General features: G+C 61.8%; 69 protein-coding genes and 2 pseudogenes (1 of these 71 cut by a window edge). 42 read left to right on the top strand and 29 right to left on the bottom strand.

What is annotated here, in order from left to right:
* Window positions 1-283: 283 nt before the first annotated feature.
* Both H281_RS0115365 and H281_RS37310 read right to left on the bottom strand, forming a co-directional pair.
* Window positions 284-517, bottom strand: coding sequence for a hypothetical protein (locus tag H281_RS0115365; RefSeq protein WP_020068015.1), 234 nt, complete (start codon window positions 515-517; stop codon window positions 284-286).
* 361 nt (window positions 518-878) lie between these two features.
* Window positions 879-1,097, bottom strand: a pseudogene (locus H281_RS37310) (hypothetical protein); the annotation flags it as partial.
* A 217-nt stretch (window positions 1,098-1,314) separates the two neighbouring features.
* On the opposite strand from H281_RS37310, the gene H281_RS0115350 reads away from it, so the two are divergent.
* The gene (locus H281_RS0115350; RefSeq protein WP_051120965.1) at window positions 1,315-2,502 is read left to right on the top strand and encodes a GGDEF domain-containing protein; all 1,188 of its coding nucleotides are present in this window, start codon (window positions 1,315-1,317) and stop codon (window positions 2,500-2,502) included.
* 506 nt (window positions 2,503-3,008) lie between these two features.
* On the opposite strand, the gene H281_RS0115345 is transcribed toward H281_RS0115350, so the two are convergent.
* From H281_RS0115345 to H281_RS0115330, 4 genes are read right to left on the bottom strand one after another with little or no spacing between them, the layout of a single operon-like run.
* Entirely contained in the window at window positions 3,009-4,358 is a 1,350-nt protein-coding gene (locus tag H281_RS0115345; protein WP_020068011.1) for a hypothetical protein, read from the bottom strand.
* Window positions 4,355-10,678 carry an AAA domain-containing protein gene (locus H281_RS0115340; protein WP_020068010.1) on the bottom strand — a complete coding sequence of 2,108 codons (6,324 nt, stop codon included), beginning with the start codon at window positions 10,676-10,678 and terminating at the stop codon, window positions 4,355-4,357. Before H281_RS0115340 ends, H281_RS0115345 begins: the two co-directional genes overlap by 4 nt.
* 17 nt (window positions 10,679-10,695) lie before the next feature.
* On the bottom strand, window positions 10,696-11,340 hold the full coding sequence (locus H281_RS0115335; protein WP_027804625.1) for a 4Fe-4S single cluster domain-containing protein: 645 nt from the start codon (window positions 11,338-11,340) through the stop codon (window positions 10,696-10,698).
* A gap of 5 nt (window positions 11,341-11,345) precedes the next feature.
* Window positions 11,346-13,169, bottom strand: a complete 1,824-nt coding sequence (locus H281_RS0115330) for an AAA family ATPase (protein ID WP_020068008.1) — start codon at window positions 13,167-13,169, stop codon at window positions 11,346-11,348.
* 185 nt (window positions 13,170-13,354) lie between these two features.
* Between H281_RS0115330 and H281_RS0115325 the strand changes: the two genes are divergently transcribed.
* On the top strand, window positions 13,355-14,194 hold the full coding sequence (locus H281_RS0115325) for a hypothetical protein (protein ID WP_164701888.1): 840 nt from the start codon (window positions 13,355-13,357) through the stop codon (window positions 14,192-14,194).
* A gap of 146 nt (window positions 14,195-14,340) precedes the next feature.
* On the opposite strand, the gene hpxZ is transcribed toward H281_RS0115325, so the two are convergent.
* The 5 genes from hpxZ to H281_RS0115300 are packed head-to-tail and all read right to left on the bottom strand — an operon-like array spanning window position 14,341 to window position 18,293.
* Window positions 14,341-14,721 (bottom strand): oxalurate catabolism protein HpxZ, encoded by a 381-nt coding sequence (hpxZ, locus tag H281_RS0115320; RefSeq protein ID WP_020068006.1) that lies wholly within the window; start codon window positions 14,719-14,721, stop codon window positions 14,341-14,343.
* On the bottom strand, window positions 14,718-16,139 hold the full coding sequence (locus H281_RS0115315; protein WP_020068005.1) for an AtzE family amidohydrolase: 1,422 nt from the start codon (window positions 16,137-16,139) through the stop codon (window positions 14,718-14,720). Before H281_RS0115315 ends, hpxZ begins: the two co-directional genes overlap by 4 nt.
* Window positions 16,136-16,327, bottom strand: coding sequence for a DUF4089 domain-containing protein (locus H281_RS0115310; RefSeq protein ID WP_020068004.1), 192 nt, complete (start codon window positions 16,325-16,327; stop codon window positions 16,136-16,138). The genes H281_RS0115315 and H281_RS0115310 overlap by 4 nt, the downstream gene beginning before the upstream one ends.
* Before the next feature lie 11 nt (window positions 16,328-16,338).
* Window positions 16,339-17,490 (bottom strand): amidase, encoded by a 1,152-nt coding sequence (locus H281_RS0115305; protein ID WP_020068003.1) that lies wholly within the window; start codon window positions 17,488-17,490, stop codon window positions 16,339-16,341.
* Window positions 17,487-18,293 carry a cysteine hydrolase gene (locus tag H281_RS0115300; protein ID WP_020068002.1) on the bottom strand — a complete coding sequence of 269 codons (807 nt, stop codon included), beginning with the start codon at window positions 18,291-18,293 and terminating at the stop codon, window positions 17,487-17,489. Before H281_RS0115300 ends, H281_RS0115305 begins: the two co-directional genes overlap by 4 nt.
* A gap of 196 nt (window positions 18,294-18,489) precedes the next feature.
* Between H281_RS0115300 and H281_RS0115295 the strand changes: the two genes are divergently transcribed.
* From H281_RS0115295 to H281_RS0115275, 5 genes are all read left to right on the top strand, one after another.
* Entirely contained in the window at window positions 18,490-19,515 is a 1,026-nt protein-coding gene (locus H281_RS0115295; protein WP_020068001.1) for a BMP family protein, read from the top strand.
* Window positions 19,512-21,092, top strand: a complete 1,581-nt coding sequence (locus H281_RS0115290; RefSeq protein WP_020068000.1) for an ABC transporter ATP-binding protein — start codon at window positions 19,512-19,514, stop codon at window positions 21,090-21,092. The genes H281_RS0115295 and H281_RS0115290 overlap by 4 nt, the downstream gene beginning before the upstream one ends.
* Window positions 21,089-22,207, top strand: a complete 1,119-nt coding sequence (locus tag H281_RS0115285) for an ABC transporter permease (RefSeq protein WP_020067999.1) — start codon at window positions 21,089-21,091, stop codon at window positions 22,205-22,207. The genes H281_RS0115290 and H281_RS0115285 overlap by 4 nt, the downstream gene beginning before the upstream one ends.
* Window positions 22,204-23,121, top strand: a complete 918-nt coding sequence (locus H281_RS0115280) for an ABC transporter permease (RefSeq protein WP_020067998.1) — start codon at window positions 22,204-22,206, stop codon at window positions 23,119-23,121. The genes H281_RS0115285 and H281_RS0115280 overlap by 4 nt, the downstream gene beginning before the upstream one ends.
* A gap of 75 nt (window positions 23,122-23,196) precedes the next feature.
* Complete coding sequence (locus tag H281_RS0115275) at window positions 23,197-23,910, top strand: TetR family transcriptional regulator (RefSeq protein WP_020067997.1); 714 nt, start codon at window positions 23,197-23,199, stop codon at window positions 23,908-23,910.
* Window positions 23,911-23,952: 42 nt separating this feature from the next.
* On the opposite strand, the gene H281_RS0115270 is transcribed toward H281_RS0115275, so the two are convergent.
* From H281_RS0115270 to H281_RS0115255, 4 genes are read right to left on the bottom strand one after another with little or no spacing between them, the layout of a single operon-like run.
* Window positions 23,953-24,849, bottom strand: coding sequence for an ABC transporter permease (locus H281_RS0115270; RefSeq protein ID WP_020067996.1), 897 nt, complete (start codon window positions 24,847-24,849; stop codon window positions 23,953-23,955).
* Window position 24,850: 1 nt separating this feature from the next.
* Complete coding sequence (locus H281_RS0115265; RefSeq protein ID WP_020067995.1) at window positions 24,851-25,765, bottom strand: ABC transporter permease; 915 nt, start codon at window positions 25,763-25,765, stop codon at window positions 24,851-24,853.
* A 31-nt stretch (window positions 25,766-25,796) separates the two neighbouring features.
* The gene (locus H281_RS0115260) at window positions 25,797-27,098 is read right to left on the bottom strand and encodes an ABC transporter substrate-binding protein (RefSeq protein ID WP_020067994.1); all 1,302 of its coding nucleotides are present in this window, start codon (window positions 27,096-27,098) and stop codon (window positions 25,797-25,799) included.
* Between the two features lie 44 nt (window positions 27,099-27,142).
* Window positions 27,143-28,198 carry an ABC transporter ATP-binding protein gene (locus tag H281_RS0115255; protein WP_027804623.1) on the bottom strand — a complete coding sequence of 352 codons (1,056 nt, stop codon included), beginning with the start codon at window positions 28,196-28,198 and terminating at the stop codon, window positions 27,143-27,145.
* Between the two features lie 301 nt (window positions 28,199-28,499).
* Here H281_RS0115255 and H281_RS0115250 point away from each other — a divergent pair, with 301 nt between their 5' ends.
* The 7 genes from H281_RS0115250 (at window position 28,500) to iolB (ending at window position 35,166) form a co-directional block, all read left to right on the top strand.
* A complete protein-coding gene (locus tag H281_RS0115250; protein WP_020067992.1) occupies window positions 28,500-29,441 on the top strand; it encodes a polysaccharide deacetylase family protein in 942 nt (313 codons plus the stop codon).
* Complete coding sequence (locus H281_RS0115245; protein ID WP_020067991.1) at window positions 29,438-30,172, top strand: GntR family transcriptional regulator; 735 nt, start codon at window positions 29,438-29,440, stop codon at window positions 30,170-30,172. The genes H281_RS0115250 and H281_RS0115245 overlap by 4 nt, the downstream gene beginning before the upstream one ends.
* 1 nt (window position 30,173) lies before the next feature.
* Window positions 30,174-30,761, top strand: coding sequence for a flavin reductase family protein (locus tag H281_RS0115240; protein WP_020067990.1), 588 nt, complete (start codon window positions 30,174-30,176; stop codon window positions 30,759-30,761).
* A 117-nt stretch (window positions 30,762-30,878) separates the two neighbouring features.
* Window positions 30,879-31,292: an SMU1112c/YaeR family gloxylase I-like metalloprotein gene (gene gloA2 / locus H281_RS0115235; protein WP_020067989.1), complete on the top strand. Its 414-nt coding sequence runs from the start codon at window positions 30,879-30,881 to the stop codon at window positions 31,290-31,292.
* A gap of 445 nt (window positions 31,293-31,737) precedes the next feature.
* Window positions 31,738-32,799 carry a mannonate dehydratase gene (uxuA, locus tag H281_RS0115230; protein WP_131319621.1) on the top strand — a complete coding sequence of 354 codons (1,062 nt, stop codon included), beginning with the start codon at window positions 31,738-31,740 and terminating at the stop codon, window positions 32,797-32,799.
* Window positions 32,786-34,279, top strand: coding sequence for a mannitol dehydrogenase family protein (locus tag H281_RS0115225; protein ID WP_020067987.1), 1,494 nt, complete (start codon window positions 32,786-32,788; stop codon window positions 34,277-34,279). Before uxuA ends, H281_RS0115225 begins: the two co-directional genes overlap by 14 nt.
* Window positions 34,280-34,335: 56 nt before the next feature.
* Window positions 34,336-35,166: a 5-deoxy-glucuronate isomerase gene (gene iolB / locus H281_RS0115220; RefSeq protein ID WP_020067986.1), complete on the top strand. Its 831-nt coding sequence runs from the start codon at window positions 34,336-34,338 to the stop codon at window positions 35,164-35,166.
* Window positions 35,167-35,182: 16 nt separating this feature from the next.
* On the opposite strand, the gene H281_RS0115215 is transcribed toward iolB, so the two are convergent.
* Window positions 35,183-36,172 (bottom strand): LysR substrate-binding domain-containing protein, encoded by a 990-nt coding sequence (locus H281_RS0115215; RefSeq protein ID WP_020067985.1) that lies wholly within the window; start codon window positions 36,170-36,172, stop codon window positions 35,183-35,185.
* A 181-nt stretch (window positions 36,173-36,353) separates the two neighbouring features.
* Here H281_RS0115215 and H281_RS0115210 point away from each other — a divergent pair, with 181 nt between their 5' ends.
* Window positions 36,354-37,520 (top strand): M24 family metallopeptidase, encoded by a 1,167-nt coding sequence (locus tag H281_RS0115210; RefSeq protein ID WP_020067984.1) that lies wholly within the window; start codon window positions 36,354-36,356, stop codon window positions 37,518-37,520.
* 89 nt (window positions 37,521-37,609) lie between these two features.
* Window positions 37,610-38,992 carry an MFS transporter gene (locus H281_RS0115205; RefSeq protein ID WP_020067983.1) on the top strand — a complete coding sequence of 461 codons (1,383 nt, stop codon included), beginning with the start codon at window positions 37,610-37,612 and terminating at the stop codon, window positions 38,990-38,992.
* Window positions 38,993-39,234: 242 nt separating this feature from the next.
* Here the strand turns inward: H281_RS0115205 and H281_RS0115200 are convergent, their stop codons facing one another.
* Together H281_RS0115200 and H281_RS0115195 are read right to left on the bottom strand one after the other, a co-directional pair.
* Window positions 39,235-39,798, bottom strand: coding sequence for a hypothetical protein (locus H281_RS0115200; protein ID WP_164701886.1), 564 nt, complete (start codon window positions 39,796-39,798; stop codon window positions 39,235-39,237).
* A gap of 101 nt (window positions 39,799-39,899) precedes the next feature.
* On the bottom strand, window positions 39,900-41,210 hold the full coding sequence (locus H281_RS0115195) for an MFS transporter (protein ID WP_020067981.1): 1,311 nt from the start codon (window positions 41,208-41,210) through the stop codon (window positions 39,900-39,902).
* 221 nt (window positions 41,211-41,431) lie between these two features.
* On the opposite strand from H281_RS0115195, the gene H281_RS34675 reads away from it, so the two are divergent.
* The 13 genes and pseudogenes from H281_RS34675 to H281_RS0115115 all read left to right on the top strand — a co-directional run bounded on the left by H281_RS34675 (window position 41,432) and on the right by H281_RS0115115 (window position 57,969).
* The gene (locus H281_RS34675) at window positions 41,432-42,277 is read left to right on the top strand and encodes a phytanoyl-CoA dioxygenase family protein (RefSeq protein WP_020067980.1); all 846 of its coding nucleotides are present in this window, start codon (window positions 41,432-41,434) and stop codon (window positions 42,275-42,277) included.
* A gap of 1 nt (window position 42,278) precedes the next feature.
* Window positions 42,279-43,718, top strand: coding sequence for an aldehyde dehydrogenase family protein (locus tag H281_RS0115185; RefSeq protein WP_033379558.1), 1,440 nt, complete (start codon window positions 42,279-42,281; stop codon window positions 43,716-43,718).
* A 60-nt stretch (window positions 43,719-43,778) separates the two neighbouring features.
* Window positions 43,779-44,729 carry a LysR family transcriptional regulator gene (locus H281_RS34670; RefSeq protein ID WP_164701884.1) on the top strand — a complete coding sequence of 317 codons (951 nt, stop codon included), beginning with the start codon at window positions 43,779-43,781 and terminating at the stop codon, window positions 44,727-44,729.
* Between the two features lie 25 nt (window positions 44,730-44,754).
* Entirely contained in the window at window positions 44,755-45,699 is a 945-nt protein-coding gene (locus tag H281_RS0115175; protein ID WP_020067977.1) for a D-2-hydroxyacid dehydrogenase, read from the top strand.
* 186 nt (window positions 45,700-45,885) lie between these two features.
* Window positions 45,886-47,049: a CaiB/BaiF CoA transferase family protein gene (locus tag H281_RS0115170; RefSeq protein ID WP_020067976.1), complete on the top strand. Its 1,164-nt coding sequence runs from the start codon at window positions 45,886-45,888 to the stop codon at window positions 47,047-47,049.
* Window positions 47,050-47,082: 33 nt separating this feature from the next.
* Window positions 47,083-48,015 carry an HpcH/HpaI aldolase/citrate lyase family protein gene (locus H281_RS0115165; RefSeq protein WP_027804621.1) on the top strand — a complete coding sequence of 311 codons (933 nt, stop codon included), beginning with the start codon at window positions 47,083-47,085 and terminating at the stop codon, window positions 48,013-48,015.
* 830 nt (window positions 48,016-48,845) lie between these two features.
* Window positions 48,846-49,937 carry an acyltransferase family protein gene (locus H281_RS0115150; protein WP_020067972.1) on the top strand — a complete coding sequence of 364 codons (1,092 nt, stop codon included), beginning with the start codon at window positions 48,846-48,848 and terminating at the stop codon, window positions 49,935-49,937.
* Between the two features lie 203 nt (window positions 49,938-50,140).
* Window positions 50,141-50,653, top strand: coding sequence for a lipocalin-like domain-containing protein (locus H281_RS0115145; protein WP_020067971.1), 513 nt, complete (start codon window positions 50,141-50,143; stop codon window positions 50,651-50,653).
* A gap of 71 nt (window positions 50,654-50,724) precedes the next feature.
* Window positions 50,725-51,663, top strand: coding sequence for a nitrilase-related carbon-nitrogen hydrolase (locus H281_RS0115140; RefSeq protein ID WP_020067970.1), 939 nt, complete (start codon window positions 50,725-50,727; stop codon window positions 51,661-51,663).
* A 380-nt stretch (window positions 51,664-52,043) separates the two neighbouring features.
* Window positions 52,044-55,241 carry a BTAD domain-containing putative transcriptional regulator gene (locus H281_RS0115135; protein WP_020067969.1) on the top strand — a complete coding sequence of 1,066 codons (3,198 nt, stop codon included), beginning with the start codon at window positions 52,044-52,046 and terminating at the stop codon, window positions 55,239-55,241.
* Between the two features lie 453 nt (window positions 55,242-55,694).
* Complete coding sequence (locus H281_RS0115125; RefSeq protein WP_164701882.1) at window positions 55,695-56,609, top strand: tetratricopeptide repeat protein; 915 nt, start codon at window positions 55,695-55,697, stop codon at window positions 56,607-56,609.
* A 225-nt stretch (window positions 56,610-56,834) separates the two neighbouring features.
* Window positions 56,835-57,218 (top strand): annotated as a pseudogene (locus H281_RS0115120) (MFS transporter); the annotation flags it as partial.
* A gap of 481 nt (window positions 57,219-57,699) precedes the next feature.
* Entirely contained in the window at window positions 57,700-57,969 is a 270-nt protein-coding gene (locus tag H281_RS0115115) for a YodC family protein (RefSeq protein WP_020067965.1), read from the top strand.
* Window positions 57,970-58,013: 44 nt separating this feature from the next.
* Here the strand turns inward: H281_RS0115115 and H281_RS0115110 are convergent, their stop codons facing one another.
* Entirely contained in the window at window positions 58,014-58,325 is a 312-nt protein-coding gene (locus H281_RS0115110) for a superinfection immunity protein (protein WP_020067964.1), read from the bottom strand.
* Between the two features lie 329 nt (window positions 58,326-58,654).
* On the opposite strand from H281_RS0115110, the gene H281_RS0115105 reads away from it, so the two are divergent.
* From H281_RS0115105 to H281_RS0115090, 3 genes are all read left to right on the top strand, one after another.
* On the top strand, window positions 58,655-60,118 hold the full coding sequence (locus H281_RS0115105) for a M20 family metallopeptidase (RefSeq protein WP_020067963.1): 1,464 nt from the start codon (window positions 58,655-58,657) through the stop codon (window positions 60,116-60,118).
* Between the two features lie 104 nt (window positions 60,119-60,222).
* Window positions 60,223-61,326: a malate/lactate/ureidoglycolate dehydrogenase gene (locus H281_RS0115100; RefSeq protein ID WP_020067962.1), complete on the top strand. Its 1,104-nt coding sequence runs from the start codon at window positions 60,223-60,225 to the stop codon at window positions 61,324-61,326.
* A 401-nt stretch (window positions 61,327-61,727) separates the two neighbouring features.
* Window positions 61,728-62,615, top strand: coding sequence for a crotonase/enoyl-CoA hydratase family protein (locus H281_RS0115090; RefSeq protein ID WP_020067960.1), 888 nt, complete (start codon window positions 61,728-61,730; stop codon window positions 62,613-62,615).
* 52 nt (window positions 62,616-62,667) lie between these two features.
* Here the strand turns inward: H281_RS0115090 and pdeR are convergent, their stop codons facing one another.
* The gene (gene pdeR, locus H281_RS0115085) at window positions 62,668-64,671 is read right to left on the bottom strand and encodes a cyclic di-GMP phosphodiesterase (RefSeq protein WP_020067959.1); all 2,004 of its coding nucleotides are present in this window, start codon (window positions 64,669-64,671) and stop codon (window positions 62,668-62,670) included.
* Window positions 64,672-64,876: 205 nt separating this feature from the next.
* A complete protein-coding gene (locus tag H281_RS0115080; RefSeq protein ID WP_033379557.1) occupies window positions 64,877-69,511 on the bottom strand; it encodes a DEAD/DEAH box helicase in 4,635 nt (1,544 codons plus the stop codon).
* A gap of 254 nt (window positions 69,512-69,765) precedes the next feature.
* On the opposite strand from H281_RS0115080, the gene H281_RS0115075 reads away from it, so the two are divergent.
* The gene (locus H281_RS0115075) at window positions 69,766-70,818 is read left to right on the top strand and encodes an aldo/keto reductase (protein WP_020067957.1); all 1,053 of its coding nucleotides are present in this window, start codon (window positions 69,766-69,768) and stop codon (window positions 70,816-70,818) included.
* A gap of 23 nt (window positions 70,819-70,841) precedes the next feature.
* Here the strand turns inward: H281_RS0115075 and H281_RS0115070 are convergent, their stop codons facing one another.
* The gene (locus H281_RS0115070; RefSeq protein ID WP_020067956.1) at window positions 70,842-71,192 is read right to left on the bottom strand and encodes a carboxymuconolactone decarboxylase family protein; all 351 of its coding nucleotides are present in this window, start codon (window positions 71,190-71,192) and stop codon (window positions 70,842-70,844) included.
* Window positions 71,193-71,308: 116 nt separating this feature from the next.
* On the opposite strand from H281_RS0115070, the gene H281_RS0115065 reads away from it, so the two are divergent.
* Window positions 71,309-72,379 (top strand): AraC family transcriptional regulator, encoded by a 1,071-nt coding sequence (locus H281_RS0115065; RefSeq protein WP_020067955.1) that lies wholly within the window; start codon window positions 71,309-71,311, stop codon window positions 72,377-72,379.
* 14 nt (window positions 72,380-72,393) lie between these two features.
* On the opposite strand, the gene H281_RS0115060 is transcribed toward H281_RS0115065, so the two are convergent.
* From H281_RS0115060 to H281_RS0115040, 5 genes are all read right to left on the bottom strand, one after another.
* Window positions 72,394-72,966, bottom strand: coding sequence for an FUSC family protein (locus H281_RS0115060; protein ID WP_020067954.1), 573 nt, complete (start codon window positions 72,964-72,966; stop codon window positions 72,394-72,396).
* 85 nt (window positions 72,967-73,051) lie between these two features.
* Window positions 73,052-74,371, bottom strand: coding sequence for a cation:proton antiporter (locus tag H281_RS0115055; protein ID WP_027804619.1), 1,320 nt, complete (start codon window positions 74,369-74,371; stop codon window positions 73,052-73,054).
* Window positions 74,372-74,481: 110 nt separating this feature from the next.
* Window positions 74,482-74,901 (bottom strand): DUF3175 domain-containing protein, encoded by a 420-nt coding sequence (locus H281_RS0115050; RefSeq protein WP_020067952.1) that lies wholly within the window; start codon window positions 74,899-74,901, stop codon window positions 74,482-74,484.
* 220 nt (window positions 74,902-75,121) lie between these two features.
* Window positions 75,122-75,637 carry a PRC-barrel domain-containing protein gene (locus H281_RS0115045; protein ID WP_020067951.1) on the bottom strand — a complete coding sequence of 172 codons (516 nt, stop codon included), beginning with the start codon at window positions 75,635-75,637 and terminating at the stop codon, window positions 75,122-75,124.
* Between the two features lie 245 nt (window positions 75,638-75,882).
* Window positions 75,883-77,235 carry a DNA topoisomerase IB gene (locus tag H281_RS0115040; RefSeq protein ID WP_020067950.1) on the bottom strand — a complete coding sequence of 451 codons (1,353 nt, stop codon included), beginning with the start codon at window positions 77,233-77,235 and terminating at the stop codon, window positions 75,883-75,885.
* 154 nt (window positions 77,236-77,389) lie between these two features.
* Between H281_RS0115040 and H281_RS0115035 the strand changes: the two genes are divergently transcribed.
* From H281_RS0115035 to H281_RS0115015, 5 genes are all read left to right on the top strand, one after another.
* Complete coding sequence (locus H281_RS0115035) at window positions 77,390-77,737, top strand: hypothetical protein (protein ID WP_020067949.1); 348 nt, start codon at window positions 77,390-77,392, stop codon at window positions 77,735-77,737.
* Window positions 77,738-77,935: 198 nt separating this feature from the next.
* Window positions 77,936-78,487 carry a type 1 glutamine amidotransferase domain-containing protein gene (locus H281_RS0115030; protein WP_020067948.1) on the top strand — a complete coding sequence of 184 codons (552 nt, stop codon included), beginning with the start codon at window positions 77,936-77,938 and terminating at the stop codon, window positions 78,485-78,487.
* Between the two features lie 57 nt (window positions 78,488-78,544).
* Window positions 78,545-79,111 (top strand): DUF4142 domain-containing protein, encoded by a 567-nt coding sequence (locus H281_RS0115025; RefSeq protein ID WP_027804618.1) that lies wholly within the window; start codon window positions 78,545-78,547, stop codon window positions 79,109-79,111.
* Window positions 79,108-79,452 carry a DUF1488 family protein gene (locus H281_RS0115020; protein ID WP_020067946.1) on the top strand — a complete coding sequence of 115 codons (345 nt, stop codon included), beginning with the start codon at window positions 79,108-79,110 and terminating at the stop codon, window positions 79,450-79,452. Before H281_RS0115025 ends, H281_RS0115020 begins: the two co-directional genes overlap by 4 nt.
* An 82-nt stretch (window positions 79,453-79,534) precedes the next feature.
* On the top strand, window positions 79,535-80,116 hold the full coding sequence (locus H281_RS0115015; protein WP_020067945.1) for a phage tail tape measure protein: 582 nt from the start codon (window positions 79,535-79,537) through the stop codon (window positions 80,114-80,116).
* A gap of 128 nt (window positions 80,117-80,244) precedes the next feature.
* Here H281_RS0115015 and H281_RS0115010 read toward each other — a convergent pair whose 3' ends face one another.
* Window positions 80,245-80,499 carry a hypothetical protein gene (locus H281_RS0115010; RefSeq protein WP_020067944.1) on the bottom strand — a complete coding sequence of 85 codons (255 nt, stop codon included), beginning with the start codon at window positions 80,497-80,499 and terminating at the stop codon, window positions 80,245-80,247.
* A gap of 394 nt (window positions 80,500-80,893) precedes the next feature.
* Between H281_RS0115010 and H281_RS0115000 the strand changes: the two genes are divergently transcribed.
* The gene (locus tag H281_RS0115000) at window positions 80,894-81,343 is read left to right on the top strand and encodes a ferritin-like domain-containing protein (RefSeq protein ID WP_020067942.1); all 450 of its coding nucleotides are present in this window, start codon (window positions 80,894-80,896) and stop codon (window positions 81,341-81,343) included.
* A 125-nt stretch (window positions 81,344-81,468) separates the two neighbouring features.
* On the opposite strand, the gene H281_RS0114995 is transcribed toward H281_RS0115000, so the two are convergent.
* Window positions 81,469-81,807 (bottom strand): BON domain-containing protein, encoded by a 339-nt coding sequence (locus H281_RS0114995; RefSeq protein WP_020067941.1) that lies wholly within the window; start codon window positions 81,805-81,807, stop codon window positions 81,469-81,471.
* Between the two features lie 494 nt (window positions 81,808-82,301).
* On the opposite strand from H281_RS0114995, the gene H281_RS0114990 reads away from it, so the two are divergent.
* The gene (locus tag H281_RS0114990) at window positions 82,302-83,783 is read left to right on the top strand and encodes an RNA polymerase factor sigma-54 (protein WP_020067940.1); all 1,482 of its coding nucleotides are present in this window, start codon (window positions 82,302-82,304) and stop codon (window positions 83,781-83,783) included.
* 138 nt (window positions 83,784-83,921) lie between these two features.
* On the top strand, window positions 83,922-84,155 hold the 5' end (the start) of the coding sequence (locus tag H281_RS0114985; protein WP_027804617.1) for a pyridoxal phosphate-dependent aminotransferase. It continues 954 nt past the right edge of the window; the window shows 234 of its 1,188 coding nt (coding positions 1-234); its start codon is at window positions 83,922-83,924; its stop codon lies beyond the right edge, outside the window.

The raw sequence follows: 84,155 nt of genomic DNA, 5'->3' as shown, positions 1-84,155 counted from the left end.
TGACGGGTGCAACTACGACGCCCGGGCTGGCGAAGCCGCCGCCATAGGCAACATTGGCGTTGCCGAAGTTGTAGTTGCTGCCGCCGCGTACAGCGGACAAGGCCTTGGCGGACAGTTCTTCGGTATGGGCGATATCTTTGATGGTCAGTGAGGTCATGGTAGGTCTCCTGGAGCTGTTTCAGTTTCGGTTTAACGAGTGTGGTTCGACGTGCAAGCGGGGAGAGCGCACCTCGACGGGATCGAACGGCATCCGCTGTCAGCGCGACTCTCCGCGGCGCTTAACTTACGCCTTGGCAAGCTGCAGGCCGCCGAAGTTCTGGATCGTCGGGATCTCGACTTTCGTGTACGTGTCCGTCTGCGTGACGGGTGCGACCACGACGCCCGGGCTGGCGAAGCCGCCACCGTAGGCAAGGTTGAGGTTTCCTGCGTTGTAGTTGCTGCCGCCGCGTACAGCGGACAGAGCCTTGGCGGAAAGTTCTTCGGTGTGGGCGATGTCTTTGATGGTCAGTGAGCTCATGGTAAATCTCCTGTGAAGGTCTTCGGTCTGGATGGAAGAGCACTATTTGTCGCGCTCACAGGGGTATTTGCATAGGGTGTGCCAACGTGAACCAGACAAGCTGGCAACACTCACATAAGTCGCGGAATATAAAGGAAAAATAAAATCGCCCGCGAGGTTTTTCATGCGGTTGCGGGGCGCGAGGCAGCAAAAGGTGTCGTGGGATAGCAAACACGTTTTGGCTGAGTGTCTGCCTTGAGTGAACGGCCGCGCATTCAAGCGCATTGATTCGTTCGAATGACGGGGACTCGTCAGCCCCGACGGCACACAAGGGACATTTGCGTTTGCCGATCGTGTCGAAGGACGACGTTCCCGAGCTGCACGCCGGCGCGACCGACGCTCCCGCAATCCAGTACACCGCGAGCGCATCCGCAACGAACCCCGACGCCTTCATGTCCTCGACGAAGTCACGCAGCGCTAACGCCGCCGTTGCTTCAGACGCTTTTTCGTTGCGCTCACGTCCGGGCAGTTCGAGCAGATGCAAGCGCTGCCTCGCGTGTTCGATATAGCGCTCGCGATGCTGCATCGACCGGTATGAAACATCGGTGACGTATGCGGCCGTCCGACGACCGCATACGTCATCGTATCGTCAAGCAGATTGAGGAGGATCACCTGATCAAGGGCGCACGCGGTCGCCGACCACGAGCGGCGCTCCCTTCCGGGCTCTGTAGCGAATGGGCAAAGCTTTCCGAATCCGCCCGACGGCGATCGGCAAAATGCCTTAAAGTGCTATCGCGCCATCGGTAAGTAAAAAAGACATGAAAAATATCATTGCCCCATTACCGGCTGAATTCGATATTCACCCGCTGCGAGTGGAGTTTCGAAACAAAGATGTCGAACGGAATTTCCAGGCTCATCACTTGCCACGCAATCAGGCAACATTGCGTACGACGCTTGTTTTTTGTTCCTTCTTCTACCTGGCGTTCGCTCTGACCGATGCCAGTGTTCTCGGTTATACGAGCGAGACGCTGCTGTTGTTTTTCGCCCGGATGTTCGTTGCGGTCACCGCGATGACCGGGCTGTATCTGGCGCGCACGCGGCCGGCATCGAGTGCCGTGCTTCAGCTCGCCGCAACTGCCGCTGAGATCGTCGGGATGGGTACGTTCATGCTCATCGTGCAGCATCGGCCCGGCGAGATACCCTGGCATGCGATGTCCTTCAGCATCATGCTGATCGTTGTCTATGTCTTCATCCCGAACCGGCTGATCGTCTCGCAGACCATTGCCTTTTCCGCGACGGCGCTCTTCATCATCGTCGTCTCGAGCATGTTGACGCTCAGGTTCTCCGACATGCTGACCATGTCCATGTTGCTTCTGCTGACAAACAGCTTCGGGCTGGTGGCGGCGCGCCGTTACCATCGACTGTGGCGGGATGAATATCGCGTGAGAGCGCTTTTGACTGATCAGGCAATGAAGGACCATCTGACCGGGTGCTATAACCGGCGCCATTTGCATGATGTTCTTCTTCCGACCGAACTCAAGCGGGCACAGCGCCACAGGCTTTCGTTCGCCGTCATCCTGTGCGACATCGACCACTTCAAATCCATCAACGACACGTTCGGCCACCTGTGCGGAGACGCTGTTTTACAGAATTGCTCTGCGGTCCTCCACAACTGTGTTCGTCGGCAGGTCGATTGCGTCGTTCGCTACGGTGGCGAGGAGTTCTTGCTGTTGCTGCCTGAAATGGACAAGACGGACGCGGTGCGTCTTGCCGAGCGCTTGAGGCTTTCTTGCGCGCAAACGCCGATCGAAGTTGGCGGACAGAGCGTTGCAGTCACGGCGAGCTTCGGGGTACTGGCGGTGGATCTCACATCCGGTGACGCAGAGGTCACAGAAGAAGCCATCATCGCTGCTGCGGACAAGCTGCTATATCGTGCGAAGACAGAAGGGCGGAACAACATTCAGGCGGATAGTTTGCTTGACGGGAGGGGCAGGCGTCCGGTTTAGAGGGTGCTTCTAATTTAGGTCTTGGTTGATCATACCTGCAGTCGTAATGCGAGGCCGCGTGAAGGATGCGGTAAAGGTATCAATGCAGTGAGTCGCCTGTTCAGCCATCGCACTTTCGTCTTGGCCGTCTTTCTTGCTGGACGGTGCGAATGGACGGCAGCACCGAGATCTGACCGATCGAAAAATCTAGCTCAGTACGAGATTTCAAAGTGTGATTCCCGCTGGACCACATGTGCGAGGGGGAAGTCTTCTGCCTGAAGCAATCGTTGAAGGAAGACGGGATGCAAGTCGATGGCAGACAGCGGCGGCTCGGAGATTGAAACGGTGACTTCCGGTGTCGAAAGAAATCATGATTGTGAAATTGCCGTTTAGTGCTGTGGTCGTCGATTGGCTGCAAGCTGCGGCGGTATGCCGAGCGGCCGGAATGGACCGTTACGGGCTATCGGTGGCGTCCTTCAGCAGTCCACCATCAAACCAGACATCACCATGTTCTTGCCAGCAGTCTCCTATCTCAGCGTACGCTTTGCACCGATGGAAGGCGACGTCTGCTCCTCGTCACCAACAACCTTGAGTGGCACTTGGCCGACTGCCATCGCGCGTTCGATGAGAAGATTATCGCCATTCTCAGCGACTAGTTGCTGCAGCCTCGAGAACTCTCCGCACCAGATTGTTTCAACGTCCTTGTCCCGATTTGGGTCGCGGTCGCTCGTCAGCGCAACGGCACGTACCTGAAGCCGACTGGTTTCTGCTTGGCCGCCAACTTCCACGCCGTATCCCGGCAATGAAGGTTTGCGCAAGACAACCCGTCCGTCAGACGCCCAAGCTGTGTTCATGCCTTCGTGGACCTCGTAACCAAGACGGGCTAATCCCTGAAGGATGACCTCGCGCCTCGATTGCGCCGCCTTCCGTTGCGCTTCTCTGTCAATGCAGGATTGGCAGTTCGCATACAGCGTCGAGATTGTCTCGACGGTGCTGGACTGATTGCATGCCGCCACCTGCTTCCGCAGCGATAGTGCTTCCTCCGATCTGTAGGGCAGTAGCTCATCTGCGATGTCGACCAGACGCTCAAGTGCAGTTTTATGCGCCCGTGCTGATTCGATGCTGTTCGACAGGTCGATGATGATGCTGTCGATCAGTAGCTTTTGCCGCGAGCCATTTGATTCGGCTTCGGCGGAACGTAGCCGCTCAAGGTAATGTGTCGTTTGCGTCGTTCCCACAAGCCATTCTGCTTCGGCTATCTGGGCGTCAACGCGATCAAGCAAGGAGGCGATGGCCGTTGCCGGCTTGTGCGCAGCCTTCCAGGCTTCGAACGTTTGTGTCTCTTCGGAGTCCGCCAGCCTGGCTGCGAGCGCTCGTTGTGCATCGGTCAGGCCGGTCCTCTCCGCGGGAGCAAGCAAGCTAAACCCCAAGGCCAGGATTGACTCGACCTGCGCAGATATTTCCCCGTTCGCGACCGATTCGAGCTGCGCCTTGAGGTCGATGGGAATTTGCTTCCCGCCTGCGGCTAAAGCGCTGAGAAGCGTCGCCGCATTTTCCCGTCCCTGGCGCGCCCGCTTTCGTGCTGTCGCTGCTTTCTCAATGGCTAGCTGTTCTCGACGAAGTAGGTCGCTTTTGAGGTAGGCAATCTCGTCAGGGACCTTCTTCTGCAGGTCGATGAAGGCGTCCTGTTTCAACAGATCAACGAGATGTCTCTGCCGCTCGAGAGTTGCATCGATCTCCTGATCGGTGATCTCACCGGTTTTCTTGCCTTGCGCAATCCATTGATTGATCGTCTGCCCGAGCCGGCGAAGATGACCTTCGCAAATGGCGAGGATCTCTTCACGCGTGACGACTCGTACCACTTTAGGCCCACTCATGCTGTCACCTCCACGCCAAGTGCCGCCTCGATTGCGGTCCGCAGCCGTGCCCGTTCTTCGTCGCCGTTGTGATACCAGGCCTGCGAAGAGACGCGATGTAGACGTGTAATCGCGCGGCGCAGGACAGACGGACGCCAGATTTCCCTTGCGCGAGCACGCTGCAGCAGATGGTGACGCGGTGCATCGCACTCGATTCCGATTGCATAAAGCCCCGTTTCGGGGTCCGCAATCGCGAAGTCCATGCCGAAAGCGTCGCCTTCCTGTGCCGGAACTGGATTGAAGCCGCACGAACGGATGAAGGACAGCACGTCATTGGCAAAACCGTCCGTTTTGCCGGTTTCCACGAAGCGAGCCTGAGCACGCTCGCTGATCATCCGCGCCAGCAACGCCCGGCCGGATGCGAGTTCACCATTCGACATCGTTCGCGCGTACTCCATATATCCCTGCAGATAGTCACGAGGGATCGCAGGCTTGCGATGCGTGTTGAGCATGTCCGAGATGTCGCGTACTGGCATCGAAGTAACGAGCACGACCTTTTGGCGAGCGCGAGTGACAGCGACGTTCAGCCGGCGTTCGCCGCCTTTCTGCCCCAGAACACCAAAGTTACGGCGGAACGTGCCCTGGCTGTTGCGACCGAAAGTGGTCGAAAACACGATCACGTCGCGTTCATCGCCCTGAACGTTTTCGACATTCTTCACGAAGACGCCCATATCTTCGCCGCCTTCAACGCGGTCGCTTTCCTCGCGATAGGCCTCGCGAAATTCCGCGTCTTCTTCCGCGCGCAGATCCAGCTTTTCCTCAATCAGGTCTGCCTGTTTGCGGTTGAACGTCACGACGCCGATCGAAGGGCGTTCGGCATATGGCTGCTGCCACAGTGCGGCCAGATACTCGACCACGCGGTTTGCTTCGGTCTCGTTCGTTTGCTGCTCATACAGGCCATTGACCTGGATGAGTTCAAGCGGTTTGACGTCGCGGACGGTCTCGTCCGGGTGGCGAACGGGGACGCTGAGATTGTTTTCGTAAAACGCCGCGTTCGAATATCCAATCAGCTCCCGATACGCGGAGCGGTAATGAATTTGAAGCGTCGTGACAGGCAATGCCGTTCTGGCGAGTTGCAGCAGGTCTGGGCAATCCTTGATTTCGCGCCGGTTCCAGGTGTCTTCGAAAATCTCGCGTTCCTCCTCGCTCGCGTCTTCATCCGGTTGCTCTCCGTCGAACAGCTCGGCCTCGTCGCTTTCTGTGCGGCTGGAGAAGAAAGCCGTGGGTGGCATCTGCTTCTCGTCGCCGCTGACGATAGACACGCCGCCGCGAAAAAGCGTCGGCAACGCGAACTCGATAGGCATCTGGGACGCTTCGTCATAGACAACCGTGTCGAACAGGTTCGACTTCAACGGCAGCACGCGACTCGCGACGTCCGGGTTCATGAGCCACACGGGACGAAGCGTCATCAAGCCGAGGCCAGCACCGAGTTCAATAAATTCGCGCAGGCGGCGCGAACGACGTCCCGTCAGGCGCGTCACGTCTTCCCAGTCTCGCGCTGATCGCAGCCTGCTGCGGTCGATGCCTTCGCGAAGCACATTCCGGTTCAGGTTCCGCATTTCTGCGTCGGCTGCCGCGAGGGCTTCGATTTTCGCCGCGGTCTCGTTCTGGTCGAGGAGCAGCTCGGGATTTGCCTGTTCCATCCTGCGCTTCCAGCCGAGGCGTGCCTCACGGTTGATCAGCCGGCGAACCTCGTAATCGAGGTCTTCAGGACGCAACTTCTCGAGCGCTTGCTCGTGTGTGCGCATCACCGCGAACAGTTCGAGCGCCGACTCATTCAGATGACGGGCACGTGTGCGGAACTGCTGATAGGCGGCCAGTGTTGGCAGTGTGTCGTGTATCCGGTTGAGCGGCGCCTGATAGCTGATGTTCTGGTCGATCGCTTTCTTGCACGCTTCGAACAATTCAGGCGAGAACCAGTCCTCGAGCAGAGTAAGCGCCTGTGTGCTGTGCCGGCGTGAATTGTGCCGGACAAACGCAGTCTCAAAGCCATCGAGCAGTTGTTCAACGGACGCCCTGTCTCCCGTCATGACGGCGGAGTCGAACTCGTCGCCGCGCGGCGCAATCGCGAGATGCTGAGCGAGTTCTCGTATTTCTTCGAGCTGGCGGAGGCGGGTCAGGCATACCTCTGCCAGAGACGGACCGCACTCTACGGCAACCGGGTCGAGATGCAGCGACTGGCTGGTGCTGTTCAGTTCCTCGCGTAGTGGCCGCCACGTCTGTTCAAGTCGGGCCGCACCAAGGAGGCGAACCAGCGTCTCGTTCGAGGAAGGCGCGCCGTGACTCGCGACGAACTTCAACAGACCGCGACGTCTTATATACATCGCGGGGTTAATCCTGCTTAAAAATGTAGGAGTTCGGGTCGCAAGCGTAGCGCGCGACTCGATGTGTGCCAGTTCCGAATCAGTCAAGCGTGCCAGGGCTGGGGAAAGCGCTGCGTCAAACGCGGCGATATCGGTCTGCACGAGAGACTGATGCAGTCGCTTGAGCGTCGCATAGTGCGTATGTCCTTGCGAATCGGGCCTGTCGGCGGGACGGAAGAGCGGCAGCCATTGCGCAAGCCGCTTGCGTTGCACATCATCCAGATCGACAAGGCGGCGCGCGTTGGCATCGAGCCACGCACGGTACGGCGCGGGATCGTCGATATCGAAGCGGGCGGGATGGCCGGCAAGCGTATCGATTCGCAACCGCTCGGCTTCCATGAAAGACGCGAAGAGGGCCTTGAATTCCGTAATCGTCGCAGGGTCCGTGGCAAACGGCTTTAGCTGGGCGAGGGCGCTGCCTTCGAAGCGTGCGGGCAACCAGTATCGGGCGAGTGGTGCAACCTGTTCCTCGAGTGTCGTCAGCGTCGAAATGTCCTTCGTCGACAGCCTCGCACGCAATTGCGGAACGTCGACGCATGGCTCGCCGGCCTCGAGTTGGATCAGTTCGCCAAGCAACACGCGATAACTGAGACCAGTGGATTCGTCGACGCTGTGGATTGCCTCGTGATGACGGTCCAGTTCGCCTTCCAGCGCCTCGATACGGGCTGCCATGCGTTCTCGCTGCCTGATCCAGCCGTTGTCGAACGAAGAGCCTTTAAAGATGGCGTCGAGTTGCTCGCGCACGGCACGGATGGCTGGCTCGCGGTCCTTGTTCACGTCGTTGACCATGATGATCCGGTCGCCGAGTCCTTCAGCTACCAGTCGCTTATGAACCACTTCGAGCGCGGCGTGCTTCTGGCACACGATCAGCAGGCTCTTGCCGCGTCCTATGGCGTCCGCAACCATGTTCACGATAGTCTGGCTCTTCCCGGTTCCGGGCGGACCCTCGACCAGCAACCCGGGAGCCTGACGCGCTTGCCGCACAGCGGATTCCTGCGACGGATCGCTGGCCACGGTCAGAAAACGGTCGATTTCTGCGTCGTTTGGGGGCGTAGATTCCGCCTCGCCTTTGTCCTTCAGGCGCAGCATCGTTTCCAGCGAGGTGCCTGCCGGCGAGAGGGTCTTGAGCTGTCGGAGGTCCTCGCCGATTGCCTGGCCCATGAATGTCACATGGAACAGCACGGCCGAGCACGACAATTGTGGCTGTCCGGGCTCGACAACGACGCTGGAAGGCGGCAGGCCCGTAAGCTGACGACGTTCCGCTGCCGCCAGCATGCCGAACGCGTCCATCACGTCCGCGATCCTGAGTGCCGAACGACCTAGCACCTCATCAGCGGCGGCGCGCCACGTCTTGATTGCATCGCGGCCGATCAGGCCTTCAAGGGCGGGATTGAGTCGCACCTCTTCTCGATCACCGTCAAACGCTACGGCCACCTGTCCGCGTGCGCCGAGTTCCATCAGTAGTTTGACAGGCCAAAGCAAGACAGGCGCGACGCGAGGCTTGGTATTGCTACGCGTATCCTTATGCAGCAGGAATGGGAACCCGAGATACAGGCCATCGATACCTGTATCGCGTTTGTATAGCGAGGTTTGCCGGTACAGTGTGACAAGACGGTTTTCGAGCGTGGTAACTGCGCTGAATACTGCGGGATCAACGGCGACCGTTTGTGTGTTTCGCTGAAGCAGGTGCTCAAGAATAGCGGTGCCCGTTTGTCGGTCGCTCTTAAGCTCGTTCAGGTCGATGCGGCCGGTCGTCTTGCCGATTGTCATCCGCACGAGCGGGCCGCGCATTACGGCAGTCGCTACCTTCTTCTCGAAGAAGTCGAGAATCTGCGAGACATATTGCTGCTTCTGAGGCTCGAGCCATTGCTCAGGGGGCACTGACAACAGCACGATTGCCTCATGGAGCGCCAGCCGCCGTTCCAGGCGGAACTGGTCCGCCCAGTCGTCGATCGTCTTGTTGCCGGTTCTGGCGAACCCGGCGATGCGGTCATCGACCTTGCGGAACAGATCCTGACGCGGCAACGCCAGTTCCGCGCGGGCGGCGTCCCTGTCGAAAACGAGAATTTCCTCCTTCTTCGCGATATCCGCCGCTTGATCCAGGATCGCGTCGACAGAACGGAACTGGCTGATGGATGCGCCCAGAAGAACGATCAGGTCTTCCTCGCCGATAACGCGCCGCTCGGACAGGGAGCGCAGCCCCGGATGGTCAGAGTCCGGCAGCAGCAGGCGGCGCTCCTCCCAGATGGCTGCCAGACGTGCGCGCGAAGTCGACAGGAGATGGATGCGGACCGTATCTTCGTCGAGTTCGATGTTGTGCCCGTGTGCGCGATTTCGCACCTGTTCGGCGCGAAGTCTCAGACGCGAGAGCCAGGTTTCAGTTTCGAGGCGATCGAGGAAAGGCGGAATCGGACCTGTAACCAGGTCGTATCCTTCGAGCGCGTTCTTCAGCAGCCAGCCGGGTGTGACGATGTCGCCTCGCAGGATCAGCGGCATCTCTGGATTCAGGAGCTTGAGCGCAATCATGAGCCGCGAGTCGTCGTCGATGCCCTCCAGTTGCATGATCTGGCGTATTCCGGCGAGCGCCTTCGGCGACAGGCCAGCCGTTTCTGCCCATGTGACGAGCACCCCGCGTTGCAGATGATCGAGTGCCTCTGGCCAGTTCTCGCGTTCTGCTGCTGCGAGCGCGAACACGGTCGGCTTGTAATAGCGCCTACTGGCGAGCGAGATGCTGGCGCCTTCCGTGTCGTCGGTTTCCGCAACGTTCGCGGTCGGTGCATCGACCGCCTTCCCGTCGAGCCATGCCTTGACCTGCGCCCATTGCCAGCGCTGATGCCGATCGCGCGCCAGCAGGCCTCGAAGCAGCAGATGCAGCGACGGGTCGATATCGTCAGGCAGCGTCACACCGTTTGCCAGCACGTGAATCATGAAGGCGTGCGGATTGATGCCCTCGAAGCATGCGCCTTGCGTCAGTTGCTCCAGCAGAATCATCCCGAGACTCCACCAGTCCGACGCTGCCGCAACGCCGCCGGCGATGGCTTCAGGGGCCATGTAGCGGGTCGTTTCAAGCGGAGAGACTATGTCCAGGTCGAAGTCGGAAAGACGCGCGGAGCCAAAACCGCTGATGACGAGATCGATTGGGTCGCTGCTGCGCACGAGCAGTGTGCCGGGGCGAAGGTCGCGATGGCGCAGGCCGACCTCCGAAAACGAGTGCAGTGCCTGGCCGAGTTCATCGACCACGTGCCGGATGGTCGGCATGTCGCGCAAGGCGATGCCGATATCTGCCAGCGTGCCGCCGCTCAATTCCTCAGCCACTTCGTAGGCACGGCCTTCCCAACGTCCCGTCGCGATGATCTCTGGAACGTGCTCGCGCGGCAGACGACGAACGACTTCATACACGGACGGGTCCGGTTCTGCACCATCGCGGTACAGGGTCAACACCGCTTGCCGGTTATCGTCGCGATGCTGGGCGATATAGCGTTCGCGCGTACTGTCGGAACTGGAAATTTGTCGAATCAGGCGCCAGCCGTCGATCTGAGTTTCCGACGCAGGCTGGTCTGCGCTTGCATCTCCGCGCGTGTCACCGGGATGGGTCGCATCGCCTGCAGCAATCGCAGGGTCGGCACCACAAACCAGACACATCAGGTCACCGTCGTTCATCGGATGACCGTTGGAACATGCCAGCGAAATCCCGGTTGTGCCGGTGCCAGTGCCAGTGCCAGTGCCGGCGTCGGCGTCGGCGTCGGTAATCGCTCGCTCCGTCGACTCTGCCGTGACGATTGCTTGCGGTCGCGATCCGGGCTCACGGATGGGAATTGCGGATAGATCCCATTGGCAAGGGGCGCCCGCAGCTGTTCCCTCGCAGTACCACTCCTGCACCGACCGTTCGGTCTTGCAATTTGGGCAAAAACGCATCATGGCTGACATTTCCTGTCTTATCGGCTTCGCGCCTTGTCGGCGCTGATGTGGACCACATGGCCCTCGTCGTTTAATAGGTCTCTCAGGCGCTGAAAATCGCCGCGACTGGGTATGCCTGCAAACCAGACGCTGCCATCTTCATCAAACATCACGTCCAGCGACTTGTCCTGCTCGGTCAAGGTCCGTTCATACTGGGCAAAGCGCTCACGGCCTAACGCTGTGAGCAGATGCATCCGCTGATTATCGCTTCCCCGCAGCGGGCGCGAATGGGCGGAATGCAGTTCAAATGGGTCGGTAATCAATGCATCGATGAGACCTGACGCTTTGGCCAGCGTTTGCGTCAGTGACTCGATCGGATGGCCGCTATAAACGAGGATGTCGCCATTTGTCGCGCTGCGCAGCGCGACGAGCAGCGCCACGAGCGGATCCGGTTGTTCGAACGGTTCGCCACCCGAAATCGTGATGCCGTCGGCGTGCGGCAGATAGTCGGCGAGTCGCTCAAGCAAAGCGGCAAGTGTTGTGTGGCCGTGGCCGGTCGACCATGTATCTGCAGAGATGCATCCGGGGCAGTGGATACTGCACCCCTGGAACCAGATGCCGATGCGTTTTCCCGGTCCGAGGGTCGTGACCGGGAAATGTACGCGAGACAGACGCAGCTTCATGACATTCAAAGCTTCTGCAGCTGCAGCGCGCCCGAGGACAATCCACTGAGCATGAAATGGTCGCCCGGTTTCGCATCCTGGTCGAAAAGGGCACGGGCTACCGGATTGATCAGGTGAGCCTCTATCTGGTTGCGGATTCCTCGACCTCCATTCGACAGGTCCTGCAGGCAGCGCTGTTTAAGCAACGATTTAGAGTCGTGTTCCAGGGTGATCTGAATCCCTTGTGCTGCAATGTCATCGAGGACCATGCGAACCATCTGTTCGAATATCTCATCTGCCACGTCGCTACGGATGAAGTCGAAGACAATGACGTTCTCGCCAATGCGATTAAGGATTTCCGGTCGATTCAGGACAAGCTTGAAATGCCGTTGAATTTCTGAAAGGACGCGTTCCTGAATCGTTTCGAACGAATCGCCGGGGGAAACGTTGGCAACTCGACCTAAACCCTCGTCCTGGCGATAGATGCCCAGATTGGACGTGAATATGATCAATGCCTCCGAAAAGTAAACCCTGTCTCCCCGTCCAGAAGTAAGAACTCCGTCGTCCAGAATCTGCAAAAACTTGTCCAGGATGCGTGGATGGGCCTTTTCGATTTCGTCGAACAGGACCACGCTAAACGGTCGTTCCCGAATCGCGTTCGTCAGTTCGCCACCGACGTCGTATCCGACATAACCCGGCGGTGCGCCGATAAGACGTTGGTCCGCGTGCTCCGCGCTGAACTCTGACATATCGAAGCGGATGTATGCGGCCTCGTCGCCGAACAGCAGGCTGGTGATGGTCTTTGCGAGCTCCGTCTTACCTACGCCCGTCGGACCAGCCAGGAAAGCAACGCCTCGAGGGCGGTTTCCCTTGCGCCGGGAGCCTACTCCGGTCATTGCTCGTTTGACCAGGTCGAGCATATGCGTGACCGCGTGCGCCTGTCCCATAACCCTGTTTCGAACGAACGTTTCAGCGTTCCGGATTTTCTCGCGGTCGATCTGAAGCCATGGGTCCTCGGTTACGCCGACCTTATAACGTCGAACGGCGTCGGCGATTTTGTCCACGGTAACGTTTTCCACGCGTGCGAGCGTCGCAATGGCATTCATATCGGCGAGCAGCAGCCCGTCTGAGCCGTCGACGAAGGCGGCATCGGCCTGAGCCAGAATGTCGGGCGCCACTTGATGTGCGCCGGGCACACCGCGCAGCAGCGCTCCGGACAGCGCACGCCGCGACGCACTGTCCGGACGGGAAATGGGGATGTGCCTGATGCGCGGATTGTTAATGAGCAGCCAGTCTGGGAGGTCCCCTTCTTTATCTACGATCCAGAAAATCGTATTGAAGAAAGGGCGGCGCGGCTCGCCCGCAGGTCGTGGTGCAGCTTGATGTGCCAACACGAGGGCACGTGTGAAAAGGCTATGTTCCGCAGCGCTTAGCGTTTCGGTGCGTACGGCCAGCCGGGACGCGAAGTCCACGATGAGCGCCAGCGGGCCGCCGGCCAGGTTCACCACCCGTTCCAGCGTGGCCGCGAGAATGTCGATGCCGCCAGGAGCAGCGCCATCGACGGGGGTGAGTCCCAGCCGGCGGAGTGTCTCTTCCGTTGCTTCGCTCGACGTCCCTTTCGTCTCAGGGACTGAAAAGCCGGACATTGGATTCCAGATCACGACCTGGGTGTATCCGACGCCTTGAAGACTGTCGCATAGCGTTGCGGGAAGCGTTTGCGCCGTTACCACGCCAGGTGCGACCTCGCACGGCTGCAGGTCACGGATGTTACCCGACAGAACGAACTGGCTTTTCAGGGGGAGGAAGCGAAGCAGGTCGCGCATCCAGCGCGGTTTCACGTACGCGGACATATCATCAGGTTTCGGCATGGTGAAGGCCGAAAGTTACCACAGCCAGACGCTGCAAACTGGACGCCGTACAGCTTAGGTTAAGTTTGTTGCAAGCCTCGGACACCTTCTGTAACCATGCTGGTCCTCATCAGCCGTCTCCGAGTCGAAAGTTTGGTTGTTGCTGATGTTTTGATCTGGCGGCTCGGGTGGCAATCAATCACAATGTAGAAGCGAGTTGCACGTGTGAGCGCGCTCTGCACCAACGCGACCGTTTCCTTACCGACGTCGACATGCAAGACGGGCGTGGCGTGCAAAGCCGTAGTGAAGTGCCGCGAGATTGTACAAACTCACACAAGCGGCTCTTCGGAAAAACGGTTAGCGATACCAATCGTTTATGTTTGCCGTGCGCATCGGAAAAGACGAAGAAGACAACTATCAAGGGGAAGCGAATGAGCGGAAAGCGGGAGCAGGCCAACGAAGAGTTTCTTGAGAAGCTTCAGGGGAGAGCGACCGGTGCGTTGCTTCAGTACTTCTTCTCGCACGGAGTTTGCGTCGACAAGTCTGAACTGAACAAGGCTGCTCAGCTTGCGGAACACCATGCCGTCTTTGCGGAGCTTGATTCACAACTGGCACAAGTGAATGAAGCGATGAAACTGCTCAACGATATCGGCACACTGTCATTGAGCGCGAAAGAGAAAGCCATGCGCGCTGTGTACCATGTCGAAGCTCGCCTGGCGACGCGACACGGACAGGTTCAGGGACTTGAGAGGGCGATTGCTGACCTTGTCGCGGCAAACGAAGCGGCACCTCGAAAACCCAATCTATGGCCTTACGCTGTATGCGGTTCGCTTTTCGTCGCTGGTGCGCTGCATGTGCACGCATTGGCTGCAGTGGGTATCGTCATCTACGCAATCGGCTTCGGCAAGTACCAACAGTTCAAGACGAAAAGGGCGGCTTCCGACCTGCGGATTCAGGATGCCAACCGGGATCTGGATCAGGTCGTTGTCAGAGAGATCACTCCGCGCAATGGATTCGTGTTGCAATAGTTCGGAGCTGCGTGCATTTCGGGTCCGTGATCAAGCAGCCTGAAAATATCGTTAGTTAACGTCAGCTACGGCCAAACACCGCACCGAGGGGCAGGAGTCGGCAACATCTCGCGCCAGTCGATCACGAACACAGCTCCCTGCAACAACTACGCGTCCATCCAGCTGACATGTGCGCTCACCACGCGCCATCCGTCCTGCGTTCTGATCCAGGTCTGGCTCTGCCTGCCGACACGCGGCTCGTTATCGCGCCGAAACTCGATGTTGGCGACCGCAAACGAATCGCCATACGTAGTGACGACACGCGCCACGACAGTCCGCGCGAGCCCCTTGCCGGGGCGCGCGGCGCGAAACGCACGGATCGCGTCGTACCCGTACAGGTTTTCCGTCGCGCCGTATCGGAGCGTGTGCGGCGAATCGAAGAACAGCGTGTCGAGCATGGCGACGTCGTTGGTGACGAGAGCCTGCTCATAGATGTCAAAGGCCGCGTTGACTTCGGCGAGCACGTCGGGCCGGTTGATGTCGTTCATCGCTGCGCTCCCGCATGGGCGGCCAAGTCGCCGAACGGCGGCGGAGGAGACACGGCAAGCTGCGCGGCTTCGAGACGCCGCGCCGCTTCGAAAGCGAGATCTTCGCGCCAGGGCGCGGCGATCAGTTGCACGCCGACAGGCAGCCCGCCGCGGGTTCGCATTGGGGCCGCAACGACAGGCAAGCCCAGACATGAAACAGGCTGCGTCAACATGCCCAGATTGGGCCTCACCGCAAGCCGCTCGCCGTTGACCTCCATGAACTCGTCGCCGATGCGTGGCGCAACGACAGGCGTGGCCGGTGCGATCAGCACGTCATAACGCTCGAAGAGTTCGAGCACGCGGCGCCGCAACGCCGCGCGCACGCGCTGCGCCTGCACGACCCACGCGGCGGGCAGCAGCGCACCCGCTATCAGCCGATCGCGCGATAACGGCTCGCGAGCGCCATAGTGCGTGCGCAGGTTTTCCATGTGCAGTTGACCGCCTTCCGCGGCAGTGATCAGAAACGCTGCACCGCGTGCCGCGTCGGCGTCCGGATACTCGACGGTATGCGTGGCCGACAGCGCATGCGCGGCGGCATGCGAGGCTTCGCGCGCATCATCGTTTGCGTAGGTGTCGAAATAGCCGCCGAGACGCGCAACGCGTAGCGGGCCCGGACGGGTGTCCACGGATTCGAAGCCGCGCTGCGCACAGGCCGGGTCGAGCGCTTCCGTGCCTTGCAGCGCATCGTAGACGGCCGCGAGGTCGTCCACGGTGCGCGCGAAAGCGCCCATGTGATCGAGGCTCGCGACGAACGGCCATGTGCCGTGCCGCGACAGGCGGCCATAGGTGGGTTTGACGCCGAACACGCCGCACAGCGAAGCGGGCACGCGCACTGAGCCGTTTGTGTCGGTGCCGAGCGTGAGCGGCACGAACCCTGCCGCGACGGCCGCCGCGCTGCCGCCCGACGAGCCGCCCGCCGTGCGTGTCAGGTCGTGCGGATTGCGGCACGGTCCAGCGTGATGGTTCTCGGTCGTGAAGCCGTATGCGAACTCGTCCATATTGAGCGCGCCGATGAGGATCGCCCCCTGCGCGCAGAGGCGTTCGACGAGAGTCGCATCTGCGGCGGCGGGCGGTGCGTCGGCCAGCACGCGGGAACCGGCAAGCGTCGTCACCCCCGAGATATCGAACAGATTCTTCGCCGCAAACGGAACGCCTGCCAGCGGCGGCAAGTTGTGGCCGCTGGCGCGGCGGGCATCGAGCGCGTCGGCTTCGGCGAGTGCGCGTTCACGCGTGACGGTGGTGAATGCGTTGACCTGCGTGTCGTAGGCGTCGATACGCGCAAGCGTCGCTTCGATCAGCTCGCGTGCGCTGAACGCACCTTGGGCGTACGCCCGCGCAATGGAGAGGGCGCTTTCGGCGCCGCTGCTAGAGGGTGTCATGGGCGATATACCGGAGCGGGTTCATCATTCGTGTCGACGGGATAGGCGAGGACAGGCGCTGCAAGCTGCGCGATGCGCGCGAACTGGGCTTTCACCTGCGCGGCGGCTTCGGCGGGAAGCACCGGGAAATGCAATGCGAGCGCGGCGTCGACGTAGCGCTCGAGTGCGGTGTCGAAAGAAGGGGACATGACGTATCCGTTCACGAAAGAGTGGGGAAGAGTTCGCGCGCGCGAGCGATTAACACGCGGTCGCTGCCGCGAGGCCCGATCAGCGACAACGCGAGCGGACGTTCGCTGTCGTTCGCGACGGGCACGCTGACTTGAGGCAAGCCAGCAAACGCGGCGATCGTGTTCATGGTGAGCGCGTCGCGATAGAACGCGTCGATCAGTTCAGGCCTTTCCTGTTTGCTCAACAGCGAACGCGGCGTGGTCGGCAGCACGATCAGCGCATCGCCCACGATTCGCTCGATGCGTTGCGCGAACGCTTCGCGCATCGCGCGACAGCGTTCGACTTCGGCGGCGTCAAGCGTTTTGAGGCGCGCGAAGCGTGCCGCGATGTCGGCGCCGAAGCGCGGCGCGTTCGCGTCGATCCACGCGCCCAGCGACGCAGCGATCGAATCGTCCTGCAATTGCTGGTACACGTGCAGCCAGCGCGATCGCTCACCCGCGAAGACTTCGACCTCGTCGTGGGTGGGGAAGAGATCGCGCAGGCGCTGTGCATCGTCGGGCTCGTTAGCTGCGCGGGCCTCGAATGCTTCCTTGCAATGCACGAGGGACAAAGGCGCCTCAACAGCAGGCACTCCATCGAGCAATACGTCCGCGACGCGCGCGAGCATCTCGCCCGTGCGCGCAAACCAGCCGACCGTGTCGAAGCGCGGCGCAAACGGCAACACGCCTTCGAGCGCCACGGCATCGTAGGACGGCCGGATACCCCAGAGCCCGCAGAACGCGGCAGGCACGCGCACCGAGCCGCCGGTATCCGTGCCGAGCGCGAAGTCCACATCGGCGCTCGCGACGGCTGACGCCGAGCCGCTCGAGGATCCTCCCGGCAACGCGTGCGGCCAGCGCGGATTGAGCGGCGTGCCGTAATGCGCGTTGACGCCTTCGAGGCTGTAGGCGAGTTCGTCCGTGATGGTCTTGCCGTCCACGCTGGCGCCCGCTGCCAGCAGCCGGGCGACGCAGCGCGCGTGACGCGGCGCGGGCCCATGGGTGGCGAGCCAGTCGGGATTGCCGCCGCCGGTCGTTGCACCCGCAACGTCGATCAGATCCTTGACGGCAAAACGCAAGCCGTCGAGCGGGCCGCTCATCGTCGCGCCAACCTGCAAGCGCGTGCCTGGAATGAACGCGCTCATGCGGCGGCCCCTTCGAGCGCAGCGCCGAATTGCAGCGAATCCGCCACGAAGCCGAAGCACTTCTTCACGTTCCAGATGCTCGCCTCCGTGCAGAACGCGGGCGACGAGGTCGCGCAGCAATCGCTCAGCATCACGCAACCATAGCCGAGGAAGTTGGCATCGGTGAGGGTGTGCATCACGCATTGATCGGTATTGACGCCCGCGAAGAACACCGTACGCGTGCCGAGATTACGCAGGATGCTGTCGAGCGGCGTGTCCCAGAAGCCGCTGATGCGGTACTTGTCCACGCAGATGTCCTGCGGCTCGATCTTCAGTTCGTCGACCACGGCGGCGGCCCACGAATCTTTCTCGAGCACCCGCGCGCCATGCTCCGGCAAGGGCTCGCCGAGGCCGATGCCGGTGCCTGTCGGCTTGTAGAGATGAAGCTGGTTCGGCGGCATGTTGGCGAGATCGGGCCGGTTGCCCCAATTGACCCAGATCACCGGCACGCCGCTGTTGCGCACCACGGGAAGCAGGCGCTGCAACGGTGCAATCGGCCCACGATCCGCACCGAAATCGCCCCCGATGTGATCGACCCAGCCGCCTTTGGTGCAGAAGTCGTTCTGCATGTCGATGATCACGAGCGCCGATTTGCCGATGTCGAAGCGCACTTTTTGCGGTTCGGAATCGAGCACGCCAATGCGCGGCGCGGGCGTCGGCGCAGCCATGTCGACGAGCGTGCCGGTGGCGGTCCAGCGCGTGTGAGCGAAGGCGCCGAGTGTGCCTTCCGTGCTTGCCAGGTCTTGGTTTGCAGCGAGGTTCATGGAGTTCTCCGGAGCGTCTTGCGGGTGTTGTTCGAACGTCGGTCGAGGATTGCCTTGCACGGTCTCCACCCGATCAACCAGACGGGGAGCGCCTGGCGTTTCGGGCGCGACGGATCGCGCATTGGCATCGAAGTTGCAACGTGCATTTCAGTCATGAATAACCTACTTACCGAAATTCAACGCAAAAGGAGTGCCAATGATGGTCAGTTCACAACAGGCATCGCGTGCGAGACTGCGCCGCCATCTCGTGTCCCGCTGCCTCGTCACGGCAGGGATCGTCGCGCTCGCCGCGCCTTCGTTCTTCATTCCCGCCGCGCACGCCGCCGATGACGCGATGCGCGTCGGCGTGCTGATTCCCGGTTCGAAGACCGACAAGGGCTGGATGGAATCAGGTTATGACGGCGTCGTGGCCGCGCAGAAAGAGTTCGGCCCGAAGCTGAAGACCCAGGTCATCGAGAACATCAACTACGCGGACATGGAGCAGGCGCTCACGAATCTCGCGAGCCGGAATCAACTGGTGATCGGCATCGGCGGACAGACGCAGGCCGCCGTGCTGAAGATCGCGAAGCGCTTTCCCAATGTGAAGTTCTCGATTGTCGGCGGCAACAAGGGCGACAACATGCCGCCGAACGTGGCCGGGTACGACGTGAAGCAGGCTGAAATCGCATTCGTCGCGGGCGCTGCCGCCGCGATGCTGTCGAAGAACGGCGCGGTGAGCTATGTCGGCGGCATGGAGATTCCGTCTATCGTCAACGCAGGCAAGGAGTTCGGCAACGGCGCGCACTACGTGAACCCGAAGGTGAAGTACTTCGAGGCCTATACCGGCGACTTCGACAACGTCGCGAAAGCGCGTGAAGCCACCGCCGCTGCGGTCGCGCAGGGCGCCGACGTGCACTACCACATTCTCAATCTCGGTTTGCGCGGGCTGGAGCAGGCGGCCAAGGAGAAGAACACGCATATCATCGGCAGCTATACGGACCGTTGCGGCAGCGATCCGCTGTACGTCGCGTACAGCATTACGGGTGTCGGCTATCAGGCGCAGTACGCGATCGAGCAGCTCGAGAAAGGGCAATGGCAGCCGGGCTACAAGGCGTTCGGCCTCGCGATGGGGCCCAAGGCCTCCGGCATGGTGATCTGCAAATCCACACCCGCGATGGATGCGAAACTCAAGCAGATCGAAGAAGACATCCTGAGCGGCAAGATCAAGGTCTCCGAAGGATGAGCGGGCTCGCTGCCGCCGCCGCGCGCGCGGAGCCGATTCTCTCGCTGACGGATATCGGCAAGCACTTTGGCTCGTTTACCGCGCTCGAAGGCGTGTCGCTCGACCTGATGCCAGGCGATGTGCACTGCCTGCTCGGCGAAAACGGCGCGGGCAAGTCGACGCTGTGCAACGTGATCTTCGGCGTTCATCAGCCGGATGCGGGCGCGATGCATGTGAATGGCACGCCCTATCGCCCGAAGAATCCGCGCGAGGCGCTGGCCCACGGCATCGCGATGGTGCATCAGCACTTCAGTCTCGTCGACGACGCGAGCGTGCTCGACAACCTGCTGCTCGGCCAGGCGCGCGGCTGGCTCAACCGTCAGCGCGAGGCGGCGCGGCTGCGCGAAGTGCTGGAGAGCGTCGGGCTGACGTTGCAGCTCGATGCGAAGGTCGCGGATCTGTCGGTGGGCGAGCGGCAGCGCATCGAAATCGTCAAGTGCCTGATGCGCGAACCGCGTCTTCTGCTGCTCGACGAGCCGACGGCGGTGCTGCTGCCTGCCGAGATCGACGCCTTGCTCGATACCTGTGAGCGTGTCGCGAAGCGGGGCTGCGCCGTGGTGCTGGTCACACACAAGCTGAAGGAGATCTGCCGGATCGCCACGCACGCGACGGTGTTGCAGTCGGGCCGGGTGGTCGCGCGTTCGGCGGCGCCATCAGCGGAGATCGACCGGCTCGTGCACGCGATGATTCATCGTCCGGATCACGAGCGCGGCGAGACGGACGACGATATGGCAAGCCGCCTGTCGCTTGCGGAATCGCGCTCGCCGTATTCGCGGCCGCTGACGGAAGAAGTGCTGCAGATCGACGGACTGAGCGCGCGCGATGCCGAAGGCGTCACGCGTCTCGAGCATTGCACGCTCGTCGTGAATCGCGGCGAGATCGTCGGCATAGCGGGCGTGGAGGGCAACGGGCAAAGCGAACTCGGTGCGGTGCTGGCGGGCATGGCGAGCGCATCTGCGGGACGCTTCTTCGTTGCGGGGCGCGACATGACGCATGCGAGCCCGCGCGAACTCACGCAGGCGGGCGTGGGCATCGTGCCGGAAGATCGTCACGCGGTGGGCTGCGTGACGGGCATGAGTGTCGCCGACAACCTGCTGCTCAATCATCTGGATCGCTACACGCGCGCCGGTTTTTTGCGCCGCCGTGCGATGCGCGCCGCCGCGCTGGATCTGATGCAGCGCTTCGACGTGCGGGCAAGCGGGCCCGACGCGCTGTTCGGCGGGCTGTCCGGCGGCAATCAGCAGAAGGCCGTGCTGGCGCGCGAGCTGACGCTCGATCCGCTGCTGTTCCTGCTCGCCGCGCAGCCGACGCGCGGACTCGATGTCGGCGCGGTCGCCGCCGTGTACTCGCACATTCGTGCCGCGCGCGATCGCGGTGTGGGCGTGTTGCTGATTTCCTCGGAACTCGACGAACTGATGAGCGTCGCCGATCGCATCGTCGTGCTGTATCGCGGCCGCATCATGGGCACCTGCACGCCCGAGGCGAGCAATCGCGGCCGCATCGGCGCATGGATGGCGGGCGCAGGAGAACCTTCATGAATCCGCATATGAAGTCGCAGACCTTGTTTGGCGCCGCGCACGGCGCGCAAGGCTGGCGCACGCGTTCGCCGCATTGGCGCGTCGCTGGCGTGATCGCAGCGGCCGTGGCCGTCGCGATGCTTGCCGCGCTGCTGTTGATCGCGCTGATGGGCGTGCCCGTCGGCGATGCACTCGCGGCCTTTGCCGACGGCGCATGGGGCTCGCCGTATGCGATCGGCGCGTCGATCAATCGCAGCCTCGCGTTCGCGCTCGTCGGCACGGGCTTTGTGATTGCGAACCGCGCGAAGCTCACCAACGTGGGCGGCGAAGGACAGATCGCGATCGGCGGCATCGTCGCGACAGCATTGAGTCTTTACGGCGGTTGCTCGCACCTGCCGCTGGGCCTGTCGTTCATCGTGCCGATGCTGGGCGCGGCGATGGCGGGCGCGGTGTGGGGCGGCGTGCCCGGCGTGCTGAAAGCGAAGGCCGGCACCAATGAAGTGATCAGCACCTTGTTGCTGTCGTTCATCGCCGTGTGGCTGCTCTACTGGTGCGTGCAGAGCGAAGCCTTGCTGCGTCAGCCGATGAGCAACGCGGCGACCCTGCCCGAATCGCTCGAAATTCCGGACTTGACCAAGCTTCCGGCTATCTTCGCCGCGAGCGGCATGAACCTCAATATCGGCCTGCCGGTGAGCGTCGCGCTCGCGTTCGCTTCGGCAATTCTTCTCACGCGCACACGCTTCGGACTGTCGCTGCGCGCCGCGGGCCTCAACGCGATCGCGGCTAAACGCGCGGGCTTGCCGATCACCTCGTCGATCGTGGGCGCGCTCGCGCTCGCCGGTGCGTTCAGCGGCCTCGCCGGCGCACTGATGCTGCAAGGCGACCAGTACTCGCTGAAAGCAGGCTTCTCGTCGGGCTACGGCTTCGACGGCTTGGTGGTCGGCCTGCTCGCGCGCGGTTCGATCACAGGCGTGTTCGCGGCGGCGCTGCTGTTTGGCTTTCTGCGCTCGGGCGGCATCAACATGGAGATGATCGCGCAGGTGCCGTCGGCGCTCGTGCTGATCGTGCAGGGCATCGTCACGATCGCGCTCGCAGGCGGCGCGATGTGGCTCGACAGGGGAGACGCACGGCAATGAATCTCGAACTTCTCGCGGTATTCGCGGGCGCGTCGATCCGCCTTGCTGCGCCGATGATGCTCGCCTCGACGGGCGAACTCGTGAGCGAGCGCGCGGGCGTGCTCAACATGAGCGTCGAAGGCATGATGCTGACGGGCGCGTTTCTCGGCGCGACGTTTTCGTGGCTCACGGGCAATCCCGTCATCGGCTTGTTGTGCGGCATGCTCGGCGTGATTCCGCTCGCGCTGCTGCAGGCCTTTCTCAGCGTGACGATGCGCGCGAACCAGATCGTGACGGGCATCGGCATCAACATTCTGGCGCTCGGCGGCACCACGCTCGCGTACCGGAAGATATTCGGCGAACGGTCGAGCGCGGTGATCCCGGGGCTCGCGCATTGGTCGCCGCCCGTGCTCGGCAAGATTCCCGTGCTCGGCGAGCCGGTCTTCGGGCAGGTCTGGCTGCTGTATGCGGGGCTTGCCGTGCTGATCGGCACATCCGTCGTGATGCGGCGCACGGCGTTGGGCGTCGCGCTGCATGCGACCGGCGTCGCACCTCGTGCGGTGGATCAGTCGGGACTCGGCGTCGCGCGGCTCCGCTACGGCGCCGTGGTGTTTTCGGGCGTGATGTCGGCGGCGGCGGGCTGCTTCCTGTCGATCGGCGATATTCACACGTTCACGGAAGGCATGACCAACGGCGCAGGGTATCTGGCGATTGCCGCGATCATCTTCGGCAACTGGAAGGTCGGCCGCACGGCGCTTGCGTGCCTGCTATTCGGAGCGGCGACGGCCATGCAATTCCAGCTGCCGATGTTCGGCCTGCATGTACCGACGGCGCTGCTGATCATGCTGCCGTATCTGCTCGCGCTGGTGGCCGTGGCCGGCCTGATTGGCCGCCAGTCCGCGCCGCCCGCGCTCACCCAGCCGTTCCGGCGCTGACACGGCGCGAGCGCTCGGGGCGCGGCGGAGTACCATAGCGATTCGCCGCGCCATCTCCCCACTTTCATCGATACCATGCCACGCAACGCCCCTGCATCCAGCGCACGCTCCCGGGACACGAAGGAAGCGCCAACGCGTCGCCAGCAGCTTGCGGCGAAGACACGCGAGCGCATCTTCCGGATCGCGATCAAGGAGTTTGCCGACAAAGGCTTTAGCGGCGCGCGCGTGGAAGGCATCGCGAGCCGCGCGAAGGTCAACATCCGCATGATCTATCACTACTTCGGCGGCAAGGAGATGCTGTACGTCGAAGTGCTGGAGCATGTGCTCGAGCGGCTGCGCGAAGCCGAACTCGCCGTTGCGCCGGACGTGCAGACGGTCGAACCCGTAGCGGGCATCATCAAGCTTTACGATTTCATCGAAGGACACTTCGCCGCGCACCCCGAACTGCTGTGTCTGCTGTCGTGGGAGAACCTCAACCGCGCGCGCTACCTGAAACGTTCGAAGGCCATTCCGGAAATGTCGTCGCCCGTGCTCGACAAGCTGCGCACGCTGCTCAAGCGCGGCGAGGCCGCGCGCACGCTGCGCAAGGGAATCGACCCGCTGCACATGTACGTGACGCTCGTGAGTCTCGCGTACTTTCACAAGTCCAATGCATACACGCTCTCTCGCATGTTCGCGACGGAGATGCTAGAGCCTTCATGGCAGGCTGCGCACAAGGCGCAGGCGCACGAACTGGTGCGTGCGTTTCTCGCCGGCGCACACGTGCCGGAACTGGCGGCGCATGCCTGAGCGGATGCCTGAGCGGATGCCGCACGTTGCGTGCGGCGCGCTTCAACGAACGCTTGCCCGCTTGCGCGCGATCGACCGCGCGATGAGCAGCCCGCCAATCATTACCAGCAGCGAGATCAGGGTCGTCATCGTGCCGAGCGCGTAAATGACGGGGGTGGTCACCGATGTCGTCAAGCCCTGCAATTCGAGCGGCAACGTGTTCTGATCGCCGATTGCCTGCGAGGTGCGGGCGATTTCGTCCCAGGACAGCGTAAAGCCGAACATCGCGACGCCGATGACGGAGGGCCCGATGATGGGAAGCACGACATTCTTGAACGATTGCCACGGCGAGGCCCCGAGATCGCGCGCGGCTTCTTCGAATGCGGGATTGAAGCGGTTGAACACGGCGAACATCACGAGCAGGCCGAACGGCAGGGTCCAGGTGAGATGCGCGCCGAGCGCGGACGTGTAGAGACCCATCGACGTCGTCCAGCCGTCCGCGAACGACTGGAAGCCCCACGCGTTCGCCAGATACTTGATGAGCGTGTCGAGCAGACGGAACGTCAGCCCGATGCCGAGCGACACGATGATCGACGGCATGATCAGACTCGCGACCGACACGTAAAAAACCGCCGTGTCGCCGCGAAAGCGGCGCCTGAATGCGAGGCCCGCGCTCACCGAGAACAGGACCGTCAACACGGTGACGGCAAGAGCGAGTTTGACTGAACGCCCGAATGCGGCCCAGATATCGACATCGCCGACGCCGTCGCGCAAGACGGCGAACCAGTGTAGCGACACACCGCGCATCGGAAAGGTCAAGCCGCCCTCGGGACCCTGAAAAGACAGAATGAAGATCGTGATGACCGGGCCGTACAGAAACAGCACGAAGAGCCCGAAGAGCAGGGCGAGCCAGTAGAAGCTCGCGGGCCGCTGCTCGCGGTGGCGGGCGAGAAGTCGCATGTCACAGTTCCTTTCTGATGTCGACCGCGCGCGTCAGCGTCCATACGATCATGAGCACCACGGCGAGCAAAATGATCGCGTTGGCTGCCGCGGCGGGGAATTGCAGATATCCCGTTTGCACCTGGATGATCTTGCCCACCGAAGCGATCTGCTGCCCGCCCATGACACCGACGGTGAGGAAGTCGCCCATCACGATCGTGACGACGAAAATGGAGCCGATCACGATGCCTGTCTTCGACAGCGGCAACACCACGTCGCGGATCACCTGCCAGCTGCTCGCACCGCCGTCGCGCGCGGCTTCGAACAACGAGCGGTCGATGCGCATCATTGCGTTGAAGATCGGCACGATCATGAAGAACGTGTACAGATGCACGAACGCGAGCACGACGGAGAAGCTGGAATACAGCAGCCAGTCGAGCGGCTGATCGACGAGATGCGCGGACATCAGCGCCTGATTAACGAGCCCGTTGCGGCCGAGCAGCGGAATCCACGAGATCATGCGGATGACGTTGGAGGTCCAGAACGGAATGGTGCAGACGAGAAACAGCACCGTCTGCATCGCGGTCGTGCGAACGTGAAACGCGAGGAAATACGCGATCGCGAAGCCGAGCACGAGCGTCACCGCCCAGACGATTGCGCAGAACCTGAGCGTCGACCAGTAGGTCTTGAAGGTGACGCACACATCCGTCAGCGAGCCGCAACCGTCGAATATCGCCGCGTAATTCTTCAACGTGAAGGCCGGGATGATCTGATACTCGTTGAAGTCCCAGAAGCTCACGATCAACGTGATCACGAGCGGCACGATAAAGAAGAACGCGAACGTCAGCGTGAGCGGCGTGGCTTGCAGCCAGGCGCTCACGCGTCGATGGCGCGCGGGCATTCGCTTCGTTTGCTGCAGATAGTCGACCGAGGCCATCGTTACACTCCGGGCTAATGCGTGAGGACCGTCATGCCGCGATGAATTCGTTCCACTTCTGCACCATGTAGATGTTCTCGTCCATCACGGCGTTCCAGCACGCAATGGCGCCCATGCGCTGGTTGTACGAGCCGCCATCGCGCACGCTGCCCGCCTTTTCGAGCAACTGTCCGTCGGGTGCCTTGATGTCCTGCGCGGCGGGCTTGCCTTCCATCCAGTAGTCCCATTCGTAGGCCTGCATATGCGACTTTGCCGTTTCCGTGACGCCGGGGTAGTAGCCCTGGCGCATCAGATAGGCGCCCGCCCAGCCGTCCTGAAACCAGTTGACGAACTCATACGCCGCGTCGAGCTTCTTGCCTTGCAGCGAGCGTGGAAAGCCAAAGCCCGATGCCCATGAACGATAGCCTTCCTTGAGCGGCTGGAACTTGCAGGCGATGCCCATCGTGCGCACTTTCGTGACGGCGGGCGACCACATCGACTGGATCACGACTTCGCCCGAGGCCATCAGGTTCACGCTCTCGTTGAAGTCGCGCCAGAATGCGCGGAACTGGCCGGCGCGCTTCGCTTCGATCAGTATCTTGATGGTCTGGTCGATTTCGGCTTTGGTCATGTTGCCCTTGTCGCCGTACTTCACGCGGCCCGTCGCTTCGATCGCCATGGCCGCGTCCATGATGCCGATGGCGGGAATGTTCAGCAGCGCGGCCTTGCCCTTGAATTGCGGATTGAGCAGATCGGCCCAGCTCGTCACGGGACGGGCGATCAGATCGGGGCGGATGCCGAGCGTGTCGGCGTTGTACGTGGTCGGAATGAGCGTCATCCATTCCGTCGGCGTGGTGGAAAACTCCGTGGAGCGCGCGCCCTTGAGGAACATCACCTTCTTCGGCGCGGTGCCCTGATCGCCGATCTTCTTGCCGTCCACTTCACCCTTCGTGAGCACGGGGGTGATCTTGTCGGCGAGCTTGATGCGCTTCGCGTCCATGCCCGCGAGCGTGCCGGCGGGAATGAGTTTCCTGAGCGCGAAGTACTCGGTGTCGACGATATCGAATGAATTGGGTTGCGTGATGATGCGCTTGGTGACGTCGTCGGTAGTCACGGGGATGTATTGAATCTCGATGCCCGTGTCTGCCTTGAACTTCTTTGCGATCTCCGCGCTCTGGTTGACGGCCGTGCCCAGGTAGCGCAGCGTGATTTTCTCTTGTGCGTGCACGTACGGAAAACCCGCGATGCCCGCCGCCGCGACGGCGCCCTTGACGAACGTGCGGCGTGACATGCCCTTACTGACTGTCTCTTCTTCAACGTGTTGCGCGGGTGCTGCCAGCTTGTCGTCGTTCATTGCTTTCTCCTCGAAGGATTATCGTTGGGTTGTGATTTTGGGCATTACGCCGCGAGCGGATGGGCGTTCTGCTCGTCCCACCAGACAGTCACGCGCGCGTCCGGTCCGAGACGTTGCGGGTCGTAGTCGGCGTCGCTCATCAGCGAGACCAGCGCGGGAGAACCATCCAGCGGATCGAGCGTGATGCGCAGGTGCGTGCCCTGGTACTCCGCTTCGCGCACCGTGCACGCGAGCCCGCCGATGCGGCTCAAGCCGCTTTCGCTCGCACTCGTGCCGGGCGTGACGCCTTGCGGCGCGATGCGCAGACGGTCGGCCCGCACGGTGAAGAGCCGGCCGTTCGCGCCGAGCACGTTATGGCCGCCGAGAAAGCGCGCGACGAATTCCGTGCGCGGCTGGTTGAAGACCTGGAACGGTGTGCCCGTCTGTTCGATATGGCCGTGACTCATCACCACCACGAGATCGGCGAGCGCCATCGCTTCTTCCTGTGAATGCGTGACGTGCACGAAGGTAATGCCGAGTTCCTTCTGCCAGCGTTTCAGTTCGGCTCGCATCTGCACGCGCAGAAAGGGGTCGAGCGCCGAGAGAGGTTCGTCGAGCAGGAGGCAGCGCGGTTCGTTGAGCAACGCGCGCGCGAGTGCGACGCGCTGCTGCTGGCCGCCCGAAAGCTCTGCGGGCCGGCGGTGCGCATAGGCCGACATCTCGACGAGTTCGAGAAGTTCGCCGGCGCGGTTTCTGCGCACCTCTTTGGCGACGCCGCGCATCTTGAGGCTGAACGCGACGTTGTCGAGTGCGGACAGATGCGGAAACAGCGCATAGCTCTGAAACACCATTGCCGTGCCGCGCGAGGCAGGCGGCTCGCGAGTGACATTGCGGCCGCCGATCAGCACGTCGCCGTCGGACACCGACTCGTGACCCGCGATCATGCGCAAGGTCGAGGTCTTGCCGCAACCTGACGGACCGAGCAGGCAGCAATAAGCGCCGCCGGGAATGCGCAGGTCAATGGCGTCCACGGCGAGCGAATCGCCATAGCGCTTCGATACATGCACGAGCTCGATGTCGGCTGGGCTTGCATGAACCACAGTGGATGCCGGCTGAACCATAAAGGTTTGTCCTGAGTGTAGACACGAGTGGAATACGGCGAACGTGCAGAGGCACGGCGCATGCAGCCCGGGGGCTTTTGCAAGTCGTATGCCATTCGCGATGGTGTCGACCGCGCGCGGGGCCGGCAGCGAGCGCCACCGTGCCTGCTGACCGCATGTGTCGACACGTTGGCGCGCATATTGCACACGATTGCAGGCCCCGATCGTCAGCACTTGCCGATGCATTCCGTGTGCGATCGCAGTGCAGATTTCGTTCGGATTGGGGCACGAACTAACCAAACCGGATCATTCACACGTGACAATGAACGACGACAAGCGAGAGCCGTGTGCTTCGTTGGGTTTCCTAAAGACACATGGCCGATTCGACTATCAGCCGGTTCATGAAGGCAACGGCTACGTCTGGCCGAACGGCGCGCGGCTCGCGGTCTACCTTGGCTTCAACCTGGAGCACTTTGCGTTCGGCGAAGGGCTGGGCGCGGCGCTCGGGCCGCTGTCGCCGCAGCCTGACGTGCTGAACTACAGCTGGCGAGAGTACGGCAACCGCGTCGGCGCGTGGCGGTGCATCGAATTGTTCGACTCGCTCGACATGCCTGCGGGCACGCTCATCAATACGTCGCTGTACGATCACTGCCCCGCGCTGATCGACGCATGCGTGGCGCGCGGCGACGAACTGATTGCGCACGGTCACACGAACGCGCAGCGTCAAAGCGATCTGGATCGGGACGACGAGCGCGCGCTGCTCGCGCATTGCCGCGCGCGCATCCGCGAGTGTTCCGGCGTCGTGCCGGAAGGCTGGCTGTCACCGTGGATCTCTGAGTCGCATGCGACTCCGGACCTGCTTGCGGAAACGGGCTATCGCTACACGCTCAACTGGTGTCACGACGATCGCCCCGTGCGCATGCACACGAGCGCGGGGCCGCTCTGGTCGATTCCCTATCCGCAGGAGTTGAACGATCTGCCGATGATCATGGCGCGGCAGATGGACATGCGCGATTTCGCGGACATGATCGTCGACCAGTTCGACGAAATGCTCGAGCAGACCCAGCGTACGCGCGAGTCTCAGGCGCTCGTGATGGGGATTGCGCTGCACCCGTACATCGTCGGCCAGCCATACCGGTTGAGGCATTTGCGTCGGGCGCTCGCGCATGTTGCCAACGCGCGCGACGACATCTGGCTCACGACGCCCGGCGCAATTGCGCGTCATGTCGAGGAGGCCGTGCCCGCACCGGCGCAAGCCGCATGAGCACCGTGCGTGCGGTTGCGCGGCACGGCCAGCGCGACGAGGTGAGCGCGGATGGGCGGATCTATCAGTCGATCTTCGAAGGGGTGTTGAATCAGAGGCTTACGCCCGGTACCAAGCTGCCCGAGCCGGAACTGTGCGCGCTGTTCGGCGTGGGCCGCGCGGTGGTGCGGCGCGCGCTGGAGAAGCTCGCTCATGACGGCGTCGTCGTATTGCGCCCGAACAAAGGCGCGGTGATCGCGCAACCGACGCGCGAGGAAACGCGTGAAATTTTCGAGGCGCGGCGCGCGGTGGAACGGGCGCTCGTCGAGCTTGCGGCGCAGCGCGCGAGCGTCGAGGACATCAGCGCACTGCGCAAGCAGCTTGCCGACGAACACGAAGCGATGCATCGCTTCGATCAGCCGTCGTGGGCGCGGCTTGCCAGCGAATTCCATCTGCGTATCGCCGCACTGTCCGGCAATGCGATTCTGGAGCGCTATCTGACGGAACTGATCTCGCGCAGTTCGCTGATTGTCGGCGCGTACGAACGGGTGGGCAATGCGCCCTGCGAGCATGACGAGCACACGGCTATTCTCGACTGCCTCGAATCGCGCGATGCGGCAGGTGCGATTGCGCATATGACCGCGCATCTGCAAAGTCTCGAAGCGCGCATCGAGACATCGGACATGCAGGGAACGAAGAGGCTTGCGCATCTGCTCGGCATCGAACCGCATCGATCAACCTCTACGGAATGACATGCAAATCGACTTCGAAGCGATCACCGAATATCAGCGCTACAAGCTGATGGCGAGCCTGATCGTGCCGCGGCCCATCGCGCTCGTCACTACGCTTGGCGCGGACGGCACCGTCAATGCGGCGCCGTTCTCGATGTTCAACATGGTTGGCGAGGAACCGCCGATCGTCATGTTGAGTATCAACCGGCTGGCAGACGGCACGCTGAAAGACACCGCCGTGAACATTCCGCGCGAAAAGGAGTTCGTCGTGCATCTCGCCGATGAGCCGATTGCGCAGCAGATGCATCGGTGCGGCGAGCGCTTTGCGCCCGACATCAGCGAACTCGATGAGGTGGGTTTTTCAGCGATGGCGTCGACGCGCGTGAAGCCGCCCCGCATCGCGCAGGCGCCCGTCGCATTCGAATGCGCGCTGTGGGAGACCCTTGAAACGCCGAGCCGCCACATCTTCATCGGCAAGGTGCTGATGCTGCACGTGCGGGACGAGCTGATCGACATCGAAACGTGGCGAGTGCGATTGCAGCACTACTTTCCGGTGGGCCGCTTCGGCGCGAGCGACTATGTCACGACACGCGATCGCTTCCAATTGTGATGCGGGTCGCTGCCACGACCCGATGCACACCGGCCGTGCCAAACAAGGGCTTGCAGAAGCGGAAGGAAGGTCGGTACAGTCCTTTCATATCGTCTGCAATCGTTTTGGCCAACTATCATGCTTCTCCGCATTCATCACGCTGCAATCATTTGTTCGAATTACGAGGTGTCTCGCCGCTTCTACACAGAGATTCTTGGCCTTCAGATAGTGGCCGAGCACTACAGGGAGCATCGGCAGTCATACAAGCTGGACCTTATGCTTCCCGACGGATCGCAGGTTGAGCTGTTTTCGTTTCCGGATGCGCCGCTTCGACCGTCCTATCCGGAAGCGTGCGGCTTGCGTCATCTTGCTTTTGGTGTCAGCGACGTCGATGTATGTAAAGCGTTGCTTGAATCAAAGGGAGTTCTGGTTGAGGACGTACGCGTCGATGAATATACAAACAGGCGTTTCGTTTTCTTCGCGGACCCTGATGGGCTTCCACTGGAGTTATACGAGGTGGGGGCTGGGCTTAGTCACAAGCAGTCGGTCTAAACCGTTGGGTAGGTTGGCGACGATCTTCGTTGTCGACCATGTTGGCGGGGCCAACCACACGATGAATTGCAGATCCGGGCACTGAGAGGCGAGCGCTCATTGAGCAAAGCTGGCTACGGCAAGCGCTTCCTCGTAATCCGCGATCTTGGTGACCGAAGCGACAAACTGAATGAGTTTCGCTCGCTCTCTCTGACAGCAGGCGACAACCCTTCTAGCTCCACGTATTCCATAATCATATAGCTAGCTCGCTATTTTTCATTATAAAGGCATGTCGATTGCCGCTAGTATGCGAACTCCCGGCTACGCCCCATGCATGACCCAGACCGGCGCAAAGCGTCCACACGGCGCTTCGCCGCCTTGGGCAATACGAAAGGCCAAGCCGACCACACAATGATGCACTGCCTGCGTCGAAGGCGCGGCGAGCGTACGCGGAGGAGACTCGATCTTGAAAATGACGTTCCGTTGGTATGGCGACGCGGACCCGGTGCCGCTCGCGTATATCCGTCAGATCCCAGGCATGGTAGGGGTCGTCTCGGCTGTCTATGATGTGCCAGTGGGCGATGTGTGGCCCGTCGACACGATCCGGTCGCTCAAGGAGAAGATAGAGGCGCATGGGCTGACACTGGATGTGATCGAAAGCGTACCGGTGCACGAGGACATCAAGCTCGGCAAGCCGACGCGCGACACGCTCATCGCCAATTACGGCCAGACGCTGCGTAACCTCGGCGCTTGCGGTGTGAAGGTGGTCTGCTACAACTTCATGCCCGTTTTCGACTGGACCCGCACCTCGCTGGAAATGCCCCTGCCCGACGGATCGACGACGCTCGCGTTCGACACGCAAGCGATCCGCGAGCTCGACGTCAGCCAGGGTATCCAGTTACCCGGCTGGGACGCGAGCTATCGGCCCGAGCAATTGAAAGCCCTGCTGCGCGAATATGAAGCGCTTGACGAAGCCGGTCTGTGGGCAAATCTCGACTACTTCCTGCGCGCGATCATTCCGGTGGCCAAAGAAGCCGGCATCAAGATGGCGATCCATCCCGACGATCCGCCGCGGCCGATTTTCGGGCTGCCGCGCATCGTGAAGAATCGCGCGGACCTGCAGCGCGTGCTGGCTATCGTCGACGACCCCGCCAACGGCCTGACGCTGTGTTCGGGGTCGCTGGGCGCGGACCTGCAGAACGATATTCCGGCACTGGTGCGGGAGTTCGGTGCACGTGGCCGGATTCATTTTGCCCACCTGCGTAACGTGCAAACCAATGCCGCGGGCGACTTTCATGAGACGTCGCATCGGTCGGCAGATGGCTCGCTCGACATGGCGGAAATAGTCAAAGCCTATTTCGAAACCGGCTTTGAAGGCTACGCACGGCCGGACCATGGGCGAATGATCTGGGGCGAGACGGGCCGCGCTGGCTATGGGCTGTTCGATCGCGCGCTCGGTGCGGTCTACCTGAACGGTATTTGGGAAGGCCTCGCCAAACAACATCCGACCGATCATGCGGCTGAGTAATGCCTTCGTGGCTTCGCTCGCAGCGCCCGCCGCTCGCGGAATCGTCGTCCCCACCTATGATCGCGCGAGCCTCGCACCGGGCATCGTTCATCTGGGCCTCGGGGCTTTTCATCGCGCGCACCAGGCCGTCTACACGGAACACACGTTGCGCGCTGGCGATCACCGCTGGGGCATCGTCGGCGTGTCGTTGCGACGAGCGGACACTTCAGAGGCGCTAACTGCGCAGGATCATCTTTATACCGTGGATGTGCGCGACGGCGCCGCGGATTCGTTCCAGGTGGTGGGTGCACTGATCGCTTCGCTGGTCGCACCGCAGTCGCCTGCCGCCGTACTAGATGCGATGACCGATCCGCGCGGTCATATCGTCAGCCTGACAATCACGGAGAAAGGCTATTGCCGCAATCCGGCCAGCGGCGCATTGGAGTTCGATCATCCCGATATCGACCATGATCTCCGGGAGGGCAGCGCGCCGCGAAGTGCGATCGGCTTCGTCGTGCGCGCGCTGGCGTTGCGGCGCGCAGCCGGTTTGCGCCCGCTTACCGTGATGTCGTGCGACAACCTGCCGTCCAACGGCGACACGATGCGCGCGTTGACGCTGGCGTTCGCGCGTGAAGCGGATCCTGCTCTGGCCGACTGGATCGAGCGAGAGGGCGCGTTTCCCAACACGATGGTAGACCGGATCGTTCCGCTCACCACCGACGCCGATCGCACGCGCGTAGCGGAGGAACTCGGTGCCTACGATGCATGGCCGGTGATCACCGAGCCCTTCTCGCAATGGGTAATCGAAGACCGCTTCGCGGGGCCACGGCCGGCTTGGGAGCGCGCAGGCGCGACGCTCGTGCGCGACGCGCGTCCCTATGAGCAGGCCAAATTGCGGATGCTGAACGGCGCGCATTCGGCACTCGCGTACCTTGGCTCGCTGATCGGCTATGACACCGTCGATCAGGCGATCGGCGCGCCGGCCCTGCTGAACTTTGTCGAAAGCATGTTGCGCGACGAGGTGGAGCCGACGCTGTCGCGACCCGCCTTGGCTAGGTATCGAGCTGATCTGTTCACGCGTTTTCGCAACACTGCGCTCGATCACCGCTTGCAACAGATCGCAACCGACGGCTCCCAGAAACTGCCGCAGCGCTGGCTGGAAAGCGTGCGCGCCAACCTGAAAAGCGGCGCGCCGACCGAATGTCTGGCATTTGCGTTGGCCGGTTGGATCGCGTACCTCGGCGGTCAGGACGAGACAGGCCGCACCTACGTCATCGCTGACCCGCTCGCAGGCACACTGGCCGAGGCGGTTCGCCTGACCTTGCACGCGGATGCCATCGACGCGGTACAAGCACTGTTCGAAATCGAATCGATCTTTGGATGCGATCTGCGCGCACATCCGCGCTTCGTCGCGCAGGTCGCGGCCCATCTGGCGGCGATTCGTGCAGAAGGCGTCGTCAAAGCCCTGGACGCCTGTACCGTTTCACGGTCATGCACGTAGCTGCGCCGACCGCCACGTCCTACTGAGTAGGAAGCCTGAATAACCGGAGGGAAGACATGAGCGACCTGCTAGTCAGACCGTCAAAGCATGCGGAAGACGGCCAGATCATCCATATCACGCCGGCGAGTGCCGGCTGGAAATACGTCGGCTTCGATGTTTTCGACCTGATGCCCGGCGCGACAGTGACTCGGGAGACCGGCGATCGCGAAGTCGTAGTGGTGCTCGTCAAGGGGCGCGCAATAGCCGGTTGCGAAGGACTCGCGAGCCGCGAGATCGGCGCACGGATGTCACCGTTCGATGGCGCGCCGTGGTCCATGTATGTGCCGCCGCATACGCGCTACACGATCGTGGCGACGGACGACGTCGAACTTGGGGTCTGCTCCGCGCCCGCGAAGGGCGGTCTGCCGCCGCGCTTCATTGCACCTGACGAGGTCAAGCAGGAAACCCGCGGCGCTGGCGCCAACCTGCGCCACGTGCGCCACATCCTGCCCGAAACCGAACTGGCGGAGAGCTTGCTGGTGGTGGAGTCGGTGACGCCCGCGGGCAACTGGTCCAGCTACCCGCCGCATCGGCACGATACGGACGATGGCGAGCAGCAGACCTATCTGGAGGAAACCTATTACCATCGCGTCTCGCCGCCGCAGGGCTTCGCGATTCAGCGCGTCTATACCGACGACCGCAGTCTCGACGAAACGCTTGCCGCGTACGACAAGCATGTCGTGCTGGTGCCGCGCGGCTATCACCCGGTTGCCGCCGCGCACGGCTATGACCTCTACTACCTGAATGTGATGGCCGGTCCGCGTCGCACCTGGCACGTGCACAACGAGCCGGCGCATGAATGGTTACTACAGTCCGGCGCAAGCGTCGCGGCGGACGGCGTGCGCTGAGTTCCGTCGGGGCAAGTCAGTCGCGTTCTGCGTCGGGGTCTTGGGTATCAAATCCAGCGGCCTCGCGCAGCGCTTGCAGCATCGCCCGCGCGCCCGGGGAGAGCCTTTCGCCGCGGCGTGTGACGATTCCCGCCGGTCCGAGCTTCAGATCGAGTTCGAACGGTAGTGGTTCGAGCGCGCCTGCAATGCAATACGGCCGCACCGGCTCACGCGCAAGCGGCGCGATCATATCGCTGATCTGCAGCAGACTCGTGATGACGGGCAGCGACGAACTCTCCACCACGTCCGTCGGCAACGCGAGATGCCGTTCGAGAAAAAGTTGCGTGAGCTGATTACGCATCACGTTGCCTTTCGGCGGCAAGATCCATGTTTGTGGCGCCAGTTCGTTCCAGCTCAATGTCCTGTGCTTGACTAGCGGATGGCCAACGCGTGCGAACAGAGCATGCTGTGCTTCTGCGAGCGGGGCATAGTGCAGTTCCGCCAGATCGTCCGGATTGCGGATTCGCGCGACGATCATATCCAGTTTGCCTTCCTGCAGACGCTGCACCAGCACCTCGCTGAACTCCATCTCGATGCTGACGCGAATCTGCGGAAAGCGCTTCTTGAGCAGCGCCACCGCTTGCGGCACGAGGTTGGTGGCCGCCGTGACCTCGGTGCCGATCATCGCCTGTCCGGTCAGGCCTGCTTTGAGCGCGGACACTTCGTCGTATGCGTGCTGCAACTCCGCCAGCACGTTGCGTGCATGGCGGATCAACACCTCGCCGTACCAGGTCGGCTCGACACCGCGCGGATGCCGTTCGAAGAGCGCGACGCCCATCGTCTCTTCGAGTTCGCGCAGCAACTTGGTCGCCCCAGGCTGCGTCATGTGCGCGGCGTCCGCCGCGCGCAGTACCGAGCGATGAATGTCGAGCTGAACGATCAGGGCTAGTTGACGCGTCTTCAGGCGCGAGGGGTCGAAGCGGCTCGTCGCGACGCCAGTCTCTGGGTGAGTAACAGAGGTCACCATGCCATCTCCAGGTATTCCTTATCGATATAGATTATGAGTTATTTTTCATTTTTAAAGCATATCTGTCGATTCTACTATGTACAAGACGCTCGGCATTCCAGGCCGGCGCAGATCTATCAGGACATGGAGACCGGCTTCATCGAGCAGCCGGGCATGCACCCGCACAGGAGATGAGGAAGCAATGAACATCCGTACCACAGACATCCCGCCGGAAGGCATCACCACGGACGAGTTCCTCGGCCGGGTCGCTAAGGTCCGCAGCGCACTCGACAAGGCGGGCCTCGTCGGCCTGCTCGCCTTCGGCGATTGTTGGCGTGGCGCTAACATCGGGTACTTCACCGAGTTCCGTCCGCTCGACGGCGTATCGGACATCGCCAACGCGATCCTGCTGCTGCCCGTGGACGGCGACCCGGTCCTGTTCGTGTCGGATCAATGCTTCGATTACGCGACGAGCGTGACCGCCTTCGAGGTGCGCAGCCTGCGTGAAGTCACGCAACAGGTGCAGGCATTTTCGGCACGGCATCGCAGCGGAACGGTCGGCCTCGCCGGTGCCGCCTATATCCCTGCGGATCTGTTGAAGCGCCTGAACGCCGGTCTGGGCGAATTGAAGCTCGAGCCAACGATGGTGCTAGCCGAAATCAAGGCGATCAAGAGCGACGCCGAAGTCACACTGATGCGCAAAGCCGCCGCATTGACCGATTCGGCGATGGCCGCGATTCGCGATGCGCTCGCCGACGGCCGTCCCTACACCGAGCGTGAACTCGCTCTGATCGCCGACCGCGCGATGCTCGCGGGCGGAGCAGACCGGACCGCGTTCGATTCGATGGTGCAGTCGGGTCCGCGCTCGGCGTATAACCTGGCGCGCCCCACCGACCGCATCCTGCAACCGGGCGACCTGATCATGACCGACATCGGTGCGCGCTATCGTGGGTACGTGGCCGATGGCGGACGCGGTTTCACCTACGGTTCGGCGAATCCCGAGAAGATGGCGGTCGTCGCGGCAGCGGCGCGCGCGGTCGAAGCAGGGCTGGCCGCCGCGCGTCCGGGCATGGCGGCGATGGAACTGAATGCGGTGATCCAGCAGGCGCTGGTGAAATCGAACTACGAGCAATATTCGAGCGAAGCGCGCGGCCACGGCACTGGTCACGGCACCGGCATGGACCCGGAGGAAGAAGCGCCGTGGATCGGGCCGGGCAACAAGACCGTGCTGCAGGAAAACATGGTCTTTACCTTGAAGGCGACGATTACGGTGCCGAACGTCGGCGGTTTGCGCACGGAACGTATCGTGCGGCTGACCTCGGGCGGCGTCGAAACGCTCGACCAGTTCCCGATGGAGCTGCACTGGTGAGCAAATCGAAATTATCGTAACGTGCCGGCGGACCCGCGCCGCCAAACGCAGCGGCTTGAAAACATAGATTCCCAGAGAAGGGAGGAGACATGAATACATCGCCCGTTTCACCCGGCAACGCGCCGGTTATCAGCCGTTCGGCCGTCAACCGCGTGTTGGTCGCTTCAGTGGTCGGGACCGCTATCGAGTGGTACGACTTTTTTCTCTATGCCACCGCTTCGGCGCTGGTATTCGCCAAGCTGTTCTTCCCGTCGTTCGATCCGGTGGTCGGCACCATCGCGGCGTTCGGCAGTTTTGCGGTCGGCTATCTCGCGCGGCCATTCGGCGCGGTATTTTTCGGGCACTTTGGCGATCGCATCGGACGAAAGACGACGCTCGTCGCGACGCTGACGATCATGGGCGTCGGCACCTTCGTGATCGGCCTGCTGCCGACCTACGATTCGATCGGCGTCTGGGCGCCGATCCTGCTGGTGGCGATGCGCTTCCTGCAAGGTCTCGGCGTCGGTGGTGAATGGGGCGGCGCGGTGCTGATGGTGGTCGAAACGGCGCCGGCCAGCAAGCGCGGCTTCTTCGGCGCGTTCCCGCAATTGGGCGTGCCGCTCGGGTTGATGCTTTCGACCGCGGTGTTCAAAGCCGTGTCGAGTCTGCCGTCAGACGCGTTCTATTCATGGGGATGGCGCCTGCCGTTCCTGCTGAGCGTCGCGCTGATCGCGATCGGCCTGTTTATCCGGCTACGCGTCATGGAGTCGCCCGTATTCGAACAGATCAAGGCGAGCAAGCAGGTCGTGAAGGCGCCTCTGATCGAATTGCTGCGCCGGCATCCGAAAGATCTCGTGCTGACGATCGGCACGCGTTTCGCGGTCGACATCACCTTCAACGTGATCAACGTGTTCGTGCTGGTCTATGGCACCACGCGACTCGGCCTGCCGCGCGGACTGCTTCTGAACGCCATCATTCTCGGCTGTGCCTTCGCGCTGATCACGCTGCCATTGTTCGGCAAACTGTCGGATCTGATCGGACGCCGGACCGTCTTCATGTTCGGGGCGGTGTTCGTGGCGATCTACGGATTCGCATTCTTCCCGTTGCTCGAGACACGCAATCCGACTTTGATTCTCGTGGCGTACGTCTGCGGTATCGCGTTAAGCCAGGCGTCCGTGTACGGCGTGCAATCCACGTGGTTTGCGGAACTGTTCGGTACGCGGGTGCGCTATACGGGTGCGTCGCTGCCGTATCAGATCGCCGGCATCATCACGTCAGGGCCGACGCCATTGATCGCCACTTATCTGTTCGCCACGTATGGCCAGACGCTGCCGATTTCGATCTATATCGCGGCGACGGGCTTGCTGAGCATGGTGTGTGCGTTTTTCCTCGCCGAGACTTTCAGGCGGGATCTGTCGGCGGAGCCGGAAGATGAAGCGGCCGCGACGAGTGCACATGTGCATTCGCACTCGCCAAGTCCTCTGTCGCGCTGAGCGCAAATCGACCCCGCTGTGGCGTCGTGTATGACCTCGCCGAGTGCGGGGCCGCAGCGGGACTGGCGCAAGGCGGCGGTTCAAGAATTGGCTGGGGACGAACACGATGCCAATACTGACCGTATGCATACGACCAGACGCCGCGAATCAATCTTCATGTCCGTTTGCGGTCCGTCTGGCGAACCTCCTACGGATAACGGATTGATTGCGGTCGACGTGGATTCGGACGGATTGCGTCCGCGTCACAATCCATGCGTCGGGACGAGAGGGGCAAGCCATGCATAGTTTAGCCTGATATTGCTATCGGTCTGCACGCTATAAATTTGATCTGTTACTGGGTGTGCGTGAGCATATACCGCTGAGAATCTGGCGAACTCATCCATTCGCTCTGTCGTGCTCTGTGATTGGATCAGCAGGATTGCGCAGCGGGCGAAGTAGCGCGATGCCTGTTGTTTTACGAAGGCGGCATCGCGGTGGAGCTGAGCTTCTGTTGCGCTTCTGGCATCGCGTACGACGATGGATGTCAAGCCTGCGGCTGTGCGTGCCAGAACCCAGATCGCGCGAACGCCGCAGACGCTCCCTCGTTCCAGGGGTGCCCGAATCAAGCCCATTACGCCAGTGAAATTCAAGTCGGTTTCCAGCACTTTCCTGGCCTTACAGGGGATATCCGCGCCGGCCAGCCATGCCGTTAATTGAGCAGATGGTCGCTGTGAACCAGAGAGCGTCAGCCCGGTTTCACCTAGCAAACAGGGCTCGCCATACGCTCCATCGCAAGTTCCTATCGTCAGATAGTCTGGCAGTGTCATGCTGTACTCCGGCTTATCCAGAACAACATTCGTTTCGTATCGCTACGCATCTGGTTCCGGGCGGCGTTCCGGTATTGATTGCTGATGGTGCAAGCCTGGTTTCAACGATCGATAAGTCGCGAAGGAAAGCAGAACACCATCGCACTGCCGACTATCATGCTCGCGGCAAGAATATAGAGGCCGATGCTCGTGGTGCCCGTGTTCTGTTTGATCCAACCGAGCATGTAGGGACTGACGAAGCCGGCCAGGTTTCCGACCGAATTGACGAGCGCAATTCCCGCAGCGGCTGCAACGCCGCCGAGCAACGCGGGGGGCAGGGTCCAGAACTGCGACACGACGGACAGGACACCCACAGTGCCGATCGTCAGTCCGCACACGGCGATCACGGTGCTGTGCGGATACATGGCGACGAGCGCGAGGCCGATGGCCGCGACGATACCAGGCAACGCCAGATGCCAACGGCGCTCACGTGTCCGATCCGAATGCCACCCGACGACGAACATCGCAAGCACGGTTGCGGTATAGGGAATCGCAGTCAGCATGCCGACCTGTAACGGGTCCGTGACACCGGTGTCCTTGATGATAGTTGGCATCCAGAACAGAACGCCGTACTCCCCCATGAGGATGAAGGCATACATGACGCACAAGATCCACGTGCGCGGTTCGGTGAAGGCGCCACGCAGCGAATTCACCTGTGACTCCGGGGTCTCGCGTTCGAGGTTGGCCGCCAGCAATTGCTTTTCCGCTTCTGTGAGCCATTTCGCGGAGCGGACATCGTTGCCTAGTACAAAAAACACGGCGATGCCGAGCAGTACCGACGGCAGCGCCTCGAGCAGGAACATCATCTGCCAGCCGGACCATCCGCTGATATTGCTTGATGCATGCATGATCCAGCCGGAGAGCGGCCCGCCGAGCATGCCGGCGAGGGGAATGCCTGCGAGGAACAGCGCAATGATGCGTCCACGGCGCGACGACGGATACCAGTACGTCAGGTACAGAAGTATGCCAGGCAGAAAACCGGCTTCAGCTACACCGAGGAGGAAACGCATCACATAGAAGGTGGTCGGCGTTTTAACGAACACCATTGCCGCCGAAATCAGGCCCCACGTAATCATGATCCGAGCGATCCAGATCCTGGCGCCAACCTTATGCATGACGATGTTGCTAGGCACTTCGAAAATCACATAGCCGAGAAAGAAGATACCCGCGCCGAGACCATAGACCGTTTCACTGAACTTCAGTTGATCGAGCATCTGCAGCTTCGCGAAGCCGACGTTCACCCGGTCGAGATAGCCGGCTGTATAGCATATGAGCAGAAAGGGGATGAGGCGCCACGACACCTTCGAATAGACGCCGCGCTCGTCGAGCGTTGCTTCCGCATAGGGCATGGTAGCCGGCGGGTTGATTGACATGTCTCGCTCCATAATGGGTTGGCGGCTTTTTCGCTGCACTTTTGTCTGCTACAGCCGGGCCTGGTCGCTTCCGACCGGATGGGCACTCAAAGTATGCAAGAACGAAGAGGGAGGGACATTCTCAACTTCGCAACGCCGTCATCGCAATTGGACAACCAAACGGGATACACGCTGTTTTAGACTTGCTTCGTAGGCTGGTTTGGCTAAACAAAGGAGACGAAATGGAACTGAGCAAGCAACAGATTGCGGATTACCACCGTGACGGATTTATCGTTATTCCCAATTGCTACAGCAGTGAGGAAGTGCAGGCCATCCGGAACGACACCGAACGTTTGTGCGCGATCAAGGCGGATTCCATCTTCAGGGAAAGCTCGGGTGCGGTACGTTCGATCTTTCGCGTCCACGAAACTGACGGACCCGTTGCATCGCCGCAGTATCGGGCGCTGTCACGCACACCGCGCCTTCTGCGTCCAGTGATGCAAACGCTTGGCAGCGAGGAGGTGTATATCGCCCATACCAAGGTGAACACCAAATCGGCGCTCGAAGGTACAGGATGGCTTTGGCATCAAGACTTCGGTTACTGGGTGCACGATGGCTATCCCGAGAATGACATGCTGACAGCGATGGTCATGCTCAGTGATACCGCGGAAATCCACGGCTCGCTGTATATGATTCCCGGCAGTCATAAACTGGGCCTCATCGACCATTACTACGACGACAGCCAGGCGGCCTACCAGCTGCCGCAGCGCGCGGTACAGCGTGATCGCATCAAGCAGATCCTCGAGACGTCCGGCGCGCCGGTCCCGATCGTCGGCAAAGCTGGCACGCTAGTGCTATTCCATTGCCTCACCATTCATGGGTCAGGGGTGAATATGTCAGCGGAGAACCGCTGGCAGGCGTACCTCACCTATAACCGCGTTGCGAACCGTCCCCGTGACGTGGAAAAGCCGCGCGGCGACTTCGTGCGTTCGACCAACTGGGCACCGCTTCCCATCGGACGCGACGACGCGATTCTTGCCGCCGGCCAACGCCAGCAGCAAAGCGAAGTCTCGCTACAGGGGAAATAACGTGACAACAGCCCATCATTTCATTGGCAATCAATGGGTGGCGCCTTCGACCGGCGACACAATAGCCGTGGTCAACCCGTCCACGGGGCTTGAATTCACACGCATCGCACGTGGCAACGCGGCTGATATCGACGTTGCCGTCAAGGCGGCGCGTAAAGCATTCGACACCACGTGGCGACGTATCGGTCCAGTCGAGCGTGGCCGCATTCTCGCGAGACTCGGCCAACTCGTGCTCGACAATCACGAGACGCTGACGCGCATCGAATCGGAGGACACGGGCAAGCCGCTAAAGCAAGCCGCGGCCGACATCACTGTGTGCGCACGCTACATGGAATTCTATGCGGGTGCCTGCGACAAGCTGCATGGTGAGACGATCCCCTTTCTGCCAGGGCATACGGTGCTGGCCGTTCGTGAGCCGCATGGCGTGACCGGCCATATCATTCCATGGAATTATCCCGCCGCGATGTTCGGACGCAGCGTCGCGGCGTCGCTGGCGGCAGGCAACGCGTGCGTGGTCAAGCCGGCCGAAGATGCCTGTCTCTCGTATCTCAAGCTGGCCGAACTGGCGGCCGAAGCAGGCCTGCCCGCGGGCGTGCTGAACATCGTGACTGGCTACGGCCGCGAAGCCGGCGTCGCGCTCGCCGAACATCCTGGCATTGCACATATCTCGTTTACGGGTTCGCCCGCAACGGGCACCGCCGTCGCCCAGGCGGCGGCCAGACACCATTGCCCGGTGACGCTGGAACTCGGTGGGAAGTCTCCGCAAATTGTCTTCGACGACGCCGATCTGGATGCCGCGCTGCCGATCATTCGCAACGCAATCGTGCAGAACAGCGGCCAGACCTGTTCCGCCGGTAGCCGCCTGCTCGTACAGGCCTCGTTGTACGAAGAGCTTATCGAAAGACTCGCGCGCAGTTTCGAAGCGGTCACCGCAGGCCCTTCGGAACGAGACTACGACTGCGGGCCGTTGATCAACGCGACTCAGCTCGACCGGGTGAAGACGTTCCTTGCCAGGGCAGACGCTGACAACATCCGTTTTGCCGCGACAGGGAAGCTTGCGCCGAATGCTGCACAGGGAGGATATTTCCAGCCTCCCGTGTTATTGCGTGACGTACCGCACAAGCACACCCTGGCCCAGCATGAGGTATTCGGACCGGTATTGGTTGCAATGCCGTTTTCGGATGAAGCCGAGGCCGTCCATCTTGCGAACGACACGGCGTTCGGTCTGGTTGCCGGTATCTGGACGCGCGATGGTGGGCGCCAGATGCGCCTCGCCCACGCGTTCCATGGGGGGCAGGTGTTCGTCAATTGCTACGGCGCGGGCGGGGGTATAGAGTTGCCGTTCGGCGGTGTCAAGCAAAGCGGCTATGGCCGTGAGAAAGGAATGGAGGGCCTGTTGAGCTTTACGACCTTGAAGACGATCACCCTCAACCACGGGTAAGGCGGACGTTGAGTGCGCCAGGCCTGACTATTCTGAATGTCGGAAGCGTGCCTTGCGCACTTGACTTACACCCTGCCGGAGCGATCTGGACTTTGCATGCGGATTGACCTTGTTACACTGAAAATATTTCTCACCGTTATTGAGGAACGCAATTTCGCGCGGGCCGCGGAGCGTCACTTTATCGCGACATCTGCCGTCAGTAAGCGGATCAGCGATCTAGAAGACGCGCTGGGGGTGCAATTGCTCGAACGCCGTAACATGGGTGTTCGCCCAACGCCCGCCGGGCTCGAACTCGTCACGCACGCGAAGGACATGATGCTGGTGATGGCTCGCATGCGTGCGCAGATGAGCGAATTCGGCGACGGCTCCAAGGGTGAAGTCCGCGTATTCGCCAATAGCACTGCGATCGTCGGCTTTCTTGGCCCGACCATTCGTACGTTCCTCGAAGCGTATCCGCAGATCGACGTTCATCTCGAAGAATGGAGCAGCCCGTTCATCGTTCGTGCTCTGCGCGACGGCATCGCTGATCTGGGCGTGTTCTGGTCTGGCGTCTCGACAGCAGGACTGATCGTGCATCCGTTCCGACGTTCGAACCTCGTTGCTGTGGTGCCCTCGCAGCATCCCCTGGCCGACCGAACTGAAGTTTCCTTCGCTGAGACGCTGGACTATGACCAGATTGCTTTCCACGAAGGCAGCCTGATATTCAGAATGATGCAGTCGTGCGCCGCCGACTTGCAGCGCAAGTTGCGTATCCGTTTGCAGGTAACGAGCTTCGACGCGATGCGCACGATGGTGCGCTCCGGTATTGGCCTCGCGGTTATGTCCGACGTCACGGTGAAAACGCCGGACGAGAGCTATGGCTACAAGGTCGTCCCGTTTAGCGATGAATGGACGAAGCTGGAAAGCCTGATCGGTTACCGTGACTTCAACGCACTGCCACGCTCCGCACAGAACTTTGTTCGCCATCTGCAATCCCCACACCCCGGTCTGACGCAAGGGCCGCAGACTTAACCGAACGTTGGAGATTTCCACTCTCATGAGTCATATCGTCTTTCTGGACAGTGCGACCCTGCCCGTGCCAGTGCCTCGGCCACGGTCATCCGACCGCTGGACGGAGCGACTCAGCACCCGCGAGCATGAGCTTATCGACGCGCTGGCAGACGCCGATATCGCCATCACCAATAAGGTTCCGCTTCGGTCGGACACACTGCGGCAACTTCCAAAGCTCAAATATATCTGCGTCGCGGCGAGCGGTTACGACACCGTAGACGTAGCTTATTGCCGTGAACACGATATTCAGGTGTCCAATGTTCCAGCGTATGCGGCATCGAGCGTGGCCGAGCATGTGATCGGCTGCATTTTCATGTTGCGCAGGCAATCGCTTTCGTACAACCAACTGGCTGCTTCAGCATGGACTTCGTCGCCGGTGTTTTGTGTCCACGGCGCGCCCATCCACGACATACGCGGCGCAACGCTCGGTCTGATCGGCCTGGGTGCGATTGGCAAGGAGGTCATGCGGATAGCGACAGCCCTCGGTATGCGGGTACTGGTAAGCGAGCGTAAGGGCAACACCGCAGCGCGCCCGGGTTACACCTTATTCGACACCGTGATTGCCAACAGCGACGTGGTCTCTTTGCATTGCCCTTTGTCCGACGATACCAAGGGTTTGATCGGAGAACGCGAGCTTTCGATGATGCGTCCCACTGCGGTGCTGATCAACACGGCGCGCGGTGCACTCGTCGACGAGCGTGCGCTCGAGGCGGCACTTTTCAGGCAATCCATCGCTGGCGCGGCGCTTGACGTTTTACAGCTTGAACCACCGCACGAGCAGCATCGTTTCGTCACCGGTCAGCCGGACAATCTATTGTTGACACCTCATGTGGCCTGGGCGAGTTCGTCCGCCGTCGAGACACTCGCACGCGCGGTCTCCGCCAACGTGCAAAGTTTTCTGGAGCGACGAACGCTGAATCGCGTTGCCTGAAACGCCGTAATACATTGAGTCGTTTGCCGATTCAGCCGCGCAAGTCTTCAATTCCGAATGCGGCCTTCACAAATCGATGATTCACAGGCCGTATCGCCTGCGGGAAACTTTCTCAAGGAATTAATTGGGCGCGCGCAAGCAGGCAGCCCGGTAGATCGTCCTCAACCAACTGAGAAAGCGCCGGATATGAACCTTCCCCTCGATAACATAACCGTGGTATCGCTTGAGCAGGCGATCGCCGCTCCGCTCGCGAGTCGGCATCTTGCCGATTGGGGCGCACGCGTCATCAAGATCGAACGGCCCGGTAGCGGCGATTTTGCCCGCGGATACGACAAGGCGATGCACGGCATGTCGAGCCAGTTCGTGTGGGCGAATCGCTCAAAAGAAAGCCTGGCATTGGACGTGAAGTCAGAGTTCGGGCAAGAGGTACTGGAAGAACTGTTGCCACGCGCGGACGTGTTCATTCAAAACCTCGCGCCCGGCGCGGCGACGCGGCTTGGCCTCGACGCGAAGTCTCTCGTTGAGCGCTATCCTCGACTCATAGCCTGCGATATTTCTGGCTATGGTTCGACAGGACCGTATGCGAACAAAAAAGCCTACGACTTGCTGGTTCAATGTGAAACGGGCTTTTTGTCGATCAACGGGACGCCAGATGAACAGGCAAAGTGCGGGCTGTCTATCGTCGATATCGCAACTGGCATGTACGCGCTCAATGGCATTCTGCTCGCGCTCTATCGCCGCGAGCGGACAGGCAAGGGTACCGCATTCGAAGTCTCGCTGTTCGACGCCATGGCCGAGTGGATGAGTTATCCGGCGTATTTCACACGCGATAGCGGCAAGCCGGTCGAGCGCTCCGGTGCTCGCCACGCGACCATCGCGCCATATGGGCCGTTTACCGCGGGCGACGGCAAGACAGTCTTCTTCGGAATCCAGAACGAACGCGAGTGGCGGAATTTCTGCGAGAAAGTGCTGGGTGATGCGAAGATTCGCACCGACCCACGCTTCGCGTCGAACCCGGATCGCGTGCGCAATCGTGACGCACTTGAAGCACTGATCACCGAGTCCTTCGCCAAATGGACGAGTGCCGAACTGGGGGACCTTCTCGAACGGGCCGCCATCGCCAATGGGCGCATGAATACGGTCGAAGACTTTCTCGCGCACCCGCAACTGCATGAGCGCGGCCGAGTAACTTCCATCGGAAGCCCGGAGGGTCTACTCGACGTGTTCTTGCCGCCGATGATTATCGACGGACTGTCGCCAGTGATGAAAAGCGTGCCCGATGTAGGCGAGCATACCGACGATATCCTCGGCGAGCTGGGACTGCATCCGTCCCGCTTGCGTATCGCTTGACCCATTCCTTAATCGTATCGGGATCATATTTCCATGCGTGTAACGAGAACCTTCCTTGCGGTACCGGCCCATCAGCGTCGTATGGTCGAATCGGCTGCCCGCAGTTCGGCGGATGCCGTCTTTCTCGACCTGGAGGACGCAGTGCCCCAAGCTCAAAAGGAGACCGCACTCCTCGGCGCTGTCGCGGCGATCAACGAGCTGGACTGGGGACACAAAGCTGTGAGCGTGCGCGTCAATGTGCCGGCTAGCGCGACCATCGAAACGGAGGTTGCAAGGCTGTTAACGGACGCGCCGCGACTAGATACACTGCTCGTTCCGAAGGTTGAATGTACTGCTGACGTGGACAGAGTTGTTGGATTGATCAAACTCCACAGCCAACGTCGGAGGACGCCGATCGGTCTGGAGGTGATGATAGAGACGGCTCTCGGGCTCGTTAACTGCGAGCAGATCGCCGCACATTCGGAATTGATCGAGTCGCTGCATTTTGGCGTAGGCGACTTCTCCGCGTCGATCGGGGCAAAGGGTGTCGATATCGGGCTTTCGCATCCCGGGTACCGCCTGACCGCGCGATCCGCGCAAGGCGACTACTCGAGCACGGCACTCGACATGTGGGCCTATCCGATGATGCGCATTCTGGTTGCGGCGCGCGCTCACCGCCTCCGGGCAATCGACGGACCCTGCGGCGCTTTCCATGATTCGGATCTGACGTCGGCGTTGGCTGTCAAAGCTGCGACTATGGGGTTCGACGGCAAGCAGGTTATTCATCCTTGCCAGATCGATACGACGCTCCGCGCTTTTGTTCCTACCGCCGACGAGCTGTGCGAAGCTCAACGTGTCATCGCGGCAATGACTGAAGCGGAGCGTGAGGGACGTGGCGCCGTTCAGGTCGATGGGAAACTGGTCGACTATGCGAACATCCGGATGGCGCAACGTGTAGTCGCAATGGCGGCAAACGTAGACTTGTAACCAATCCGATATTGTTGAAAATCGGATTCGCGCTTCCCGAATCACGTTCCCGGACGTCCGCTTTCGGCGCTGACAATGGCCCGTTCCGGGCCCGCCAGTGGGCCCTGTCTCATGCAGCACCGCCATGTGTCAATTTGAGTAATGTTTGCTGAAAGACGCAGCGGTTTGCCGTGCTGCGCGAGATTGCTCGGCGGCTGTTGCGATTCGTCGTAGGGCATCGTGACCTTGTCGCCGCCGCGCACGTCGCGTCGCAGCTGCGCGTCGGAGCGAGTTGCGATTCCACATCACCCGGGATTTTGCGATCAGCCTCCGCGCGCCGAATCCGAGTCATAGTCGATCTGCGCAACAACTTCCTTCACCAGCAACTGCAGGGAAAACAATGAACAAGCAGGAACCCGTTGATCTCGTCGCTGCCCAGACGGGCGTAACCCCATTCCATTTTAAGTTGCTAACGCAGTCGCGTTTTCGGACGCAACAATTCGCGAGTCTTCACGCGCTGGCGGAAGAGGCGCTCTAGGTTGACCTGTAACGGCTCAGACGGATAAAACCGCTGGTTCTAATGTCGTGTGACCTTCGGACAGCTCTCAAGACCGACCAGTTCAGTACGCACCGGCCTTACCGTGATTGCCGCATGCTCTGTCCGTTACGTTGTTAATCGATTTCCCGGCGCAATCCGGAGCGTGATCTGATTGTAGAGGTGCGATAGGCGCCGACACGAGACAGGACTTCAGCGATCGGTAGGCTATCGGAAGGTCATGGTGACGCAAGCTCAAGCCATAGTTGGTTTCCCGATGCATCTCGGGACGCAACATGCTCCGAAAGGAGGAGCCATGCTCACTCTTCGTTCCGCTATCGAGACCATCGGTGATGCGCACTGCCTAGCCGGTCATGCGCAGCTGGACCGGAAGCGTTCCCTTCATGTTGACGTAGCCAAAGGGATCGCGATGATTGGAATTGTTGCAATTCACAATCCCCTGCTGCTCAAGCACGACGGCGAGATCTTTGATGCGTTGCTCGCGTTCGCGCTACCTGTTTTCTTTATAGTCACCGGAATGTTCACTCGCAACGAGGCGCACTGGCGCGACGTCATCGCGACGCGCTCCGTGTCACTGCTCGTGCCTTACGCTGCGGTGGTCGTAGCACAGGCATTGTGGCAGATGCCGCTGTCCATGCCCCGCGCTGCGCGAACGATCGCTGGCGCGCTGTATGCATCCGGCGCAACGGTTCCCTGGGTGACACTATGGTTCCTGCCCCATCTCTGGTTAGTGGCGATTTCGGCTTTCTTGATCACGCGTCTCACACGACGCGTCGCCTATCAACGCACGACATGTGCCTTACTTGCGATTGCATTGATCGCCGCTGGAAGCTGGATATTGCACCATTTCGATCGGCAGGACGCGCTGGCTCAACTTCCATGGAGCATCGATCTACTGCCTCTTTCGCTTGCATTTGTTCTGGCTGGTCATGCATGGCGCCGCTCTTTGCTGGATATGCAACCGAAGGGCTGGTTGATCCTATGCGCCGTTGCCGCATTCATCATTATTCAGGCTTTACCTGGATCTTCAATGGATCTGAACCTGCGACGCTATGACAGCGCGGGACTCACAACTCTTTCCGCCTTGCTTGGCTCTTATGTCGTCTTCTCGATTGCGTCATTGCTAGGAGACGTTCCTATTGTCGGGCGAACGATGAGCGCAATTGGTCGTGCAAGCCTCATCATCTGCATCGTTCACTTTCCGCTTCAACAAATACTTATCCAACGTATCGAGCATCTACCGGTGCATCCAACGCTGCTTCTTGCCGGGTCGATATCCGTGGTCTCGGTCGGTATTTCGATGCTCGTCCACCATGCGGCGCGATGGTCGGGTCGACTCAATTGGCGAAAACATAAGTTAAGCGAACGAAATTACTCAAACTTTTAACCGACAAATGGCGCCTTGAGGAGATTCACCCGTAAACCGCTGCGCCTGAATCGGATTTGCCGCCGCGACATGAACCTGAGCTTTCGTTGTCCGTTTCCACGTGTGGGGGACCCCGCCGGAGGGGCTGCCGCCTCAAAAATCGATGCCTTCGGCTGGTCATTCCGGTGAGTGTTGCTGTCTAGCTGTCTCTTAAGGAGATTCTTATGCAACGTCGCCTGACTGTATTTTTTGCTAGCACTGCCGTATGGGCTTCGTCTCTTCTTGCATTTCAATATGCCGTCGCACAGACTGGAAAGAGCCTGATCGGCACCTGGCATCTGACTTCGTTGACGGTCCTGAAAAGCGGAAGTCCAGTTGAAGTACTGGGAGAGCATCCCGAAGGTCAACTCGTTTTTGGCGAGGATGGACGTTACACCCTGATCGCAGTGCGCGCCAACTTGCCGAAGCTTGCATCAGGCGACCGCCTCTCGGCGACGACAGAAGAAAGCAAATCGATTTTGCAGGGAAGTGTTGCCCATTTCGGAAGCTATGTAGTCGATCCCACTACACGACGCATCGAATTCCACATTAAAAAAGGAAACTTCCCGAACTGGGATGATGAAATACAGGCGAGGCCATTCGTCATTGAAGGCGACCGACTGACGTATATCACACCCGGCAGCTTCGGATATGGCGCGTCGACCGCCGTCTGGCAGCGGGCGACAGATCGACGATGAGCATTGCAGAATGAACGTAAGTGGGCCAGATCTCAACGCATGTCGAGGCAGCGATTGGACAGGAGGTCAGAATGGAGCATGTTTTGCGCGCAGCAGTAGTGCAAACCGGGTCGGCCATGTTCGATGTCGAACGAACGCTAGCGAAGGTCGAGCAACATGTCGTCGCGGCGTCGAGACAGGATTCGCAGTTGGTTGTGTTCCCTGAAGCATTTTTACCAGCTTATCCCAAGGGACTGCATTTCGGCGCTTCTGTCGGCGAAAGGACGCCTGAAGGCAGGGAGGAGTATCGCCGGTACTTCGACAGCGCAATCGAGGTGCCATCCGTCTGGACCAACCGGCTTGGCGAGATCGCATGCGACCTGAAGCAGTACCTGGTGATCGGTGTGATTGAACGTGACGGCGGCACGCTGTACTGCACCGTGATCTTCCTGGCGCCCGACGGCAGGCTTCTCGGCAAGCATAGAAAGCTGATGCCCACGGCGGCAGAGCGCCTGATCTGGGGATTCGGCGACGGATCGACGCTTCCCGTATTCGATACGCCATTCGGCCGTCTGGGAGCGGTGATCTGCTGGGAAAACTATATGCCGCTATTACGCATGGCCATGTACGCGAAAGGCGTTCAGATTTACTGTGCGCCGACGGCAGACAGCCGCCCCACGTGGGTGTCATCCATGCAGCACATTGCGATGGAAGGCCGTTGTTTCGTTCTCTCCGCGTGTCAGCATTTGCGACGCAGCGATGCCCCGGAAAGTTATGCAGCGGTCCAGGGCAACGACCCCGACACCATTCTCATGCGTGGCGGCAGCTGCATCGTGGCGCCCCTCGGAGCGGTCCTGGCCGGTCCATTATTCGATGAAGACGCGCTACTGGTCCACGAACTGGATCTTGGTGACCTGGCAAGGGGCAAATTCGACTTCGATGTCGTGGGCCACTATGCACGTCCCGATATATTTCGCCTCCATGTGAATGAGGAGGCGAGCGCACCCGTTCATTTCGAGCAGAAGCGGTAGGTACTTCTGGTCAAGCTTGCGAAAGGGTGGACCTTTTGTTCCAGGCGGCGAAGCGTCGTGCCACACGATGATGAACCGTCTTGCCTGAAAGCAACTTGACTCCCGCCCGGAATCGATTAGAAATCTGACGGATAGGGCACCTCCGGTTGTTCCCGAATTCAGATGCGAAACCACGTCGCAGGCCCCTGCGCTTGAGCCGTCCACCGTGAAAGCCTGGGTGGACTTGTTTCCTCGGACGCGCCGGCTGCAAATGTCTGATCGGAGCGAAAGTATGGCGGAACCCGAGCTTCCGAGGATATTCCGATGGGGCGCCTCGGCGAACAGTTGCTGAGTGGGCGCACGAGATCCGGGCTGTCTCGTGGGTGACGCAGGTAAGGCCAATGGCGAACAGCAAACCGCTTCTCGCGAAGTTTACGCGCCCACGATTGCACCGGACCATTGCCCGGCCGCGCCTCTTCGCGCTGCTCGATGCGCAGCAAGAGCATGCGATAACCTGGATCACCGGTCCGCCCGGCGCCGGCAAAACTACACTCGTGGCAAGTTATCAAGCCACTCGTCGCTTGCCTGGCATATGGTTCCAGGTGGACGCGGCCGACCGGCATCCGGCGACTTTCTTTTTCTACCTGCGCGAGGCTGCGCTTTCCTGCGTGGACGGCAAGCGCACCGCGCGTCTGCCGCTGTTCACACCCGAGTTCGAACCAGACCCGGTCGGGTTCGCACAGAACTGGTTTCGGGAACTCTTTGCCCGACTGCCTGACAACGCCGTGCTTGTGCTCGACAACTATCAGGAAGCGGGCACCGGCGCGTTGCTGCACCGGATCATCGAAAAGGCCGCGGAAGAACGGCCCGAACGCATCCGGTTGATCATCATCAGTCTGACAGAGCCGCCGCCTGAATTCGTCCGCCTTGTCGCGAACCAGAAGCTTGCTGTCATCGGATGGGAGCAGTTGCGGCTGTCCCTTGCCGAGACCGCAGAGATTGCGACAACCCGCCACGACGTGGACGATGAATCGCTGCGGCTACTGCAGCGGCAGTCGGACGGATGGGTGGCTGGGCTCATGCTCTTGCTCGAACGTAGTGGGCGTACCAGCGTCGCAACGGAGCCGTTTGCACCGCAGGCAACTGAAGCCGTGTTCAACTACTTCGCCGGTCTTGTGTTCGACCAGGCGCCCGCATCCATGCGCAACTTCCTGATGCGTTCGGCGTTTCTTCCGAACATGACCGTGAAGACCGCGCGCGAAATGTCCGGCCGCTCTAACGCGGCAAGCATTCTCGACCTTCTGTATCGCCGGCACATGTTTGTGGAACGGCGCAGCGGCGCGGAGCTCACCTACCAGTACCATGCGCTCTTTCGCGAGTTCCTTCTCTATCGTGCACGGCAGGCGTACAGACCGGCAACCTGCGAAAGGCTCGCAGCGCGCGCCGGGCGGGTGCTTGAAGAACAAGGCCAGATCGAACAGGCGGTGGATCTATATTTGCTCGCGAAAGATGGCGAGGCTTTGATTCGCCTGATTTGCGACCATGCGGACACGCTGTTGAGCCAAGGCAGGCACCGGACCCTGGAAGACTGGATTTGCCGCACGGACGAGGACGTGCGCAAGCGCGCCCCCTGGCTCTCGTACTGGCTTGGCGCCGCTCGTATGCCGTTCACTTCTGACGACGCCAGAGCCGCGTTCAAGGAAGCGTTCCGGTGCTTCAAGCAAGAGGAGGACGTCGTTGGCTGCGTGATGTGCGCTGCAGCCATGATCGAAACGTTTTTCCTTGAGCGGGCAGAGGACCTTCATCCGGCGGATGAATGGATCGACGCGTTCGAGAACGCATTAGAAAAGATCGCGCACGCTCTGCCTCCCGCTCTGGAAGCGAGGCTGGTGCCTTGCCTGCAAGGAATCATCTTCCGTCGCCCCGATCATCCCAAGCTGCCTCAATGGGTCGAGCGAGCCTGGAACTTGCTGTCGACGATGTCGGGTACGGAGCAGCGTCTGAGGACGGGCGCGGTTCTGCTCATGCATCTCATCTGGCAAGGCGACTTTCCCAAGGCGGCGCTGCTCCTGCGCACGGTCGACCAGTCGGCGCCAGAAGCGGACGTCGCGCCGCTCCCATTGATCTGCTGGCGGCTGCAACAGGCTCGCTACTACTGGAGCACCGGCTCGCCGGCCGACGCCCTGGCGCTTCTGGACGAGGCACTTGCCATTGCACGCGAAAGCGGCGTGCATGCAATGGACCGCTACATTCATGCGCAGCGGGCTTATGCCTGTCTGGCGGCGCGTCAGTTCGACACAGCGGACCGCAGCCTGTACGTTATGGAGGGTCTGCTTCAAACCGGCGCGGGACCAGATACCGCGCTTTTCAATTATCTGAAATCAGGTCGCCATCTGCTCAACGGAGATCTGGAGGCGGCACTGCAATATGGGGAACGCGGCCTGAAGGCCGCACTCGCGTGTGGAATGCCTGTGGGCACTGCGCTGTGCCGCAACGCTCTGGCGCAGGCGTTGATCTGTACCGGGCACTGCGCGGCGGCGCAGACGCATCTGGACGAGATGCTGACGATTGCAAGGGGCATGCGCAGTCCGCTGTTCGAGCATGCCGGCCTCCTGCTCTCGGCATACTGTCGGCTTCAGGCCGACGCCACACAATCCGCGTTGGAACCGCTGAGACGTGGACTGAACATCGGCTGTACGCATCAGTTCCGCTTCATCCATCCGTGGGCACGCCCTGAAGCAATGCAACGCCTGCTCGCGTTCGCGCTGAAGAACGGCATCGAATGCGAATACGTTCGCGCAATTATCAAGGGGGAACGGCTGCTGCCCGAATCGCCGGATGTTGACCCCTGGCCCTGGGCCGTTCGTGTCAACACGTTTGGAGGGCTGGCGGTGTTCGTCGACGATGAGCCTCTGCGCTTCAGTGGTAAGCCACAGCGCAAGCCGCTGGAATTGCTTGAGGCCATCATCGCCCATCCCGGCCGACACGCTCGCAAAGTCACGCTGATCGACCAGTTGTGGCCCGATCTCGACGGCGACGCGGGACAGAACGCGTTCGAACTCGCGTTGCATCGGCTGCGCAAGCTAGTGGGCCGCGACGATGCCCTTGTCATGCAGGATGGTTGCGTCACCCTCGACCCAAAACAATTTCGCGTCGATACGTGGAACTTCGAGCGCCTTTGTCACCAGGTCGAACAAGCTGCTTTACTCAATGCCGATGCAGTTGAATGGGCGCAACTGGCCGACGAACTCCTGCTCCTCTATTCGGGTCACTTTCTGCACGGCGAGGAGACCCAGTGGGCCATCGTCGCCCGCGCACGCCTGCAAAGCCAATTTACTCGCACGATTGCTAGCGTCGGGCTTGAACTCAAGCGCCTTCGCAACTGGCCGGCCCTGACAAGCCTTGCCCGACGGGCTGTTGAGAACGACCCGCTTAACGAGGAATTTCATCGTTTGTTGATTTTCTCGCTCAGTGAGCAGGGCCGCATCGCTGAAGCTCTCGATGCATACCGTCATTGCCGACAGATCTTGTCGGTCACACTGGGCATCGAGCCCTCTGCGCCGACTCAAGGCCTCTATCAGTCGATCCGTACCCGATAGAGGCGCCGGCTTCGGATACCGCGTGAGCGAGCAGAAGGCTATCGGAAGGCCATGCTGACCGAAACTCTGACCGTGGGCCGCTTTGACAGCGGCACTACGCAAAAGTCAGGAGATCGGCAATGAAGCCAAACGCAAACAAGCTGGTTGCTATGTCCTTGGGGCTTGTCGTGGCTTGCGGGACAAGGTGGGTCCATGCGGGTACGGAGGCGATGTCGGTAGAAGACTCCATCGATGTCACCGCAGCTCGGCCGACAGTGATTAGCGTATATCGTGCACCGCCATTGATCCGGCTCCCGTCGAGGAGCGCGAGGACTGCGAACGATCCGGCATTTGCGCAGTGTCTGCCCGACCTGTACTGCGCACTCGCCCCCGCCTACGCCCCCCCTCCGGCGCATGCAGACGACAAAGCCGGCGCGCCCTGACAACCTGTCGCGGCTGCCTTGGGGGAACCACATGTCCTACTTTCTTAGTCACTGGAATCTTAGTCACTGGATCTCCGCGATGTTCCTGTTCTGGAACGGGGCGAGATTTTTCGCCTACCTTCCAACCATCAGGAAAGTGATAGCGCAAGACGCTGACGTCCGCAGCTACAGCCTCGTTTCGTGGGGAATCTGGTTTCTAAGTAACCTTACCTTTGCGCTCATGCTTCTTGAAGTCAGTGGAGGCCAACCCAATGAGATGGTTTGGATGAACGTCGGTAATTCGATAATGTGCATGGCCGTCTTTGCATTGGTGGTGCTGAAAAGGTACAGATCACATTCTATGCAGACCATGAAACGCGACGGTCGCCGACCGCTGAAGGTCGAGTGTGAGCATCTGCGTGAACAGGGCAACACGTTGATGCAACTTGGCCATTACGAAGGAGCGGTCCGTGCGTACGACGCTTTCCTGACCCATGTGGAAGACGATGGCACCGTCTTCAATGAGGCCATCTGCCTGGAAAAACTCGGGCGCCGAGCGGAAGCACTTCCGCTGTATCAACAACTTGCACAGAGAGATGTGCCAGGCGCACTTATAAACAGCAGCAACTGTCTCTCGAGCCTGGGCGCTCCTTCTGAAGCTCTGGAGTACGCGAGCCGAGCGACCCGCCTGGCGCCGGGGGATCCTGCCGCGTGGATTGCATTAGGAAGCGCCCATCTCTCGTCTGGTGCATGGCGCGAAGCCGTCGACAGCTTTTCTCATGCGCGCAGACTCAACCCGATCGATCCGACTTCGACATATAAGCTGGCGTTGGCGGCCGTGCAAATGAATGACAGTGATCTCTGGAGGGAAGAGTTGCAGGATGTTTTGTCGCTGGCACCACTCGATGATTCGCGCCGTCGACTAGTGAACTCTGTGTCGAACGCTGGTCATAGGCTCGTGCACTAGCTGGGGTTTGTTGGGCTGTCTCGCGTGCCGTCCTCGCAAGGTAGAAAAACAAGACGATCTATTTGTGGGCTACCGTCACAAGCATTGTCTGCAGCAACTCGGGGCATCCGACAAGTGATCAATTTTCGGAAATCGGGTCGATTGCACTAAGTCTTCTCCATGGCAGGGCATCTTCGCACCGACTACCGACAGGCAAGGGATATCTACTACGTCCGTCATCTGATCGGCTTCGCCGCAGCCGCGGCCGCCGCGCCGGACCTGCCGTTCTACGCGGGCCTGGTATGCGCGGGAGTCGGTCAGGGTTTGCTGCTGCCGTCGATCATGCGCATCGTGCTGCTGGAGGTCGCCCCCGAAAAAGCAGGGCTCGCGTCGGGCGTAATCTCGTCGACATTGCAGATCGGCTCGGCGTTCGGCACGGCCGCTATCAGCGGCGCGTTCTTCGGCGCGCTGGGAGCAGTCGGGGCCGAGGCGGCGCCTGTCCGCTACGCCCACGCGTTCCAGCTGAGTCTCGCGATCAATGCCGTGCTGATGTTCGTCTGCATCGGCTTGAGCGTGCTGCTCGTGCGGCATCAGCAACTCGCGTTGCGGCGGGCCGCCGCAGCCGCTTGAAAATTGTCGCGCAGGTAATCGTTTTCATAGCTGTGTCTCCGGGAAAATCATTATGCTTTTCACACGGAATTCATTTTAATTACGATTGCATTTACCGGTGATTGAGTAGTTCACAGGTAATTCGGCGCCGCGGGGCAAATGGAAGGCTACCTCCCGACATTCAAAATTGTTTCAGTAATGAAGCATTTTCGGCCATGCATTTTCTACTCGACGCCAGCGCTGGAGCAGTAAGTCTTGCGGTCTGTGCGTTGCCGCACCGTCAAGGCTGGGGCGCGGCGCGGAGGTCGCTCCGGTTTAACCCGGCATTGCAGTGCGTCAAATTGTCTTTCCGGGTTTTATGAAATCGGTATCAATAAAAAGCACTTGCCGTATTTAATTTCGATTGTTAATCTGAACGCGTTTAGAGGTATCCCTCAATAGGTCTTAGTCGATAGACGGCGCAATGACTTGAATACTGCTAACGGTTCCGTAGAGGATTGATATGCTGACCGCTACCATTGACACGCTTACACCGCCTCCCGCCCGGTTCTCAATCGGCGACGTGGTCACGTTGAAAGACGGCGGCCCGCGCATGACTGTTACGTATGCGGGCCCGGTGGCGCTCAATCCCGGCGACTGGCTGATCTGCGAGTGGTTCGACGACCACGGCGAACTGCGCCGCGAAGTATTCGCGCCCTCCAGCGTGCGCGCCGAGCCGCGTTCCATTCCGGCGGGCTCCGTGCAGTGGAACCGGATAGGCCGCGCGGCATAACGGCTGCGGTTTCTGCTTCCGCTCCTACTGCCGCTTTCCCGGGCTTAATCCTGCGAACCATCCCGCGTCGTGCTGCGCCGTTGCACGCGCAGCAACAGCGCGGACGAAAATGCGCGCATGCGCACCACCTTGCGCTGTTCCTCCACGTCGCCCGCAAGGTTCTCCGGCGGGTTCGGCTGCAACGACCAGTAAAGCGCGAGCAGCCATCCAAGAACGGTCCACCCAAGGCACGCGTTGAATAGCGCGAGCGTCAGCACGTCGACGCGTTTGCGCCGGTCGGCCAGAATCGCCGGCAGGAAATACAGCGCCAGCGCGATCATCACGGCGATGATCTGAACGACGGCCGTGTCATTCATATGTCGCCTCCTGGAAGAAGGTCCGCCTCGCGGTGGCCAAGGTCAATGCTGCGCTTACCGAGCGGGCCTGCACGCGCGGTTCATTCACCCGCAGTTCATTCACTAATTGTCGCGCGATTGTCTGACGCGTGCAGCCTGAATGAAAGCCTCGCGATGCAGACGCCAGTCATGCACGCCGCCGTCCAGCAGTCCGACAGCACACCCCACGGCACGCACTACTGCACGCCCCCCGCACACCGACGTGCGACGAGGACTTCAGCACCGCGGGCATCAGGACTATCATGTTCGTTTCGCTCGAACGAAACCGAACCCTGTTACGGACCGCCATCATGATCTCCGACGATACGACCCAGCAGGCTGAACGCCTGAACCCCGACACGCTCCGCGAATTCGTGGACCGCAAATGGAACGACGAGATCGTGCCTGCGCTGACCGACTACATTGCGGTGCCGGCCAAGAGCCCGGCATTCGATCCCGAGTGGGTCAAGCACGGTTACCTGGAACGCGTGATTACCGACGCCGCACAATGGGTCGAGCAGCAGCCGGTACGCGGGTTGAAACTCGAGATCGTCCGGCTGCCGGGCCGCACGCCGGTGATTTTCTTCGAGACGCCGGCAACACGTTCAGGTAGCGATGAAACCATCGTGCTGTACGGCCACCTCGACAAGCAGCCGGAATTCGACGGCTGGCGCAAGGACCTCGGCCCGTGGACGCCGAAGCTCGAAAACGACAAGCTCTACGGCCGCGGCGGCGCCGACGACGGCTATGCGATCTACGCGAGCATCACCGCGCTCGCCGCGTTGGACGCGCAAGGTATCGAGCGGCCGCGTTGCGTCGGGCTGATCGAAACCTGCGAAGAGTCGGGCAGTTACGATCTGCTGCCTTACGTGGACGCATTGCGCGAACGGCTCGGCAATGTCGGCCTCGTCGTCTGCCTCGATTCCGGAGCGGGCAATTACGATCAGTTGTGGCTCACCACGTCGTTGCGCGGACTCGTCGCCGGCGACCTGGAAGTGCAGGTGCTGGACGAAGGCATTCACTCGGGCGGCTACGGCGGTATCGCGCCGTCGAGCTTTCGCATCATGCGGCAGTTGTTCGACCGTCTGGAAGACTCCGCCAACGGAACGCTGCTGCCCAAGGGCTTTCACAGCCCGATTCCCGCCGACCGTCTCCGCGAAGCCGAAGCCACCGCGGCAATTCTCGGCGACGACGTGTGGAAGAAGCTGCCGTGGGCATGCGGCCAGGACGGCCGTCAGGTGCTGCCCACCACGACCGATCCGAAGGAGGCGTTGCTCAACTCGACGTGGCGTCCGTCATTGTCGGTGACAGGGGCCGCCGGCTTGCCCGCACTCGCCGACGCCGGCAACGTGCTGCGCCCGCGCACCGCGTTCAAGCTGTCGCTGCGTCTGCCGCCGCTGATCGAAGCGGAAAAGGCCGTTGCGGAACTCAAGGCGCTGCTGGAACTCGACCCGCCGTACAACGCGAAGGTGACATTCAAGCCGGACGCCGGAGCGGCGAGCGGCTGGAGCGCGCCCGATCTTGCGCCTTGGCTCGCAACCGCGCTCAACAATGCATCGCGCGAACATTACGGCGCCGACGTCGCGTACATGGGGCAGGGCGGCACCATCCCGCTGATGAACGTGCTGAAGGCAGGCTTTCCGAAGTCGCAGTTCATGGTATGCGGCGTGCTCGGACCGAAGTCGAATGCGCACGGGCCAAACGAGTTCTTGCACGTGCCGTACGGCAAGAAGCTCACGGCCGCGGTTGCGCAGGTGATCGCCGCCGCGCCCTGAGCGTTTTTTTGCCGGCCTGTTGAGGCTCCCGTTCCGCTTGCGGTGCCATTATTGCGTTGCCTTTATTGCGTTGCCATTACTAACTAACTAACGCCCCGATCCGAATGACCGACAAAGAGTTGGCTGGATCCACCACGCCCCGCATTGCGGCCGATCAACTACACGCCTTCGTCCGGGCGATCTGGGAGCAGGCGGGCAGCGCGCCACGCGAAGCAGAACTGGTCGCGGATCATCTGGTGGCGGCGAACCTGACCGGGCACGATTCGCACGGCGTCGGCATGATTCCGCGCTACGTGGCGTCGCTTGCCGACGGGCAACTGCAACTGAACCTGCATGCCGACGTTGTAAAAGACGCGGGTGCCGTCCTCACGGTCGAAGGCCGCAAAGGCTTCGGCCAGGTAGTCGCGTTCGAGGCGATGGAAGAGGGCATCGCGCGAGCCCAGCGCATCGGCATCTGCGCCGTCGGGCTGCGCGATGCGCATCATATTGGCCGCATTGGTCATTGGGCCGAGCAATGCGCGCGAGCGGGGCTCGTGTCGTTCCATTTCGTCAATGTGGCGGGCGACCCGCTCGTTGCACCGTTTGGCGGCGCCGACCGTCGCATCGGCACCAACCCGTTTTGCGCGGCTTATCCGCGACCCGGCAAGCCGCCGCTCGTGCTCGACTTCGCGACGAGCACGGTTGCTTACGGCAAGACGCGCGTCGCTTACAACCAGGGCAAGCAGGTGCCGCCGGGCGCGTTGATCGACCATGAAGGTGTGCCGACGGCCGATCCCAAAGTCATGCACGAGGAGCCGTTCGGTTCGCTGACGCCGTTCGGCGGCCATAAGGGTTTCGGGCTTGCCGCGATGTGCGAGATATTCAGCGGCGCGCTGGCGGGCGGCTTCACCACGCACGCGGACACGCTCGGCACCACCAACGCAATCATTAATTGCATGCTGTCGGTCATCATCGACCCGGCGGCGTTCGACGCCCCTGATGCGCAAGCAGAAGCCGACGCGTTCATCGCGTGGGTGAAAGCCTCACCGCTCGCTGCGGGCGTCGATCATATCTATGAGCCTGGCGAGCCGGAGCGCGTGACGCGCGCGGAGCGCGAAGCCCAAGGCATTCCCGTCGATGCCGCCACATGGACGCAAATCTGCACGGCCGCGCTCGCGGTAGGCATGCACGCCGACGAGGTCGCGCGCTGGTCGGCGATGCTCAAATAGCATTGCCTGGATAATGGGCAAATTGCCGCTTATGCAATATAGATATTCCGTCTGTTGGACCACGAATAAAAAAATATTCGCAAGCGGCATTTTCGACTGCGTCGCCTAATCGGCGTGTCTTGCTTTTCCTTTCGAATTCGCAGGCGAATTCCGGCTTCGCTCGTCCGCTGATTGCATTGCGCGCCTGCACTCAATGTCGGGCAATGTCGCGCATCTTCGCCGCGCAAGCGTTTGCGGTGCGGCGCACGCCGGGCGGCTTTCACGTGCCGCTGTGACGCCCGTCGCGCAAGGCTTCGAGATTTCGTTGCATTGATCTGTTGGTTATCCCGCTCCCATCCGAATCCGGTCTGCTTTAGGCTCGCATTGCAATATCAGTGTTTAACCCTAAAGGACCGTTCAAAATGAATCTGCATAACCACCACGCCTGCCGCCCGTTCCTCGAAGCCGGCAATCTGTCGCAAGTTTCGGCTTACTACGAAGAAGGCCGCAATGTCATGTGGATGATGCTGCGCGCGCAGCCGCGTCCGTGTTTCAATCTGGATCTGGTCCACGACATTCTCGGGCTTGCGCAGGCCGCGCGGGAGTCCGGCTTGCCCATCGACTTCTGGGTGACGGGCTCGCTGATCCCCAACATCTACAACGTGGGCGGCGACCTGGATTTCTTCGCCGATGCAATTCGCTCGGGCAAGCGTCAGGCGCTGATGGCATACGCACGTGCGTGCGTCGATTGCGTGCACGCGGCGGCGCGCGGCTTCGATACCGGCGCGATCTCCATTGCGATGGTCGAGGGCACGGCGCTAGGCGGCGGCTTCGAGGCCGCGCTTGCACACCACTTCCTGCTCGCGCAATCGGACGCGCGCATGGGCTTTCCCGAGATCGCGTTCAATCTGTTCCCCGGCATGGGCGGCTATTCGCTCGTCGCGCGCAAGGCCGGCATGCGTCTCGCCGAGGAACTGATCGGCGTGGGCGAACCGCATACGGCGGAGTGGCATCGGGAGAAGGGGCTCGTCGACCAGTTGTTCGAACCGGGCGACGCGTATGTCGCCACCCGCACGTTCATCGACACGCTCAAGCCGAAGATGAACGGCATCCGCGCGATGTTGCGGGCGCGTCAGCGCGTGCTGCAATTGCCGCGGGCCGAATTGATGGAAATCACCGAAGATTGGGTGGACGCCGCCTTCATGATCGAAGAGAAGGACCTGGCCTTCATGGAGCGGCTTGTGACGCTGCAAAACCGTCGCACGGCCAACTTGCGGCAGACGGCTGCCAGCGCGGCCAATTTCGGCTGACTCAATCCACCCGCGGCCGAAGTGCGCCCGTTGCGACGCTCAGGCCGCAAGCTCAGGCGATCAGCCTGAGCTTCTGCCTGTCCTGCAACCAGCGCTCGAAGTCCGCGGCCGGCATTGGGTGAGCGTACAAGTAGCCCTGCACGTATTCGACGCCCAGCCCTTTCATGAAAGTCTCTTCGGACTCGGTTTCGATTCCCTCGGCGACGACCTTGAAATCGAGTTCCTGTGCAACCACCACCATTGAGCGGACGAGTGCCTGCGCTTTGGTGTCGGCGTTGATTGAACGCACGAAGCTGCGATCGAGCTTGATTACGTCGAGCGGAATGCGGCCCAACTGCGATAGCGACGAATAGCCGGTGCCGAAGTCGTCCAGATGTACTTGCGCGCCCAGTTGACGGAACTGCTTGATCAGGTCGATGGCCGCGGCTTCGTCCTCGATCAGGCAGCTTTCCGTGAGTTCCACGTCGACGAGACATGGTTCGAGCTTCGCCTGCTGAAGCGCTTCGGTGAAGTGGCGTACTACCGCCGTATCCACCAGTTGCCGCGCCGACACATTGATCGCGATCCGCAGGTTGTAGCCGTCCGCTTGCCATTTGGCCGCCTGTTTCGCGGCCGTTTGCATGACCCAGCGGCCGAGCACGCCGATCAGGCCGGACTCTTCGGCATAACGAATGAACTCTGCAGGCATGATCTGCCCGCGTTCCGGCGAATTCCAGCGCACCAGCGCTTCCACGCCCTGCACCGCGCCGGTTGAAAGCAGCAGCTTGGGTTGATAGTGCAGCGTCAGCTGGCCATCTTCGAGGCCGCGCCGCAGGTTCGTGTCGAGCCACATGTACTCGGCGACCTTGCGGTTCATCTCAGGCGAAAACACACGGTGCGTGCGTTTGCCTTCGTCTTTTGCGACGTACATGGCCGTATCGGCCGAGCGGATCAGCGACTCCAGGTTGTCGCCGTGTTCCGGATAACGCGCAATGCCGATCGAGCAGCCCGTATAGACTTCGACGAGACCGAGACTGAACGGGGTGCGCATGCGTTCGAGGATGCGCTGCGCGGTCGCCTCCAGTTCATGCGCCGTGCCTTTTGCCGCGAGCACGATGAACTCGTCGCCGCCGAGCCGCGCGAGTGTGTCGCCTTCGTTCAGGCACATGCCGATCGCCGCCGACACGTCGCGGATCAGACGGTCGCCGAAAACGTGGCCGTAGTGATCGTTGACCTTCTTGAAGTTATCCAGATCGAGAAAAAGCACGCCCACCGATTCGCCCGGCGCCGTCTCCTCGATCGCGGTGCGGATCATGTCCTGGATTGCGTTGCGATTGGGCAGGCCCGTGAGCGAATCCGTGTTGGCAAGTTGCGTGAGACGCTCCTGCGCAAGGCGTTCCTCGGTGATGTCCGTGCCCGAGCAGATCAGGTACTGCTCGTCTACGCCGCTGCCGCTCTGAACGAACTTGTTGCGAAAGAGAAAGAGCCGTTCGCCGTGCAGTGTCTTGATGCGCCGTTCGACTTCGTACGACACGCCGCGATTGAAGAAGCCCGCAATGTTCTGGCTCGACGCCGCGCCGTCTTCCGATGACATGAAAAGCGCCCACACGTTGCGCCCGACAATGTTCTCTTCCTTGACGCCCGTGAGTTCTTCGGCCAGCCGGTTAAAGCGCTGGATCCGGCCGTGCCGGTCTACGATTACGACAACCGAATTCACTTCGGACACGACCTGCTCGGCGAACGACAAGCCATGCATCAGATCGCGCGCGACAGATTCGGTGTCGTCATAAGCCGACGCGGTGCCGGCCCAACTGCCGCTGTTGATCTTCCTGCCGACGAGGTGCAAACGCAGAGGCTCGCCGAAGAGCCGCACGTCGAGAACCAGGTGAGACGTAATGCCAGTGAGGCAACGAATTTGCGATGCCTGTTGAGGATTGAGCGGAATGGCAACATTGGCTGGCATATCGCCAGTGACTGGTGTCAGTTCGAGCGCGTTGCTGTCGCTCGACAGACGCCAGCAAGGGCTGCTTGTGCCGAACTGCGCAAAAAGCACCTGCTCGTGATGGTCGTCATTCATGGGATCCCCGGGCGGTGTGCCGTTTCGGCCCTGATGGCGGATGACGGCAGACAGTCTCATCATACTTAAAGACGGCCCATTGTAGCGAAGCGGCTGAAATTCGGGCCATAAACATGAAAGGTTCGTGGTTTGGCCGAACCGCGCGCGTCGGTAAAAAAGCGCGGGTAAAGGTGCTGCGCCAGGCAGTCTTTACAGGTGTCGCGCGTCAGAACCTGCGAGTGAGCCAGCTGCGCGCGCGCTCGCGCTCTGTCGGGCTCGCCTCGACCGACGGTTCGAACCAGAACGCGCCTGCTGCGAGCGTCGCGATGACGACGCCATCGCGGTACAGCACACGGTTGCCGGCGACGGCCGGAACGCGTTCTCCGACCAGCAGCGTGCCCACCAGATTCAGCGGATCGGTGCCGCCGACGCATACAAAAGCACCATCGTTCGCATGCCGCCGAACCTCGCGAAGCAACGGAATTGCTTCGGGCAACGCGAACTGTTCGCCAGCGAGTCCATTGACGAAGCGCCCGCCGCGGATCACGCCGCGCGCTTCAAGCCGCTGATAGACGCGCAGCAGATCGCGCCATGGCGGCAGCCAGTCGGCCTCGCGTTCTAGCACGCGCCAGAATACGACGCCGTAGCGCCGCAGCAACGTCATCGCGACATGTTCGAGCGTCTCGGCTGGCAACTGACGGCGCCGCTGCTGCTGCGGCCGGCCCGGTTGCGCGGCGGTTTCTTCGCTCGTGGCGATAGACGCGCGCCGGTTGACGAGCGCCCAGCGTCCCGCGTCGTCCATTCCGCCGATCAGCGCGCCCAATCCCATACTCGATCTTGCGCGCCGGCTGCCCGAATACGCATTGCGCTTCGCTGCCGGTTTGAGCAGCGCGCGCAGTCCCGCGAAACTGTCGGAGTTGACGAGACCGGCCGCCACCAGTTCTCCCAGCGCGCTCTCCAGTTCGATCCGCAATACGCGAAGTTCGTGCAGCAGTTCATCGAAGAACATCGCGCCGTGTTGCGACAGCGCGTCGTACACAGATTGAGCACGCGCCGATAGCTCCGGCTGCCGCTCGGCGTCGATCAGCGCGCTCCACGTACGTACCTGCGGGCGGGGCAGCAGCACGATAGGCGTGCTGCGCACCGGGCCGGCCGCGCTGCGCGAGCGCTCCGTCAAGCGTGTCCAGACGATCTTGCCAGAGCGGCACAGTTCGTCGAGCGAAGTATTCGAATAGGCCTTTACGCGCGCGGGCAGAATGTCTTCTTCCCAGGCGCTTGCCGCAGCCTCGAAGCCTTCCATCTGTTCCAGAACGGCGGCGAGCGCGTCGCGTCCTTCGCTGCGCGTGTCCGGCGTCAGATGCTGCCATTCGAACAGAAAGCGCATGAAGTCGTGCCGTTCCACGGGCTCGATCTCGCGGCGCAATCGCTTGACGGTGTAACGGTGAATGCGCGCAAGAAGGTGGCGCTCACACCATTCCTCTTCCGACGTGTTCGGCGTGAAACGTCCACGCATCACATAGCCTTCCGCTTCGAGACGGCCAAGCGCCTGTTCGACCGATGTCCGCGGCAGCTTGAGTGCATCTGCAATCGCGTCGGCGGGCAGCGGGCCGAAACCGGTCAGCCGGGCGCGCAGTACGTCGAGCAGCGCGTCGTCGGCGCTCCATTCGTCGGTGTAACCCTTCGGCGCGGTGAGCGGCGGCGTGAAGCGGGGGCCACTGTTCGTAGTGCCGCTGTTCCGGCTGCGATACAGCGCGTCGAAACACGTCAGCCGTTCGGCAGGAAGCCACAGTGCCGCGTCGGCGGCGATCTCGATGCGCGTGGCTCGGCCCGATCGAGCGAGCGACGCGAGCCATTCCGGCCAGCCCTCGTTGTGCTGCGCCTCGGCCTCGGTAATGCAGGCGAGACCTGTCAGCGCTTCGTGCATTTCGTCGATGCTGCGTGCCTGCGGCCATGCTTCGTCGCGCACGCTCGCGATCGCGTCGGCGTCGAGCGCGCCGAGGTCGTCGGCGCTCGCCGGATCGGTCCAGCGGCGATTGAGCACGGCCTGCGTGCGGCGCTCCTCGATGGGGGCGTCGTCGAGATACGCGTAGGGTTTTGCGTTGAGTATTTCGGCGGCAAGCGGCGAGGGCGCCGGCAGATCGCGTGCAACAAGCCGCACGTCGCCGTTTTCCATACGGCGCAGCAGTGCGAGCCAGCGCTCGCTGTCCATTGCGTCGTGCAGGCAGTCGTCAACAGTCTGATCGACTAACGGATGATGCGGCAGTTCGCGCTCGCCGACCACGTTCTCCAGACACGCGGCCTGTTCGGGAAAGACGCTCGTCAGCAGATCTTCGCTGCGCATGCGCTGCAATTGCGGCGCCGTTTTGCGGCCGCCGGTGTAGCGCGGCAAACCGAGCGCGGTGGTCGCGTTCCAGCGCCAGCGCACGCCGAAGAGCGGCGCGTCGAGCAAGGCCTGAATCAGCAGACGCTCGGCACTATTCGAATGGAGGTAGCGCCACACTTCATCGAGCACGAACGAATGGCTGCCGGTCAGGGACAGCACGATCGCGTCCTCGGTGGCCGCGGCTTGCAGTTCGAAATTGAACTGGCGGCAAAAGCGCTTGCGCAGCGCGAGGCCCCACGCGCGATTCACGCGGCTGCCGAACGGCGCATGAACGACGAGCTGCGTGCCGCCCGATTCGTCGAAAAAACGCTCCATCACCAGCGTGTCTTGCGTCGGCAGAACGCCGAGGGCGGCGCGCGCCCGCGCGAGATAGTCGACGATCTGGCGTGCGGCCGCTTCGTCCAGACCAAGTTCGGCGATGAGCCAGTCGATCGCGCGTTCGAGCCGCGCGGGCATGGGATTCGGTGCTTCAGCGGTTGCGTCCGGTACGTATTCCGAAGCCGTCGCCTTCGAAGCGGTGTCGCTCGCCTGTGCGTTGTCGAGCGGCGTCGTTGCGTCGTCGCCGGATGCGAGCAGACGCGCGATCTGCTCGCGCAGGCGCGCGACGCCGAACGACAGTTCGTCGCTGCGGCCAGGCGCTTCGCCAAGCCAGAACGGGATGTTGGGCGGCTGCCCTTGTGCGTCTTCGACACGCACGCGGCCGCTTTCGATGCGCAGAATCCGGTACGACGCGTTGCCGAGCTGGAACACGTCGCCCGCGAGACTTTCGACTGCGAAGTCTTCGTTGACCGTGCCGATATTGACCGCCTGCGGTTCCAGCACCACCGCATAGTCGGCGTTCTCGGGAATCGTGCCGCCCGAGGTGACCGCCACGAGCTTGCCGCCGCGCCGGCCGCGCAGCGTGCCGCTGACCACGTCGCGATGAATGTACGCGGCACGCGGTCCGTTGCGGCTCGTGTAGCCCTCGGCAAGCATGCGCAACACTGCGTCGTATTGCTCGCGCGCGAGTTCCGCATACGGCGCGGCGCGGCGTATCAGGTCGAATAGCGCATCCTCGCTCCATTCGGTGCTCGATACTTCGGCGACGATCTGTTGCGCGAGTACATCGAGCGGCGCACGCGGAATGCGCAGCGCGTCGAGCTCGCCGCGCCGCACGCAATCGAGCAGCGCCGCGCATTCGATCAGATCGTCGCGCGAAGTGGGGAAGAGTCTGCCTTTCGGCATGCCGCCGACATGGTGGCCCGAGCGCCCCACGCGTTGCAGGAACGGCGCGATTGCGCGCGGCGAACCCATCTGGCAGACCAGATCGACGTCGCCGATATCGATACCCAGTTCGAGCGAAGCGGTCGCGATCAGCACCCGTAGTTCACCGCGCTTGAGCCGCTGCTCGGCGTCGAAGCGATGCTCTTTGGCGAGACTGCCGTGATGCGCGGCGACCGCGTCCTTGCCGAGCCGCTCGGTCAGATGACGCGCGGCGCGCTCGGCCATGCGCCGCGTGTTCACGAAGATCAGCGTCGTGCTGTGCAGCGCGACGAGTTCCGCGAGGCGGTCGTAGACACGTTCCCAGACTTCGTTCGGCATCACCGCTTCGAGCGGCACCGGCGGAATTTCCAGCGCCAGGTCGCGTTCGCGGATGTGGCCCACGTCGATGATCGCGCAGTCGGCGGGTATGTCGCTGTCGACCGGCGCGCCGCCTACGAGAAATCGTGCTACTGCGCTCACCGGCTTTTGCGTCGCGGACAGGCCGATGCGCGGCAGGCGTCGCCCGCACAGCGCGTCGAGCCGTTCGAGACTGAGCGCGAGGTGGCTGCCGCGCTTGCTGCCGGCGAGCGCATGAATTTCGTCGACGATCACGGTGCGCACCGTGCACAGCATGCGCCGGCCGGAGTCGGACCCGAGCAGCACGTAAAGCGATTCCGGCGTGCTGACGAGGATATGCGGTGCGCGCTTTTTGAGCGCGTTGCGTTCCTGCTGCGTGGTGTCGCCGGTGCGCACGGCGGTGCGGATGTCGAGCGGCGGCAGGCCGCGCGCGTCGAGTTCGGCGGCAATGCCCTGTAGCGGCACTTGCAGATTCAGGCGAATGTCGTTGGACAACGCTTTGAGCGGTGAGACGTAGACCACCAGCGTTTCGTCGGGTAACGCGCCGTTGTTCGCGAGACCTTGCTGGACCAGATCGTCGAGTGCGGACAAGAAGGCCGTGAGCGTCTTGCCGGAGCCCGTGGGCGCGGCGACCAGGGTCGAGCGGCCCTGGCGAATCTGCGGCCAGGCAGCGGCCTGCGCGTCGGTCGGCGCGGGGAAGGACTTCAGGAACCAGCCTGCAACCGCCGGATGAAAGCCCGCGAGCGCGTCGTGCGCGGCGGCGCGCTCCGCCAGCGAGGCCGGGAGCGCGCGAAGCGAGTCGGCTGCGGTGGGTGCGGTGGTTGGATTTGCGGTCGTAGTGCTCACTGAGGTGCTCACTGAGGTGGTCACTAGGGTCATGCGTGGTTAGATGGGGACGCGACGCCCGATATCCAGACGACGGCATTGCCCGGACCCGTTGCCGGGGCGAATCGAAGTCGCGGAATCAGGGGCCAGTCTGGCAGGTTTGGGCGCCGTTTGCCAAATGGCCGGGCAGCGGTCGCCGGTGGGTGTCGGCGTTCCGAAAGCGACGGCAGCCCCCGCCTGCTCGACGGCGCCAATTGCAGTACCCTTTACGGCTCACCTGTGCACTCATCCACGATGGAGTTTCGACAATGCGATACAACCAGCTTGGCCGTACCGGGGTTTTTGTTTCAGAACTTTGTCTGGGCACAATGACCTTCGGCGGCGGCGAAGGCATGTGGAAGCAGATCGGCGATTTGCAGCAGGCCGATGCGGAGCGGCTCGTCGGCCGGGCGCTCGATGCGGGCATCAATTTCATCGACACGGCCGACGTCTACGCCGAAGGTCTGTCCGAGCAGATCACCGGGCAGGCGCTGAAAAACCTCAAGGTGCCGCGCGACAAGGTCGTGGTGGCGACCAAGGTTTTCGGCCCGACCGGCGAGTTTCCGAACGCGCGCGGCGCGTCGCGTTACCACATCATCGACGGAATGAAGGCCAGTTTGAAGCGCCTGCAGCTCGATCACGTCGACCTGTATCAGATCCACGGTTTCGACCCGGCCACGCCGATCGAAGAAACCGTGCGCGCGCTCGACACGCTCGTGCAGCACGGTCACGTGCGCTATGTCGGCGTGTCGAACTGGGCGGCGTGGCAAATCGTCAAGGCGCTCGGCATTGCGGAGCGTTTGGGAACCGCGCGCTTCGAAACGCTGCAGGCGTACTACACGGTGGCGGGCCGCGACCTGGAGCGCGAACTCGTGCCGATGCTGCAAAGCGAAGGGCTCGGGCTGATGGTGTGGAGTCCGCTCGCGGGTGGGCTGCTGAGCGGCAAATACGGGCGTGAGCAGCAGGGCGAAGCGGGTAGCCGCCGCACGACATTCGACTTTCCGCCGGTCAACCGCGATCGTGCGTACGACTGCATCGACGCAATGCGCGAGATTGCCGAGGCCAAACGCGTGTCGGTCGCGCAGATCGCCCTTGCGTGGCTTCTGCATCAACGGGTGGTGACGTCGGTGATCGTCGGCGCGAAGAAGGTCGAGCAACTGGACGACAACATCGCGGCGACCGGCGTCGCGCTCACCGCGGACGAGCTCGCAAGGCTCGATCAGGTGAGCGCGCTGCCTGCCGAGTATCCCGGCTGGATGCTGGCGCGCCAGGGCGAAGCGCGCCGCAAACAGCTCGAGGAGGCGCGCCGGCTGGTGGTCTGAGGCGACCGGAGACGCCCGGCGCTTTAAGCCGATGCTTCGGCGGAATACGCCGCGACCGCGTCCATCGTGCGGGCCGAGTAGACCATCGTCGCGCCGGCGTTCATCGCGACCGCTACGCCGAGCGCCTCGGCTATTTCCTCGCGGGTGGCGCCCTGCTTCAGCGCTTCGGCCGTATGCACCGTGATACAGCCCTCACAGCGCAAACTCACGGCCACCGCGAGCGAGATCAGTTCGCGCGTCTTCGCGCCCAGCAGGTCGTTCTTCTGACCGGCGTTGGATAGCGTCTGATAGCCCTTGACGGTGTCCGGCGACAGCTTGCCGATTTCGCCGATGCGGCCAAACAACTGCTTGCGGTATTCGGTCCAGTTCAACATGGCAATGCTCCTTCGTCTGTGGGACGTCGGCGGTTGCCGGCGCCATGGACAAAGTATTGCGCGGGACGGCGACATCCTGAATACTCGACTGGCTCAACATTTAGCGCGGACGTCTCATGGATACGCTCAGCCGGTTACTCGACCTTGCGCGGCCGCAGGCCAGTCTGGATTTGCGATGCCTGCTCACCGGCGCGTTCGACGTCGACCATGCGCCTATGGAGCCGGGCATTGCGCCGTTCCATCTGGTGCTGGCAGGGTCGTGCGTGATCGAGATGGCGGACGGCGCGCAGGTGCGCCTGCAGACCGGCGATTTCATGCTGTTTCCACGCGGCGCGGCACATCGCGTGAGAGATGTCGAGTTGAGCGCCGTCAGCGCGCCGCTGGTCATGAGTCACGACGGCCTGCTGCCGGTCAAGCGAAACGACGGCCGCGGCATTGACAAGGCTGCAGAGCGCGAAGGTCTGGGCGGCAAGTCCGTGAGCGGCGAAGAAGCCGACGCTGATGTCCTGACCGGCGCGCACACGGACGCTGCCCACGGCGGCCCAGAGCACGTCACGGCGAACGCCGCCGATCTCGACCTGCTCTGCGGCCGCTTCGCGTACACGCCGGGTTCGTCAGCGTTGCTGCTGAATGCGCTGCCCGATCCGTTCCATGTGTCGCTCGGCGGCGTCCGCACGCTCGCCCCATTGCAGACGGTGATCGGGCTGATGCGCGACGAGGCGGGCCAACGCCGGCCCGGTGCGCTCGCCATCGTCACAGCGCTGAGTCAGGCGCTCTTCGGCATGGCGTTACGCGTACACGGCGAGCAGGCCGATTCGACGCCCGGCATGCTGTCGCTGCTGGCCGACCCGCGTCTATCGGCGTCAGTGCAAGGCATGTTGAGCGCGCCGCAGCGCGCGTGGACCATTGCGGAACTGGGCGAGCTTGCCGCGATGTCGCGCGCCACTTACGCACGGCGCTTCAACGAACGCGCCGGTATGACCGTGATGGATTTCCTCACGCAGATTCGCATGACGATCGCTTGCGACCTGCTGCGCCGCACGCAGCGCAGCGCGGCGGAAATCGGCGAAGCGGTGGGTTATCAGTCTGAAGCCGCGTTCGGCAAGGCGTTTCAGCAAAGCGTCGGCGTAACGCCGGGACGCTACCGGCGCCATCCACAGCAAAGCGCGTTGGACGTGTCCTCATAAACCGGCGATGCCGCTCAGCGCGCCTTGCCGGGCGTGCTGAACCAGCGCTTCTCCGCACGCGCCATCAGCCACGCGACCAGCAGCGCGCACACCGTGCCGAGCGTGACTTCGCCGAGGCGCAACAAGGCTTTGTCCCACGCCGGGCCAATGCCCGGTACCAGCAGCATGATGGTAGCCGTGATCCCGCCGAGCCGCGCCGCGCTGCCGACGTTCACGATCCAGCACAGCACGATGGCCACTGCCACCGTCGCCGCGTAGGCCGCGAAATAGCCGTGGCCGAGCGTTGCGCCGGCAAGGCCGCATAAGCCGCCGACCATCGCGCCGATGAACTGGTCGCGCGACAGCTTGCGGGTGTCGACATAGCTGTGCTGGCTCACTGCAATGGCGGTGATCGCCGCCCAGAATGCCTGCTCGGTATGCAGCGCCTGGCCGATTTCGAACGCGAGGCTCGCGCCCGCCACGGCCTGGAACGCCATCAGGCTGCCTTCGGTGAGCCGCTCCGCGAACGGCAGCGATTTGAGGAACGCGAAAAGCGATTCGGCGGCGCTTGCGCGCGTCGTTTGTGCTGGATCGTCGTGAGGAGTCATTGAATCGCGGGGTTCAGAAGCTGCGAAAGCTGCAAGGGAGCCGGACGCTGCAAATGCTGCAAGCGCAGCGAACGGGCTCCGTATTCTAGCTTTCGCTATGACGCAGGCGCCGATAGCGGTTCATGAGCGGCGTCGCCGATACCCCGTGGATGACCACCGAAGCCGTGACCACGGCAAGCGCGAGCGGCACGAGCGGCGTGATAGACGCGGCCGGGCCGTGTTCCAGCGAATAAGCCAGATAGTAGAAGGAGCCCACGCCGCGGATGCCGAACCAGCTCATCAGGCGCCTTTGCGTCGGCATGGCGTCGGAGCCGAGCAACGACAACTCGACGGACGCGGGGCGCACGAAAACGAACAGCGCGACGATAAGCGCAAACGCCTGCCATGTGAAAAGCGGCACGCTCAGCGTCGCGAGCACGTTGCCGACCATGGCCATGATGACGACCTCGGCAATGCGTTCGAGTTCGATCGTGAATCCCAATACGGACTCGGTCATGAACGCGTGGGCTTTCTCGGGATCGGACGCAGTGGCTTCGACATTTTTCGAATCGACGGTGCCGATCGTCTCGCGAGGCGAGGCTCCGCCGCTCGCCCCATATTCGACGCGACGCATCGACACGCCAGCCGCGAACACGGCGAGAAAGCCATAAGTCTGGGCAAACTGCGCGGCGCCGAACGACAAGCCGATCAGCCCGAGCGCGAAGAAGCCTTCCAGGCCGAGCGCGTGTGCATGGCGCGTGCGCAGCCACGCCACCGCGTGCGTCGTGACCCAGCCGAGTACACCGCCTATCGCTAGTGCGCCCAATACACCCCACACGACACTGCCGGCAAACTCCAGATTCAGAACGTCGCCAGCGTCGGCTCCTTGCACTGCGCAGATGGCGAGACCCACCATCGCAAACGGCAACGCTATGCCGTCGTTCAGGCCGCCTTCGCCGGAAAGCGCGAAGCGCAGCAGATCGTGGTCGCCGGGGTCGTGCACCTGCACGTCGTGGGCCAGCACCGGGTCGGTCGGCGCGAGAATAGCGGCCAGCAGAATGGCCGGCCCCCAGCCCAGATTCAGCACGTAGACGCAGAAGAGGGTGAGGAGCGGCACGGTCGCCAGCATCGCGAGGAAGCCGAGGCGCAGCGGCACCATCCACAGTCGGTCGAGCACGCCCACGCGCAAGCGCAGTCCAATGGCGAACAACGACACCAGCAGCGCGATTTCGGTGACGGTGCGCAGCAGATGCGCGTCGGCGACCATGTCGAGATGCAGCAGGTCGAAGCCGGGCGGCCCGAGCGCGTAGCCGAGCGCAACATAGAACATGGCCGCGCTGACGGGCAGGCGGCGGAGGGTTGTCGCGGCCACGCCCATGAAAACGAGCACGGCGCCGACGATGAGGAACCACAAAGTTTCGTGCATGAGCATCCGGTTAGGGCCGACATGCGAACGGCGCATGACCGGCCGGGGTAATGGGACGAGCGCCCGGGTGCATCACGTCGCGACAGTCAACGCGCGACAGCGCATGAATGTCAGGGCGCGCGCCCGAATGCTTCGCGCAGTTTGCGCTTGGCTTGCTCCAGCGTTGCGCGGCGGGTTTTCGGCAGGTTCTTGCCTGCCCGGTTGATGTAGAAATTAAGCATCGACATCGCCGATTGAAACGGCGTGCCTTTGCGGCGGCTGCTTTTTGTCGACGACTGCTTCAGCGATTTCGCAATCTCCTCGGCGTTGCCTGTCTTGAAGATGTCGTGTTCGAGGTCCATCGCGTCGCTCGTTTCCATCACATGATGCGACCACCTGCGCGAACTCTTGCCGCCTGCGCGCGATGCTTTCTTCTGCTCAGCGGCATGCGCTTGCGCATGGCGCTGACGCGGCGGCCGCCCCGATTTGCCGCGTGCCGGCGAGCGCCGCGACTTGCTGGTCGATTTGCTGGTGGTTTTTCGGACCGCCATTCGAGCCGCCTCCTTTTAGAGTCTTTGCTTTTACAGTCTTTGCCGCGCGGCCCTGCTTGCAGGATTGCGCGCGATAATCCAGGCCAGTCCGCGTCGTCGAATTCGACGCGGTGAAAGTCAAACGCGCCGGCCGCCGCGATGGCGGCGTGCCGGCGCAAGTGAGGACGGTGCGCGAACTGCGAACGGCAAACTGCTTCACGCACTCGCCGCGGCTCGCCGATTACAGCTTGACTCCACCGGCTTCGGGCGCATCCGACGAACCGGCCGGAATATCGCCCACGCCTACGTCATCGCGCATATCGAACTGGTCGCGGCCCCAATAGGGCTCCCTGCCGTAGTACTGGTGAACAGACGTGGCCCATGTCTCATCCGCCATCGACGGCCAGTGATCCTTGTCGAAACCCGGGGCGCTTTTCACGCGCTCCGCCGTCATGTCCAGCACGAAGCACTTCTGCTCGGTGTCCAGCGTGAGCGCGCCCCATGGAATTGCGAGCAGCTTGTCGCCGATGCCGAGGAAGCCGCCGCTCGACAGCACCGCGTACGCAACGCGGCCCGAGCGCACATCCAGCATGATGTCTTTGATCTTGCCGATGTCCTCGCCGTCGCTGCTGAGCACTCTGTTGCCGTCCAGCGTATCGGCCGCCATCACATCCGGGCCCGGGCCTTCTGCCGTCGCGCTGCCTTTACCGACGATACGTGCGCCTTGCGTGCCTTGCGTCTGACTTTGCATGACCATGATGTGCCTCCTTTGCAGGTTAGGGTGACGATCACTGCAGCAACGCGCGTTCCTCGCCCGGAGTAACGGTCGCTTCACGCGGGTCGGGACAAACGCCTTCACGTGCGCGGAAAGTGCTCGCGCATGGCGCTGCGGCGATACCCGGATATGCATCGCACGATCGCGGCGGCGTCCGCGAGCAATGCAGCCTCTGTCCAGGTAAATGATGCGCGCGCCGTTGCAGTTCCTGCTTGCTATGAGCGGCGTTAACTCGCGGCCGTCTTCTCGGCGCGCTGCGCGGAACGGGCGCCCGCGCTCGCAGCTCGCTGGGCAGTTCGCGCGCCGGCTTTTGCGCTTGGTTTGACGCTATCTTTGGCAGCGGCTTTCGCCGCCTTGTTCGCTTCGTTGCGAATGGTGCGCGACTTCTTGAGCAACGTCGTAATGGAGCCGTTGATGCTCTCGGCGGTGTCGGTTTCGCGCAGCTTGCGGCCTTTTGCTCCCGCCTGACGCGCGAGCCTCGCGGCGCGCTTCTCGGCATGCGCGAGCAATGCAGCAAAAGCGACCTCGTCGACTTTCAGACCCCGGCGCGACTGACCCGGCGGCAAGGTTTGCAACTGGTCGCTTTCGAATGCGCTAATCACTGCAGGATGGATGTAGCAACGCCGGCAAACGGCCGGCGTGTTGCGCAGCAAGCCCGCGACTTCCTTGACGGTCGCCACGATATGACGCCGCGCTTCGGCGGCGCTGCCGCACACGAGGCGGCGCAGCGCCGCGAGTGCGTAGACGCTGCCGGCCCATGTCCGATAGTCCTTCGCGGTGAAGTCCGCGCCGCTTGCGCGGCGCAGATAATCGTTGATGTCGGCTGAACCGACGGTACGGCGTGTACCGTCGTCGTCGAGATACTGGAACAGGTCGTGACCCGGCAGATCCGCGCAGCGTCGCACTATGCGCTTCACACGCTGGTCGTCCACCGTTACGTCGTGTTCAATGCCGCTCTTGCCCCGGAACTTGAAGCGCAACTGTCCCGCTTCCACTTTCACGTGTTTTTTACGCAATGTCGTCAGTCCATATGACTGATTTTCGCGTGCGTATTCGACGCTGCCGATACGAACCAGCGTGGTATCGAGCAGCCGCACGACCGCCGCGATCACTTTGTCGCACGGCATGCCGGGCAGTTCGAGGTCGCGGGCGACGCGCGCGCGGATTCGCGGCAGTGCGCGCCCGAACTCGGCCATGCGTTCGTATTTGTCGGCGTCGCGCGTTTCGCGCCAACGCGGGTGATAACGGTATTGCTTGCGCCCGCGCACGTCGCGGCCAGTCGCCTGAATATGTCCGCGCGGGTCTGGACAGATCCAGACGTCTTCGTACGCGGGCGGAATCGCGAGCGAGTTGATGCGCTGAATCTCCGCTTCGTCTTCAATGCGCTTTCCTTGCACGTCGAAATACGCGAAGCCGTCTTTCTCGCGCTTGCGCGTGTAGCCAGGCTTGCTGTCGTCGGCATGGCGCAAGCCGGGCGGCATGGCGGCTGTCACGGACTGCTTCACGCTGTCGTCGGCCGATGCATGACCGTTTTGCGTCGTGCTCGTTGTGCTTATGCTTGTGGTTGTGCTGTTTGCCATGGCTTTCTTTGCAGGTAGAACTTTCAAGCGTGAAGCGCGTTGCGCCAGTGATGGCCCGGAGCAAAGCCGGTGCCCGGCACTGCCGGCGCGGGCGAGCGGGCGGAACAGTCCTTGCGGAGAACGTCATACGTATCAACCGATAAAGGAGAGCGCCATGAGCAGCACGCTGAACCCCGATGAAGAGCCGCAACAGGTCGTCAAACAAACGTCAGGCACGACGGGCGCGTTGGGACCGAGCGATTCATCCGATAGCGGCAGCGACGTCGCGGGCGCGAAGCGCCATGAGTTCGACGTCGATACGGAACTCGACAACCACGCGCTCGAACTGGGCGAGTCGGAAATGGCTAGCGACACCGACCGGGCGGGCACCGGCGAGCGCGCAGCCGCGGACGGCGATTCGACGCTGGACCCGGATAGCGACATCGAACCTGATCGCATTCTGACGCCACCGACAGCCGACGAAGACGACGACGGTCTCGACGACGACCCGAGCGGCCTGTAATCGCGTTGCGCCTCTCCGCTTCGCGCGAGCATCCGAGCCTCGAGGCCCGTCGCAGCGGGCGTCGAGGCAGGAGCGATGACGCGGTAGGCGGGTCCGGGAACAGCAGGCACAAGCCTTGCTGCCGCATCGTTAATCAATGATGAAAGGGGTTTGGCGCATCACATGCGCGGCCCCGGCATTTGAACAAAGGAGAGAAAGATGGCAAACAGTCTCGACGGTCTGAAGGTAGCGATCCTGGCGGTAGACGGCTTCGAACAGGCTGAACTGGTCGACCCGAAACGCGCGCTCGCCGAGGCCGGAGCGACCGTGCACGTGATCTCAGCGAAGCCCGGCAAGATCCAGGGCTTCAAGCACGTCGATAAAGCCGACACGGTCGAGGTCGATTCGACTTTCGACAAAGCGATCGCGGACGACTATGACGCAGTCGTGTTGCCTGGCGGCGTGGTGAACGGTGACGCGATTCGCGTGTTGCCGCAGGCGCAGGCATTCGTGAAAGCGGCCGACAACGCGAAGAAGCCGATCGCGGTGATTTGCCACGGCACGTGGCTCCCCGTGTCGGCCGGAATCATCAAGGGGCGCACGGTGACGAGCTGGCCGAGTCTGCAGGACGATATCCGCAACGCGGGCGGCACGTGGGTCGATCAGGAAGTGGTCGAAGACAGCAATCTGATTTCGAGCCGCAAGCCGGACGACATTCCCGCCTTCAACAAAGCGTTGATCGGGCAACTGTCGAAACGCAAGGCTGCATGAGCGGCGCAGGTGGGCGATGAGACGCGCCGGTGACTCCGTGAACAAGGGAGAAAACGCATGAAACTACGGTATTCCCTACAAGCGATGACTGTCGCGCTTGCTCTTGGCACGGCGCCGGCCTGCGTCGTGTATGCGCAGGCAAGCGACGCTCCCGCGAGCGACGCACCCGTCGGCGGCACGAAGCTCTCGCCCGCCGACCAGCAGTTCATCCAGGATGCTTCACGGTCCGACGCCACCGAAATCGCGGCAAGCAAGATCGCGTTGAAGAATTCCAGCGATCCACGCGTGAAGAAATTTGCACAGCAGATGATCGCCGAACATACGAAGCTCTCGCGCAGCATGGGTGCGCTCGCAGCGAAGAAGGGGCTTGCCACCACGCCGTCGGCAGACTCCGCGCTCGTTGGCAAGCTGCAAACGCTCAAGGGCCAGAAGTTCGACGAGGCGTATGTCGAGCAGGTCGGCCTCGAGGCGCATCAGCGGGCAGTCGATCTGTTCCAGCAGGAGAGCCAGAGCGGCACCGACTCGCAACTGAAGGCTGCGGCCGCGCGCGCGCTGCCGGTCATCAAGCATCATCTGGAGATGGCGCAGCAGCTCGCCGGCGCAATGAAGGGCGCGTCATCATGAACGCGATCCTGCCGCGGCCTGCCTATGAGGATTCCCTTATGCAGATCACTTTTTCCGACGACAAACCGACCTTCGACGGCGCCAACCTGACGCTTCGCTTCATGGCGCGCGTGGACGGTGAACCGGTTGTCTGCGCCATCACGGTCGAGGCGCTGGAAGATCACTTCGGCGCCGGTTCGCCGCTCGAAAGCGAGTTGATGGAAGCCTTCGACAAGGGCCGTAACCGGATCCGCTCGGTGTGCGCCGAGGCGCTCGACCAGAACGACGGCGAGGGCGTAGTCTTGCATAGCGGATTGTTCAGAGTGGAAGGCATGGAGCCCGACCGCGGCACGGCGGTGTAGCGCCGCCGCTTCTTCTGATCACGCACCGCGAGTAGCCGCGGGCGTCGTCCGTCAAAACGCAATCACGATGCAAGGAGGCCTCATGTCACTCATCGTTGCAGCACGCTTCACGACTTTCCCAGCCGCGGAAGAAGCGGCGCAAAAACTTTTTAATGCAGGCTTCGTCGAGGAAGACGTCACGCTGTTCTTCGTCAATCCGCGTGGCCAGCATGCACGTTTTCCGATTGGCGGCGACACCCACACCGATCCCGGGGCGAAAGGCGCGCCGAAGGGCGCGGGCCTCGGCGTGACGATCGGCGCGGTGGTGGGCGCTATTGTTGGCGTCGGCATCTTCGCGGCGTTCTCTGCGCCGCTGCTCGTTTCGGCGATCGCTGCGGGCGTCGGCGCCTATATCGGCTCGCTGGCCGGGGCGATGTGGCGCACGCGCGATAGTAGCGAAGCCGGGCATCGCACGCCATTCCACGAAGAGGCGCGCGATTCGGGCGTGCTGGTCGCGGTGCACGTGTCGCCTGACAATCAGTTCGAGGCCGCCCGTTTGCTGCGCGAAGCAGGCGGCGTGTCGATCGAACGCGCGACGGGTCGTTGGCAACAAGGCCGCTGGGCCGACTTCGATCCGTTGAAGAAGCCCGTTCCACTCAACGAGTACAACGAAAAACGCGCCTGATGTAGCGGTGACAGCGCCGACAGCGGCGAACGGCAGTGAGCGGGAAGGCAATCGAAAAGGGCCCGACAGACGTCGGGCCCTTTTCTTTGGCGGACCGGAAACGCAAGGCGCGCTGATCGTCGGGAAAGTTATACCCAGATACGCGCGGCGCCACGTTGCGGCGAGGGGGCATGATCAGCAGGACGTTGGTCGCGCGTGGGCTCGCATGAGGCCGGCATGACGCCTTTGCGAGATCCTTCGCAGGTCGAAGGCGCGGCTTGCGCGCTAGCGCTCGTACTTGCCGCAGCGCTATCGTGCGGCTGCATGTGCTCGCGAATCTGCAACACGCTGGCCGACGAAACGATGGCGACGGCGACCAGCCATTCTGCGCTGCGAATCTTCATGATGTTTCTCCCTGTCGTTGTTGCCTGCCCATTCTTTTCAATTTGTCGATACGTCATGCAGTTTTCTAACTTGCGTTGCATGGCGTTACTCGGGCGAAGCAGTAAAAGCAACGCGTGTGCCACCGGCGAAAGCCGCGCTGAGAAAGGCTTTCACGCCGCTTAAGAGAGTTCGCGCTGCGCAACAATTACCCACGTCTGCAAGAAAGATGGCCGCCCAAATGCAGCGTGCGGGCGCAATGCATCCTGTGAACTTTCGGGCACGCGCCATGCGTGTCCATCAACGAACCCCGTTGCCTTGCGCAGGCGTTGGCAAAGCAGGCGGCACGCGCACCGCGAACACCTGCGGGCGTGCCGGCAACGGATTCCGCGATTAACGAAACCCTGGAGGTATTGAATGACTACGAATGTTGTTTCCGTGCTGAACGATCTCATCGAAACTTCGAAGGATGGTGAAAAGGGCTTTCGCAAGGCGGCCGAAGATGCGCGCGACACACAGTTGAAGACGATGTTTCTCACGCGCGCTGAAGATTGCGCGCGCGGCGCACGCGAGCTGCAGGATGTGGTTCAGCGCCTGGGCGGTAAGCCGGAAACGGGCGGCAGTGTGAGCGGTGCGCTGCACCGGGGATGGGTCGATGTGAAGTCGGCGGTGACGGACCGCAGCGACCATCAGATTCTCGTCGAGGTGGAAAAGGGCGAGGACGTCGCCAAGAAGAACTATCACGACGCGCTGGAAAAAGAACTGCCCGCCGACGTGCGCGCGATTGTCGAGCGTCAGTATCAAGGCGTGCTGCAGAATCACGACCGCGTTCGCGATCTGCGCGATCAATACGCGGCAAAGAGCTAATCAGGTAGCCGGCCGTCAGGCCGGCCTCTAAAGTAGAAAGGCCGTCCGCACAATGCGCGGACGGCCTTTTTCTCGGGGGCTTCTCGGAGCCCTGCGCCCGGCGCAGAACGCCGGGCGCCTCGAGATTATTCTGCGGCGATTTTCAGGCGGTTCTTCACGCTGCTCACGCCCTTCACGCCTTCCACGACGTCCTGGGCGGCGGTCTTGTCTTCAGCCGAAGGTACCGTACCCGTGAGCCACACCACGCCCTTGCGGGTCTTCACATGGATATGCGTGGACTTCACGTTCTTCGCGCCGAGCAGTTCGGCCTTGACCTTCGTGGTGATCGTGCCGTCGTCGACGTGCTGGCCGATGGTTTCAGACGAAGCCGACGGAGCCGAGGCGCTCGTTTGGGCGGTGGCGTTCAGTGCGAAAGCAACGCACGCGATGCTGCCGGCAGTCTTCAGGAATTGGATGGTCTTCATGGTTTTCTCCTTCGGGTGTTGATGAAATTGCGGTCTTGTTGCCTGCGGTCGATCGCGGCCGAAGCCGCCGATGACTCGCGTGGGGTCGTTGCCGCTACGGTTCCGTCAGGGCCCGTTATCGACACCGGGCGGGTCTTCACAGTCGTTGCGCGTTCGCGCCGGATGCGAAGAGAGCCGTCCGTCCACATCCTCGTTACCGCAAAGTGTGTGCCCGCACCTCGTGACTGAGGACCAGAGAAGTTGCGAAGCCCGCGCCAGCGGGCGCTTTTCCGCTGATGAATAGCGCTCGCGCATCGAGTTCGTGCGCGCGCCGACTCGTGTGGAGCGGATGCGGAATTTGCCGGGTCGCTTGTAAAAAAGGCCCCGCGCGGCGTTGCAATCCGCGGGCCTGAAAAAATAAAGGCCAAAGAAAACAGTGCGTTGCAAAAGCTGGTACGCGTGTTGCTCTAGTGAGGTCACTCCTTTACTTCAGCTTTCAACGGGACCTGAACACGATGCCTTCAATTGAACTTCGCACAAGGCAGTCTCTTGCACTTACGCCGCGTTTGCAGCAGTCGGTGCGTCTGTTGCAGCTATCGTCTCTGGAGTTCCAGCAGGAATTGCGAACTGCGCTCGATACGAACCCGTTCCTCGAATACGACTCGTCGGATACCGAGGACGTTGCGCTTGCAACTGCCACGTCCGGCGAAGAGCAGGGCGTGTTGCCGGCAACCGATGCAGTCGCGGCCGCCGAGCCCGACTCGCTGCCCTCTGAAGCCGCTAGCAGCGAGAGCCTCGACAGTGGCGGCCCCGACGATATGCCCGGCGACTTCTCGGGCGACTACAGCAGCCGCAGTTCGGCCCGCCAGAACGGCGACTCCGACGGCAGCGATCCGGCCGAATGGGCACGCTCGCAACCCACGTTGCGCGAGCAACTGCACGACGCACTGCGTCTTTATCGTCTGGATGACCGCGATCGCGCGGTTGCGCGCTTCATCATCGAGGCGCTCGACGACGATGGTTATCTGCGCCAGGACCTGGCGGATCTCGCCGACAGCGTCGATCTCGAACCCGAATTGACAGAGGAAGAACTGCTGGTCGCGCTGCGCCTCGTGCAGTCGCTCGACCGGCCTGGGCTTGGCGCGCGTTCGCTGTCCGAGTGTCTGCTGCTGCAGGTCAATGCGTTGCCCGCGGACACGCCGGGCCGCGATGTCGCGCGGCAGATTGTCGAACATCATCTGGAGCGGCTCGCGCGTCGCGAACAGGCAGAACTGCAAAAACAGATTGGCTGTACTGCGGAAGAGCTGCGTGTGGCCTGCGCTCTCGTGCGCAAGCTCGATCCGAAGCCGGGCAACTGCTACGGCCGTACCGAAGACAACTACGTCGTGCCCGATGTGATCGTGCGCCAGGTGCGCAACAAGTGGGTGGTGACGATCAATCCTGCCGTGCAGCCGCGCGCACGCATTCACCGCATGTATGCCGAGCTGTTTGCGCAATCGGCTGGGGCTAGCCGTTCGCCGCTCGCCCAGCAGCTTCAGGAAGCGCGCTGGTTGATCCGAAACGCGCAGCAGCGCTTCGACACGATTCAACGCGTCGCCGAATGCATCGTCGCGCATCAGAAGGCGTTTTTCCAGTACGGTGAAATCGCGCTCAAGCCGATGGTGTTGCGCGATGTCGCCGACGAACTCGGCCTGCACGAATCGACGATCTCGCGCGCGACCGGCAATAAATATATGGCCACGCCGCGCGGCATTTTCGAGTTCAAGCATTTCTTCCCGCGCGAGCTTGGCACCGAAAGCGGCGGTACCTGTTCCGCCGCCGCGGTGCGGGCGCTGCTGAAAGAAATGATCGCTGCGGAAAACACCCGCGACCCGCTCTCCGATGTGACGCTGGCAAAGATGCTCGCGGATCAGGGCGTGCTCGTCGCGCGCCGCACGGTTGCCAAGTACCGGCATCTGATGAAGGTGCCGCCGGCGGAGTTGCGCCGCCAGGTCTGAATTTGCACGGCCCCTGCAAGCGGGGCTTTGATACGAAGCGCTACGCGAGGCTGTCTGCCCGCGTGGCGCTTTTTCGTATCTGGACGTTTTGCGCACGCCCCATTACATTGGCGGGTCAATCAGAAACGGGTGAGCGCGATGAAGTATTCGAGTCGGGTCGAGGGATTGCAAGGCAGACGTACGTCGGCGTGGGAGATTCATCGCGTGGCGCAGCAGGCCGCGGCGAATGGCAATGACGTCATCGTGCTGAGCGTGGGAGACCCTGACTTCGCTACGCCCGCACCGATTGTCGAGCGTGCCATCGACGCGTTGCGCGGCGGCGATACGCATTACAGCGCGGTGTCCGGGCGCGATCCGCTGCGAGCGGCGATT

It is taken from the genome of Paraburkholderia caledonica (assembly GCF_000383275.1).
Taxonomy (GTDB): domain Bacteria; phylum Pseudomonadota; class Gammaproteobacteria; order Burkholderiales; family Burkholderiaceae; genus Paraburkholderia; species Paraburkholderia caledonica.
This window is presented reverse-complemented; position numbering and strand designations above follow the sequence as displayed.

Excerpts from the sequence above, each read along its gene's own strand:
- H281_RS0115365 (WP_020068015.1), bottom strand. The coding sequence starts at position 517 with ATGAGCTCACTGACCATCAAAGACATCGCCCACACCGAAGAACTTTCC.
- H281_RS0115350 (WP_051120965.1), top strand. The coding sequence starts at position 1,315 with ATGAAAAATATCATTGCCCCATTACCGGCTGAATTCGATATTCACCCG.
- H281_RS0115345 (WP_020068011.1), bottom strand. The coding sequence starts at position 4,358 with ATGAGTGGGCCTAAAGTGGTACGAGTCGTCACGCGTGAAGAGATCCTC.
- H281_RS0115340 (WP_020068010.1), bottom strand. The coding sequence starts at position 10,678 with ATGATGCGTTTTTGCCCAAATTGCAAGACCGAACGGTCGGTGCAGGAG.
- H281_RS0115335 (WP_027804625.1), bottom strand. The coding sequence starts at position 11,340 with ATGAAGCTGCGTCTGTCTCGCGTACATTTCCCGGTCACGACCCTCGGA.
- H281_RS0115330 (WP_020068008.1), bottom strand. The coding sequence starts at position 13,169 with ATGTCCGCGTACGTGAAACCGCGCTGGATGCGCGACCTGCTTCGCTTC.
- hpxZ (WP_020068006.1), bottom strand. The coding sequence starts at position 14,721 with ATGAACGACATCAACCGGCCCGACGTGCTCGCCGAAGTCAACGCGGCC.
- H281_RS0115315 (WP_020068005.1), bottom strand. The coding sequence starts at position 16,139 with ATGACACCCTCTAGCAGCGGCGCCGAAAGCGCCCTCTCCATTGCGCGG.
- H281_RS0115310 (WP_020068004.1), bottom strand. The coding sequence starts at position 16,327 with ATGTCCCCTTCTTTCGACACCGCACTCGAGCGCTACGTCGACGCCGCG.
- H281_RS0115305 (WP_020068003.1), bottom strand. The coding sequence starts at position 17,490 with ATGAGCGCGTTCATTCCAGGCACGCGCTTGCAGGTTGGCGCGACGATG.
- H281_RS0115300 (WP_020068002.1), bottom strand. The coding sequence starts at position 18,293 with ATGAACCTCGCTGCAAACCAAGACCTGGCAAGCACGGAAGGCACACTC.
- H281_RS0115295 (WP_020068001.1), top strand. The coding sequence starts at position 18,490 with ATGATGGTCAGTTCACAACAGGCATCGCGTGCGAGACTGCGCCGCCAT.
- H281_RS0115290 (WP_020068000.1), top strand. The coding sequence starts at position 19,512 with ATGAGCGGGCTCGCTGCCGCCGCCGCGCGCGCGGAGCCGATTCTCTCG.
- H281_RS0115285 (WP_020067999.1), top strand. The coding sequence starts at position 21,089 with ATGAATCCGCATATGAAGTCGCAGACCTTGTTTGGCGCCGCGCACGGC.
- H281_RS0115280 (WP_020067998.1), top strand. The coding sequence starts at position 22,204 with ATGAATCTCGAACTTCTCGCGGTATTCGCGGGCGCGTCGATCCGCCTT.
- H281_RS0115275 (WP_020067997.1), top strand. The coding sequence starts at position 23,197 with ATGCCACGCAACGCCCCTGCATCCAGCGCACGCTCCCGGGACACGAAG.
- H281_RS0115270 (WP_020067996.1), bottom strand. The coding sequence starts at position 24,849 with ATGCGACTTCTCGCCCGCCACCGCGAGCAGCGGCCCGCGAGCTTCTAC.
- H281_RS0115265 (WP_020067995.1), bottom strand. The coding sequence starts at position 25,765 with ATGGCCTCGGTCGACTATCTGCAGCAAACGAAGCGAATGCCCGCGCGC.
- H281_RS0115260 (WP_020067994.1), bottom strand. The coding sequence starts at position 27,098 with ATGAACGACGACAAGCTGGCAGCACCCGCGCAACACGTTGAAGAAGAG.
- H281_RS0115255 (WP_027804623.1), bottom strand. The coding sequence starts at position 28,198 with ATGGTTCAGCCGGCATCCACTGTGGTTCATGCAAGCCCAGCCGACATC.
- H281_RS0115250 (WP_020067992.1), top strand. The coding sequence starts at position 28,500 with ATGAACGACGACAAGCGAGAGCCGTGTGCTTCGTTGGGTTTCCTAAAG.
- H281_RS0115245 (WP_020067991.1), top strand. The coding sequence starts at position 29,438 with ATGAGCACCGTGCGTGCGGTTGCGCGGCACGGCCAGCGCGACGAGGTG.
- H281_RS0115240 (WP_020067990.1), top strand. The coding sequence starts at position 30,174 with ATGCAAATCGACTTCGAAGCGATCACCGAATATCAGCGCTACAAGCTG.
- gloA2 (WP_020067989.1), top strand. The coding sequence starts at position 30,879 with ATGCTTCTCCGCATTCATCACGCTGCAATCATTTGTTCGAATTACGAG.
- H281_RS0115225 (WP_020067987.1), top strand. The coding sequence starts at position 32,786 with ATGCGGCTGAGTAATGCCTTCGTGGCTTCGCTCGCAGCGCCCGCCGCT.
- iolB (WP_020067986.1), top strand. The coding sequence starts at position 34,336 with ATGAGCGACCTGCTAGTCAGACCGTCAAAGCATGCGGAAGACGGCCAG.
- H281_RS0115215 (WP_020067985.1), bottom strand. The coding sequence starts at position 36,172 with ATGGTGACCTCTGTTACTCACCCAGAGACTGGCGTCGCGACGAGCCGC.
- H281_RS0115210 (WP_020067984.1), top strand. The coding sequence starts at position 36,354 with ATGAACATCCGTACCACAGACATCCCGCCGGAAGGCATCACCACGGAC.
- H281_RS0115205 (WP_020067983.1), top strand. The coding sequence starts at position 37,610 with ATGAATACATCGCCCGTTTCACCCGGCAACGCGCCGGTTATCAGCCGT.
- H281_RS0115200 (WP_164701886.1), bottom strand. The coding sequence starts at position 39,798 with ATGACACTGCCAGACTATCTGACGATAGGAACTTGCGATGGAGCGTAT.
- H281_RS0115195 (WP_020067981.1), bottom strand. The coding sequence starts at position 41,210 with ATGTCAATCAACCCGCCGGCTACCATGCCCTATGCGGAAGCAACGCTC.
- H281_RS34675 (WP_020067980.1), top strand. The coding sequence starts at position 41,432 with ATGGAACTGAGCAAGCAACAGATTGCGGATTACCACCGTGACGGATTT.
- H281_RS0115175 (WP_020067977.1), top strand. The coding sequence starts at position 44,755 with ATGAGTCATATCGTCTTTCTGGACAGTGCGACCCTGCCCGTGCCAGTG.
- H281_RS0115170 (WP_020067976.1), top strand. The coding sequence starts at position 45,886 with ATGAACCTTCCCCTCGATAACATAACCGTGGTATCGCTTGAGCAGGCG.
- H281_RS0115165 (WP_027804621.1), top strand. The coding sequence starts at position 47,083 with ATGCGTGTAACGAGAACCTTCCTTGCGGTACCGGCCCATCAGCGTCGT.
- H281_RS0115150 (WP_020067972.1), top strand. The coding sequence starts at position 48,846 with ATGCTCACTCTTCGTTCCGCTATCGAGACCATCGGTGATGCGCACTGC.
- H281_RS0115145 (WP_020067971.1), top strand. The coding sequence starts at position 50,141 with ATGCAACGTCGCCTGACTGTATTTTTTGCTAGCACTGCCGTATGGGCT.
- H281_RS0115140 (WP_020067970.1), top strand. The coding sequence starts at position 50,725 with ATGGAGCATGTTTTGCGCGCAGCAGTAGTGCAAACCGGGTCGGCCATG.
- H281_RS0115135 (WP_020067969.1), top strand. The coding sequence starts at position 52,044 with ATGGCGAACAGCAAACCGCTTCTCGCGAAGTTTACGCGCCCACGATTG.
- H281_RS0115125 (WP_164701882.1), top strand. The coding sequence starts at position 55,695 with ATGTCCTACTTTCTTAGTCACTGGAATCTTAGTCACTGGATCTCCGCG.
- H281_RS0115115 (WP_020067965.1), top strand. The coding sequence starts at position 57,700 with ATGCTGACCGCTACCATTGACACGCTTACACCGCCTCCCGCCCGGTTC.
- H281_RS0115110 (WP_020067964.1), bottom strand. The coding sequence starts at position 58,325 with ATGAATGACACGGCCGTCGTTCAGATCATCGCCGTGATGATCGCGCTG.
- H281_RS0115105 (WP_020067963.1), top strand. The coding sequence starts at position 58,655 with ATGATCTCCGACGATACGACCCAGCAGGCTGAACGCCTGAACCCCGAC.
- H281_RS0115100 (WP_020067962.1), top strand. The coding sequence starts at position 60,223 with ATGACCGACAAAGAGTTGGCTGGATCCACCACGCCCCGCATTGCGGCC.
- H281_RS0115090 (WP_020067960.1), top strand. The coding sequence starts at position 61,728 with ATGAATCTGCATAACCACCACGCCTGCCGCCCGTTCCTCGAAGCCGGC.
- pdeR (WP_020067959.1), bottom strand. The coding sequence starts at position 64,671 with ATGAATGACGACCATCACGAGCAGGTGCTTTTTGCGCAGTTCGGCACA.
- H281_RS0115080 (WP_033379557.1), bottom strand. The coding sequence starts at position 69,511 with ATGACCCTAGTGACCACCTCAGTGAGCACCTCAGTGAGCACTACGACC.
- H281_RS0115075 (WP_020067957.1), top strand. The coding sequence starts at position 69,766 with ATGCGATACAACCAGCTTGGCCGTACCGGGGTTTTTGTTTCAGAACTT.
- H281_RS0115070 (WP_020067956.1), bottom strand. The coding sequence starts at position 71,192 with ATGTTGAACTGGACCGAATACCGCAAGCAGTTGTTTGGCCGCATCGGC.
- H281_RS0115065 (WP_020067955.1), top strand. The coding sequence starts at position 71,309 with ATGGATACGCTCAGCCGGTTACTCGACCTTGCGCGGCCGCAGGCCAGT.
- H281_RS0115060 (WP_020067954.1), bottom strand. The coding sequence starts at position 72,966 with ATGACTCCTCACGACGATCCAGCACAAACGACGCGCGCAAGCGCCGCC.
- H281_RS0115055 (WP_027804619.1), bottom strand. The coding sequence starts at position 74,371 with ATGCACGAAACTTTGTGGTTCCTCATCGTCGGCGCCGTGCTCGTTTTC.
- H281_RS0115050 (WP_020067952.1), bottom strand. The coding sequence starts at position 74,901 with ATGGCGGTCCGAAAAACCACCAGCAAATCGACCAGCAAGTCGCGGCGC.
- H281_RS0115045 (WP_020067951.1), bottom strand. The coding sequence starts at position 75,637 with ATGGTCATGCAAAGTCAGACGCAAGGCACGCAAGGCGCACGTATCGTC.
- H281_RS0115040 (WP_020067950.1), bottom strand. The coding sequence starts at position 77,235 with ATGGCAAACAGCACAACCACAAGCATAAGCACAACGAGCACGACGCAA.
- H281_RS0115035 (WP_020067949.1), top strand. The coding sequence starts at position 77,390 with ATGAGCAGCACGCTGAACCCCGATGAAGAGCCGCAACAGGTCGTCAAA.
- H281_RS0115030 (WP_020067948.1), top strand. The coding sequence starts at position 77,936 with ATGGCAAACAGTCTCGACGGTCTGAAGGTAGCGATCCTGGCGGTAGAC.
- H281_RS0115025 (WP_027804618.1), top strand. The coding sequence starts at position 78,545 with ATGAAACTACGGTATTCCCTACAAGCGATGACTGTCGCGCTTGCTCTT.
- H281_RS0115020 (WP_020067946.1), top strand. The coding sequence starts at position 79,108 with ATGAACGCGATCCTGCCGCGGCCTGCCTATGAGGATTCCCTTATGCAG.
- H281_RS0115015 (WP_020067945.1), top strand. The coding sequence starts at position 79,535 with ATGTCACTCATCGTTGCAGCACGCTTCACGACTTTCCCAGCCGCGGAA.
- H281_RS0115010 (WP_020067944.1), bottom strand. The coding sequence starts at position 80,499 with ATGAAGATTCGCAGCGCAGAATGGCTGGTCGCCGTCGCCATCGTTTCG.
- H281_RS0115000 (WP_020067942.1), top strand. The coding sequence starts at position 80,894 with ATGACTACGAATGTTGTTTCCGTGCTGAACGATCTCATCGAAACTTCG.
- H281_RS0114995 (WP_020067941.1), bottom strand. The coding sequence starts at position 81,807 with ATGAAGACCATCCAATTCCTGAAGACTGCCGGCAGCATCGCGTGCGTT.
- H281_RS0114990 (WP_020067940.1), top strand. The coding sequence starts at position 82,302 with ATGCCTTCAATTGAACTTCGCACAAGGCAGTCTCTTGCACTTACGCCG.